Here is a 113,262-nt window from a genome sequence, read left to right on the forward strand (position 1 = left end):
GAACCAGCGTGCCGGGATCGGCGGTCGTCGGAATGCGCGACGTGAGCGGCTTCTCGGGCTTGCCGGAAAACGCGGGCACGGGCATCGCGAGTGGCGCTTGCTGAATCGACGCCGGGTTGTAGACGACGGCGGGACTCGGCGCGGGCACGGCGCCGACGCCGGTCGCCTGCTGCGCGCCGCCGGTTGCCGCAGCGCTTTCGGCCGCCGCCGCGATGGACGCGAAGGGCGCGGCGACCACCGTCTGCAAGGCCACGAAGACGGCCAGCGCGCGTGCAAAGGGTCGTTCGCAAAAACGCGGCGCGCGCTCGCCCGTTTCTTTTTCAACGCGCAACTTCGACATACCGATGCCCATTTTTATTGGTCTTTGGTTTTCAGCTTCTTCACATCGACCGGGCGCTTGTTCATCCAGGTTCGAAGGTCGCTGTACAAGTGCTCGAACAGTCCCGCGATGCCGCGCGTGCCGACGAGCAGCACATGCGACAGGCCGCGCAACGGCGTGTCCGGACGGCGTCCCTCCGACCATCCGGTCCAGGCGTCCGCGCGCGCGAAAGTGGTCTTCACGAAGTCGTATTCCTGCTCGCGCGTGAGTTGCGAGAAGCGCAGGCCGACGCGTCCGGGTTCCGTATAGCCGACCGTCGCCGGAAACGCGTATTCCTCGTCGCCGCGAAAGAGCGAGACGGTGACGCGCTCGTGCATCGGCACTTCGATCTTGCTCGGCAACGCGACGCCGACGCCGCCTTCCGAATAATCGATGGTCTCGCAGGCGAGCGTGCGGCCGGTCGAGAACTTGAGCATGACGGGCATTCTCATCGTGACGCGATGCGTCGCGCGGACCTGCTTGCGCTCGCTCGCCGCCGCCACCGATGCGCCGAGAATCAGCATGTTGTAGACCGTCCAGCAGAGGTTGAGGATGGTCGTGTTCACTTCGCTGCGCACATGCCAGTTGATGGCGATATGCACGATGCCCGCGACGAAGCCGAGCAGATTGAGGAGCAGCAGGAACAGATACGGCCGCGAGATGGACCAGTCGAAGTAATCCTTCGCGATCTGCCCGCCCTTGGCCGTCACGTTGAACTTGCCGAGCTTCGGGTTGATGACGGCGAGCAGCGTCGGCGCGGTGATGTACGACGCGAGCACCGATTCGTACACTTCGGCCCAGAACGAATGGCGGAAGCTGCGCTGCATGCGCGAATTGGTGATGCTCGCGTGCATCATGTGCGGCAGCGCAAAGATCGCGATGGTGCTCGCCGCCGCTTCGATCACATGCGCGCCGAAGAACAGATACGACAGCGGCGCGGTAAGAAACACGAGACGCGGCACGCCGTAGAAGAAGTGCAGCATGCCGTTGAGATAACACAGCCGCTGGCCGATCTTGAGGCCCTTGCCGGTAAGCGGATTGTCGATGCGGAAGATCTGCGTCATGCCGCGCGCCCAGCGGATGCGCTGCCCGATATGCCCTGAAAGACTTTCCGTGGCAAGACCCGCGGCCTGCGGAATCGCGAGGTACGCGGTCGTATAGCCGAGCCGATGCAGCTTGAGCGCCGTATGCGCGTCTTCGGTCACGGTCTCGACCGCGATGCCGCCGATCTCCTCGACCATCGAACGGCGCAGCACGGCGCAGGAGCCGCAAAAGAAGGTCGCGTTCCAGAGATCGTTGCCGTCCTGCACGAGACCGTAGAACAGTTCGCCTTCGTTCGGCACCTTGCGGAACGTGCCGAGATTGCGTTCGAACGGATCGGGCGAGAAGAAATGGTGCGGCGTCTGCAGCATCGACAGCAGCTTGTCGCGCAGGAACCAGCCGAGGCAGATTTGCAGGAAGGAGCGCGTCGGGATGTGATCGCAATCGAAGATCGCGAGGAATTCGCCCTTCGTGATCTTGAGCGCCTCGTTGATGTTGCCCGCCTTCGCGTGACGGTTATGCGTGCGGATCGTCCAGTTGACGCCCACTTCCTCGCAGAACGTCTTGAATTCGGGGCGACGGCCGTCGTCGAGTACGTGGATCGCGAGCTTGTCCGACGGATAGTCGAGCGCGAGCGCCGCGTAGATCGTCGGCTTCACGACGGAAAGCGGCTCGTTGTACGTCGGGATGAATACGTCGACGGTCGGCCACTGGCTGCGGTCGGCCGGCAGCGGCAAGGGCTTTCTCTTCAGCGGCCACGCGGTCTGGAAGTAGCCGAGCATGAGCACGAGGGTCGCGTAGACTTCGGCGGCGACGAGCAACATGCCCCAGGCGGCGTCGAGCGGACGTTCCCAGTAAGTCGTTTCCGTGAGCCGCCAGAACATGTAGCGGCCCGACGCGACGATCGACAGCATGATCATCACGAGCGTCGCGTACTGGCCTTGCAGGCGGCGAAAGCCGAGCGCGCAGACGAAGCAGATCGTCGCGAACGCGAGTTGCTGGCCGAACGCGAGCGGCACCGTGACGACGAAGTAAAGCGCGAACGCGGCGAAGAGCGTGAGCAGGATCACGACGATCCGGCTGCTCCAGATGCCTGCATCGACGAAACGTTCGAGGCGCGAGGTCGCGACGCTCACTTCGGTCTCGGGCGACGGGATCTTGGCGGAACTCATGCGAGCTTCCTCGGCGAAGCGGCCATCGCATCGACGGCCGAGAGGAGCCACTCGCCGCACGCGCGCAAATCGGCGGCGGCTTGCGACAGCGGATCGTAGTGGATGAGCGTCGTGTCGCACGCGAGCGATTCGGAGACGCCTTCGTCCTGATGGATGACGCCCGGAAACAGCTTCGTGCCGAGCATGTTGCGCAGCACCTTCAGCACGTCCTTGCTCAATTGACGCGACTGATCGACCTGATTCACGACGTAGCCCTGACCCGCGAAATCGGCGCGCGGCGCAGCGTAGGCGTCGATCATGCGCTCCATGCCGGGGATCGCGGCGTAGGACGCGGCATCGGCCAGCACGACGTTCAGCGCGAAGTTCGCCGCCGTCAGCGCGGTGCGCGTGTAGACGGACGAGCCCGGCGGCGTATCGACGATCACGATGTCGCTGGCGTCGAGCGCGAGCGAACCGAGCGCATGCGCGAGCCACGCCGGATCGCTATCGACGAGCGCCTCGAAGCGGCGGCGGTCGTCTTCGGTCACCGCGCCGTAAGGCAGCACGGTCACGCCGTCGACGCCATCGAACATCACCGTCTGCCAGGGATCGCGGCTGAGCGTCGCGCGCGAGATGCCGTCGATGCTGTCGAGCGGAATGCCGAAGTGCAGGCGCAGCGCGTTCTGCGGATCGAGATCGAGCACGATCACGCGACGATTGCGCGCGGCGAGCACCGACGCCAGATTGGCGGCGAGCGTCGTCTTCCCGACACCGCCTTTCGCGGAAACTACCGTGATGACTTTCATGAGCGTGAGAGGCGGCTCGCGCGAGCGTGCGCGTTCGTGGATTCGTCGCCCTGCGGACGGGCGTGGCGCAGGCGCTCGAACATGGCGTCGAGCGAGTTCGCGAACGCGCTCGGCGCGCTCTGCGTTTGCGGCTTGAAGAGCTTGCCGAGGATCGATTGCGGCGCGGCGGGCGCAGCGGTTGTCACCGGCGCAACTTGCGCAGGCGTGCGGCGCGCCGCGAAGTCCGTTCCGAACGAGGCGGCGGGGCGCGCGAGTTCAGTAGCGTTCGATTCGACCGGCGGGACCATTGTATGAACCGGCGCTGCGTTCGTCTTGGACACGGTCGCCGAATCTGGAATCGTTTCCGTTTGCGCCGGCGCCGATTCGCCGAGCACCGAAAAGCGCAGCGCGCTCAACGACTCCGCCGCCGGCGGATTGACGGCCGGAATCGTGCGGCGATGCGGCCGCGTGAAGAGAGGCTGCCTGCCGCGATGGATCGGCGTCGGCTTGTCGGCATGGTGAGCGGCGGGCGGGGCGGCGGCTTCGTCCGGGCGCGCCCGCGCGGCGTTCGGCTGCACGTCGTGGCGCGGCGCGATCTCCGGAATCGCCGGCTGCGCGAAGTCGAGCGTGGCAAGCAGCGGCCAGCGGGTGCGGGCCGTCGTGGCCTCCTTCTCCCGGCCGATTTCCTGATAGTCGCCTGCATTGCCGCCGAAATGATCGAAGAGCTTCTCGATATCGCGCGAAGTATTCATGATGCCGCTTCCTCGTCGTGCCTGTTCTTGATGCCTGGCCGGTGCTGCCTGTTTTTAGCCGCCCGTTCGGGGCGGTCGATGCCGCCGCGTCGAGGCGGCGGTCGCAATGTGCTGAAGATGCTTCAGGCCGCGACGCGCGCGAGCCTGAATTCGATGGCCGCGTCGTCGCCGAAGTCGCTAGCCTGACGGATCGCGAGTCCTTGTGCGCCGAGCCCGGCGAGCCATCGCTGATACGCGCCTTCGAGGAACGCCGGCGTCCATGCGAGCGCGCTTTCGCCGAAGGCGGGCAGCGGCGCGCAGAAATGCACGATGCTCAGATAGTCGCGCTCGTCGGAGAGCTCGACGAAGCCCCAGTCGGTGTCGTGCCACAGCGCGTTGAGCGCGTCGGCGAGCGCCGACGTGGAATCGCAGGGCGGCAGCGGCCGGGCTTCAGCGAAGCGGCTGCCGACGTTGTGCATCAGTTGACGCAGTTCGTTGCGCCCGATCTGCGCTTCGAACTCCTCCGCGAGCGCTGCCAAAAGGCCGCGCCATTGTCTGGAAATCTGACTGTCCAACAGATAATCGAAAATAGCGGCCATGTTTTGTTCGGCAGGGCGTGAGCCGCCGCGCGTGGTTGATCGGTCCTGCAGACTTGTTTGCGTTCTCGCGGGGGACTGCCGAACCGCGACGATGGATCCGGACGTTTGTCCAGGCGCTATGACACGTCTGAACTTACTTCAATGCAGTTGTTTTCGCCAGTAGAAACACTAGCAGAGGATTTTTTGTCGGATCGGGCGATCAGGACGCAGCAGACGACCCAATTCGGGCGTTCGGCCCTCGCGAGGATGGACGAAATATCGACAGACGCGCGCTATTCCGAAGTCGGATTCGGGCTCGCCCGCAACGGCGGCGGAAGTGTACCATCTCGTTAATGAGCAAAATCAGAGCGTTGGCTCTGAATCACACCGATTGACTTTTCGCGAAACGGCGCAGCCACGGCGTGAACTAAGCCATTGTTTTGTCTGATTAAACGGCCTAAACGCAATCGGACGCGTTGCGGGGCATTTATCTCCCGCAGGCAACGGCCGACAGGCAATCGAAACGCCGCTTCAAAGGGTTTCGCAAGGCCAAAAAAAACGCCCCGAATGGGGCGTTTCGTATGACGTTTAGAACGTTCAGGGATTCGCGCGTACGGCGTCCCTGACTGCGTCCATCACAATGCCGTAATTGAGCGGGATGTCCAGCGAATCGGAGTAGCCGGGTTCGTCGGCGGACTCCTTGGGGACAGCGTGAACCGGAATCGGTTCGTAGGCGGTTTCGCCTGCCGGATTGTCGCGTCCTTCGATGGCACCCTGCAATTGCGGATTCTTCACGGTTAACTCCTTCCGGTAATGGAGCGGCGAGGAACTGCAATATAAACCAATGTCATGACATTTTGGCGACTTCGATTTGGAAACTCGCTCCGAAACTGCTGCGGGCGGCGCGCCGGTAATCGCCGCTGTCGCGCATCTCGAAAGAGTGCGGGGCCTCTAGTTTAATGGTGCGGCGCGCCTCCGAAAGCGCCGTTTCATTATGACGATCGCATGCCGATATTGCGCCCGCCTCGCGAATTCGGCCCGGAAATTGCATGAGTCCATGTTTATCAGGTAAGTTTTTAATCATCGCCGCACGCTATTCGATTCTACGAATCGGTATTCTCCGGAAACAAACTCCATCGAAAGCGTCGGCTGTGGCGCCGGTTATTTCGCTCTATCATCAACCGCGCGGTCGGATCACGCCGGCGCGCCTGCCGCACATGCAAAGGAGAAAGTGGCAATGAGCAGAATCGCGATCATCGGGGCGACGGGCAATGTCGGCAGCCGTCTGGTGGAAGAATCGTTGCGCCGCGGACACACGGTCACGGCGATCGCGCGCGATACGTCCGGGCTCGCGCAGCGCGATGGCCTCACTCCGCTGAACGTCGATGCGCTCGATGCCGACGCGCTCGCCGCCGCGCTCGCCGGACACGACGCCGTGTTCAGCGCGACGCGCTTCGCCACGGTCTCCGAGCCGGCCATCGTGGAGCCGGTGAAGCGGGCGGGCGTGCGGCGCCTGCTGGTCGTGGGCGGCGCGGGCAGCCTGTACGCGGCGCCCGGCCAGCGCGTGCTCGATTTGCCCGATTTCCCCCCGGCGTACAAACCGGAAGCTACGGCGGGCGCGGCATTTCTCGACGCGTTGCGGCGCGAACGCGACGTCGACTGGACGTTCATCTCGCCGTCGGCGGAATTCGTACCGGGTCCGCGGACGCAGAAATTCCGGCTCGGCGTCGACGAATTGCTCGTCGACGGCAGCGGCCGTAGCTGGATTTCGTTCGATGATTACGCGATCGCGTTTCTGAACGAGTTCGAACGCGAATCGCACATCAAACAGCGCATCACCATCGGATATTGAACGCCGTCAGCCGTGCAAATCGACTTCCATTTGCTCGGCGTCTTTGGGCATCGCGGCGGCCAGAATCATCGCGGATGCGTTTTGCGGCTTCGGATCGCGCTGCGACGGCCGATAAACCTGATCCCCGCGATGAATCGGCATTCCCGATAGCGAGCACACGCCTTCGGCCGTCGCCGTGGTTGCGCGCCAGCCCTGATAGCCGTAGTGGCACGTACCGGGATCGGACCAGTACACGAGCGCCGTCGCGCTGCTCGGGCGCTCGATCACGCGCACGATGGCTTGCGGAAACGGCAGCCGATCATCCGAATGATGCGGATGCGTGCGATTCCAGTCGCGCGTCAGGCGTTCGAGAAACGCGCTCTCCGCGCGGGCGGATTTCTGGGAAGGTGCGGTGCGGGCGATATCCGTGGGCATCGCCTCGAGCAGGTGAACCGTCTGTGACCACGGGTCCGCTCTTTTCGTAAAAGCTGTCATGGCATTGTTCCAGGCTTTGACTCGACCTAGAACGTACGTCATTAAGCATATTCCGATAAATACCGCATCAGTGAATACACTATCCCGTTGCTGCGAATAATCGGGCGGCAACACAAGCGACCCTTCGTCGCGCCTTGGTGGGCGGGCGTTTAAGCGATTCGTAAGCTCCCTCGCGGGCCGGTGCAGACCGAAAAATCGATCGGAATCTCCCTCGTTCGCGAGGGTTTTGCGCGATTTGTACGGCAAGCGCACCTGGCGCGGATGCGAGAGCGACAGCGAGGCCCCGATCGGAGCCTCGCGGGATGGGCCCTTCGCATAGTCCGCGATGCGCGTCGCGGACCGGCCAATTTACGCGACGGCGCGCGCCGCCGCGCGGCCTCGCAGCCACTCCAACGCGAGCAGCAGGCTCGTCGAGAACACGATGAGAATCGTTGCGAGCGCCGCTATCGTCGGGCTGATATTTTCGCGGATGCCGGTGAACATCTGCCGTGGCAGCGTCGTCTGGTCGGCGCCGGCGAGAAAGAGCGTGACCACGACTTCGTCGAACGAAGTGGCGAACGCGAACAGCGCGCCCGAAATCACGCCCGGCGCGATGACCGGCAGCGTCACGCGGAAGAACGTCTTGAGCGGGCTCGCGCCGAGCGACTGACTCGCGCGCACGAGATTGTGGTTGAAGTTCTGCAACGTCGCGCCGACGGTCGTCACGACGAAGGGCACGCCGAGCGCCGCGTGCGCCAGAATCAGCCCGAAATACGTGTTCGCGATGCCGAGCGGTGCAAAAAACAGATACATGCCGACGCCGACGACGATCACCGGCACGATCATCGGCGAGATGAGCACGGCCATCAGCACGCTCTTGCCGATGAAATTCGCCTTCGTCAGTCCGACCGCGGCGAGCGTGCCGAGGATCGTCGCGACGAGCGTTGCCGAAGGTGCAACGATGAAGCTGTTCTTCGCCGCCATGCGCCATTCCTGCGACATGACGAGGTTGTGATACCAGCGCATCGACCAGCCGGGAATCGGATAGACGAGGAACGTGCTCGACGAGAACGACAGCGGCACGATTGCAAGCACAGGCAGGATCAGATACAGGAGCGTCAGCACGCACAGGATGCGCAGCGCGAAATACCAGATGCGCTCGATCGCGGACGTGTGCGGCGCGAACATCGGTTTGGCGAGTTTCATCTTCTTTACCCCAGGCTCACGTTCGCGCGCGTGAAGCGGCCGTAGACCACGTAGAGCAGCAGCGTCGCGGCGAGCAGCAGCGCGCCGAGCGCGCACGCCATGCCCCAGTTGATCGTCACGTTGGTGAAGTAGGCGATGTAATAGCTGACCATCTGATCGTTCGGCCCGCCGAGGAGCGCCGGCGTGATGTAATAGCCGATGGCGAGAATGAACACGAGCAGCACGCCCGCGCCGATGCCCGGATACGTCTGCGGCACGTACACGCGCCAGAACGCGGCGAACGGATGACTGCCGAGCGACACGGCCGCGCGCTGATACGTCGGCGGCACGGATTTCATGACGCTGTAGAGCGGCAGGATCATGAACGGCAGCAGGATATGCGTCATCGAGATATACACGCCGACACGATTGAACAGCAGCGCGAGCGGCGAGCCGATCAGTCCCGCGCCGATCAGCGCCGTGTTCACGAGGCCCTCGCTTTGCAGCAGCACGATCCACGCGGCGACACGCACCAGTACCGACGTCCAGAACGGGATCAGCACGAGCACCATCACGAGGTTGGCGCGGCGTTCGGGCAGCGTCGAAATCCAGTACGCGAGTGGATAGCCGAGCAGCAAGGCAAACAGCGTCACCCCGACGCCGATCACGAACGTGCGGCCGAATACGTTCAGATAAATCGATTGATCCGGGTCCGCATGGACGATATTGCCGAAGCCGTCCTGCTTGTGATCCAGCGACGCGAGGACATAGAACGGCGAATAGCGGCCGGCGTTCTTCGCGATCGCCTGCCAATAGGCGGGATCGTTCCAGCGCTCGTCGAGTTCGACGATCTTCGACTTGATCTGCGCGGCGGGCAGCGGCTTGCCGTCGTCGCCGGTGAGCGGCATCGCGCGCGCGGTCTTCGCGACGAGCGAGCGGTAGCCCGGAATCTCGGTGTTCAGCCGGCGGGCGAGGGCGCCCATCGATTCGCCTTCGGAAATCGCGGTCAAATCCTGCGCGAGCGCGGCATACGCTTCATCCGATGGCGGCGTCTTGCGGTCCCATTTCGCGAGCGCGGCGCCGGTGTGCGGCAGCGCATTGGCCACTTCGGGATTTTCGATGGCGCGTGTGAGCAGCGCGCCGATCGGCACGACGAAAATCAGAAACAGGAAGATGGCGAGCGGCGCGATCAGCGCGAGCGCCATCGCGCGCTTTTTCGCATCGGCGATCTTCAGTTCGCGCTTCAGACGCGCGCTCGATTCGCGCGATTCTTCCGCGGGGATCGTCATGGTGTTCACGCTTGTGTCTCCTTCTTGACGGTCGCGCCTCCTGGCGACGCGCGACCGTCGCGCCAGCCAGTGCTTACTTCGACGCCCACGCGGTAAAGCGCTGCTCGAGCTCGTCCCCGTGATCGGTCCAGAACGCCATGTCCTGCAGCACGGCGTTCTTCGCGTTCTCAGGCGAGTTCGGCATGTCGGCCTTGGTCTTCGCGTCGAGCGCGGCGATCGCGGCCTTGTTCACCGGGCCGTACGCGATGTTCTTCGCATAGATTTCCTGCGGCTTCTGCGACACCGAATACGCGATGAACTGCTGCGCGACGTCCTTGTTCGGCGAGCCCTTCGGAATCGCCCAGTAGTCGAGGTCGTAGATGCTGCCGTTCCAGACGACCTTCAGGTTCTTGCCTTCCTTGCGCGCAGCGTCGATACGGCCGTTGTACGCGGTGGACATCACGACATCGCCCGCGACGAGGAATTGCGGCGGCTGCGCGCCCGCTTCCCACCACTGAATCGACGGCTTGAGTTCGTCGAGCTTCTTGAATGCGCGATCCGCGCCCGCCTTGGTGCCGAGCACCTTGTAGACGTCCTTCGGCGCGACGCCGTCGGCCATCAGCGCGAATTCGAGGTTGTAGCGCGCGCCCTTGCGCATGCCACGCTTGCCGGGGAATTTCTTCGTGTCCCAGAAGTCCGCCCAGCCGGCCGGAGCGGTCTTCAGCTTGTCGCCGTTGTAGGCGAGCGCGGTGGACCACACGAAGAAGCCGACGCCGCAGGTTTGCGGCGATTCGGGCACGAGATCGGATTTCTTCGCGATCTTCGACCAGTCGAGCTTTTCATAGAGACCTTCGTCGCAGCCGCGGCCGAGATCGCCGGATTCCACTTCGACGACGTCCCAGTTGACGTGCTTCGCTTCGACCATCGCCTTGACCTTGGCCTGCTCGCCGTTGTATTCGACGGCCGTGACCTTGTTCTTCGACGACTGCTCGAAGGGCTGGTTGAACGCGACTTTCTGCGCGTCGCCGTTCGCGCCGCCGAAGTTGACGACGGTGATTTCCGCCGCGCCCGACACTGCCGACGCGCATGCGAGCGCCGCCGCCATGGAACACAAAGCGAACTTCTTCATGATGGTTTCCTCTCTTCTTCGACTTGGTTTTGTCAGTGGACCTACGGTTGGGAAGTTCAGGCGAACACGCGCAGATGCTCGGGCGCGAATTCGAGCGCGACGGGCGCGCCGGGCGTGAAGCCGTCGAGCGCCGGCGTGCCGAGCGGCACCTTGACGAAGCATTCGTCCTGTTCGCGCACGCCGCAGCGCATGCGAACGTGGTCGCCGAAATAGATGAGGCTTTTCGCTTCGCCGGACAGCGCGTTGATGTTGCCGTTCGCATGGCCGTTGCCTTGCGTGAGATCCGTGAGCTTCATGCGTTCGGGCCGGATGCACGCAATCGCTTCCGCGCCGGGCTTCGCGTTCGCGACATTGAGCCCGGACACGCGCGTGCCGTCGGCTAAACGGATCTCGCAGAACTCGCCCTGAATCTGTTCGATGGTCCCGCGCAGCCGGTTACTGTCGCCGATGAAGTTCGCGACGAACTCGTTGCACGGCGCTTCATACAGATGATCGACGGTGTCGAGCTGCTGCACGATGCCCTTGTCGAATACGGCGACGCGGTCGGACATGGTGAGCGCTTCGCCCTGATCGTGCGTGACGTAGACGAACGTGACGCCGAGCTTCTCGTGCAGCGCCTTGAGTTCGATCTGCATGTGCTCGCGCAACTGCTTGTCGAGCGCGCCGAGGGGTTCGTCCATCAGCACGAGCTTGGGTTCGAACACGAGCGCGCGGGCGAGCGCGATACGCTGCTGCTGCCCGCCGGAAAGCTGCGCCGGATAACGCTTCGCGAAGCTCTCCATGCGAACCATCTTGAGCGCGTTGTTCACGCGATGCGCGCGCTCTTCGGCGGACATCTTCCGAACGGTCAGCGGATATTCGACGTTCTGCTGCACCGAAAGATGCGGAAAGAGCGCGTAGTTCTGAAACACCATGCCGATGTCGCGCTTGTGCGGCGGCACTTTGTTGAGCAACTTGCCGTCGAGCCAGATCTCGCCGCCGGTCGGGAACTCGAAGCCGGCGAGCATCATGAGACAGGTCGTCTTGCCCGAGCCGGATGGCCCGAGCAGCGTGAGAAATTCGCCCTGATAGATGTCGAGATCGAGCGATTTGACGACGAGCGTTTCGCCGTCGTACGTCTTTCGAACGCCGCGAAAACTGACGATCACCTGATCGGATTTCATCTGTCCGTGTCTCCTTCAGAAAAACCCTGTTGCCTACTGCCGGACGGCTGCCGACGTGCGGAAATTATTCCCACTACCTGCGATAACTATAGCCCGCCACGGTTCTACAATGTGGAGCCATTTCAATATTCAAAATAGAACCACTTGAGGGTGACCGGAATAGTGGTTTTCATGCGATGGGAGATACCGTGGATACGATCATCCTGGCCGACTGGCTGAGCGCGCGGCTCGATCGCACGGCCGCCGAGCCGATGTACCGGCAAGTGCTCGAACTGATGCAGCAGGCCATTCTCACGAGCCAGCTCGCGCCGGGCACGAAGTTGCCGAGTTCGCGCACGCTCGCGATCGATCTCGGCATCGCGCGCAATACCGTCCTGCATGTCTACGATCAGCTCACGGCCGAAGGCTATGTGAATTCGACGACCGGCAGCGGCACGTATGTCGCCGACACCGCGCCGCGCGATGGCGTCGCGAAGAAAGCGAAAGCCGAGGAAACGAAGGCGTCGTGCACGATCTCGCGGCGCGGCGAGCGCCTGATCGCGCAGGCGGGCGTGTCGCCGAAACAGTGGGGCGCGTTCATGCCCGGCGTGCCGGACGTCGCCGAGTTTCCGGCACGCACATGGAGCCGCTTGCAGGCGCGTCTATGGAAGCGCGCGAACCCCGATCTGCTGACGTATGCGCCGGGCGGCGGCTATCGTCCGCTGCGGCGCGCGTTGTCGGATTATTTGCGCGTCGCGCGCTCCGTGAAGTGTCAGCCAGACCAGATCATCATCACGACCGGCATTCATCAGTCGATCGATCTCGCCGTGCGCCTGCTCACCGATTTCGGCGATCGCACGTGGGTCGAGGAGCCGTGCTACTGGGGCGCGCGCAGCGTGCTGCAATCGTCGGGGCTGACGCTCGTGCCGATTCCCGTCGACGAGGAAGGGCTCAATCCGGCCGCGCGCGACATGACCGAGCCGCCGCGGATCGCGCTCGTGACGCCGTCGCATCAATATCCGCTCGGCATGGTGATGAGTCTCGCGCGGCGTCGCGCGCTGCTCGAGTTCGCGCGCCAGCACAAGGTGTGGATCATCGAGGACGATTACGACAGCGAGTTCCGCTACGGCAGCCGGCCGCTTTCGTCGTTGCAGGGACTCGACGACGCGGGGCAGGTGATCTATGTCGGCAGTCTCGGCAAGATGCTTTATCCCGGCTTGCGCATGGGTTACATGGTCGTGCCGGAGGAGCTTGTCGAAACGTTTCGCATCGGCGTGGCGGAACTGTATCGCGAAGGGCAACTGATGCAGCAGGCGGTGCTGACCGAGTTCATTCTCGACGGGCATTTGACGTCGCATGTGCGGCGCATGCGCGGACTGTACGGCGAGCGTCGCGAATTGCTGATCAACGCGATCCGCGCGCGTTTCGGCGATACGCTCGCCGTGCGCGGCGACGAAGCCGGACTGCATTTCGTGCTCGAACTGCCGCAGTTCGTCGACGATCGCGCGGTCGCCGCCGATGCGCTGGCGGCCGGCGTCGTCACGCGCCCACTGGTCAATTACTTCATGAACCGCGACGAGGCGTTGCGCGGTTTGATGCTTGGCTACGCGTGCGTGCCGAATCATGACATCGCGCCGAATTTCGCGAAGCTCGCCGATGTGATCGAGCACGCAATGGCGCCCATGCAGGTCGCGCAGGCATGAAGCCGTTCATCGCGCTACTCGGCTGCGCCGCGCCGGACCGCGCGAACGACGCGTGCGAGCGCCTTCAATGCATCGGCGGGCGAATCGGCGAATTGCGCGGCGACGATCGCGCCATCCACGGCGAGCGCGAGCGCTTGTGCATCGGCTTTGGCGGTGCGCGAAGCCGGCATCAGCGCGCGGATCGCCGCGGTCATGTCACGCTTGTGGCGACGTGAAATATCGATGGCCTGCGGCAGCGTCGCGCCGACTTCGACGACCGAATTGATGAACGCGCAGCCACGATAATTCTCGCTGCCGAACCATTCGGCGAGCGCGGGCACGAGCGCGTTGAGCGTTCCGCCGTGGCGAGCGAGCGCGTCGCGGAACCATGCCATCCAGTTATCGTGACGAAACGTGAGGAACGCGACGATCAGATCGTCCTTGCTCGGGAAATAGCGATAGAACGTCTTCTTCGCGACGCCCGATTCGGCGATCACGCGATCGATGCCCGTTGCGCGAATGCCATCGCGGTAGAAGAGATCGTGCGCGGTGTACAGGATGCGCGCGTCCGGCGCGAGCTCGGAGAAATCGCTGGAGATTGCGGAAGTATTCATGCAATCGATTGTAGACAGGTTCGTCTACCTGCGCTAGAGTGCGTCGGGTAGACAGACCTGTCTACTCATCTCATCGCTTAGAGCAAAGAGGACTCGCCATGGAATCCAAGCCGCCGTTTCCGCCGTTCGATGAAGCATCCGCCAAGCTGAAAGTCCGTCTCGCCGAAGACGGCTGGAACACGCGCGATCCGGAGCGCGTATCGCTCGCGTATAGCGTGGACACGCGCTGGCGCAATCGCGCCGAATTCGCGAACGGGCGTGAGGAAGTCGTCGCGTTTCTGCGTCGCAAATGGGCGCGCGAACTCGACTATCGGCTTATCAAGGAATTGTGGGCGTACACGGGCAATCGCATCGCGGTGCGTTTCGCGTACGAATGGCACGACGACGCGAACAACTGGTATCGCAGCTACGGCAATGAAAACTGGGAATTCAACGAAGCGGGATTGATGACGCACCGTCACGCCTCGATCAACGATCTGCCGATCAAGGAAGCGGACCGCAAATATCATTGGCCGCTCGGTCGCCGGCCCGACGATCATCCGGGCCTGAGCGACCTGGGCTTCTGACTTCGGGGGCGGCTACATATCGCGTCGTCGCCGGAACGCCCACCATCCGGCGAGCGCGGTGAAGGTCGCGACGATCGCCACGAGCAGCCAGAAGCCGTGGTGATTTTCCGCGAGCGGAATGCCGCCGACGTTCATGCCGAAGAAACCCGCGACGATATTGATCGGCAGCGCGAGCACGGTCACGAGCGTCAGCGTGAAGAGCGTGCGGTTGCTTTGCTCGTCCATGCGCGTCGCGACTTCTTCCTGCAGGAGCTTGATGCGCTCGACGAGCCCGGCGAGATCGTTGAGCACGAGCGAGAACTCTTCGGTCGCGTCGCGAAGGTCCTGAATGTCCTGCGAATGCAGCCAGCGCGGCGGCCGCGCGAGCAGCCGGAACACGGAGCCGGGTTCGGGCGCGAGCAGGCGCTGCAGCCGGACGAGCACGCGCCGCAGTCCGCCGAGATCGGTGCGGGTCGCGGCGCCGCGCATCGACAGGAAACGGTCTTCGATGCCGTCGACCTCGACGCTCGTGCGCCGCACGATATGCACGAGCAGATCCGCCTGATCGCGCAACAGATGCGCGAGCAACTCGGCGGGCGAACGGAAAATTTCGCCGCGTCTAACCGACTCGCGCAGCGAATCGACCGATCGCAAGGGCTTGAGCCGCGCCGTCACGATCAGCTTCTGATGCGTGTAGACCCACAGCGTCGCGATCTCCGAGGGCGTCAGCTCGAAGTTGAACATCACATCGTTGATGACGGCGAGGAGCGCGCCTTCCTGATGCTCGATGCGCGTCGAATGCGAGCCTTCGTTGAGCGTGTCGAAGAACGCGTCGGGCAGGCCGAGGCGGCCGCGCATCCACCGTTCGCACGAACTGTTCGCGAGATCGAAGTGCAGCCAGACGAATTCCTTGGGCGTGTCGTCGCGGGCGAGCCATTCGCTTGCGGCTTCGGCATCGATCGGCACGCCGGGCAGATCGGCATGAAATCGGAAACCGCAGACGAGGCCGGAAAAGTCGGAGCCGTAAGGCGGTCTTTGCAGGGTAGCGGGATTCATGCGGGCGTTCGGTTACATTCTGAGTATGTCGGCGTGTCGGCGGATGACGCGGCCCCGACGCTTCTGGCATGCGCGTCGCCACGCGCTAGTGTGCCATCGGTCGCGCCCCGGATCGCGATCGTATCGCGTGAACGCGAGCGAAACGATGGCCACGAACGCGGTGCGCCGTGCAAATATGACTGTCATTTTGTCGGCGTATCATCGCGCCACGCAAGACGGGCGCACGCGAGGCGCCGCGCGCGAAACTGGGGAGAAGGCAGTGGAAGACCATGACGACATGGACGGGGCGACGCAAACCACCGCGAACGGGCTGGTTCGCCTGGCGTCGGTGATTGCGGGACTGGCGCGCGAAGGCGCGATCGATACGCGCTTCGGCGCGAAGCTCCTCAAGCGGCTCGACAAGGAAGCGCGGCGCGTATCCGAACCCGGCGGCGCGCCGCTCGACGAGACGGAGCAGTCCGCGCTGTTCGGGGCGCTCGGAGAACTGGATGTCGCGTTGCGCCAGCGCGACGCGGCATCGCTCGTCGAGGCGAATGCGCGGCTGCGCGAGAGCGAAAGCGCGTCGGGAAAGCGTCGCAAAAGCCGGAAGAGCGGCGACGCCTGAGCTTGGCGGCGGGCGGGCGCGAAACATGCTGTTGGGCAGTCGTATGTTTCCGTCGAACGCCCATGCCCCTGTACTTGCATTCTCCTCATTGCGCGCTTTGGACGAATCGCAGCGTCGATGTCGACCGCGATTCGTGGCGCATCCTCATCGTCGACGACAACGCCCATAGCGCCGAAGCGCTTTGCGCCGCGCTCGAAGCGGAGGGCTTCGACACGCGTTTTGCGTTGTCCGGCGTCGATGCGCTCCATACGATCGACAACTGGGTGCCGCACATCGTCATTCTCGATATCACGATGCCGGAACACGACGGTTTCGCAACCGCGCGCGTGCTTCGCCGTATCGCCCGCACGCGCGACGCGGTGATCATCGCGTTCACGGCGCTCGGTGAGGACATCGTGCGGGCGGAGGGCATGCATTCCGGATTCGACGGTTATTGCCAGAAGGGCAACCCGCCCACGGAACTGCTCCGCCTGATCGGACGGCTCGTTCACTGAGATAACGCGGGATGTCGTTCGCGCTAGCGGGAAATTCGCACGCCCGTGCGCTAAATAATTGTTCGTTCCCCGCTAAACGAAGCAGCCGAGCGCGCCGCTTGTCAACACGCGCAATCGCCCGCCAGGCGGACGTTTAGGACGATTTTGAACGATCGTGCGGCCAACTATTGTTGGTCCATACCGAAAACTGAATTGAAATTTATGGAGATAAAAAATCGATAGTAGGGGTATACACTGCATTCCATCGACGTAGCAGACAGTTTCTCGCAAGACCGCTGCGGCGCTTTCTGATTGAACGTCAACCGTCTTTGGAGCTCACACCATGAAACGCAATCTTCTCGCTACTCTTCTGATCGCCGCTACCGCCACGCTCGCCGCTCCCGCTTTTGCAAGCGGCTACGGTCCGGCTCCGTTCTACCGTCCGGCTGTGGGCGCGCCGACGTCGCAACAAGGTCCGAGCGCACAAGCGATCGCCGCCGAAGAAAACGCGAACGGCACGAGCACGACCGCTTTCGGCGGCTCGCGCGACGCGCTGGCTCAGTCGGGCACCCGCACGCAATCGGCCAACAAGGCTCAGTCCGTCTTCTTCGGTCAATAACCGGTTCGGCCAGCCCGGCTCATCCGCCGGGCCGACAGGCTGAAAGACTGATTCGGCGCGCGCCGCGCAGGCTAAAAAGGTCTGCGTTGCGCGCGCCGAACGCGTTTCAGGCCGCGAGCGCGCCGCGCATCACGTTCGCGAGCTCCGACGCCTCGAACTTCGACACATACGCGTTCGCACCGACCTTGCGTACATGCTGCTCGTTCGCCGATCCCGACAGCGACGAGTGAATCACCACCGGAATGTGCATCAGCCCGGTCTCCGCCTTGATGCGGCGCGTGAGGGTGAAACCGTCCATTTCGGGCATTTCCAGATCGGTGAGCACGAGCGCGATGTGATCCGCGACCTCGGTGCCGTCCTTCTCCGCCTTTCTGAGCGCCGCTTCCAGTACGTCCCACGCTTCCTGGCCGGTTTTGGTCATCACGAAGGGCACGCCCATCGCCGTGAGACTTTGCTCGATGAGCGCCCGCGCGACGCCCGAATCGTCTGCCGCAAGCACGCGCGCGCCCGGCTTGAGCTGCAGCCGACCGGTGTTGGCCTCGGTGATATCCGTTTCCTGCGACGGCAGCACATCACGCACGATGCGCTCGACGTCGAGCACCTGCGCGAGCCGCGAGCCGTCGACGTTGCCATCGAGCCGCGCGAAACTCGTCACGGTCTTGCCGCCCGAGTGCGATTCCGCCGACAGCACCTGATTCCACTCGAGCCGCACGATATCGTCGACTTCCTCGACCGCGAAGCCTTGCGTCGTGCGCGCGAATTCGGTGACGAGCAGAATTTTCGGACCGTTTTTCGGCCGGCAGCCGGTGATGCGCGCGAGATCGATCACGGGAATGATCTGGCCGCGGATATCCGCGACGCCGAGAATCTCCTCGCTCGAACCGGCGACGGCGGTGATCGTCGGCATCGCGAGAATCTCGCGCACCTTGAACACGTTGATGCCGTACAGCTCCCGTTGCTCCGAGCCCGGCGACTCGCCGAGCCTGAACAGAAGCAACTCGAACATGTTGCTGCCCGCGAGCCGCACGCGCTGCTCGATATCCTGTTGTGAACTGCTCACCTCGTTCTCCCTCTAAGCGATGCCTTCGTGTGTTTGCCGGTGGCTTCACTTTCCACCAGATGCCTGATTAGCGGCATTAATCGGCGAAACTGAAGGCATGCGTGACGACGCGCGAGATGAAACGCGCGGCGCACGTCTCGCGCGGCGCCGGTGATCTATACTTTTTTTGAATGGTCGGGTTAATGCCGATGAAGGCATCGCGCGCGAGGCTTTACGCTGCATACAGGCGCAAGATTACCCGTCGCCCAGGCGCAACAACGTTCCCCGCTCATAACGGAGGCGCTCGATGGCAACAGTCGCACAGGTTCTGAATTCGAAACCCGACCAGACGGTCTTTACCGTTCCAGCCACGGCGTCGGTCTTCGATGCAATCAAGCTGATGGCCGACAAGCACATCGGTGCGGTGATCGTCACCGAAGGCGACGAGATCGTGGGCATCATGACCGAGCGCGACTATGCGCGCAAAGTCGTCCTGATGGACCGCGTCTCGAAGCACACGCCGGTGCGCGACATCATGACGTCGCACGTGCGCTACGTGCGCCCCGACCAGACCACCGACGACTGCATGGCGCTCATGACCGACAAGCGCATGCGTCACTTGCCGGTGATCGACAACGGCAAGCTCATCGGCATGATCTCCATCGGCGATCTGGTGAAGAACATCATGGCCGAGCAGCAGTACACCATCCAGCAGCTCGAGTACTACATTCGCGGCGAGCACACTTGATTGCCGGCGATCCGGCTGTAAGCATTTCGTTATAATCGGCAGGCTTCGCCTATGAGCGCGGAGCCACGCTCGTCGTGCGCGATCCGCGCGCGCGGAGCATCGAGGGAGCGCCGCCGATGACACCGACTGCCGCATCCGCATCTCCATCCGCCGACACCGCAAAAACGCTCGCCGCCGACGCGCCGTTCTTCATCGTGATGAACGCGGGCTCGGGACGCCGTCAGTCCGACGCGACCCGCAGCCTGCTCGAAAGCGAACTCGGCGCGGCCGGGCGACGTTTCGAATTGCGCGTCGTCGACGATCCGCGCGGTCTCGCGGACGTCGCGCGCGAAACCGCGGCGGCGGCGTGCCAAGCGGGCGGCGTGCTCGTCGGCGCGGGCGGCGACGGCACGCTTTGCACGGTCGCGCACGCGGCGCACGACGCCGGCTGCCCGTTCGCGGTGCTGCCGCGCGGCACGTTCAACTACTTCAGCCGCGACCACGGCATTCCCGCCGATCTCGAGCAATCGACGAAACTTCTGCTCGACGCGCGCGCCTATCCGGTGCAGGTCGGCTTCGTGAACGCGCGCATGTTTCTCGTCAACGCGAGCCTCGGGCTTTATCCGCGCTTGCTCGAAGATCGCGAAATCTATAAGCGGCAATTCGGGCGCAGCCGGCTCGTCGCGCTCTGGTCGGCGCTTTCCACGATGCTCAAGCCGCATCGCCATTTGCGTCTGCATATCGATCACGATGGCAGCACGACCGAAATTCGCTCGTCGACGCTCTTCGTCGGCAACAACCGCCTGCAGATGGAGCAGATCGGCATGCCGGACGAAGCGCGCGCGCTGGAACAGGGCTTGCTCGTCGCGATTGCGCCGCGGCCGGTCGGACGGCTCATGCATCTGTGGCTGTCGCTGCACGGCGCGGCGGGGCGTCTGTCGGATTCCGATCACGTCGTGAGCTTCACGTTCGAGCGCATCACGGTGACGCATCCGTCGAAGAAGCGCAGACTCGTCAAGATCGCGACGGATGGCGAGGTCGCGAAACTGCAGATGCCGCTGGAATTTCGCGTGTCCGACAAACCGCTTTTCCTGCTCAAGCCTGAGCCGACAGTGGCCGAAGCCAATCGCTCATGACCTTGCTGTTGCAGATTTCCGATACGCATTTCGGCACCGAGCGGCCGCCGGTGGTCGCAGCGCTCCTGCGGCTCGCCGATGCGCTCGCTCCCGATCTCGTCGTGCTGTCCGGCGATATCACCCAGCGCGCGCGCAAGCGGCAGTTCGCGTCGGCGCGCGCGTTCGTCGATGCGCTCGGCGCGACGCCGACGCTCGTCATCCCCGGCAATCACGACATTCCGCTTTTCGATCCGCTCGCGCGGCTGTGTTATCCGTACGCGAATCATCAGCGCGCGTTCGGCGCCGATCTCGAACCGGCGTTCGATTCGGCGGGGTTGCTCGTGCTCGGCGTGAACACGACGCGGGCGTATCGTCACAAGGACGGCGAAGTGTCGATGCAGCAGGTGAGGCGCGTCGCCGCGCGGCTGGAGGCGGCGAGCGCGGCGCAGTTGCGCGTCGTGGTCACGCATCAGCCGGTGGCCGTCACGCGCACTCAGGACGAAAAGAATCTGCTGCACGGACGCGAGCGCGCGGTGCCGCGCTGGGCGCGTGCGGGCGCGGACCTGATTCTCGGCGGGCATATTCATCTGCCCTACGTGTTGCCGCTGCACGATACCTTCGCGGGACTCACGCGCCGCATGTGGGCGGTGCAGGCGGGCACGGCGCTGTCGTCGCGCACGCGCGGCACGATCGACAATTCGGTGAACGTGATCCGCCACGACGCAAGCGTTGGCAATGGCGACGGGCGTCGCGCGACGGTCGAACGCTGGGACTATTCGGAGACGACCGAAGCATTCGAGATGATCGCGCGCCACGATCTCGCGCTCGGCGTCGCGCAACCGACGGATGCTGTCACGTCGCCCGGATGACGAGTTCGGCGAAGCCCGTCGCGGCATCGTGCTCACGCGTGTAACCTTCGCCGGGCAGATGCGCGACGATGATCTCCGCCGTCGTCCGCACGATGCAGCCCGGCGTGACGTGGCCGCCGGAGACGCGGCCATCGGCATCGGCGATGCTCATGTGCAGGTGCGGGCCTTGCGCTGACAGCGTGCCGGCGAGCGTGACGATTTCGAGATCGCCGCGCAATTCAACGGCTTCGTCGCGGCCCGCGTAGCGCAGACGCGCGACGTTCAGGCTGCCGATGCCCTGAAGGACGAACGCGGCGGAGAGCGCGTGCGCGCGGAAGGCATGATCGAGCGCGGCGCGCAGATCGTCGCCGGGCGACAGACGAAGGGTCATCGCATGCATGGATGAAGGACTCGTAGGGGATCACGTTCAAGACTACACGCTGGCGGATCGCGGTGGCATCATGGGCGCGGTCCGCCGTGGCTATTTCTTACTGTGGAGACGCCATGAGTTTCGAACTGACGATGCTTGCCTGGACGCTCGTGCTCGCGCTGGTGCAAGTGTTGCTCCCTGCGGTCGTGCGCAACCGCGAAGTCGGCATCAGATACCAGGCCGGCCCGCGCGATGCCGCCACGCCGCCGCCCGGCAAGCTTTCCGGACGGCTGATGCGGGCGCAGTCGAATCTGTTCGAGACGCTGCCGATTTTCGCCATTGCGGTGCTGATCGTGCACGTCACGGGGCGCGAGAACACGCTCACGCACTATGGCGCGCTTGCGTATTTCGTCGCGCGTCTGGTCTACGTGCCGCTCTACGCTGCCGGCGTGCCGTTCGTGCGCTCGCTGGTGTGGCTGGTGTCGGTCGTGGGCATCGTGCAGATTCTCGTTCCCATCATCTGACGAGGAGTGAAGGGCAATGACCGATCAAGCTTCGACCATCGAGATCGAAACCGCGCCGAATCCCAAATTCGCCGTGATCCTGATGCACGGCCTCGGCGCCGATGCCAACGACTTCGTGCCGCTCGTGCCCGAATTGCGTCTCGCCGATGCGCCCGCGATCCGCTTCGTGTTTCCGAACGCGCCGGAGATCGCCGTGACGGCGAATAACGGCTATGTGATGCGCGCGTGGTACGACATTCTGTCGTTCGAGGGCATCAACCGGCGCGTGGACGAGGCGGGCATCGTCGCTTCGGTCGGGCGCGTGCGGGCGCTTATCGAGGCGCAGAACGCGCGGGGAATCCCCAGTGAGCGCATTTTTGTCGCGGGATTTTCGCAGGGCGGTGCGATGACCTATCAGGCGGGGCTCACTCATCCCGAGAAGCTCGCTGGGTTGATCGTGCTGTCGGGCTACATTCCTTCCGAAGGGCTAATCGATGAATCGCTTTCCGAAGCGAACCGATCGGTTCCCATCTTTGCCGCGCATGGGAGCTTCGATGATGTGCTCAATGTGGCTCTCGGTGAGCAGGCGTGCGAATTCGCTCGCGGGCAAGGGTGTGAGGTCGAATGGCATGCCTATCCTATGGCGCATTCGGTTTGTATGGAGGAGGTTGAGGCGTTGCGGGCTTGGTTGGGGGGGCGGTTGCGAGGGTGAGGTTTTTTTTCGCCGGATCCCGTATTGGCGTCGGTCTATTAGCGTTGCCCCTGTGCGGGGCGGCACTCACTTTCTTTGCTGCTGCAAAGAAAGTAAGCAAAGAAAGCAGCTTTTCAGGCCCGCGGTCACACGCAATTTGGGTAGTCCTCTCGTCCCAGGCGGCACTCGCCTAAAGAGTGCCCTCATCACAATAACGGGACTTGGATCGCGCACGGTCCGCCGCCCGAATACGTTGAGCGCGCTGGTTCAGCACGAAAGAGCTTCGGCACAGCGCTACGCGCTGCCGCCGGGTATGCAAGGGAAACCAACGTGCGGCACTTGCAGTGAGATGGAGACGTTAGTAGCGGAGCACATGCATCCCCGATTGACCCATCGGCCGCGAAGCGGGCCGGAGCTATTTGGTGCTGAACCAGTTTGTTGTGTGGTGCGATGTGACAGACCGTGCGCGAGCCAAGCCCGATGGGGTGTTTGGGGGCACTCTTTAGGCAGCCCACGATGGACGAGAGGACTACCCAAATTGCGTGTGACCGCGGGCGTATCAGTAGCTGCTTTCTTTGCCTACTTTCTTTGCAGCAGCAAAGAAAGTAGGTGCCGCCCCGCACAGGGGCAGTGCTAATAGACCGACGCGAAACCGGGATCCGGCGAAAAAAAGACTCACGCACCCGAGTCACAAAAACCAGCAATCAAAGCAAGCATCCCACGCCGCAATTCCCCAGGACTAACGGGCTTGGAAAGCACGTCCTGCTCACACGCGAGCGGCACGATACACGCGGCCGGTTCACCGGTAACGACGAGACAAGGACAAGGCCGCCCAAGCCGCGTCGCACCGAGCATCGCCACTTCCCGCGCGGTCTTGGCATCACGCAGTCGAAAGTCGGTAATGATGAGATCCGGAAACCGCTCGATATCGCCGAGAATCGTCTCGAACTCCTCGAAGCTCGCCGCCGAGTCATAAAGCACGCCCCATTGCGACAGCAGCGCTTCGGTCGACGCCCGCACGAGCCCATCGTCCTCGACGAGCAACACATAACGCCCCTTGAGCTGCGCCATTTCCGCCGCCTCGGAACGCGCCGGCGCACGCGCCGACGGCGTGTCGGGCGACGGTCCGCACAGCGGCATTTCGAGCGAAAAGCGCGAGCCGCGCCCTTCGGTGGACTTCAGTTCGATGCGATGCTGATCGAGCATCGACATCACCGCATTGACGATCGACAGCCCGAGCCCCAGCCCCTTGTCGCGATCTTGCTCGGGATTGTCGACCTGAAAGAACGGCTGAAAAATCGCATCGAAATAATCGGCCGGAATGCCGATGCCGTTATCCAGTACGTCGATACGCGCGCGCGTCGGCGAACGCACCACGCCGACGATCACGGTCGGCTTCGAAGTCTTGCTCTGATCTGCATACTTGATCCCGTTGGACACCAGATTGGCCACGGCGCGCCCGAGCCAGTGCGCGTCGCTGCGCACGCAGACGACATCGTCCTTCGGCAGCCGCAGGCGCAATTCGACGCCGCGGCTCATCGCGAACGGACGCAACTGCTCGGCGGCTTCCTCGACGATCTGTCGCACGTCGAATACGTGATAGCGCGGCACGACGCGCCCTGATTCCAGCCGCGAGAGATCGAGCACCGCGTTCAGCAGCCGCGCGAGGATAACGGACGAACGCCCGCACTCGTTGATGAGCCGTTCGGCCTGATCGAATTCGCCGTTGCGGATGGCCTCGGCCGCCGCCTGCAGGAACAGATTGAGCGCGTGCATCGGCTGACGCAGATCGTGCGTCGCCGCGGCGAGAAAGTTGGATTTCTCGCGGCTCGCGGTCTGCGCGGCGATCATCTGCTGTTCGCGCAGCGCGAGCAGCGCGTTGGTCTTGTTCTCCTGATCCTTCTTGGAGACTTCGAGCTCGCGATTCTTGCGGCCGAGCGAAACATTCGCGGTGCGCAATTCGTCGTTGAGGGAAGCCAGCGCGCGCTCCGAACTATAGCGCTCGCGCGAGACGCGCTCGGCGTGCGTGCAGACGCCGTGCCCCACGACCACGACGTTGAACATATAGAAGAGCCCCGCGAAGAAATCCTCGGGGTTGAGCAGATGAATCGTCACCTGCAACACCACGATCGACGCCAGCGTGATGATGCCCGCTGTCAGCGCGACGCGAGAGCGCAGATAAAAGAAACTGAACTGGAAGAACAGCGCAAGGCACAGCCCGATGAAATGCTGCGTGTAGTTATAGGGCGCGGGCGTGATCGCGACCATTGCGAGGATCAGGCACAAGAGCCCGTAAATGCCCGTCAGAATGATGCGTTGCGCGGTGGCGTGCGAGCGGAACGACGGCCGCAGCACCAGCACGCCGACAAAAAACAGCAGCGCGATGCCGGCGAAGCGCAGCGCGAGGATGTCGGGCAGGCGCGAATCGAGCGCGCGGTTGCCCCGCGCGAAGCTGAAGTCCCACCAGAGGAAGCACGTCCAGATGGCAAGCGCGAGCAGCGTCGACGCGCGCCGGAATGCGCAGAAGCGCTGGCTGTGGTCTTCGAGAAACTGCGCTTCGAGGACGGGATCGGAAAACGGCGCCGGAATCGAGAGATTGCGCACCAGGCTCGCGCCGGCCTCGCGGGCCGCCGAGAGAAGAATGCCTGGATTGCGCACGCCGGCGGCGCGTTGCGGTACGGCCATCTTCATGCTCGCTCAGGGAATCGGGATATCTACTTTAGGCCAACGCGGTCAGACAAATACGCCTTTTTTTAGCAATCGGCCATTATCTCCGGCAATTATTGCGCTTTTTTGGCGAGTTGCGAGGGCACGCGGCGAGACGGAAGGAAGGAGGAAGGGAGCCGATCGGCGGGCGTTTGATCGTTTGCCCGCCGATTCGAAGGACAGCCACAACGAATGCCCCCCGCACGATGACGAGGGCGGTCTCGAGGAGAACCGTTCAGCTTTTCGGTTTGGCCTTGGTGGTGCGCTTCGTGACCTGCGTTTCCTTCGCGCCTGCGGCCTTCGCGGGCGATGCCTTGCTGCCGGCCGTTTTCTTGCGGCTCGACATTTCCGTTTCTGCGGGTTGGCTCGCTTGAGCCTTGCGTGGGGATGGCATGTTGACCTCCTTCAGTATGTGTCCATATCGACACATTGATAACCATAGGATGCGGTCAGCCGGTATTCAAGACTCGGCGGGCTTCTCGCGCGGCGCATCGGCCAAAAACTTCTGAGAGCGAAGCATTTCGCCCGATGCCCGCAACGAGCGCGGCGAGCGCGATCAGTGGATGAGCTTCAGCCCCGCCGGCAGCGTTTCGCCGAACACGCGTCCGACGTCGGCGCGATCGAGCTCGACGGTCTCGCGGACCATCGCGATCCACGCCTGCGCCGCGCCCATCGTTTCGAGACGCTGCACGACAGCCGCGCGCGCATCGTCGGGCAGATCGCGCGAGCGGTCGCCGGTCATGCGCGCGATCTGCACGGCGGCGAACGCGGCGGGATCGACCTTCTTCCAGTCGAGCGCGAGGATCGCATCGAGCCAGACGACGGCGACCTCGGGCGGCACGACACCGTGCGCGCTGCCGTAAAAGGGCGCGCGGGCGCCGATGCGGCCCAGCGCCCACCAGCTTTGCACGCTCTCCGAAGGCTTTTTCAGGCGCGTGAGCAGCCATTCGCCGACCTCGTTCTTGCGCTCGACCGGCACGCGTTCCAGCGACGCCGCGAGCCGCACCATGTCCTCGTAGCCCGCGCGCGCCGCGCCCGCCGCCTTGCGATAGCGGCTCGTGCCGGGCGGTTGCAGCACGAAGGCCATGTCGTCGAGCAGCTTGAGTTGCGCCGCTTCGGGCAGGCCACCGGCCGCGCGGCGCCAGAGCGTCCACCATTCGGACCAGATCTGGCTTTCGTTGCTGTACTGAATGCCCTGATCGAAAAGCGTCCAGAGTTGCTCGACACGCCATTCGTCGAGCGGATGCCCGAAGCCCGGACGCATGCAGTAGCCCGCGAGATTGAGCCACAGACGCTCGTGATCGGCGGTGCGGCGGCGCCTTTTCGCGCGCTCGAACAGCGCGCCGAAGACCTCGCGCAAGAGTGCGATGTCCCAGGTGTCGCGCGGGCCGAGCGTCTGTTCGAGCTGCGCGCGCAGGCGTTTGACTTCCTTCGGCCCGACATCGTGCGACTTCGCGCCGAACGTGCGGTCTATCAGTTCGATGGCTTTCGGCAGCGCCGGATGCGATTCGCTCACGGTCTCGTCGGTCTGCGACGCCTCGCGGCGCAACTGGAATTCGAGCAGCCAGCGTTGCGCGGGATCGTCGACGGCGATGCAGTGCATCTCCAGCGTGCCGACTTCGGTGAGCGAGGTCGTCAGCTGAACCGCCGTTTCGCGCGCTCGGCCCTTGCCGGCGGCATGCGGATCGACGACGGTCGCGATCGGCGGCAGACGGATGAAATCGCCCGATGCGGCCGCGAGGTCTGCGAGCGCGCCCGCTTCGTAAGCCGTCTCCGACACCGACGACGCCAGGTGAAAGCGCACCGGCGCGCCGAGCGTGAGCGAGAAGGTGCGATCGGCGAGATGGATCGCCTGGCCTTCTTCGGTGCCTCGCGGCAGGACGCAGACGCCACGCATCGCGTTGGCATCGTCTTCGAGCAGCAGGAAGAAGCTGCGCGCCGAGCCACCGCCGATCTTCGGCGCATTGCCCGCGCGCGCGAGCGCGTAGGCGACCGCGCCGCGCGCGACCGCGACATCGGGATTGCCGTTCGCGAGCACGTTGACGGCTTCGCCGCGCCAGCCGGAAAGCGTATCGGCGATGCGGCGCGCGAGCGGAGCGGCGCGAAACACGCCGCCGTTCAACAGCAAGGTGTCCGGAATGGCGAGCGTTTCGGCGGGCGCATCGACGAGGCCGAGCGCCTTCTTCGCCTCTCCGGCATGCTGGCCGAGAAACGCCGCGATATGCCGCGTGATGGCCGCGTCGCTCGCATACGGCAGCCCGAATTCGACGATGCCGCCGCGCGAACGGCCGGGGCGATCGCTCGGGGCGACCATCGGAAAGAATCCTTCGACGATGATCCGCTCGATCTCGTCGCGCGTGACATCGGCCGAACGCGCGCCGCCGATCAGCTTCGAGCCCGCGCCGAGCAGCGTGATCGACGTGGATGCGGGCGCGTTGTCGCCTAGCAATTGCTCTTTCGCCGCGCGGCAGCGCTCGACGAGTTGCGACAGGCGTCCGGCGGAGAGACGCGCATCGCTGCCCGCGAGACGCTTCTCGACGAGATGCGCGAGCGCGAGATCCATATTGTCGCCGCCGAGCATCAGATGGTTGCCCACGCCGATGCGCGTCAACACCGGCTCGCCGTTCTCCATCGCGACCTGGATGAGCGTGAGGTCGGTTGTGCCGCCGCCGACGTCGACGATCATCACGAGCCGCGTCGCCTTCAGATCATCCGCGAGCGTCGCGCGATGATGAAACAGCCAGTCGTAAAACGCGGCCTGCGGCTCTTCCAGCAGCCGCAGTTTTTCGAGTCCCGCCATGCGCGCGGCTTCGAGCGTCAGCGCGCGGGCGCCTTCATCGAACGAGGCGGGCACGGTCAGCACGACGTCCTGCGTGTCGAGCGGTGCATCCGGAAAGCGCTCGTTCCACGCCGCGTGGACGTGCGCGAGATAGCTCGCGCTCGCCATCACCGGCGAGATTTTTTCGACGTCGTCGCCCGCGCCCCACGGCAAGATGGCCGCGAGGCGATCGACCGCCGCGTGCGACAGCCAGCTTTTCGCGCTCGACACGAGCCGTCCCGGCACCTGCGCGCCGAGCATCCGAGCGAATCTGCCGATGACGGCGGGCGCTTCCATCTCGCCCCACGGCAATTGCAGATCCTCGGACTTGAGTTCGCCTGGCGCGAAGTGATAGCGCAGCGACGGCAGAAGCGGCAGCGCCGCGACTTCCCCCGCGCCGACGAGCTGGTCGATGTCGAACACGCGGATATCGTTCGAGCCGATTTCCGCGTACGCGACGACCGTATTGCTCGTCCCGAGATCGATGCCGACGCTGTACCGCGCGCCGGACACCTTTTTCTTGCGCCCGGACACTTACAGGCCCATGCCCTGATCCGCGCCCGCGTTCGCGCCGCCGCGCACGTCGAACTCGACCTTCCAGCGCTCGGACGAGCCGCGCGGAATCGCTTCGAGTTCGAGCGTGCCCGCTTCGGTCACGCGTGCGTGCAGCTTGACGGGCACGACCTCGCCCGGCGTGCGGCCTTCGGGCGGCAGCGACGCTTCGATCTCTTCGAGTTCCTGCAATTCGTCCGGTTGCCAGTAATCGAGCAGCGTGCCGACCTGATCCTGACGACGCACCGAGGAGCCGAAGAAGCGGAAATGCACCGGCTCGCCGACGACGAGCCCGAATTCCTGCGCGGGCAATTCGGCGTCCGTGCCTTCCTCCATGCCGAACGGCGCGACGCACAGCGCCTGCACGGGCGGCTCCAGTCCGGGAACGGCCGGCATCGCCGATTCGACCGCGACGTAGTACGCGCGCGCCGTGCCGCCACGGATGCGCACGCCCTTGCCGCGCCGCACATAGCCGTAATAGGCCGCGCCGCGCGCCACCGCGAGATCGAGGTCCGCGCCTTCGAGCAGACGCGCGGCGGGCGCGTTTTCGGAGGCGAGCCATGAATTCAGCGTCGTCATCACGCGCTCGACGAGCAGCGGCGACTTGAACACGCCGCCGTTGAACAGCACGACGGTCGGATGCAGCAGCGTCGCGCCCTGCGGCGCCTGATGCTGCAGGCCTTCGACTTCCGTGAGCGCGTTGACCTGACGGCCGAGGAACGCGGCGAGATGGCGCGTGACGGCGGCGTCCTGCGCGTACGGCAGACCGAGTTGCGTGAGACCGACGCGCGCGCGCGAAACGGGGCGAGCCGCGGCATCGACTTGCGGGAAAAAGCCTTCGAGCAGGATCTGCGTGAGTTCGGCGCGCGTGAGTTCGGTGCGCAGCGACCCGCCGATCAGCTTCGAGCCGCGGCTCGGGACGACGAGCGGCACCGCATCGACGGACGGATCGGAAAGCAGCGTTTCCTTCGCCGAGCGGCACGCGTAGGTGAGGGCGCGCAACTGCCACGGATCGGGCTGCGTGCCCGATTGCGCGAGCTTGCGCGCGACGGTATGCGCGAGCGCGAGGTCCATGTTGTCGCCGCCGAGCAGGATGTGCTCGCCAACGGCCACGCGATGCAGTTCCAGATTGCCTTCGCGCTCGACGACCGCGATCAGCGACAAGTCGGTCGTGCCGCCGCCGACATCGACGACGAGAATCACATCGCCCACTTTGACCTGCTTGCGCCAGCCGCCCGACGATTTTTGAATCCAGCTATAGAGCGCGGCCTGCGGCTCTTCGAGCAGCGTCATGCGCGTGTAGCCGGCTGCGGCGGCGGCTTCGGCGGTGAGTTCGCGCGCGGCGGGATCGAAGGACGCGGGAATCGTCACGGTGACGTCCTGCTGATCGAAAGGCGCATCGGGATGCGCGTGGTTCCACGCTTCGCGCAAATGCGTCAGATAGCGCACCGAGCTTTCCAGCGGCGACACGCGCTCGACTTCCTCGGGCGCATCGGACGGCAGGATTGACGCGCGGCGATCGACGCCCGGATGGCACAGCCAGCTTTTCGCGCTGGAAACGAGGCGGATCGGCGTGCCCGCGCCCCGGCTGCGCGCGAGTTCGCCGACGATGAACCTGCGCTCCTGCGTCCACGGCAGCGTGAGATCGCCGGGCGCGAGCTCGTTCTCGTGCGGCAGATAGAGAAACGAGGGCAAAAGATCGCGTTCTTCGGCGGCGCCGGGCGCGGTCAGTTGCGAGATGGGCAGCACGCCTTGCGCGGTCTTTTCGCCGTCGCTCGCGCTCATGTCGACGTAGGAGAGCGCGCAATGCGTCGTGCCGAGATCGACGCCGATCGAGTAGCGCGCCGGGTTATCGTTCGCTTGAATGTCGCTCACAGTTCCACCTCCGCGGGCGCGACGATGCTCGCATCATGGGACGGCGCGAGCTTCGGCAGGCGCGTGTCCTCGACCTTCCATCCACGATGGCTGATGCTGCCCGAAAAGGGCGGCTTGCCGACGACGTTGCCCGTCAGCCGGATGGCGGCGGCATCGAAACCCTCCTGCAGTGTGATGCGCGTGCCTTCCGCTTCGGTGCGCACGGGCTTGACCGTGAAATGCTCGCGCAGCACGTTACGGCAGCCGTCGTGCACGAGGCGGGCGGCCGCGCCGATATCGGCGTCGCTGTAATTGACGATGTCTTCTTCCACGAAATCGATGAAACGCGCGTCGCGCTGCAAAAGGCCGAGCAGTTGCAACGCGGCGACCGGGCTCGCCTCCTTCAGCGCGGACGGCGCGGGTTGAACCGGCGCGGCGGCAGGCTTCGGCGCTTCGGCTTTGAAATCGGGCGCGGCTGCGGGGGCTTCAGGCGCTTCGGGCGCTTCGCGCAGGCGCTGCACGCGGCCCGCGAACGATGCATTGCCGAGAATGCCGAAGAAGGCGCCGAAGGCAATGCCTATCCTGCCGAAAAAGCCTGGATTCATGTCGGTCATGTGATGCTCCTGTAGGCCGCGCGAGGACGACCCTATCCTCGGGCGGCGCGGGTGGCCGGTGTTCGGTGCCGTATCGGCGGGGTGATGCCGGGAATGTCTGCCCGTGCGGCTTTTCAGAAAAGGCACGAAAAACGCCAACGGCCTTTATACCGTATCCCGATATTTTCCATGATGTCGCGCCCCGGCCGGGAAAATCGCTCCGGATGGGCGCGCGGCGGCGGGCCTCATTCTCGCGATTTGCGCCGTCAAGTCAAGGCGCGGCAGGCTTCGCGGCGCGCTTCAGGCCTTGTAGCCGATCTTGCGCAGCAGGTCGTGGCGCCACTTCACGTCGTCTTCGCTTTCGACGCCAAGCGGCGGGAACCCGTCCACCACGCCGACGATCCCGCGTCCCTGATCCGTCTGCGCGACAAGCACCTGCGTCGGATTGGCGGTCGCGCAGAAGATACGGCACACCTCCGGCACGGCCTTCACGGTATTGAGCACGTTGACGGGAAAGAAGCCGTCGCCGAGCACGATGATGAAGCTGTGTCCCGCGCCGATGTTCTGCGCGTTGCGCGCGGCCAGCTCGACGCCATGCTCGTCCGTGCCCGACGTGCGTACGAGCCGCTTGCCCGACGCCTCGCAGAACGCGAGTCCGAAGCGGATGCCGGGCACCGCGCCGACGAGCGCCTCGTGCAGATCCTCGACCGTCTTGATGAAATGCGACTGACCGAGGATGAAGTTGGTGTCCTCGGGCTTGTCGATGGCGATGGCGAGCAGTTCCATGGCGGATCTCCGGTGCGCGCTGGAAATTCCATGGTAGGCGCTTTTCTACGCGCGTATTTCGAACCCCGCGAGATACGCCGCCGCATCGCCGCCGTCCCAGACGCGGCCATCGCAGAACGTCGCCGCGCGCCGTTCACCGGGAATCGCAATGCCCGCCGCCTGCGCCGCCTCGCGATAAAGCGCGGTCTGATTCACGCTCGCCGCGATGGCCGCATCGTCGATATCGGCGCCGAGCATGCCCCAGCGCCGGTATTGCGTAATGAACCAGACGCCGTCCGATACGCGCGGATAGTTCACCGCGCCTTCATCGAAGAAACGCACGGGCAGCGCGCGCGCATCGCCGCCATCGGATGCGGCGAGGCGCGGCTCGATCAGCGCGCGCGGCACGCCGAGCAGCGCGGACGACGACAGCGCCTCGGCGATCTCCTCGCGATGCGCCCGCGCATCGAGCCAGGCGCACGCATCGAGCATCGTGCGAACGAGCGCGCGCGCCGTCGCGGGATAGAGCGCCGCGAAATCGCGCCGGCACGCGAGCACCTTCTCCGGATGATCCGGCCAGATCTCGCTCGTGTACGCGACCGTCCTGCCCGCGTCGCGCGCCTCGGCGACGGCGTGCCACGGCTCGCCCGCGCAGAAGCCGTCGAGCGCGCCCTCGACGAGCGCATCGGCCATGCGCGGCGGCGGAATCACGATGCTCTGCACATCGCGCAACGGATGCACGCCGTGCGCCGCGAGCCAGTAATACAGCCACATCGCGTGCGTGCCGGTCGGAAAAGTCTGCGCGATGACCGGCGGCCGCCCGAGCGAATGCAACGCTTCCTTCACGCTGGCGCCGTTCCGGATCGCATCGGCCAACGGACGCGACAGCGTGATCGCCTGACCGTTGCGATTGAGGACCATCAGCACGGCCATGTCCGCCTGCGGCCCGCCGATACCGAGTTGCACGCCGTACACGAGGCCATAGAGCGCGTGCGCCGCGTCGATCTCGCCGGACAGCAGCTTGTCGCGCACGGCCGCCCACGACGGCTGACGGCACAGCTCGATCGAGATGCCATGACGCGCGCCGAGATCGCGCAACGCGGCGACGGCGAGCGGCGCGGCATCGGAAAGGGCGACGAAGCCGAGCCGCAGATGCGTGCGTTCGGGTTGGGAGGAAGTGATGTTCATGAGATGTCGATAAAGCTAGAGCAGATCGGCCATCGAAAGCAATTGGCGCGCGATCTCGGCGACCTTCACGCCCTGATCCATCGCGCGCTTGCGAAGCGCCGCATAGGCTTCGTTTTCGGACATGCCGCGCCTGTCCATCAGAAGACGTTTCGCGCGGTCGATGACCTTGCGCTGCTCCAGTTCGTCCTCGACCTTCGCGAGCCGCTGACGCAACTGCGCTTCATGCGCGAAACGCGCGAGCGCGACTTCGATGATCGGCGCGAGACGCTCGGGCGCGAGTCCTTCGACGGAATACGCGGTGACGCCCGCGCCCACTGCCGCGCGAATGAACTGCTGATCCGCGTCGTTGCTGAACATCAGCACGGGACGCGGCGCGGCCTTGTTCATCACCGCGAGCTGTTCGAGCGTGTCGCGCGAGGGCGACTCGGTATCGATGATGACGACATCGGGCTTCTGGCTCTCGACGGCCTTGTGCAGCGCCGAAGGCGCGGCCGCTTCGGCGAGCATGTCATAGCCCATGCGCGCGAGTTGCTCGCGCAAATCGCCTATGGGCTTGTCGGTGTCGGTGACGAGAAGAACGCGAAGCATGCGGGAAGCGGAAGCGGTCATGCGAGGGACGCTTGAGACTTTAACGCGCCGTCCGCGCTTTGAGAACCCGCTTTACGCGGCATGAGCGAAGCCTTTGGCGCTTTGCATATGCGCCGCGAATTCCGCCGCTTCGCCGATCGCACCGCCGATCAGAATCACCGCCGGACTGCCGAGGCCGGCAGCGTTGGCATCATCGGCAAGACGATCGAGCGTCGTCACGAGCCGCTTTTCCTGCGACGATCCCGCGTGCTGCACGACGGCCGCAGGGGTGCTCGCGGGCAACGCATCGAGCAACGATGCCGTCAGACTCGCGATGCGGCTCATGCCCATATAGATCGCGAGCGTGGTGCCCGTTGCGGCGAGCGCGGCCCAATCCGGCTGACTGTGATCCTGCATGTGCGCGGTGACGAACGTCACGCCCTGACAATGATCGCGATGCGTGAGCGAGATGCCGAGTCCAGCCGCCGCCGCGAATCCCGATGACACGCCATTGACGATATCGACCGGAATATCCGCCTCGCGCAATGCGGCGATCTCTTCGCCCGCGCGTCCGAAGAGCAACGCGTCGCCGCCTTTCACGCGCACCACATGCAGTCCTTTCTTCGCGTATCGCTGCATGAGGCGCTGAATGAAGGCTTGCGGCGTGGACTTGCATCCGCCGCGCTTGCCGACGCGAATCACGCGCGCGTTCGGCGCAAGCGTGACGATGTCGGCGTTGGCGAGATCGTCGACGAGAAGGACGTCGGCGGCGGCGAGCGCCTTCGCGGCGCGCAAGGTCAGCAAGTCCAGATCGCCGGGGCCCGCGCTCAACAGAGTGACTTTGCCTTTGATGGTGCTCATCGTTGCTTCCTGAGTCTGCGTGCTTCGTATGTGAGGCATCGGCGCGGCAAACGCAGATAGCGTCCGCTCGTGTCGCTGCACGATGGGGACGCCTTTGTCCTTGCTTTCATGTATCGGGGCGCCGCGAACGCCGTTGCTCGCAGCGCTTTCGACAATGCAATAAGCGGGCCATTGGTCGGATAAGGCTTCGAGCACGTTATCCGCACTGTCGTTGTGCGCGGGTGGCACCGCGAGGGCGCATGGGCGCTTGCTCGATGTGAATGCGTGCGTTAACCGTGCAGTACAAAGTGAGGAGCGTACGAAGCGATCGCTTGCACGTTCGCACGGCATCAGTGCTGCGTCGCACCATCCCTGTGCCCGCCTGCATCGAAACATGACGTGAAGCTCATGCGCGCAGTCCGTGCATATAACGCGCAAAGCCTTGCGCGACAAGCGTCTGAAGTCGATGCGGCCCGCATGGCATAGGCCTTGCCTTATGTCTCGCCATCGGATCAACGGCGATCCGTCCTGAATACAGCGCCCGGCAAGTGAAGAACATGCGGGCATCGGACAACGGCGTCCCCCGCATCGGCTTCCCGGCCCATGCGCGGGACGCCTTTCTTTTTTTGCGGAAAGACGATGGACAAAGCCACCCGGATCGATCTCTTCAGCATGCGCAGCGCGCCGATGCGCGCCTTCCATCTCACGTGGATGGCCTTCTTCGTATGCTTCTTCGCGTGGTTCGCCTGCGCGCCGCTGATGCCGCTCATCAAGCGCGAATACGGACTCACGGCGGATCAAGTTGCGAACATCAATATCGCGGCCGTCGCCGTGACGATTCTGGTGCGCCTCGTCGTCGGACCGATGTGCGATCGCTTCGGCCCGCGCCGCGTGTATGGCGCGCTGCTGCTCGCGGGTTCGGTGCCTGTCATCGGCGCGGCGCTCTCTACGGGCTACGGCAGCTTCCTGTGGTGCCGTCTCGCGATCGGCGCGATCGGCGCGAGCTTCGTCATCACGCAGTACCACACGTCGGTGATGTTCGCGCCGAACGTCGTCGGCACCGCGAACGCAACGACTGCCGGCTGGGGCAACGCGGGCGCGGGCGCGGCGCAGGCGATCATTCCGCTTCTCGTCGCGGCAGCGATCGCGCTCGGCGTGGGCGAAGCATCGGCATGGCGCGTCGCTTTGATCGTGCCGGGCATCGCGATGCCGGTGATGGCCTTCTTCTATTGGCGCTATACGCAGGATTGCCCGCAAGGCGACTTCGTCGCGCTGCGCCGTGCCGGCGTCGCGATCGACGGCGGCAAGAAGGGCGGCTGGCAGAGCTTCCTGACCGCGTGCTCGAACTATCGCGTGTGGATGCTCTTCGTCACGTACGGCGCGTGCTTCGGCGTCGAAGTGTTCATCCACAACATGGCGGCGATCTATTACGTCGATCACTTCGGCCTCTCGCTCGCGCAAGCCGGCATGGCGGCGGGCAGCTTCGGTCTGCTCGCGCTCTTCGCCCGCGCGCTCGGCGGCTGGCTCTCCGATAAAGCCGCCGCGAAGAAAGGCCTCGATATCCGCGCGACCTTGTTGTTCGCGCTGATCGCGGGCGAAGGCATCGGCCTCTATGCGTTCGCGCATGCGCCGAGCGTCGTGCTCGCCATCGTCGCGATGCTTGCGTTCGGCCTCTTCACGCACATGGCATGCGGCGCGACTTACGCGCTCGTGCCGTTCATCGATCGCAAGGCGCTCGGCGGCGTGGCTGGCGTGATCGGCGCCGGCGGCAACGTCGGCGCGGTCGCAGCGGGCTTCCTGATGAAAGGCCTCGGCAACGCGCAAGCCACGCTCTCGATGCTCGGCGTGATCGTCGCGACGACGGCGCTCTGCGCGCTCGCCGTGCGCTTCTCCCCCGAACACAAGGCACGCGAAGCGGCACTGCGCGAAAGCGCGCTCGCAGCCAATAACGTCATTGCAAACTGAGAAGGCCCCGTCATGAAAATCGTCGTCATCGGCCACGGCATGGTCGGCCACAAGTTCCTCGAATGTCTCGCCGAGAGCGGCAACGAAGCGCTCGACGTGACGGTCCTGTGCGAAGAACCGCGCGCCGCGTACGACCGCGTGCATCTGACCGAATTCTTCACGGGCAAGAGCGCGGATGATCTCTCGCTCGTCGAAGAGGGCTTCTTCGAACGTTCGGGTTATGCGCTGAAACTGAATGCGCGCGCGGTGTCGATCGATCGCGCGGCGCGCACGGTGACGGCTTCGACGGGCGAAGTGCTCGCGTACGACAAGCTCGTGCTCGCGACCGGCTCCTATCCGTTCGTGCCGCCCATCGAAGGCCGTGATCGCGACGGCTGCTTCGTGTATCGCACGATCGAAGATCTCGAAGCGATGCAGGCATGCGGCGCGCGCTCGAAGACGGGCACGGTCGTCGGCGGCGGTCTGCTCGGTCTCGAAGCAGCGAAGGCGCTGCGCGACATGGGACTCGAAACGCATGTGATCGAATTCGCGCCGCGCCTGATGGCCGTGCAGGTCGATGACGGCGGCGGACGCGTGCTGCGCGCGAAGATCGAGGAGCTCGGCGTCACGGTTCATACGGGTAAGAACACGCTTGCGATCGTCGATGGCGAAGGCGCGGCCAACCGCATGAATTTCGCCGATGAGACGCATCTCGACACCGACATGATCGTGTTCTCGGCAGGCATTCGTCCGCGCGACGACATCGCGCGTGCAGCGGGTCTCGACATCGGCGCGCGCGGCGGCATCGTGATCGACGACGCCTGCCGCACGAGCGACGAAGCGATCTATGCCATCGGCGAATGTGCGTTGTGGAAGGGCCAGTTGTTCGGCCTCGTCGCGCCGGGTTACGACATGGCGCGCATCGTCGCGAAGCAGATCATCGGCGAGGAGGCGGCGTTCGCGGGCGCGGACATGAGCACCAAACTCAAGCTGATGGGCGTCGATGTGGCGAGCATCGGCGATGCACACGGCAAGACGCCCGGCAGCCGGACGTATCAGTACAGCGACGAGCGCAAGCAGGTCTACAAGAAGATCGTCGTGTCCGACTGCGGCAAGTTTCTTCTCGGCGGCGTGATGGTCGGCGATGCAGCGGAATACGGCACGCTGCTGCAGATGATGTTGAACAAGATCGAGTTGCCCGAAGCGCCCGAGTTCCTGATCCTGCCGTCGAGCGATGGAAAAGCGAAGCCCGCGCTCGGCGTCGAAGCCTTGCCCGATGCGGCGCAGATCTGTTCGTGCAACAACGTAAGCAAGGCTGAAATCTGCGCGGCTGTCTGCGCGGGCGCAACGAGCATTGGCGCGATCAAGTCGTCGTGCAAGGCGGGCGCATCGTGCGGCGGCTGCGTGCCGCTCGTCACGCAAGTGATGAAGTCGGAGATGAAGCGGCAGGGTCTCGCGGTGAACAATCATCTGTGCGAGCACTTCCCGTATTCGCGTCAGGAGCTTTATCACATCGCGCGCGTGGAAGGACATCGCACGTTCGGCACGCTGCTCGCGAAGCACGGCAAGGGACGCGGCTGCGATATCTGCAAGCCTGCCGTCGCGAGCATTCTTGCTTCGTGCTGGAACGAGTTCGTGCTGAAGAAAGAGCACGCGAGCCTGCAGGATTCGAACGATTACTACCTCGCGAACATCCAGCGCGATGGCACGTACAGCGTCGTGCCGCGCATGCCGGGCGGCGAAGTGACGCCCGATGGCTTGATCGCGGTCGGCCAGGTCGCGAAGAAGTACGGCCTCTATACGAAGATTACGGGCGGCCAGCGTGTCGACATGTTCGGCGCGCGCGTAGAGCAATTGCCGTTCATCTGGGAAGAGCTCATCGCGGCGGGCTTCGAATCGGGTCATGCGTATGGCAAGGCCCTGCGCACCGTGAAGTCGTGCGTCGGCTCGACGTGGTGCCGTTATGGCGTCGGCGATTCGGTCGGACTCGCGATCGAACTGGAGAATCGCTACAAGGGTCTGCGCACGCCGCACAAGATCAAGTTCGGCGTGTCGGGCTGCACGCGCGAGTGCGCCGAAGCGCAAGGCAAGGACGTCGGCGTGATCGCGACGGAGAAGGGCTGGAATCTCTACGTATGCGGCAACGGCGGCATGAAGCCGCGTCACGCCGAGCTTATTGCGTCCGATCTCGATCACGACACGCTCGTGCGGTACATCGACCGCTTCCTGATGTTCTACGTGCGTACGGCGGATCGCCTGCAACGCACGAGCGTATGGCGCGACAACCTCGAAGGCGGACTCGAGTATCTGATCGACGTCGTCATCAACGACAAGCTCGACATCGCCGCCGAGCTCGAAGCGGAGATGCAACTCGTCGTCGATACCTACGAGGACGAATGGAAGAAGGCCGTCACCGATCCGCATACGCGCAAGCGCTTCCGTCACTTCGTCAACAGCGAACAGGGCGATGCGAACGTGACCTTCGTGGAAGAGCGCGGCCAGATTCGCCCCGCCACGCTCGAAGAGCGCAAGTCGAAGCTTGCCGAAACCGTTTAACGCGTGAGGAAAAACATCATGAACGACCGTATCGAACAGGACTGGACCGCCGTTTGTGAACTCGACGATATCGTGCCGGATACGGGCGTGTGCGCGCTCGTGAAGGGCACGCAAGTCGCGGTGTTTCATGTCGCGGGCGAAGAGGCAGCCGTGTACGCGATCGACAACTACGACCCCCATTCGCAAGCCGCGGTGCTCTCGCGCGGCATCGTGGGAAGTCTGGGCGAGCGTATCGTCGTTGCATCGCCGATCTACAAGCAGCACTTCGATCTGCGCACGGGCGAATGCCTGGAAGCGCCGGAGCTTTCGGTGAGCGCGTATCGCGTGAAGGTCGCGGGCGGCAAGGTGTGGGTCGCGGCATGAAGACCGAATATGCGGTTGCGGGCATGGCGGCGTTGAAGCACGCCGCATCGCGCCAGCGGCTCGTGGTGATCGGCAACGGCATGGCCGGTATGCGTACGGTCGAAGAACTGCTGAAGATCGCGCCCGAGCTGTACGACATCACCGTATTCGGCGCCGAGCCGTACGGCAACTACAACCGCATTCTGTTGTCGCCGGTGCTCGCGGGCGAGAAGAGCGTCGACGACATCATTCTCAACACGCGCGAATGGTACGACGCGAACGACATCACGCTGCATGCGGGCGATGCCGTGATCGAAATCGATCGTGCGCGGCGCGTCGTGCGTTCGGAGAAGGGCGTGGAAGCGCACTACGACCGTCTGCTGATCGCGACCGGCTCGAAGCCATTCATCATTCCGGTGCCGGGTTGCGAGCTTTCCGGTGTGATCGCATTTCGCGACATTCAGGATGTCGAAACGATGCTCGAAGCGGCACGCGATCATCGACACGCGGTGATCATCGGCGGCGGTCTGCTCGGGCTCGAAGCGGCCAACGGCTTGCAGCGGCAGGGCATGTCGGTAACGGTCGTGCATGCGAGCGGCAGCCTGATGGATCGTCAGCTCGACGCCACCGCGTCCGCGTTGCTCAAGCGTTCGCTCGAAGCGAAAGGCCTCAACTTCGCGATGGCCGCGCAGACGACGGAGATCGTCGGCGACGACCGCGTGCGCGCCGTGCGTTTCGCGGACGGCACGCAGATCGACGCTGATCTCGTCGTGATGACGGCGGGCGTGCGGCCCAACATCGCGCTCGCGAAAGAGGCGGGGCTGCACTGCGAGCGCGCCATCGTCGTCGACGACACGCTGCAGACTTTCGATCCGCGCGTGTATGCGGTGGGCGAATGCGTGCAGCATCGCTCGGCGACCTTCGGTCTCGTCGCGCCGATCTGGGATCAGGCGCGCGTAGCGGGCGCGCATCTCGCGGGCGCGGGGCATCGCCGTTACGTGCAGCGCGCGACGGCGACGAAGCTCAAGGTGACGGGCGTCGATCTGTATTCGGCGGGCGATTTCATCGGCGGCGAGGGCAGCGAGGATCTCGTGCTGCGCGATCCGCGCCGCGGCGTGTACAAGCGTGTCGTGCTGCAGGCGGGACGCGTGATCGGCGCGGTGCTGTACGGCGACGTGAAGGACGGCGGCTGGTATTTCGATCTGATTCAGAGCCGCGCGGACGTATCGCATCTGCGCGGCAAGCTTCTTTTCGGCAAGACGCTTTGTGAAGCCTGAATACGGCCAAGGATAGAGAAACGTGAGCATGTCCATCATCCCCATTCAAACGGCTTCTGTTAAAACGACTTGCCCGTATTGCGGCGTCGGCTGCGGTGTGAACGCATCGCCGAAGAGCGCGACCGAAGTGTCGATCGCCGGCGATGAAACGCATCCATCGAACTTCGGCCGTCTGTGCGTGAAGGGCTCGGCGCTCGGCGAAACGATTGGACTCGAAGGGCGTCTGCTCAATCCGAAACTGCGCGACCGCCGCAGCGGCGCGCTTACCGATGCATCGTGGGCCGATGCCATCGACATGGTTGCGAGCGGCTTTTCGCGCATCATCGCGGAGCATGGTCCCGACGCGGTCGCGTTCTATGTATCGGGTCAGTTGCTCACCGAGGACTACTACGTCGCCAACAAGCTGATGAAGGGCTACATCGGCAGCGCAAACATCGATACGAACTCGCGGCTGTGCATGTCGTCGTCGGTGGCGGGACACAAGCGCGCGTTCGGCGAAGACCTCGTGCCGATGAGTTATGAGGACCTCGAACTCGCGGACCTCGTCGTGCTCGTGGGATCGAACACGGCATGGTGTCATCCGATTCTCTTTCAGCGCATCGTCAAGATGAAGGAGAAGCGGCCGGAGATGAAGATCGTCGTCATCGATCCGCGCTATACCGCGACTTGCGAAATGGCCGATCTGCATCTGCCGCTCAAGCCTGGCAGCGATGTGGCGCTGTTCAACGGCCTGCTCGCGTTCCTCGCGGAGCACGGCGCAATCGATGCGGCTTTCGTCGATGCACATACCAGCGGTTCCGGCGACGCGCTCGCAGCGGCGGGTTCTTCGGATCTCGCGCAAACCGCGAAAGACTGCAAGCTGGATCACCACGATCTGATGGAGTTTTATCGTCTTTTCGCGCGCACGGAGCGCGTGGTGACGGTCTATTCGCAAGGCGTGAATCAGTCGAGCGCCGGCACGGACAAGGTCAACTGCATCATCAATTGCCATCTGCTGACGGGGCGAATCGGCAAGCCTGGCATGGGACCGTTCTCGTTCACCGGCCAGCCCAACGCGATGGGCGGACGCGAAGTCGGCGGCCTCGCGAATACGCTCGCCGCGCATCTCGAGTTCGGCGATCCGCTGCATGGCGAGATGGTGCGGACGTTCTGGAATTCGCCTGCGATTGCAGAGCGCGCCGGATTGAAGGCCGTCGAGTTGTTCGATGCAATCGAAGCGGGCCGCGTGAAAGCCGTATGGGTGATGGGCACCAATCCTGTCGTCAGCCTGCCCGATGGCGATCGCGTGAAGCGCGCGCTCGAGAAGTGCGAGCTCGTGGTTGCATCGGACATCATCGAAAAGACGGATACGAACGCGTTCGCCGATGTGCTGCTGCCCGCGCTCGGCTGGGGCGAGAAGGATGGCACCGTGACGAACTCGGAGCGGCGCATCTCGCGTCAACGCGCGTTCATTCCGGCGCCGGGCAAGGCGCGCGCGGACTGGCGCATCATCTGCGATGTCGCGCGGCGCATGGGCTTCGAAGGCTTCGATTTTGCGGGTCCGCATGAGATTTTCGACGAGCACGCACGGTTGAGCGCGTATCGCAACGATGCGTCGGCGGGCGTGCATCGCGCGTTTCATATCGGTGGGCTGGCCGGGCTCGATCGCGCGCAATACGATGCGCTGCAGCCGACACAATGGCCGTTGCGCGAATCGGCAGAGGGAGGAACGGAGCGGCTCTTCGAAGATCACCGCTTCAGTCATGCAGATGGCCGTGCGCGCTTCGTAGCAACCGTTGCACGCGCGCCCGTGAATGCGCCCGATGACGACTATCCGCTCGTGCTCAACACCGGACGCGTGCGCGACCAATGGCACACAATGACGCGAACGGGCCGCTCCTCGAAACTCGCGGGCCATATCAGCGAATCGTTCATCGACATGCATCCGCAAGACGCGCTCGCAAGCGGCGTGCGCGAAGGCGAACTCGCGCGCGTGTCGAGTCGCTGGGGCTCGATGATCGCGCGCGTGCAGCATGGCGGTGGCATGCCGCGCGGCAGCGTGTTCGTGCCGATCCACTGGAACGATCAGACCGCCTCCGACGCGCGCGTCGGTGCGGTAGTGAATCCCGTCGTCGATCCGGTTTCGGGCGAACCGGAGTTCAAGCACACGCCTGTCGCAATCGAGAAGTTTCACGTGACATGGCACGGCTTTTCGCTCTCTCGCGCCGCGCCGGACCTCGACATGGTCACGCACTGGACGCGCGTGCATGGCACGGGCTTCGTCCGTTACGAAATGGCGGGCCGTAATCGTTTCGATGCATCCCATGGCGATCATCACGATTGGGCGCGTGCGCTCTTTCATATCGACGATGAGCACGCTGACTGGATCGAATACGAAGACAAGAGCGCGGGCGTGTATCGCGCGGCGCATGTGGTCAATGAGCGTATCGAGAGTTGCGTGTTCATCTCCGAGCGGCCCGATCTGCCCGCGCGTGCGTGGCTCGCGACGCTGTTCGAAAAGGGACGCCTCGACGACGAGGACCGCGCGAGCCTCCTGCTCGGTCAGCCGATAGGCAAGGGCGAGGACACCGGGCCGACCGTGTGCTCGTGCTTCGGCGTCGGACGCAATACGATCTGCAACGCGATCCGCGACAAGGGATTGAAGACAGCCGCCGAAATCACCTCGTGCGTGAAGGCGGGCGGCAACTGCGGATCGTGCGTGCCGGAGTTGAAGAAGCTCATCGTTGAGACGGAAATGGCGCGTCTCTCCACGGTCTGATTCGTCCGTGGTCTAACGAACGAACGCGGGCGCATGTCGCCCGCGTTTCGCGTTTTCAAGCCTTCCGATTCCTGCGGAGATCTCCGGACAAACCCTCGGAAACAGGGCGTTTCCGGGCTATTGGTATGCTCGAATGAGCGCTCGCCAACCAAACTCCTTACGATTTATTACCACGTGAAATGGTGTGTTGGATTGCCAACGCATTCGCCGGTTCATCTTCCGTACAGTCACCTCAAAACACAGGCACTAAACAAACGGATGCCTGAAAACAACACCAAAAGGTAATACGGGGATTGCGATGAAGAACGCAAAACTATTCGAACAAGCGGAAGGCCAGCGCGCCACGATCCGCTCATCCCAGGCCAGCATCGACCTGTTGCACGAACGACGACTTCTGATCGACGTGCGAGCCTCATTCCCAGTCTGATTCGTCAAGCCGCCCCAAAGGGGCGTCCTTTCTCAAACGCTCGCTGATCCATCGAAGCCAGATTCGATCAGACGTCGGAGATAGGAATACTAACGAAACGATATTTGCTGTATCCGCTACATACCGGCGTCGATGTAGCTGGAATTGACTGTGCGCCTACACTTGGAGACCTCACCATGCAACGCAAACTGATCGCAGCAGCCGCCGTCCTCTCGCTCGTTTCCGCCGCTGCCTTCGCAACGGGCACGAACTCCAGCTCGAGCTCGACCTCGGGCGGCACGACCAGCGCAGCCGTGTTCGGCTTCGGCTCGTTCACCGCAACCAACGCGGGCGCCGCCAACGGCCACGCTTCGTCGATCGCCGGCCAGGGCTACGGCGTGACGGGCAACGCGACCAACGCGACGACGAGCCACATCAACACGTCGTCGGTGGGCGGCAAGGGTTTTGGCGGCTCGACGGCGACGGGCGTCTCGGGCGCCGACGCTGCCGCGAATGCCTGGAGCAAGCTGGGCGGCGGCTGGCGCTAAGCACACGGCGACGGACGGCGAACTTCGCCGCAACGGGGTTCGCTTTCCCGCAACCGATGTGATCCCGGTTCGAACAACAAAAAACGAAATCCAATCTTACCGATTCGATAAGGAATGCAAATCATGAAACGCACTCTGATCGCTGCTGCACTGCTCTCGTTCGTCTCCGTCGCCGCGATGGCCACGACCACGAACTCCAGCTCGTCCTCGACCTCGGGCGGCACGACGTCCGCTTCGGTCTCGGGCTTCGGCCGCTTCACGGCGACGAACTCGGGCACGGCCAACGGCAATGCGCAATCGATCGCCGGCAACAAGTTCGGCGTGACGGGCAACGCCACCAACGCAACGACGAGCCACACGAATACGTCGACGGTGAGCGGCTTCGGCCACGGCAACGCACAAGCGGGCGGCACCTCGGGCGCGGACGCAGCGGCCAATGCATGGAGCAAGCTGGGCGGCGGCTGGCGCTAAGCTGGTCGGCGACTCAAGGCAGGGGCGGCGTCATGACGAGCGTGCGCTTGCGGGATACCGCCTTTGCCGAACTCATAAAAAAACTCTAAGTCGTCCGGGACCGTCATGCGCTGTGGCGTTCCCCTTTTCTTCCGGAGAACCAAAATGAACAAGACCACTCTGCAATTGGCATGCGCGGTGCTGTTTTGCGCCGCGCAACTCGCCCACGCCGACACCACCGCCAATTCCTCGTCGGGCTCGGTTTCGGGTTCGACGTCGACGGGCATCGGCCAGGGCGGCGGATCGAGCCTCAACAACATCGGCACGTCGGCGAATTCGACGGCCAACACCAGTTCCAATTCGTCGTCGGTCGGCGGCCTCGGCGTCGCGACGGCGAGCGGCGGCCGTTCGACCGCGCAGGGCGGCTCATCGAATGTGAACATCTCGCTGACGATGCCGCAACTGACGACATCCGGCACGGATGCAAGCGGCGCCGATGCGACCGGCAAGGCGGCCACGAGCGGCCCCGGCACGAGCGCCTTCGACACGCGCACGACGGTCGACTACAACCAGAGCTCGTACTCGGTCCGCACGACGCCGTCGATCGCCGCACCCTCGCTCACCACGACGCTCTCCGACACCTGCATGGGCTCGGCCAGCTTCGGCCTGTCGATCACCGGCTTCGGCGCGACCGGCGGCACGACGCTCGTCGATCAGGCTTGCGTACGCCGCCTCGATGCACGCGAATTCCGCGCAATGGGCCTGACCGATGTCGCGCTCGCGCTCCTCTGCCAGAGCGAAGCGAACCGCCGCGCCGTCGAGGCGACGGGTCATCTGTGCCCGGGCACGACCACGCCGCTCGCGAAATCGGGCGAGGACGCGGTGCTGTCGGATGACGAGAAGTATCGCGATCCGCTGGTGCGCGCGCGCCTCGGCCTGCCGGTGACCGCGGCCAACAATCCGGAAGTCAGCATGAAGACGCAGAACGAGGCCAAGCAGGCTCAGCCGGCGCCCGCGAAGCAGGTCGCGCAGCCGACGCCGGTCGCCGCTCGCGTGTACGATCAGGCTGATACGAATGGCGTCGAAGTGGCGAGCACGCCCATCGGCGAAAAGATCGAAGTCTCGCTGGTGAAGTGAGGAAGCAACAGGTCCAATGGCAGGGTGACGCCATGGAGCGAGAGAGACGCGCCTGAGCAATCGGGCCGTCTCTACCTTTGAAGGGTTGGCTTTTGAAAGACTGGTCCCGGAGAGTCAACCCTCGTTTTCCCGCTGAGGCATGCGATGAAGAGTCACAAGAAAATGGCGGCCATCGCGCTCGCGGCGAGTGCGACGGTCTCGATGATGCCGATGAGCGCGCGCGCCGATGCAAGCGCCGGCGTGATCTGGGCCGCGAACCCGGTCGGCGTGCAGTCGATGCCCGATGCGCAGGCGCTCGCGCTCTTGCCTTCGAGCGGCTACGTGCCCTTGCAGACGTCGGGCGGCAAGTGCCTGCTCGTCGCGCGGCGCGGAACGCAGATCGTCGCAGTGGAGTTGTCGCCGCTCGCGATCGGCGCGAAGGTGATCGGCTGGAAGCCGCAGCAGATCGACATGAGCACGGTCACGTCGAAGTGGGGCTACGTGCCGCCGAAATCGTCGATCGATACGAAGAGCTTCGGCAATCCCGTCACGAGCACGATCTCGGAAGCGAACAAGACGGATACGTCGAAAGGCGGATCGTATGCGCGCGCGAGCAGTTGGGGCAATGGCAACGTCGAAGCGCATAGCAGCGCGATCGCGTCGGCAACGGGCGAGACCGAAGCCGCCGAATCGGTGACGGTGAACGGCAAGACGTATCGCAAGTACAGCCACTTCAGGCCGGCGACAGCCGAAGCGCCGATGGCCGCATCGGATGAATACTTCTGTCAGTGATGCACGTGCTTCATGTCGTGGCGGACTTCCGTTCCACGACCGGCGGCACGGGCAAGGCGACGTCTTCGACGGGTCGCGATTCAGTGCCGAAACGCGCGACCGAGAACGAGAACGTGTTGACGCCGTTCTCGCTCGTCGCCGACACGGTGCCGCGATGCATCTCGGCCACCGCCTTCACGATGGCAAGCCCGAGGCCGTGATTCTCGCGGCTATTCGTGCGCGAACTTTCCGCGCGATAGAAGCGGTCGAAGAGATGCGCCATCACATGCGGCTGGATCGATTCGCCGGGATTGGCCACGGCGATGCGAATGCGCCCATGTTCCCGCGTGATGGCCACGGAAATCGTCGCGCCGGGCGCGCAATGCTGAATTGCGTTCATCACGAGATTGGACAGCGCACGGCCGAATAGCGACGTATTGACGAACGCGCGCGCATCGCCGTTCGCGACGGCGCGCACTCGCGCTTCTTCCAGCGGAATCTCGAGAAACTCCAGTGTGCGATTGACCTCCGCCGCGAGCGACACTTCGACGAGTCCCGTCGCGCGTTCGCCTTGATCGGCGCGCGCGAGAAACAGCATGTCGTTGATGATCGCGCGCACGCGTTCGAACTCCTCGAGATTCGATTGCAGCGTGTGACGCAGCTCGTCGATCGAACGATCGCGCGTCAAGGCGACTTCCGTCTGACCGATGAGAATCGTGACCGGCGTGCGCAATTCGTGCGCGACATCGGCGTTGAAGGATTCGAGCCGGCCATATGCGTGATCGAGCCGTTCGAGCGCGCCATTGAAGGACTTCGCGAGATCTTCGAGTTCCATCGGCAGCGCGCGCGTGTTCAGGCGTTGCGATCGATTGGTCGGACTCAGCTTCGATGCATCGCGCGTGAGGCGCGTGAGCGGTGCGAGGCCGAGCCGCGCGACCGAATAACTCAGCAGCAGGACCGCGACCGTGGCGAGCGCCATCAGCGCGGCGAGCGCGAGACCGAACGCGCGCATCGTATGAACGTTCGGCGAGCAATCGATCGCGACGAAGAGCTGCAGCGGCGGACGATCCCCGTTGGGCGGAATCGTGAGCGTGGTCATCAGCATGTCGTAGGCGCGATCTTCCGGACGGAAGTGAACGTAACCGCCCATCACGCGCTTGACGACGCGGCCCGCGGGCGGCGAGCCGTATTCATAGCGCGGATCGTTGCTGGACACGGCAAAGAGCGTGGAGCCGTCGCGCGGGGTGATGTCGGCGAGCTTCTCCTTCGCAATCTTCCATTTCTCCGGCGTCGATACATGCGTGACGATGAGCCGCGCAATCTCCGCGCGATTGTCGAGCGAGTCGCGCAAATGCTGCTCCAGTTGCACGCGCAGCACGAGAAAGAGTCCCGAGCCGACGAGCGCAAACACGAACAGCGCGACGAGCGCGAACATGACGGCGAGCCGCCGCGAAATGGAGCGTTGCGTGCGCGGCTTGCGCGCGTCGCGTGCCTCGCGTGGCGTCGACGATATCCACTGCGTGTTCATGATGGTCTCGCGTCTTCCCTTGCTTCGCGCGTGTCGCGAACTTCGCGCACTTCGAGCACATAGCCCATGCCACGCACGGTATGAAGCAGTTTGGTGCGGAACGGTCCGTCCAGTTTCGCGCGCAGCCGCTTGATCGCCGTTTCGACGACGTTCGTGTGACTTTCGAAATCGACTTCCCAGACGAGCTCGGTGATCGCGGTCTTCGAGAGAATGTCGCCGTGACGGCGCGCGAGCACCGAGAGCAACTGAAATTCCTTCGCGGTGAGGTCGAGCCGCACGCCGTCGCGTGTTGCGCGGCGGCCGATCAGATCGACATACAGATCGCCGACCGATATCAATGTCGATTCCTGCGCGCGCGTGCGGCGGGCGAGCGCATGCAGACGCTCGACGAGTTCGAGAAACGAGAACGGCTTCGTGAGGTAATCGTCCGCGCCTTCGCGCAGGCCGCGCACACGATCGTTGATGTGATCGCGCGCGGTCAGCATGATGACCGGCGTCGACTTCTGGAGGCGCAGCGCCTTCAATACCGCGAAGCCGTCGCGTCTTGGCAGCATCACGTCGAGCACGATCACGTCGTAGTCGTATTCGATGGCGAGATGCGTGCCTTCCTCGCCGTCCATCGCGACATCGACGACCCAGCCTTGCTCGGTCAACCCCGAGCGCAGGTAATCCACCACTTTGTGTTCGTCTTCGACTATCAGGACTTTCATGCCTGGCACCTGTGCGCGTTCAGTGTGTGTTTACCGCATTGTTCAACTGCTAACTATACGAGCCTCGCGGGCATCGTGCTTACGTTTTCTTTCTACTCGCCCGAAGTAGTTGCGTTCGCAAGCTTCTGATCGTCGTTCGATGCAGTGTCCCATCCGCCGCCCAATGCCTTCACGAGCGCCACCGATACGGTGCGCTGCTGTCCGCGAATCTGCACGTCCTGTCGTTCGCTCGTGAGCAATTGCTGCTGTGCGGTGATGACGTCGAGATAGGCGACGAGCCCGCCCGAATAACGATCGTTCGCGAGCGACAGCAAGCGTTGCGCATCGACGACCGCGGCGTGCGACTGTTTCGCCGCGCCGTCCAGCACCGACAATCCGACGATGCCGTCCTGCACTTGCTGAAACGCGCCGAGCACCGTCTGCCGATAATTCGCGACGGCCGCGACATAGCCTTCGTTCGCGAAATCGACGGCTGCGGAGCGCCGTCCGCCATCGAAGATGACCTGGCTTGCCATCGTCCCGATGGTCCACAAAAGGCTCGGCGCGGAAATCAGACTTGAGAACGCCGTGCTTTCCCAGCCGACCGTGCCGTTCAACGTGAGGCTCGGAAAGAACGCCGCTTTCGCGACGCCGATCTGCGCATTGGCCGCGGCCATCGCACGCTCGGCGGATGCGACATCGGGCCGGCGTTGCAGTACATCGCTCGGCACGCCGAGTGGAATCGGCGGAAGCGGGCGTTCGTTCAATTCAGGCGCGATCGAGAATTGCGGCGCGGGCGTCCCGACGAGCGCGGCGATCGCATGTTCGAATTGCGCGCGCTGATTGAGCAGCAGTTGCGCCTGCACGCGCGTCTGATCGAGTTGCGCTTGCTGCTGCAATACATCGAGGCCTGACACCGCGCCGAGATCGTGTTGCGCCTGCACGTAATCGAGCGCTTTCTTTTGCAGCACGACAGAACGATTCAGCACGTCGATCTCCGCATCGAGCTCGCGCATCGAGAAGTAGTCGCTGGCGAGATCGGTGGTCAGCACGAGACGCGCATTCGCGAGATCGTCGCGCGACTGATCCGCCGATGCATGCGCGGCCTCCACTTCGCGACGGATGCGGCCGAACAGATCGACGTCGTAGTTGACCGTCGGCGCGAGCTTCAGATCGCTTTGAACGGTAGCGTTGCTCGGCGTCGCGTAGTTGGTGACGGGCCGGTTCTTCGAAATGCGCGAGCGCGACGCGTTTGCACCGAGATCGACTTCAGGCAGCGTCAGCGCGGATGTTTGCGCGAGCGTCGCGCGAGCCTGTGCGTAGTGCGCGCTCGCCGCGGCGAGCGTCTGATTCTGTGCGAGCGCCTGCGTTTCGAGACCGTTCAACGTCACATCGCCGAAGCCTTGCCACCAGTCGAGCGCGAGCGGCGCATGCGACGGCTCGCCCACGCGCCAGTACGAATCCGTCTTCCACGTAGGCGGCGTTGCGGCGACGGGCCGATGATAGTCGGGCCCGACCGTACACGCGGCAAGCAGCGAGACGAGCGTGATGCCAAGCGCGGTCTTCATGATGCGGCCTTGCTGCCCGACGCGGGCTGTCGTTGCGTTTGCTGCGGCGCGATCACGACGTGATCGCCATCGGCGATCGAATCGCTCGGGTTGATGATGACCTTGTCGGTCGCGTCGATTCCGCTCTCGATTTCGAGCGATTGTCCGAGATCCTGCGCGATCACGATCTTGCGCAGGCTCACATGACCGTTGCCATCGACGACCGCGAGACGTGGACCTTCGGAACGGAAGAGCAGCGCGTTGCCTGGCACGAGCAGACGCGCGTGCGCGGTCGCGGGCACGGCGACCTGCACATACGCGCCGGGCCGTAGCCGCCCATCGGGATTCGGCAGCGTCACTTCGACTTGCAACGAGCGCGTGGGCACGTCGATCGCGCCGGAGATGTGGGTGATCTTGCCGTGGAACTGTTCGCCGGGCAGCTCCGCCTGCGTGACCGTCACGTCCTGTCCGACCGATACGTTCTGCGCGTAAGCCTGCGGCAACTGCACGAACACGCGCAACGGGTCCGACTGGGCGAGCGCGAAGAGCGCGCGGCTCGTGCCGCTGCCCGCATCGATCAGATCGCCGACATCCACATTGCGCTGCGTGACGACGCCCGCAAAAGGCGCGACGATGCGCTTGAACGATTCGAGCTGACGCAGACGCTTCACGTTGGCATCGGCGGCCGCGAGATTCGCGACGTCCTGGTTGTACGTGCTCTGACGCTCGTCGAGTTCCTGTTGCGACACGGCATCGCGCTGACGCAATTGCTGCCAGCGTTCGAGCGAGCTCTTCGCGAGTCCGAGGCTCGATGCCGTCTGATCGCGTTGCGCGACCGCTTGCGCAAGCTCCTGATCGATCTCGGGCGTGTCGAGATCGGCGAGCAACTGGCCTTGCTTCACGCGCGATCCGATATCGACGTACCAGTGCAGCAGATAACCCGTCGCACGCGCATAGATCGGCGATTCGACGAAGCCGCGCAAGGTCCCCGGCAACGTCGTTTCGCCGCCGCCGTCGGTCTCTTGAGGCATGACGACGTTCACGTATTGCTGCGCGTTCTGCTGCGTGCGCGCGGCGATGGAATGGCCATGCAGCACATCGGTGACGACCGTGCGCGCCGCGCCTATCGCGAGCAACGCGAGCACGATCACGAGCGCGATCTTCGCGCGTTTCCATTCGACGTTGCGCGGCGGCAGCGCGGGCCCTTCGTTCGGGTCGCGAGCGGGAATCGCAAGCGATGCGTGGTTCTTTTCAGTCATGTTCGTCGGGATGCTTTGATGTCAGTGTTGGCCGCTGCCGTCTTCATGTTGCGTGTTACCTCTTCGCGCGGCGCGCCGTGCAAGACGTGCGTGAATGCCTGCGAAGACGAGCGGCACGAAAAAGAGCGTGGAAACCGTTGCGAACAGCAGGCCACCGATCACCGCGCGGCCGAGCGGCGCGTTTTGCTCGGCGCCTTCGCCGAGGCCGAGCGCCATCGGAATCATGCCGATGATCATCGCGAACGCGGTCATCAACACGGGGCGTATGCGGCTCGCGCCCGCCTCGAGCGCGGCGGTGAGCGGCGGCATGCCCGCGTTCAGACGCTGTCGCGCGAACGAGACCATCAGGATGCTGTTCGCGGTGGCGACGCCCATCGTCATGATCGCGCCGGTCAGCGCGGGCACGCTCAGGTGCGTGCCGGTGAGAAAGAGCATCCAGATGATGCCCGCGAGCGCGGCGGGCAATGCGCTTACGATGATGAGCGGATCGATCCACGACTGGAAGTTCACGACGATCAGCAGATACACGAGCACGATCGCCATCGCGACGCCCAGTCCGAGGCCGACGAACGACGTCCGCATCGTCTCGACCTGACCGCGCACGACGATCTGGCTGCCGCGCGGAAGCGTCTTCTGCGCTTCATCGACGAGTTGATTAACCTGGCGCGCGACGCTGCCGAGATCGCGGCCTTCGACGCTCACGAAGAGATCGATCACGGGCCGGATGTTGTAGTGCGTGACCACCGCGAACTGATTCTTCGGCGAGAGGCGCACGAGATTGCCGAGCAGTTGCGTGGGACCGTTGAGCGATGCGGACACGGGCGTTCGCAGCAGTTCGTCGATCGATGAAATCTGATACTGCGGCGTCTGCACCGCGAGGTTGTATTCGACGCCGTTGCGCGGGTTGAACCAGAATCCCGGCGCGGTTTGCGAGCTTCCCGAAAGCGAAACCAGCACGTTCTGCGCGACGTTGCTTGCGGACAGATTGAGTTGCTGCAGGCGCGTGCGATCCATCTGCAAATCGATGGCCGGTTCGTCTAGCTTCTGCTGGATGTGCGTATCGACATTGCCGGGAATCATGCGGATCTGCTTCATCAGCTTGCTCGCGACTTCGAAATTCGCCTGGCCGTTCTGCCCTTGAATCTGCACGTCGATGGCGGCGGGCAAGCCGAAGTTGAGAATCTGCGTGACGATGTCCGCGGGTTGAAAGAAGAATTCGACGCCGGGAAAGCGGCGCGGCAGGAGCGCACGCAATTCGTCGATGTACTTTTGCGTCGGCGAATGATCCGCGTTGAGCGCGACCTGAATTTCGCCGTCGAGCGTGCCGATCGTTCCGGCATTGCTGTACGACAGGTTGATGCCGCTATAAGGCAGACCGAGGTTATCCAGTATCGTCGCGAGTTCGTCTTGCGGCACGATCTGGCGCACGACCTTTTCGACTTCATCCGCGAGTCGCGCGGTCTCCTCGATGCGCGTGCCGGTCGGCGCGCGCATGTGCAGGCGAATATCGCCCGCATCGACGCTCGGGAAGAAGTCTTCGCCGAGCACGAACACGAGGCCCGCCGACAACAGGCAGAAGCCGAGAAAGAGCGTCGCGAACAGACGCCGCTTCACGAGCAGGCTCGACAGAATCACGATATACGCGCCGCGCATGCGCTCGAAGCCGCGATCGAAGCGCTGATGCAGACGCACGAAGAGATTCGGCTTTGCCTTCGCATCGGGTGCGTGCGCGTGGCCCATCAACAGCATCGCGAGCGTCGGCACGAGCGTGCGCGAAAGGATGTACGACGCGAGCATCGCGAACACGACGGCTTCCGCAAGCGGCACGAACAGGAACTTGGCGACGCCGGTGAGAAAGAACATCGGCACGAACACGATGCAGATGCACAGCGTCGAGACGAGCGCGGGCACCGCGATTTCACCTGCGCCTTCGAGGATCGCGTCGTGCAGATTCGTGCCCATGTGCAGATGACGCTCGATGTTCTCGATCGTGACGGTGGCATCGTCGACGAGAATGCCGACTGCGAGTGCGAGGCCGCCGAGCGTCATGATGTTGATCGTCTGCCCGAGCGCATGCAGCACGATCAGCGACGAGAGAATCGAGAGCGGTATCGAGATCGCGATGATGCAGGTGCTGCGCCAGTTGCCGAGAAAGAGCAGGATCATCGCGGCGGTGAGCGCGGCGGCGATGAGCGCTTCGCGCACGACGCCTTGCACGGCGGCCTTCACGAACACCGACTGATCGAAGAGCGCGCTGATCTTCAGATCGGAAGGCAGCGACGCCCGCGCTTGCGGCAAGAGATCATGCAACGTATTGACGATGGACAGCGTCGACGCGTTGCCGTTCTTCAGCACCGAGATCAGCACGCCGCGATGCCCGTCCTGACGCACGATGTTGGTCTGCGGCGAGAAGCCGTCGCGGACGTGCGCGACTTCGCGCAGATAGGTCGTCGCGCCGTTGATCGTGCGAACCGGAATGTCGTTCAGGCCCGCGACGGTCGCGGGCGAACCGTTCATGTCGACCGTATATTCGCGCGGGCCGATCTTTGCGGTGCCGGTCGGAAGGATCAGGTTTTGCGCGTTGACGGCCTGGACGACATCGGTCGGCGTGAGTCCTTTTGCGAGCAGCGCGCGCGTGTCGAGATCGACGGAGATGAGGCGCGTCTTGCCGCCATACGGATAAGGCACGGCCGCGCCCGGAATCGTCACGAGTTGAGGGCGCAAGAAATTGAGCGCGGTATCGTTCAGGTCCTGCTCGGATTGCTTCGGACTCGAAAGCCCGAGCTGAATCACCGGAATGCTCGACGCCGAATAGCTGATGACGAGAGGCGGCGTCGCGCCCGGCGGCATCTGCTTCACTTGCGCCTGTTCGACGGCCACTGTTTGCGCGATCGCGGTCTGGATGTTCGCGGTGGGCTGCAGAAAGAGCTTGATGATCGCGATGCCTTGCAGCGATTGCGACTCGATGTGCTCGATATTGTTCACCGTGGTCGTGAGGCTGCGCTCGTTGACCGACGTGATGCGATTGGCCATGTCCTGCGCGGAAAGGCCTGTGTAGTTCCAGATGATGCTGACAACCGGAATGTCGATTTCGGGAAGCACGTCCACAGGCGTCGTCATGAGGACGAACGGCGTCGCCAGCAGGATCATGATGGCCATCACGATGAACGTGTATGGCCGCTTAAGCGCAACGTTGACTATCCACATTGAGTCGTTCGGAAGAAGCTGGGAGAGGGCGCTGCGAATGAGGCGAATGCAACGCGCGGGACGCAATGACGGAGCGGGGCGTGCGGTTCGCCATCAGTGTCGTTATGGTAGTGGCCGGGTGCCAACGACAATATGACGTGAATATGGCGCCGATGTCAGATAAGGCGGTTTGAAAGCAAGCTTGCGAAAGCCCATGGTAGGGCGGAGCATTCGCATCGGACAGCGGGGAATAGCGAAGCGCGAGCGCGGGTTACGCGCTTCGAAGGGACGCGAGCGAGACGGCGCGGAAGGCCGCGCGTGTCTCGTTCGATGAGCGTGCGTTACTGCGGGGTTTGACCGAGCGGCGTCGTCGACATCGTGCGTCCCGAAGACGACGAACCGTCGCTGGACGAGCCATATGCGCTTTGCGCGCTGACCTTGGCTTCGGCTGCCTGGATGTCGTTGGGATAGAACGCATCGCGCTCGGACGGGTTATAGCCGGCTTGTTCGACGCGTTGCAGATCCGCTTTCACCTGCGCGCGCGTGAGACCTTCGGATTGTGCGAGCGCGGCGAGCGGCGCGGCAGCAAGGGCAATTACAGCGATGCGTGTGACTAGTTTCATGGCGCACTCCTCATGCGGTAAAGATGAACGGGACGTGCGGTTGCGCGATATGCAGCGTCGGCACGCTCGCTACAGCCACCACTGAATTCTATTTGTCGTACCGTGACGAGATGCTGGCGATGAGATGACGCTTTGGTCAGATTGGGGCTGTCTGTGAATGCGCGCAGCCGGTGATAGACTCGCCCGCGAGACGCGCCTTGTAAGCTACCTGAACAACATCGTTCGCGGATGTTGTCCCCGATATCCCATCAGGACTCGATAAATTGCCGTTCAATCTGCCGACCACGGCCACCGCGCCGTTTTGCCCATCGGAAGTCAAAGGCTCCGTCGCCGTTTCGCCGGGCGCGCCGCTATGGAAGAAGCTTCTGCAATTCGCGGGGCCGGGCCTGCTCATTTCCATCGGCTATATGGACCCGGGCAACTGGGCGACGGATATCGAAGCCGGCTCACGCTACGGCTATAGCCTGCTCTTTGTCGTCGTGTTGTCGAGTCTTGCGGCGATGGTGCTGCAATGTCTTTCGATGCGCCTTGGCATCGTCACGGGAAAGGATCTCGCGCAGCTATCGCGTGAGCGTTACGCGAAACCGGTCGCGAGCGTGCAATGGATGCTCGCGGAGTTATCGATCATCGCGTGCGATCTCGCGGAAGTGCTCGGCGGCGCACTCGCGTTTCATTTGCTGTTCGGCGTTTCGCTGATGTGGGGCGTGGTGCTCACCGCATTCGATACGCTCATCGTGCTGGGCCTGAAAGGCAAGAACTTTCGCGATCTCGAAGCCATCATGCTCGGGCTCATCGCGACGATCGGCGTCGGTTATATCGTCGAACTCGTGCTCGTCAAACCGCATTGGCCTTCGGTTGCTGCCGGGCTCGTGCCATCGATTCACGCGTTGAGCGATCGCGAGCCGCTTTATCTCGCGATAGGCATTCTCGGCGCGACCGTGATGCCGCATAACCTGTATCTGCATTCCTCGATCGTGCAGACGCGCGTGGTGAATCGCGATGCGAAGAGCCTTGCATCGGCGATCAATCTTTCGCGGCTCGATACGATCGTGTCGCTCGTTCTCGCGCTGCTGATCAATGCGGCGATCCTGATTCTCGCGGCATCGGCATTTCACGCGACGGGACACACGCAAGTGACCGAGATCGAAGATGCGTACAAGCTGCTTGCGCCTATCGTGGGAACCGGGCTTGCGGCGATTCTCTTCGCGGTGACGCTCTTTGCATCGGGCCAGAGTTCGACGTTCACCGGGACCATTGCAGGGCAGGTCATCATGGAAGGGTTCCTGCAACTGAAAATCCCGTGCTATCAGCGCCGATTCATCACGCGGGCGCTTGCGCTCGTGCCAGCCTTGATCGGCGTGTACGTGATGGGCAACGGCGCGGTCGGCAAGCTGCTCGTCGCGAGTCAGGTCGTGCTGAGCCTGCAACTGCCGTTCGCGCTTTATCCGCTGATCCGGATGACGAGCGATCGCGGCCTCATGGGAGCGTTCGCGAACAAACCGTTCATGAAGCTCCTCGCGTGGGCGCTGTTCGTGGTCATCAGCGCGGCGAACGTCTGGCTCGTGGTGCAGACGGTCGCGGAGTGGCTCGGCTGAAATGAAAAAGCGCCATGCACGATTCGATGTGCATGGCGCTTCGTCAAGCCGCGAGCGTTGTCTACTTCACTACCGCCGCCGGCGCATCCGACTTGACCGAGACCGGCGCGGGAAGCGCCGCTTCGACAGGCCGCGTTTCATCGACCGTGGTTCTGCCGCCATCGCGGAAGAACGCCTGTTCCGCGGCCTTGTTCAGCACGAGAATACTGATCCGCCGATTCGTCGGCTCGTCGACGACATCCTTGTTGAGCGGCAGCACGTCGGACAGTCCGCGCACTTGCAGCACCTTGCTTTCCTTCATGCCGCCCGCGACGAGCGCGCGCCGCGCGGCATTCGCCCGTTCGCTCGAAAGCTCCCAGTTCGAATAGCCCGCCTGACCGCCGGAATAGGGCACCGCATCCGTATGCCCCGCGATCGACACGCGGTTATCGACATCGTTCAGCGATGCGCCGATGTTCGTCAGAATCGTCGTCACATAGCTTTCGAGTCTCGAACTGCCCGATGCGAACATCGGCCGCTTGAGCGAATCGACGATCTCGATACGCAAGCCTTCACTCGTGATCGCGATGCGAATCTGATCCTTGTACGCGCGCAGCGCAGGCGTCTGCTCGATGAGCGCCATCAGCTTCTGCTTGAGTTGCTGCAGCTTGCGCAAGTCGTCCATCGCAACGGCAGCGCGCGCGATCGATTGCGGCACCGGTTGCGTCTGGGTCTTGTTGCCTTCACCCGGACGCGTGCTCGACAGATCCCTGCCGCCGCCCGCGATGACGCTCGTATGCGCCGACGCGCCGCCATCGTTGCCGAACAATGCGGAAAGCGGCGTATTGAAGTATTGCTCGATGCCTTCCTTGTCGTACTTCGATGTCGATCCGAGCAGCCACATCAACAGAAAGAACGCCATCATCGCGGTGACGAAGTCGGCGTAGGCGATCTTCCATGCGCCGCCATGATGGCCGTGTCCGTGCGCCTTCTTCTTGCGCTTGACGACGACAGTCGGCGCAAGCACGGACTGCAGCGGATCGCGTGACGGTTTCTCAGCCATGTGCGTTGGTCCTTTGCGTACCCGATGTCATCACGAAGCCGCCTTCGGCATCTTGGTGGCACGAACCGCGTCGTCGAGTTCCTTGAAGCTCGGACGATCGGCGGTGAAGAGCACCTTGCGGCCGAACTCGACCGCGATCGTCGGCGCATAACCGTTCATCGATGCGAGCAGCACGGACTTCACGCACTGGAACGGCTTCGCTTCGGCCGCGCCCTTCGCGTTGAGCAGGTCCGCGAGCGGGCCGATGAAGCCGTACGCCAGCAGAATGCCGAGGAACGTGCCGACGAGCGCACCCGCGATCATCTCGCCGAGCACGGCGGGCGCGGCGCCGACCGAGCCCATCGTGTGCACGACGCCCATCACCGCGGCGACGATACCGAATGCAGGCAGGCCATCGGCCATTTTCTGAATGGCGTTCGCGGCGATCGAGCTTTCGGTGTGGTGCGTGTCGAGCTCTTCGTCCATCAGATCCTGCATTTCGAGCGCGTTGACATTGCCCGCCGACATCATGCGCAGATAGTCGACGATGAAGTCGAGCAGATGATGATCGGCCATGACGTGCTCGTACTTCTGAAAGACCGGGCTGGACTCGGGCGCATCGACATCGGCTTCGAGCGCCATCATGCCTTCCTTGCGCGCCTTCTGAAGCAGTTCGTAGAGCAATGCGATCAGCGCGAGATATTTCTCTTTCGTGTAGCCGCCGCCCTTGAACGCCTTCGGAATCGATTGCAACGTTTTCTTGAGCGTCGCGGTCGGATTCGACACGACGAACGCGCCGATCGCCGCGCCGAAAATGCACAGCAGCTCGAACGGTTGCACGAGGGCCGCGAGGTGGCCGCCGACGCCGACGAAGCTTCCGATCACCGAGCCGATGACCAACAACCATCCGATGATGACAAACATGATTTCTCCGCAAAAGTCCGGGCGCCGCGGGCCGTGCGTGCTCGGGATTGAGACGCGCACGGCTCGCGACGCATTGTTCGCTTGTTGTTGGACTTATCGGCGCGAAAGTGCCGGAGATTTAGGGTGTCGCGCGCAAGTTTTTCTTCGCAAATGTTTGCGGCGTAAATGTTACGTTCGTGGCGCCGCTTACTTCGCAGGTAATGGATCGCGTGATCATGTTTCGTCTAACATCGGTCGCATGAACTCGACCCTCGTACATCCGGCCGTTCGATCGGACGTCGGCGCGCTATTGCGCGAATGGCGTCAGCGCAGGCGCATGAGCCAGCTCGATCTCGCAGGCGTTGCGGACGTGTCCACGCGTCACCTGAGCTTCGTCGAATCGGGCCGCTCGCTGCCGAGCCGGGACATGCTGATGCGCCTCGCCGAGCAACTGGACGTGCCGCTGCGCGAGCGCAACACGCTGCTCGTCGCGGCCGGTTATGCGCCGCTTTATCGCGAGCGCGCGCTGGCCGATCCGCAGCTTTCCGCTGCCAGGCGTGCTGTCGATCTCGTGCTCAAAGGGCATGAGCCGTATCCCGCGCTCGCGGTCGATCGTCATTGGACGATGATCGCGGCCAACGCGGCTTTCGCGCCGCTCGTCGCATCGGCGGATGCGCAATTGCTCGTGCCGCCGGTCAACGTGCTGCGGCTGTCGATGCATCCGCAAGGTCTCGCCGATGCCATCGACAACTGGCACGAGTGGCGCGCGCATTTGCTCGCGCGCCTGCGCCGGCAAATCGACGTGTCCGGCGATGCGACGCTCGTCGCGCTCTTGGCCGAACTGGAGGCGTATCCCGCGCCGCGTCACGCGACCCACGAGCCGCGCGGCGAGACCGATCCCGTCGTCGTGCCCTTGCGTTTGCGCACGCAGCACGGCGTGCTGTCGTTCTTGAGCACGACGACGGTTTTCGGCACGCCCGTCGACATCACGTTGTCGGAGCTTGCGATCGAAGCCTTCTTTCCCGCCGACGATTCGACCGCCGCCATCCTTCGCGAACTCGCCGACGCAAGACGTTGAGCTTGCGTCGCGCCGCGCATGCTTACAGAATTGAACCTAGTCGACATGCGCGGATCAATGAGAAAGCAGGCTGCGCGCCGCATGGCGCGCAGCCTGTGTCAGCTTTTGTCCAACCAACGCGGAAGGCAGCGATGATTCAAACATTCGAACAAGTGATCGGCGGGCAAACGATGCAGTTTTGCGCCAGCATCGCGGAGGGCGGCGGGCCGCTGCGCGTCATCATCAGCCGTGCGGATTCGGCGGAATCGCTCGTGATCGTCGAAGCGGACGGCATCATCGGCGCGATCAAGGCCGAAGTGGAAGCGCCCGATACGCTCGTCGCCGATGCCGTTCGCAAGGCGCAGCAGGAAGCGCTCATCGAGCGTGCGCTGGAAACCGGCGCGGTGCAGACCACTAGCCTGTAACGCTCTTCGTCCACGAGCATCAGTAAGAATGCCCGCGCCGCTTTCAAGGCCGCGCGGGCATTGCTTTATGCGCGCGATGGCCGCCCGGCGTTCTACATGCGCGGTTCGCCGTTTTTCGGATCGGCGGGCACCATCGGCGTCGCGGAATCCGGGCCGTCAGGCATGTCCGGATCTTCGGGGTTCGGCGCGGCGTCGGGATCGAGCAGCTTGTCCGGGTCCGGTTCGAGCGGCTCCTCGGGGGAGCGGGGCATTGTCGACATGGTGTTGTCCTCAAAAGATTCGCGGCTTTACCTGGGCGTTGCAACGGCCGTTCCCGACGTCCGTCTCTAGGTAACACGTTCTTCGGCGTTCGCGCTCGCCGGATTGTTCACATGACGCGCGATCAACGCGGCGCACAACAGAAGCGCGACGGAGATCGCCGCCGACCAGCGCACCGCATCGACGATCTGGTGCGCGCTCGCCGCGCCGTCGCCATAAGCCGCGAGCGCGCCGAACGCCGCGACGCCGATCGCGCCCGCCGCCTGCCGCGCCGTGTTGAGCACCGCCGACGCCGTGCCCGCACGCGGCTGGCCGACGGTGCCGAGCAGCGCGGTCGTCATCGCCGGGACCGCGAGTCCCATCCCCGATGGAATCAGCAGGAACGGCACGAGCAGCGCGGCCGTGGGCGTCGTCGCATCGACGAAGGCGAGCGCGGCGAAACCGGCGGCGTCGAGCAGCGCGCCGAAGATCATTGGGCCGCGCGAGCCGAAGCGCGCGACGACAGGGCCGCTCGCCAGGTTCGAGATCAGGAATCCGCCCGTCAGCGGCAGGAACGCGAGGCCGGTCTGCAAGGGCGTGTGACCGAGCACGCGCTGCAAATACAGGCTCAGCACGAAGACCATTCCATAGTAGGTGAGATTCACGCCGATACCGAAGGCCACGGCCGCGCTGAACGTGCGCTCGGCGAAGAGCGACAGCGGCAGCATCGGCGTGCGGCTTTCGCGCTCGATCGCGATGAACGCGCCGCCCGCCGCCAGCGCGAGCAGCAAAGCGCCGATGACGAGCGGATGCATCGGTCCGAGCGGGCGCAGTTCGATCACCGCGCCGACGAACGAGGCGAGCGCGACGATCGCCAGCGCCTGGCCGGGCAGGTCGATGCCGCGCGCATGACCGGCATCTTTGGGTCGCGCGTTTTCTATCCACGTGAGCGTCGCGACGATGCCCGCCGCGCAGATCGGCAGATTGACCCAGAAAATGCTGCGCCAGCCGAACGCCGCGATCAGCACGCCGCCGACGATCGGCCCCGCCGCGATCGACACCGCGCCCGCCGCCGTCCACAAGCCGACGGCTCGCGCGCGCAGACGCCGGTCGTGGCCGCACGCCGCGTTCAGCAGCGCGAGCGAGTTCGGCAGCATCGCCGCCGCGCCGACGCCCTGCAAGGCGCGCGCGGCGATGAGTTGCGTCGCGTCGCCGGAAAAGGCGCACGCGAGCGACGCCAGCGCGAACAGCGCGAGTCCGCCGACGAACATGCGCCGCGCGCCGAAGCGGTCGCCGAGCGAACCGGCCGAGAGCATGAGCGCGGCGAAGGCGAGCGCGTAGCTGTCGATGGTCCATTGCAGGCTCGCGACGCTCGCACCCAGATCGTGGCCGATGCTCGCGAGCGCGACATTCACGATCGAGACATCGAGTTGCGAGACGACGAAGCCGACGCTGGTCGCCGTCACGGTGAGCGTCTGCCGTGCGGACAGACGCGTTTCGGATGAAGAAAGATTCGAGTTCATGCCGGCCATCGTAGGCGCGCGGCGCGGCCGATGTTTCGGCGTGGGCCGAAACGTGAAAGCGCAATGAAAAATGGCGCACCGCGTGAACGGTGCGCCACTTCGCGTGTGGAACGCTAACGCCGGATCAGCGCGCCTGCTTGATGAACAACGTCGTCAGCCCGCCGACCGCGCACAGTGCGCCGACGTAGATCGCGGGCGCCATCGGGCTCGATTTCATCATCAGCGAGACGACGATCGGCGTGAGTCCGCCGAACACCGCATACGCGACGTTGTACGAAAACGAGATGCCGGAGAAACGCACGGCCGCGGGGAACGACTTGACCATCACGAACGGAATCGCGCCGATCACGCCGACGAAAAAGCCCGCGAGCGCGTACCACGGCAAAAGCGCGGAGGCATCGGCCGCGACCTGCTGGAACATCATCCAGTACGTGACGGCGAGCGCCACGCCGCCGACGAAGATCGTCTTGCCCGCGCCGATGCGGCCCGCGATCGCGCCCGCCAGCACGCAGCCGATCGTGAGACACAGCGTCGCCGCGCAGTTCGCGACGAGCACCGTCGCCGGCGCGATGTGGAACTGCTTCTGCAGCAGCGTCGGCGTCATCAGGATCACGACGACGATCGCGGCGGAAAGCATCCACGTCAGCAGCATCGACACGATGACGGCGCGGCCGTGATCGCGCAGCACGGCCTTGAGCGGAAGTTCCGCGGCGAGCGACTTGCGCTTCTGCAACTCGGCGAACACCGGCGTTTCATGCAGCCAGCGACGCAGATACACCGAGCACAGACCGAAGATGCCGCCGAGCAGGAACGGCAGGCGCCACGCGAAATCGGCGACTTCGGCCGGCGCGAACGCCTTGTTGATGCCCGTGGCGATCAGCGAGCCGAGCAGAATGCCCGCCGTCAGGCCGGCCGTGAGCGTGCCGCACGCATAGCCGATATGACGCCCCGGCACATGCTCCGACACGAACACCCACGCGCCCGGCACTTCGCCGCCGACCGCCGCGCCCTGCATCACGCGGAACACGAGCAGCAGGACGGGCGCCATCAGGCCGATCGACGCGTACGTGGGCAGGAGGCCCATCAGGAGCGTCGGCACGGACATCAGCAGCACGGAAAGCGTGAACATGCGCTTGCGTCCGAGCAGATCGCCGAAGTGCGCCATGATGATCCCGCCGAGCGGGCGCGCGAGATAACCCGCCGCGAAGATGCCGAAAGTCTGCAATTGACGCAGCCAGTCAGGAATCGACGGCGGAAAGAACAATTGGCCGATGACCGGCGCGAAGAACACGAAGATGATGAAGTCGTAGAACTCGAGCGCGCCGCCGAGCGCGGCGAGCGTGAGCGTCTTGTAATCGCCGCGCGTGAGCGCACGGCCGGCCGCGCGCGGGGCGTCGGACAGAGGTGTTGCCTGCATCGGAAAAGAACCCGTAAGTGGAAAAGCCACGCATGACGCGCGGTAGAACGAGGCTTTGCCCTGCGGGAGTGACTAAACGCGCCGGGTGGACGCGAAGCGAAGGCCCGGGCGCGGAACGCGAACGATCCGGGCCGGAAGCCAGCGGGCGCGGATTCGAAAGCCGCTGCCCGTCATCCGCGCTGCGCGATGCGACGGACAGTCGCGGCGCAGCTTGCTACGCGACGTCTCGGTAAAACGGCGGAAGCGGGAACTTTTGAGCCAAACACGGCATGTTACAGGATGAAAACGCGCGCAAAAGCGAAAAGCCGTTCTAATTTCGAGATGGTTGCGCGCATCAGACGCCGCCCGTTCCGGGCGCTAGGCAGTCACATGCGTTGACAATTCGGATGAGTCCGATGGGAAAGGGTCGCATCGCTGCCCAGAATTCGCAGCTTGTAAATCCCCGTCTCATCCCGCGACGAGACGCCCGGCGGGCGCCGCAAAACGGCCTCCGCTTCATGTCCCTTGGACTCATCAGGTAAGACACTATGCGCGTCGCCGTTTTGCAAACCGACCCCAGTTATCGAAATCTCATCAGCGATGTCGTCAAACGACTCGGCCACACTTGCGTGACTTTCGGCGATGGCCTCGTGCTGTCGAAGGCGCTGTCCCGCTCCACGGTCGATCTGCTGATTCTCGACTGGAATTCCACGGGCCTCTGCGGCCTCGATCTGCTGAAATCCGTGCGCTCGAGCTTCGGCGAACGCGTGCCGGTCATGTTCGCGACGCCGGACGGCGCCGAACACAACGTTGTCTGCGCGCTCACCGCCGGCGCGGACGATTTCGTCGTGTATCCGATCCGCCCGGGCGAGTTCGGCGCGCGCGTCGAAGCGCTCTTGCGCCGCGCGTATCCCGCGACGTCGAGCGCATGCCTCGAAGTCGGGCCGTATCGTTTCGACGCACGCCAGCAAACCGTCACCGTGCGCGGCAAGCCGGTGCAGTTGAGCGGCACGCAATTCCGTCTCGCGCAGCTTTTCTTCTCGAACATCGGCCGCGTGCTGTCGCGCGATCATATTTTCGCTATGGTCTGGGGACGCGAGTTCCGCGAAACGACCCGCACGATCGACAGCCACGTTTCGCGCCTGCGTCTCGCGCTGGAAATCGAGCCGGTCAACAACTTCCGCCTGCAGCCGGTGTACAAGAGCGGTTACCGTCTGCTGCATCTCTACGATGAAGGCGCGGATTCGGATGGCGGTCTCACCGATCCCGCGCCTGCGCAGATCGCGGCCTGAAGCCGATCAAAAAGCAAATGCCGCCGGTTGACAAACCGGCGGCATTTTTCATTTCGCGCGCGTCTTAAAGCGCCGGCAATGCGGGGCGCGTCTCGATGCTCCGGCGAATCAGCGTTTCGACTTCCTTGCGCTCATCGCCGGCGAGCGGCAGGCGCGGCGGACGCACCGGCTCCGTGCCCAGACCGACGATCGCCTCGGCGAGCTTGATGTTCTGCACGAGCTTGTGCGACACGTCGAGCGCGAGCAGCGGCGCGAACCAGCGATAGATCGCGCGCGCTTCCTCGACACGCCCCGCGCGAATCAGCTTGCTGATCGCGACCGTTTCGCGCGGGAACGCGCACACGAGACCCGCGACCCAGCCGTGCGCGCCCATCAGCATCGCTTCCATCGCGAGATTGTCGACGCCGCAAAAGATCGCATAGCGGTCGCCCGTTTCGTTGATGAGATCGGTGATGCGGCGCACGTCGCCGCTCGATTCCTTAATCGCCGCGAACTTCTTGTCTTCGGCAAGTTCGGCGAACATCTTCGGCGTGACATCGACGCCATAAGCGAGCGGATTGTTGTAGACCATCAGCGGCAGCGGACTGGCATCGGCGACCATGCGGAAATGATTGAGCGTCTCGCGCCGGTCCGACAGATAACGCAAACCCGGCAGCACCATATAGCCCGCCGCACCGTGGCGCGCGGCGCGCTCGGCCTGGCGGCAGCCGTCGAGCGTGCTGTTCTCGGCGATCGTCAGGAGCACCGGCACGCGGCCGCGTGCGGCGTCCACGGCGATGTCGAGCACGTCGAGCTTTTCGTCCAGCGATAACGTCGATGCTTCGCCGAGCGAGCCGCACACGATGATGCCGTCCACGCCCGCTTCGATCTGCGCGTCGATGTTCTTCGCGGTCCACGCACGGTCTATGCTGAAATCGGCGTTGAACTTGGTGGTCACGGCGGGCATCACGCCTTCCCAGATATGCGTCACGGCGGCTCTCCGAAATTGATTGGACGGTACGCAGTGTAAGCACCGAAAAATCAGGCGTCTTGCGTGATTCGCGCGCGCCGCGTGCCGATTTCGGCATAGCCGTTTCGCACCGCGAAAAGCCCCTCCGGACGACCTTCGATTATGCCGATTTCGTCATCCAAACCGTCCAGCCGCGTCAAGACGCCCGGCGTACGCGTTTCTACGATAGCGGCATGAAAACCATCGACATCATCGACTCGCATACGGGCGGCGAACCGACGCGCCTCGTGATCGCGGGCGGCCCCGATCTGGGCAACGGCACACTCGTGCAACGGCTCGACGCGTTTCGCACGCGCTTCGATGACTGGCGCCGCGCCATCGTCACGGAGCCACGCGGCTCGGACGTGATGGTCGGCGCGTTGCTCTGCGAACCGGACGATCCCGCAGCCGCGGCGGGCGTCATCTTCTTCAACAACGTCGGCTATCTCGGCATGTGCGGGCACGGCACGATCGGGCTCGTCGCGTCGCTCGCCCATGCGGGCAGGATCGCGCCGGGGCGGCATCGGATCGATACGCCCGTCGGGCCCGTCGATGCGACGCTGCACGAGAACGGCAGCGTCAGCGTGCGCAACGTGCCGGCGTATCGGCATCGGCGGGCGGTATCGGTCGATGTGCCCGGCCACGGCACGCTCACCGGCGACGTCGCGTGGGGCGGCAACTGGTTCTTTCTCGTCGCGGATCACGGTCGCGAACTGGTGCCCGCGCGCATCGCCGAGCTGACCGCGTTCACCGAGGCGATCCGCGATGCCTTGCATGCGCAGGGCATCACCGGCGCGGACGGCGCGTTCATCGACCATATCGAACTGTTCGCGGATTCGCCCGTCGCCGGCGTCGACAGCCGCAATTTCGTGCTGTGTCCGGGCAGCGCCTACGACCGTTCGCCGTGCGGCACCGGAACGAGCGCCAAGCTCGCGTGCCTCGCGGCGGACGACGCGCTCGCGCCGGGCGAAATCTGGCGCCAGGAGAGCATCATCGGCAGCGTGTTCGAGGGCAGTTACGCGCTCGACGGCGACGCGCTGATCCCGACGATCACCGGTTACGCGCACGTCATGTGCGAAGGACGGCTCGTGTTCGACGCGCGCGATCCGTTCAGCAAAGGCATATGACGGCGGACGTGATCGTCGTCGGCGGCGGGATTGTCGGGGCGGCGTGCGCAGCCGAGCTTGCCGCGCGCGGCATGACGGTCGATGTGCTCGACGCGGGCGGCATCGGCGGCGGCGCGACGGCGGCGGGCATGGGCCATATCGTCGTGATGAACGATTCGCCCGCCGAATTCGCGCTGGCGCGGGCTTCGCGCGAACTGTGGCTCGCGCTCGGCCCGCAACTGCGCGAGCGCGATGCGTTCTCGCGCTGCGGCACGCTCTGGATCGCGGAAGACGACGAGGAACTCGACGCCGCGCGCGCGATGCGCGACGCATTCGCCGCGGCGGGCGTGCGCGCGCATATGGTCGACCGCGCCGCGCTGCGCGAATCCGAGCCGTCGGTGAGCCACGCGATGCAAGGCGGCCTGCTCATCGACGACGACGCGATCGTCTACGCGCCCGCCGCCGCGCAATGGCTGCTGGCGAGTTCGACGCGCATTCGCGTATCGACCGGCTGCGCGGTGCATTCCGTCGATGCCGCCGGCGCGCACGCGCGCGTCACGCTCGCGAATGGTGAACGACGAACGGCTGCGCACGTGGTCATCGCCAACGGGCTCGCCGCGCCGGATCTGATCGCGGGCCTGCCGCTCGACGCGAAGAAGGGGCATCTGCTCATCACCGATCGTTATCCGGGCACGGTTCGTCATCAGGTGCTGGAGCTCGGCTATATCAAGAGCGCGCATCACGCGCGCGGCACGTCGGTCGCGTTCAATGCGCAGCCGCGTCCGACCGGGCAAGTGCTGATCGGGTCGTCGCGTCAATTCGGCACGCTCGATCCCGCCGTCGAAATGAACGTGCTCGCGATGATGCTCGCGCGCGCGACGCGCTATCTGCCGGGAATCGGCGGGCTCGATGCGATTCGCGCGTGGACCGGTTTTCGCGCCGCCACGCCCGACGGCTTGCCGCTGATCGGACCGGCGCGTTTCCCCGGCGACCGGCTGTGGCTCGCGGCGGGTCACGAAGGGCTCGGCGTGACGACGTCGCTCGGCACCGCGAAACTCCTCGTCGCGCAGATGCTCGGCGAGCCGCTTGCATTCGATATGCCCGACATGAACGCTTTCTGCCCGCAACGATTCGCGCCGGAGCACGCCGATGGCTGAGCGCGTGCGCGTCATCATCGACGGCGAATCGCTCGACGTGCCCGCGTTCGCGACCGTCGCGGCCGCGATCGCGATGCGGGGCATTCGTGGCACGCGGCGCTCTGTCACCGGCGAGCCGCGCGCCGCGCTGTGCGGCATGGGCGTGTGTCACGAATGCCGCGTGACGGTCGATGGCCGCGCGCATGTGCTCGGCTGTCAGACGCTTTGCCGCGACGGCCTGTCGATCGAGACGACGCGATGAACATCGAACGAGTGGACATCGCGATCGTCGGCGCGGGACCGGCGGGCTTGAGCGCGGCGCGAATGGCGGCGCGAGCGGGCGGGCGCGTCGCGCTCATCGACGACAATCCGCGCGCTGGCGGCCAGATCTGGCGGCAAGGTCCGACGCAAGCGCCCGCCGCGCCATTGCGCCAATGGCTCGACGAAACGCGCTCGCACGCGAAGCTGATCGTGATGAACTCGACGAAGGTCGCGGCAGCGCCCGGCGACAAACGGCTGCTGCTCGAACGCGACGGCGCGCCGCTCGTGCTCGCGTATTCGAAGCTCATCCTCGCGACCGGCGCGCGCGAGCGGCTGCTTCCTTTCGACGGCTGGACCTTGCCCGGCGTGACCGGTGCAGGCGGCTTGCAGGCGCTCGTCAAAGGCGGCATGCCGGTGCCTGGCGAGCGCATCGTCGTGGCGGGCAGCGGGCCGCTGTTGCTCGCCGCCGCCGATACCGCGCGTCGTCACGGTGCGCGCGTCGTCGCGGTCGTCGAACAGGCGCCGTTCGCGCGGGTCGCACGATTCGTCGCGTCGCTGGCGCTGACGCCGGGAAAGCTGGCGCAGGCCGTCGCGCTCGGCGTCGCGTGTTACCGGACGGGCAGCGTCGTCGTGAAGGCGCATGGAAGCGCGCGCGTGGAGGCGGTCACGATCCGCACGCGCGGGCGCGATGAAACGCTCGAAGCGGATCGCATCGCGTGCGGTTTCGGACTCGTGCCGAACACGACGCTCGCGCTTGCACTCGGCTGCTCGACGAATGAATGCGACGGCGCGATCCACGTCGACGGCGCCCAGCGAACCTCTCAGCGAGACGTATTCGCGGCGGGCGAATGCGCGGGCATCGGCGGGATGGAGCTCGCGCGCGTCGAAGGCGCGATCGCGGCGCAGGCGGCGCTCGGCGTCGCCATCGATGCGCGTTTGGTGCGCGAACGCGATCGCTGGCGTGCCTTCGCGCGACGCGTCGCACGTACGTTCGAACTCGGCGCCGACGCCCGCGCGATGCCATCGCCGGACACGTTGCTGTGCCGCTGCGAGGATGTTTCAATCGGCGAAGTCGCCTCATACGCAAACTGGCGCGATGCCAAATTGCAGACGCGTTGCGGCATGGGGCCGTGTCAGGGGCGCATCTGCGGCGAGGCGGCGTCGGTCCTGTTCGGATGGCCGCGTGCGGTGGCGCGTCCGCCGTTCGCGCCGGTTTGCATCGACACGCTGATCGCTGCGGGCGAACTGACCGAAACGCGTCATTTCTAGTGGGGCCAGCGCCAATTTTGTCCGCGTATTGGCGCTCCTATAATCGGTCGCCAGAATCCACCGAGCGCAACCGACACCCGCACGCATGACGATCGCACCACCTCCGGCATCGACGCTCGCCGACATGCTCGCGCATTTCGCGCTGCTCGCGCCGGTCTTCGACGCGATGCCCGACATCGTGTTCTTCGTGAAGGATCGCGAGGCGCGCTACGCGATGGTCAATCGCACGCTCGCGCGCCGCTGCGGTCACAAGGACGACAAATCCGCGCTGCTCGGCAAGACCGCCGAGGACGTATTCCCGCGTCGCTTCGGGCGCATCTACACGGCGCAGGATCAGGCGATCATCGCGCAGGGACATCAGCTGATCGATCAGCTCGAACTGCATCTGTATCCGGGGCGCGAGCCCGGCTGGTGCATGACGTGCAAGCAGCCGCTGCACGATACGCAGGGACATATCGTCGGGCTCGCGGGCATTTCGCGGGATCTGCAAGCGGCCGAAGGCACGCATCCCGCGTACAGCCGGCTCGCGGCGGTCGTGCAGCACATTCAGGAAAATTACGTGCAGCCGCTCAACATGCGGCAGCTCGCGCAGATGGCGAACATGTCCATCGCGCAACTGGAGCGTTACTTTCACAAGGTCTTTCATCTGACGCCGCGCCAGGTGCTGTTGAAAACGCGGCTCGACGCGGCCACTGCGCTCCTCGTCTCGCAGGAGAAAGTCACCGATGTCGCCGCGCTGTGCGGGTACACCGATCACAGCGCCTTCACGCGCCAGTTCAAGGCGACGGTCGGCCTCACGCCGAGCGAATATCGCGCGCTGCTGCAGGCGGGCACGTCGAGCGCCTCGCGCCCCGATTCCATCCGCGAGACAAACGTCTGATGGGAAAACAGGGCACGGCCGATGCCGGAATTACACGATCGTGCGCGTGTGACGAGCGTTTGGGCGAGGCGGATCGGCCGGGAGGCCCGCGCGACGCGGCGCTTGCGGCGAAAGATGCAAACCGGTCCGGTTTTTGCTCCTTTAGGCACGCTGCAACCGGGCGATTTTTCGCGTCGGCGCAGTCACAAACCGCGAGGCGTTCCGCACCGGCGTACGCGCGGCATAAAAAACGGTGCGTTCGGAATTCCCGCCGCGTTCTCGTGTCAATCAGTGCGCGCTACCGCGCGCGCGGCGGAAAGAGCTGGAGACCGACGCGAGAATTCCGTTTTTGGCAGTAGAAAAGAACATCATGAACGAAGTGGCAAGACTGGGGCATATGCGGATCGTCCTCATCGAAGACGATCCCGAGAGCAGAGCGTCGCTGCAGACGTTGCTGGAAGAAGAGGGTGCCGAAGTCATCGCCGTAGCCGACGCCGAAGACGGCGCGCAAGCGGCGATCGAGCATCTTCCGGATGCGGTGATCTGCGATCTCGACCTTCCCGAGATGGACGGTTTCTACCTCGTCCAACGTTTGCGGGATCACGAAATACGCGGAAATCTGCCGCCGTCCGTGGCGATCGCGCTGACGGGGCACGGCGGCGAGGAATACCGATTACGCAGCATCGGCGAAGGCTTTCAGCATTTCATGACGAAGCCGGTGCATCCCGACGAACTCGTCACGCTGATCCAGGACGCGGCTCGGGCCCGTGTGGTGATGTGATGTGATGTGAGTCGCGCGGGCCGCCATCGACGGCGGCCCGGAACGCCTAGGACCGGTCGCGGTTGCGCGCCCGCGTCGCGCCCGTGATGACGGCGATGCCCAGCATGATGACGGCCACGATCATGATCGTGTGCTGCGAGACGTGCATCGCCACGAGCGCCCACGACACGCCGCCAATGAAAATCAGCCAGCCTACGAGATAAATGATCAGCGTCATCGACTTCTCCTTTTTCGTTGTGTGTTAGAAATCGTTGCGCGGCCTTCATCGAAGGGCCGTAAGCTTTCGACGCCCGGCCGCGCATCAGTTCGCTGGATGCAAGTGGCGTACCGCGAGCGGCATCGTCGAATATGAAGAAGAGTCCAGGCATGCTGACCGTTCATCATCTCAACAATTCCCGCTCGCAGCGCGTGCTGTGGATGCTCGAAGAACTCGGCGTCGAATACGAGCTGAAGCGCTATCAGCGCGACCCGCGCACGATGCTCGCGCCTGCCGAGTTGCGCGCGGTGCATCCGCTCGGCAAATCGCCCGTCGTGACCGTCGATGGCCTCACGCTCGCCGAGTCGGGCGCGGTCATCGAATATCTCGTCGAACGGTACGGCGAAGGCCGTTTCGCGCCGCCGCCCGGCACGACGCCCGAACGCGTGCGCTACAACTACTGGATGCATTACGCCGAAGGCTCCGCGATGCCGCCGCTCCTGCTCAAGCTCGTCGCGCGGCGGCTGGAGAGCGCGAAAATGCCGTTCTTCGCTAAGCCGATCGCAAGGCGCATCGCGCAGACGATGCAGAGCAGTTTCATCGATCCGCAACTGCGTTTGCATTTCGGCTATATCGATGCCGAACTGGCAAAGTCGCCGTGGTTCGCCGGCGATTCGTTCACCGCCGCCGATGTGCAAATGAGCTTTCCCCTCGAAGCCGGCAGCGCCCGCGCGGGCGCGAAGTCGATGCCGCATATCCGCGCCTTTCTCGAACGCATTCACGCGCGTCCGGCATATCAGCGCGCGCTCGAAAAAGGCGGCCGATACGATTACGCAAGCTAGCCATCCGGCCTATTGCGGGAACGGTAAGCGCGTTGCGTACAATGACTCGGACGCAATCACTCAGCCCAAAGGCGACGCATGGCCCGAATCGTTCCCGACGACTGGAAGAACCTCGAAGCGACCGGCGCGGCGGCGCGCGAACTCGAAACGCTCGCGCGCCTCGAAAAGCTGCCCGACGACTACACGGTCTATCACGGCGTGCACTGGACTCGCGTCAACGAAGGATTTTCGGTCTTCGGCGAGGCGGATTTCGTAGTCGTCGCGCCGTCCGGCCGCGTGCTGATGATCGAGCAGAAGGCCGGTTTTCTGCGCGAGACGGGGCAAGGTCTCGTCAAGGTCTATTTGCAGAAAGAGCGCAACGTCGCCATTCAGCTCGCGCGCACGCTGGAGAACCTGCATCGGCGGTTCACGGCGGCGTTCGGCGCGGGCACGTACCGGATCGAGGAACTGCTTTACTGCCCCGATTACACCGTCAAGAACACGGCGATCGCGGGCGTGTCGCCGGCGCGCATCGTCGATGCGAGCCGCAAGTCGCAGCTTGCGTGCGTCGTGCTCGAAATCCTGCCGCCGGACGAGCCGCGCTTCGAATCGGCGGCGCGCATCCATCATTTTCTCGCCGACGAACTTTCGCTCACGCCCGATACCAACGCGCTCGTCGGTGCGGCGAACACGCTCGTCACGCGTCTGTCGGGCGGGCTCGCGACGTGGGCGCGGCGGCTCGAATTCGAACCGTTCCGTCTGCGCGTGATCGCGACCGCGGGCGCGGGCAAGACGCAACTCGCCGTGCGCGTGATGCGCGACGCGCTCGCGCAGGGCAAGAGCGTGCTCTACGTGTGCTTCAACCGGCCGCTCGCCGACCATATTCGTGCGATCGCACCGAAAGAGGCGAAGATCGCGAATTACCATCAGTTGAGCGCGGCCGTCGCGCGCGATGCGGGCAGTCCGCCGGACTTCAGTCAGCCGAATGTCTTCGCGACGCTCGAAGATCGCTTCGCCGCCGTGCCCGTGCCCGAGCAATGGAAGACCGATGTGCTCATCGTCGATGAAGGCCAGGATTTTCAGGCGGCGTGGGTCGAGGCGCTCGAACGTCTGCTGAATCCTGAAGGCGCGTGGTGGTGGCTCGAAGATCCGATGCAGAACCTGTATTTGCGCGAGCCGGTGCCGCTGCCGGGCTGGACGATCCTGCGCGAAACGACGAACTATCGCAGCCCGCGCGATCTGCTCGGTTTCATCCGCAAGGTCGTCGGGCCAGATGTGCGGCTCGATGCGGGCAGTCCCTTCGACGGCTCCGACGTGAGCGTTTCGACCTACGCCGACGGGCATCCCGAGGAAATCATCGAGGCGACCAAGCGCGCGATCACGCACGCGTTGTCGCTCGGCTTTCGCAAGCAGGACATCGCGGTGCTGTCGTTCCGGGGCCGCGAGGGTTCGGCGCTCACTGCCGTCGATCACCTCGGCCCGCATCGGCTGCGCGCCTTCACCGGAACGTACGATCTGTTCGGCAACCCGGAGTATCGCGAGGGAGACGTGCTGCTCGAATCGATCTATCGCTTCAAGGGGCAATCGGCGCCCTGCGTGATTCTCACCGAAGTCGATTTCGACGCGCTCGACGAGCAGGCCGCGCGCAAGATCTTCGTCGGCGCGACGCGGGCGACGATGAAGCTGATCGTCGTCGCGTCCGAGCGCGCGGCCCGGGCGATCGAAGCCTTGCAATAGCGGATGGCCGTCATCCGCACCGAATCCCCGTTGCGCGCACACGCCGCGCGACCCTGGTTTCGCCGGCTCTGGTATGCGGCGCTGATCGCGCTCGCGGTCGCGCCGCCGATCGGCGCGGTCGGCTATATGCTGTATTCGGGTCTGGTTGCGCGCGAGACGCATCGGCTCGTTCTGCCTTACGACGTGTACTGGGACGCGGCGCAGTTTCAGATCGCGTACGCGCGCTTCGAAAATCACGTTCTGCTGTATCGCAATGGCATCGACGAGGACGCGGGGGGCGTGCGCGCGAGCTATCGGCTGCTGCGGGCGCGGCTCAGGCAGGTGTCGGAATCGGCGGGTGTGTCGGACGATCATCAGGCGCTGCTGAACCGGCAGCGCGAGATTCTGCGTCAGTTGCAAACGGCGCTCGATTCCATTCAAGGCGATATCGACGGATTGCAGAGCGAGCACCAGCGCACCCTGCGCGTGATCGGCGTATTGCGGCAGAACGCGCCCGTCGTCGCGGAACTGGCGGGCGGGCGTCGGCTGATGGATGTCGCGGAGCGCGAGGCGATCGTGCGCGATTTCGAGGCGAAGCGCCGCTATCTGATTTACGGCGGCGTGCTGCTCGGCCTGCTCTCGGCGGCGGCGACGATCCTGCTGCTCTTGAACGGCTATCGGCGCACGCGCCTTATCGAACAGCAGCGCGCGGCGCTGGCGGCGGAGCATCAGGCGACGCGCGCGGCGCGCGAGGCGGGCGTCGCGAAAGACACGTTCCTCGGCATGATCAGCCACGAGCTGCGCACGCCGCTGCATGCGATCGTCTCGTCGGTCGAATTGCTCGGGCTGAACGCGCGCGGCGACGCCGACCGCAAGATCATGCAGCGTCTGGAAGCGGGCGCGCGTCATCTCGAAGCGCAGATGCGTGATCTGACCGATTACGCGCGTCTCGGCGCGGGCAAGCTCGAACTGCGCATGGCCGTGTTCGATCCGGTCGAATTGCTCGAATCCATCGTCGATGCGAACACACCCGCCGCGAGCGCGAAGGGCCTGGCGTTGCGCGGCGATTATGCGGGCGAGCGCGGCCCGATCGAATCCGATCCGCATCGGGTGCGGCAGATCGTGACGAATCTCGTGACCAACGCGATCAAGTACACCGAAGCGGGTTCCATCGACGTGCATTTCGCGCGCACGGAGAAGCGCCTCGACATCTCCGTGATCGATACGGGGCCGGGCATTTCCCGCGAGCAGTTGCCGCTCATCTTCCAGGAATTCACGCAGCTCGATTCATCGAGCACGCGGCGCTTCGACGGCGCGGGAATGGGCCTCGCGGTCGTGCGCGGGCTGGTCGAGCTGCTCGGCGGGAAGATCGAGGTTTCGAGCGAAGTCGGGCAGGGCGCGGCGTTTCGCGTGAGCCTGCCGGCGGTCGCGGCGCGTCATGTGCCCCGGCGTGAGCCGGAAGCCGATGCGCCCGAGTTGCGCAAGTCGCGCGTGCTCGTGATCGACGACCACGAGTCGATCCGCGATTCTCTGATGGAAATGCTCACGCATCTCGGCTATTACGCGGTCGCGCTGCCGGATGTCGACAGCGCGCTCGCGTGGCTGCGCGCGAACGACGCCGACGTGATCCTCGCGGACCTGCATATGCCGGGCAAGGACGGCTATTCGTTCGCGAACGAGTATCGTGCGCGCAGTGCGCCCGGCGCGAGCGTGCCGATCATCGCGGTGAGCGCGTACGCGCCCGAACTGGTGGATCCGAGCGCGGCCGTGCTGTTCTTCGACTATCTGCTGAAGCCGGTGCGCTACGAGGTGCTGAAGGGCGCGGTGCATCGCGCGGTGACGGTGCGCCGGCGCGTCAGCTAATTGCGCATCAGCCGCTTGGAGAGATCGGCGACGAGAATGCCGAGCCTCGCGGGCTTCTCGAAACACGTCGCGTTGTAGTCGCGGATGACCTGGCTGATTTCCGATTCGCTCGCCTTGCCCGTGGTGAGCTCGCCCGTCAGCACGAAAACCGGCGCGTCCGGATTGTCCGACTCGCGCACCGCGCGGATCGCATCCGCCGACGTATGCACGCCGAACAGCCAGTCGATCACGACGGCATCGAACACTTGCGTCTGCAGCGCTTCGAGGAACGCGTCGAGGCCGTAGAAGGCCATCGCCGCGAATCCGGTGGCTTCGAGATAGTCGTGCAGATTGTCGGCCGAGGCGTGATCGTCGTCGACCACGGCGATGATGGGTTTGTCGGTATCCGGCCGGCGCGGCTGGATTTCGATCTTGTGGACGTCGCTGGCTTCGTGCAGCAGCACGCCTTCGTGCTTGGTGACGATCCAGCGATTGTTGAGTTTCTGCGCGATGAAATCCGGACGGCTGCCCGCATCGAGCGCGTTGCCGACCCACGCCATGCAGGGAATTTCCACCGAACCGAGCTTGAGGACGGCGTCGTGCGCGGTGCCTTCGGTTTCGTCGGGGCGCGTGTTGATCGAATCGAAGAGCTTGAGCGCGGGTTCGTCGAAGGCATCGGCGACGCGGCGAATCTGCGCGAGCGTCCACGGACTGTTCCCGCGCAGTTTCCGGTGGCCCTGCGAGAAGCTCAGGTCGAGAATGCGGCACAGCTCCGCTGTCTGCTGACGCTTTCCGATGCCGTGACGGCCCATGAGTTCGCGCACGCGTTCAGCGACGGCGAGGGATTCCGATGAAGACGTTTCAGTGACCATACAGCCAGTCGGATGCGTGAGAGTGGGACCGCGAGGGGCGTGAATCGGCGCGGGCCGGGCAGCCCATGCGCAGCCGATCCGACATTGTAAATGGCGCGGGTCCGCGCGCTCAAAATTGTCTCGATGGAACTCATTGATTCTAGTGATGAAACATTCCGCTACGCGAGCGCCGATACCAGCTCGCGCGTCGGCTTGGACATGGCGGGAATCTCGTCGAGCAAGGTCGAAAGCTGGCTTTCGGCATCGCGTCCGCTGAATTCGCGCAAGGTCGCGAGCAACGTCCGCCACGGCGCGGGCCAGCGGGTTTCGCGCACGCAGCGGCCATTCGCGTCGGTGATCCGCAGCAGCGTGGTGTCGGGGAAGTAGGTCAGCGTGACGGGCTTTCCGTCCAGTACGCAGGTAGCGGTGCAGGCTTTCGGTGTGAACATGCTTTTCCAGGTTGATTCGGTGTCGGGATCGACGGCTGGTGCATGTAGCAACGGCCGTGCCTGGCACCACGATCCGGTGCGAATACGCACGCTCATCGAATCAAACAGGGTGAAAGTTCGCGAACATTGAACGGAGTATTGTCGATTTTCACGACAATTGGCGGCTTTACGCGGGATACACTGCGAGCATCATCGAATGGAGGTTGCCGTGCTCGTTGCTGCTTTCGTCATTTGCCCGCTCGGCGTGGCCGCGCTTTTCGGATTCGCGCTTTTTGCCGATAAGCATTTCAAGGATTCGGTCGCCATGCCGCGCGGCCACGTTTCCGGGATGGAAAGGCCCGAGCGCCGGCAAACGCACTGAGGGGCGAGGGAATCGAGATTTCTTCACGCCCAACGAGATATTTTGATTTTCGATGGATTTTTGGCGTTTGACTCGAGAAATCTTAACTTTCCGAGTCTGCCGCCCTGCTTGCGAACGCACCGTGCACCACTTCCTCGATTCGGTCGAGTACGGGGCGAGGAAGGTGCTGATACTGCTTCCTGCGATGCGCCGACAGGACCCCCTTGTTCGAGTGAACCATCCGAATGAGCGCTGAAAGATCTTTTCGCGGCAAGTCGAACTCGTCGTTCAGTTGCGCAAAAGCGGCGTCGTAGCCCTGAAGCCACGCGATCTCGCGCGGAATTTCCTCGCGCACGGCCTCCTTGATCATCGCGTGCAGAAACGCGACTTCACGATCCGCGTTGAAGAACCGATACGCGCGGCTCGAAGGCGCACTCAGTACGAGCGGCTCCGTCTCTACGCGACGGTAATTCCACAGTCGCGTGACCGGGCGCGAGAACGCCGTCAGCACGGCGTGGTAAGCCGGAATGTTTCGCTCCATCACAGCCGACACCGGAATCACGGTATCCTCGCCTAGCACGCCCGAGCGCGCAAGCACGTGCTGGATGAGAAATCGATGCAGCCGGCCGTTGCCATCGAAGAACGGATGCAGATAAACGAAGCCGAAGGCCGCGCAGGCGGCCTTCACGAGCACATCGGGGCACCGTTTCCGATCGTTGACGAAGGCTTCCCAATCGGTCATCACGCGTCGAAGATCGTCAACCGGCGCGGGAAAGAAGTCGATCCGGCCCGCAGCGTCCTCCAGCCAGTTTTGTCTCGTCCGATACGACGCTTCCTGGCTATACACGTCCCGCACGATCACGTTTTGCAACTGCACCAGCCATTCTTCGTCGATCTTCGCAGGCTCGCCCGCGCGCTTCAGAAGCTGCACAAAACGCTCTTGCTTGTCGGAGCTGGGGGTTTCGGATTCGATCGCGTAGCTGCCGCGCGTCTCCGATAAATACAGAAAAGCGAGCGCGCGCTTGTACAGATCGGGGTCCTGCATCGCGTCGAGCGCGCTTTGCGCTTCCAGAAGCAGGTCTCTCAAGGGCGGATCGTCCGGAATCGCGGCGCGGTGCACGACCGGACAAAACCACGGTGTGCCCGGCGCGTTATTGCGCACGCGGTAGCGAGGCGAATTCACGGGCTGCGGCGCCGTGTAATAGACATCGGGCGCAAAGAGATCGACGTAACCGCCGCGGACGCTCACGCCCGCATCCAGTGCCTTGCCGGTCAGCCATTCCCACAGGAAACAGGCGCGGCGAATCTGCTCGCCGGAAGGCGTCGCGCGCAGACGGGCGATGAGTTCTTCCGGCTCGATATGCTCGAACGCGGCATCGATAATCTCGAGATTCACGCCTTCGTGGCGTAGCGCGAATTCCAAGTGACCGACGGGCGTATCGTCGAACGCCACGCTGTTTGGAAACAGAATATGGCTCTCGCTGTCGACGCGCCGGTTTACCGACGAACTGGCGTACGCCAGCCTCCGCGGCGGCGTTACGCGCAGTTCGCCGATGGCGATGAGTCGGGAATAACCGATCGGTGTCATCGAGATTTCTTAACGTTTATCGAGAAATTATAACTTTAGGCGCGTTTCCGCGATTCGTATCGAGAAATCTTAACCCCCGCCCGCTTCGACTCGGCCACCGATCCGATTTTGCTATCGAACGATCGCCCTTTCGAATTGTTGCGCTATTGCCGCCGGACTATAGTGCCTCTCACGGCATGACCATCCAAAGCAACGAACAACGAAAGGAGACACATCCATGAACCGTATCGACCTGGCGAACCGCGTCGTGATCGTCACGGGCGGCGCGCGCGGCATCGGCCTCGCTGTGGCGGAACGCGCGCTGCAGTCCGGCGCCGAGGTATCGCTCTGGGATGTCGACGGCGAGCGCCTCGCCCGCACGAGCGCCGAGCTCGCGGCAAAGTACAGGGAGCGCAAAGTCAGCGACGCGGTCGTCGAACTGACCGAAGAATCCTCCGTCGATGCAGCCGTGAACAAGGCGCTGGCGGCGCACGGCAAGATCGACGTGCTCGTCAACAACGCGGGCATCACCGGTGGCAACGGCACGACCTGGGAACTCGCGCCCGACGTATGGCGGCGCGTGATCGATGTCAATCTGATCGGGCCGTACCTGACGTGCCGCGCCGTCGTGCCTCACATGCTGAAGTCGGGCTACGGGCGCATCGTCAATATCGCGTCGATCGCGGGCAAGGAAGGCAATCCGAACGCGTCGCACTACAGCGCGTCGAAGGCCGGGTTGATCGGGCTCACGAAATCGCTCGGCAAGGAACTCGCGGGCAAGAACATCCTCGTGAACGCCGTCACGCCCGCCGCTGCCAAGACCGAAATCTTCGATTCGATGTCGCAGCAGCACATCGACTACATGCTCTCCAAAATTCCGATGAACCGCTTCCTGATGCCGGAAGAAGCTGCGTCGCTGATTCTGTGGCTCGCGTCCGAGGACTGCGCGTTCAGCACCGGCGCGGTGTTCGATCTGTCGGGCGGACGCGCGACGTACTGAAACGCATCATCGGGAGACTCACATGAACCATTCCGCACAGGCGGAAGGCGCGGTCACGTCGCGTGTCATGCGCCGGCTGCTGCCGTTTCTGCTGCTCATGTACGTGCTCGCGTTTCTGGACCGCGCGAATATCGGCTTTGCTCAAAAGGCGCTGCAGCAGGACACCGGCCTCACGAACGCCGCGTTCGCCTTCGGCGCGGGCGTGTTTTTCGTCGGCTATGCGATTTTCGAAGTGCCGAGCAATCTGCTGTTGCATCGCGTCGGCGCAAAGCTGTGGATGTGCCGGATCATGGTGACGTGGGGCCTCGTCTCCGCGGCGATGGCCTTCGCGCATAACGCCACGACGTTCTATACCCTGCGCTTCCTGCTCGGCGTGGCGGAGGCGGGCTTCTTTCCCGGCATCGTCTATTACCTCACGCGCTGGTTTCCGCAATCGTCGCGCGCGCGTGCGCTCGGCGTGTTCTATTTCGGCGCGCCGCTCGCGTTCATCTTCGGCGCGCCGCTGTCCGGTCTGCTGCTCGATCTGCACGGCGCGTTCGGCCTGAAAGGGTGGCAATGGCTCTTTCTGGTCGAAGGACTGCTCGCGTCGATCGTCGGCGTGTGGGCGTTCTGGTATCTCGACGACGATCCCGCGAAAGCCCGCTGGCTTACGCCCGATCAGCGCGCGCTGCTCGCCAGCCGCCTCGACGACGATGCGCGCGCGGCGTCGTCGCACGGACCGCGCAGTGTGCTCGCGTCGCTCGTCGATCCGCGCGTGCTCGTGCTCTGTTGCGTGTACTTCCTGATTCAGGCGGCGGTGTACGGCGTCGTGTTCTATCTGCCGCAACAGGTGTCGGCGCTGCTCGGCGCGAAAGTCGGATTTCGCGTGGGACTGGTGACGGCGCTGCCGTGGATGGCCGCCGTGATCGTGACGTGGATCGTGCCGCGCTACGCCGATCGCACCGGCCGGCATCGCGTGTGCGCGGTCGCGCTGCTCGCGATGTCGGGCGTCGCGATCGCCGTGTCGGGCATCGCGGGATCGCCGGTCGTGTCGCTGATCGCGCTGTGCTGCGCGGCGAGCGGCTTCATCGCCGCGCAACCGCTCTTCTGGACCTTTCCGACGCGTTATCTCACGGGCGCGGCCGCCGCGGCGGGCATCGCGCTCATCAATTCGCTGGGCGGACTCGGCGGCTTCTTCGCGCCGATGGCCCGCACCGCCGCCGAAGCCGCGTTCCATTCGGCGAGCGCGGGGCTGATGGTGCTGGCGGGCGCGAGCGTGCTCGCGGCGCTTGTCATCGTCGTGCTGGTGCGCGTGCCCGAACGTCATTCGATTACGCGCGGCGAAACCGCCAGCGCATCCTGAACAGAAAGAACAGAGAAGGAGACGAACACATGTCCATGCCGACGATCAAGCAAGTACGCGCTTTCACCGTTCGCGGCGGCGGCGCCGATTACCACGATCAGGGCGCCGATCACTGGATCGACGATCACATCGCCACGCCGATGGCCCGCTATCCCGAATATCGCGCGAGCCGCCAGTCGTTCGGGCTGAACGTGCTCGGCTCGCTCGTCGTCGAGATCGAAGCGAGTGACGGCACCGTCGGCTTCGCGGTGACGACGGGCGGCGAGATCGGCGCGTTCATCGTCGAGAAGCATCTGGCGCGCTTTCTCGAAGGCCAGCGCGTGACCGACATCGAAAAGATGTGGGATCAGATGTACAACGCGACGCTTTATTACGGGCGCAAGGGCATCGTGCTCAACGCGATTTCGGGCGTCGATCTTGCGCTGTGGGATTTGCTCGCGAAGGTGCGCCGTGAGCCGGTGTTCCATCTGCTCGGCGGACCGGTGCGCGACGAGCTGCAGTTCTATGCGACCGGCGCGCGTCCGGATCTCGCGAAGGAGATGGGTTTCATCGGCGGCAAGATGCCCTTGCAGCACGGCCCGGCGGAAGGCGAGGAAGGGCTGCACAAGAACATCGCGAAGCTCGCGGACATGCGCGCGAAAGTCGGCGACGATTTCTGGCTGATGTTCGATTGCTGGATGAGCCTCGATCTCAACTACGCGAAGCGCCTCGCGAACGCGGCGCGCGAGCACGGCCTGAAGTGGATCGAAGAAGCGCTGCCGCCCGACGACTACTGGGGCTATGCCGAACTGCGCCGTTCCGTGCCGGGCGGCATGATGGTGACGACCGGCGAGCACGAAGCGACGCGCTGGGGCTTTCGCATGCTGTTCGAAATGGGTTGCGCGGATCTCGTGCAGCCGGATGTCGGCTGGTGCGGCGGCATCACGGAGCTCATCAAGATTTCGGCGCTCGCGGACGCGCACAACGTGCTCGTCGTGCCGCACGGTTCGTCGGTGTACAGCTATCACTTCGTCGTGACGCGTCATAACTCGCCGTTCGCCGAGTTTCTGATGATGGCGCCCAAGGCCGATCAGGTCGTGCCGATGTTCACGCCCTTGCTGCTCGACGAACCCGTGCCGGTCAACGGCCGCATGAAGGTGCCGGAGACGCCGGGCTTCGGCGTGCGGCTGAATCCGGAATGCGCGTTGACGCGGCCTTACACACACTGAGGGGCATCGCATGTTGCTGGAGAACAAGGTCGTCGTAGTGACGGGCGGCTCGCGCGGCATCGGCCGTGCGATCGCGCTCGCGAGCGCGCGCGAAGGCGCGGACGTCGCGATCAACTACTGGCGCGACAACGACACGTCTTACGGGAAGGCGTCGGCGGTGGAATCGATCGTCGGCGAGATCGAGGCGCTCGGGCGGCGCGCGATCGCGGTCGAAGGCAACGTCGCCGAGCGCGAAACCGGCATCGAACTGATCCGGCGCACGGTGGAAGCGTTCGGGCGCGTCGATGTGCTGTCGAGCAACGCGGGCATCTGTCCGTTTCACGCGTTCCTCGACATGCCGGCTTCTGTCTATGAAACCACGGTCGCCGTGAATCTGAACGGCGCGTTCTACGTCACGCAGGCCGCCGCGAACCAGATGAAAGCGCAGGGCACGGGCGGTGCGATCGTCGCGACGAGTTCGATCAGCGCGCTCGTCGGCGGCGGCATGCAGACGCATTACACGCCGACCAAGGCGGGCGTGCATTCGCTGATGCAATCCTGCGCGATCGCGTTGGGACCGTACGGCATCCGCTGCAATTCGGTGATGCCCGGCACGATCGCGACGGACCTCAACGCCGACGATCTCTCGAACGAGGACAAGCGCGCCTACATGGAAAAACGCATCCCGCTCGGACGTCTCGGCGCACCGGACGATGTCGCGCAGTGCGTCGTGTTTCTGGCTTCGGATCGGGCGCGCTATGTGACGGGCGCGTCCTTGCTCGTCGATGGCGGGCTGTTCGTGAACCTTCAGTGACGCGACGACGCCGAGTACTTGCGCAACAACGCGATGAAGTACTCGGCCGGTTCGCTCAAGGTTTCGAACTTGCGCCGCAACAAGCCGAATCCGGACAGGCTCTTGCCGATTTCGATCGGCAGTTCGATCAGCAATTGCGCGCGCAGATAGTCGCGCACGACTGATTCCGGCAGCATCGCGACGGCTTCGCTGTTTTGCAGCAGTTGCAGCGTCGCGAAGATCGACGCGCATTCGACGATATCGGCGGGCGTCGTCAGCCCGGCGCGCGCGAGTTCGTCTTCGAAGAGGCCGCGCGCGGGACTCGTGATCGGTTGCAGAATCCAAGGCCAGCCGACGAGCGTTTGCAGCTCGAGCGAAGCCTTGTCCGCCAACGGATGCCCCGCGCGCACGACAAGCCGCATCGCTTCGCGCGCGAGCGGCTCGAAGTCGAAATCGTTGTGCTGCAACGGCGTGGTGAGGCGTCCGAGCGCGAGGTCGACTTCGCGGCGATGCAGCAATTGCACGACCTGATCGCTCGTCTCGCCGAGAATGCGCACGTTCAGTAGCGGACGTTCGGATTTCAATTCGGTGACGGCCATCGCGAGCACGTCGGGCGCTGCGCCCATGATCGCGCCGACCGTCAGTTGACCGTGACCGCCGCGGCGCTTGGCGTCGAGATCGTCGGCGAAGCGCGTCAGGTCCGCGAGCGAGCGGCGCGCGTAAGCGAGCGCGGCGGTGCCGAGCGGCGTCGGCTGCATGCCGCGTGCATTGCGCTCGAAGAGCAGAAAGCCGAATGCTTCCTCGATGTCGGCGAGCATACGGCTCGCGCTCGGCTGCGCGACGTTGATCGCGTCGGCGGCCTGATGCAGATTGCGCGCGTCGTCGAGCGCGACGAGAAGGGCGAGATGCTTGAACTTCAGCCGATTGACGAGCGCGATCGGTGAAAGGCTGGACGACACACTTTGGGACACGTTCTGGTTCATTCGACAGTCCGCTCGGAACCGCGCGATGATACGGCGCAGCGATACGTTTTTGCGATCGGCCGATCCTGCAATCGGATTGTCGTGTTATCGGTCGGCGAATTATAGTCGCAGCACAACGAGTCCCGAACACAGGGATTCACCAAACATAAAAAGGCGGTCCGCCATGGAGACAGTGGCATTTCGCATGACCCTCAAGCCGGGCATGCGCGAGGAATACGAGAAGCGTCATCGCGAGATATGGCCGGAACTGGCCGATGCGTTGCGCGCCGCCGGAATCCGCGATTACCGGATCTTTCTGGACGACTCGAACGGGCATCTCTTCGCCATTTATCAGCGCACCGACACGCACACGACCGATGCGTTGCCGACGCTGCCCATCATGCGCAAGTGGTGGAACCTCATGGCCGAGTTGATGGACACGCACGCGGACAATTCGCCCGTGACGACGCCGCTCGTGCCGGTCTTTCATCTTCCCTGAAACGTTCGCCTCTTTCGCGAGGAACGCCATCATGCAGGTCGTCGATCCGCACATTCATTTGTGGGACTTGAAGACGCATCATTACCCGTGGCTTGCGAATCCGCAGACGTCGTTCGTCGGCGATGCGCGCGACTTGCAGCACGACTATCTGCTCACCGATCTGCTGCGCGATGCCGAAGACATCGAAGTGCTGAAGCTCGTGCACGTCGATGCAAATCACGATCCCGCCGATCCCGTCGAGGAAACGCGCTGGCTTCAATCGATCGCGGATATCGAAGGCATGCCGAACGGCATCGTCGCGGGCGCGGATCTGTCGGCGGATAACGCGCAGCAAGTGCTCGAAGCGCATGCGGCGTTCGCCAATACGCGCGGCATCCGCCAGATTCTCAACATACATGACAGCAAGCTCTACGACTACGTCGGGCGTCATTACATGCGCGAGCCGCAATGGCGCAGGCACTTCGGCTCGCTCAAGCGCTTCGGCATGTCGTTCGATCTGCAACTTTATCCATCGCAGATGGAAGAGGCGGCGCAACTCGCGCGCGAGCATGCGGATACGCAATTCATTGTCAATCATGCGGGCATGTTCGTGGATCGCGCATCGACGCAAGGTTATCGCGCGTGGCGCGACGGCATGCGCTTGCTGGCCGCTTGCCCGAACGTCGCGGTGAAGCTGAGCGGCTTTGCGATGTTCGATCACGGCTGGACTATCGAAAGCCTGCGTCCTTACGTGCACGAGACGATCGATACGTTCGGCGTCGAGCGCGCGATGTTCGCATCGAACTTTCCGGTGGATCGGCTTTTCGGCACGTACACGGCGTTGTGGAACGCGTATGCGCGCATCGTCGCCGACGCGAGCGACAGCGAGAAAGCAGCGCTCTTCGTGCGCAACGCGGAACGCATCTACCGCATCTGAGGAAAACGACATGACGACGCCACGTCTTGAACTGAGACACGCCAGCAAATCGTTCGGCCGCGTGCGCGCGCTCGGCGACGGCAGCCTGCAACTCTTTCCCGGCGAAGTGCACGCGCTGCTCGGCGAAAACGGCGCGGGCAAATCGACGCTCGTGAAGTTGCTCGCGGGCGTCTATCAGCCGGATGCGGGTGAGTTGCTCGTCGAAGGCGAGGCGCGCCGCTTCGCGAATCCGGCGCAAGCGCGCGATGCGGGCATCGCCGTGATCTATCAGGAGCCGACGCTTTTCGCCGATCTTTCCATCGCCGAGAACATTTACATGGGCCGCCAGCCGCGCGATCGCTTCGGGCGCATTCGCTACGACGAGATGCATCGCGAAGTCGATGCGTTGCTCGCGTCGCTCGGCGTGAATCTGCGCGCGCAACGGCTCGTGCGCGGATTGTCGATCGCGGATCAGCAAGTCGTGGAAATCGCGAAGGCGCTGTCGCTCGACGCGAACGTGCTCATCATGGACGAGCCGACGGCCGCGCTTTCGCTGCCCGAAGTCGAGCGGCTCTTCGCGATCGTGCGTGCGTTGCGCGAGCGCGATGCCGCGATTCTCTTCATCACGCATCGTCTCGATGAAGTGTTCGCGCTGACGCAGCGCATGACGATCATGCGCGACGGCATGAAGGTCCACGACGCGCTCACCGAGAACATGAACATCGATGCGATCGTGAGCAAAATGGTCGGCCGCGATCTCGACACGTTCTATCCGAAAGCCGATGTCGCGCCCGGCGACGTGCGTCTTTCGGTGCGCAATCTCACGCGCGAAGGCGTGTTCAAGAACGTGTCCTTCGATGTGCGCGCGGGCGAGATCGTCGCGCTCGCGGGACTCGTCGGCGCGGGACGAAGCGAAGTGGCGCGCGCGATCTTCGGCATCGATCCGGTCGATGGCGGCGAGGTGAAGATCGCCGGCAAGAAGCTCGCGCTTGGGCATCCGGCGGCGGCGGTGCGCGCCGGGCTCGCGCTGGTGCCGGAAGATCGTCGCGCGCAAGGGCTCGCGCTGGAGTTGAGCATCGCGCGCAACGCATCGCTGACGGTGCTCGGCCGATTGATGCGCCACGGGCTCATCACGGCGAGAAGCGAATCGACGCTCGCCGCCGACTGGGGCAAGCGCCTGCGTCTGAAGGCCAGCGATCTCGATGCGCCCGTCGGCACGCTGTCGGGCGGCAATCAGCAGAAGGTCGTGCTCGGCAAATGGCTCGCGACGAATCCGAAGGTGCTCGTCATCGACGAACCGACGCGTGGCATCGACGTGGGCGCGAAAGCGGAGGTGTATCGCACGCTCGCCGAACTCGTCAGAGAAGGCATGGCCGTGCTGATGATTTCCAGCGAGCTGCCCGAAGTGCTCGGCATGGCCGATCGCGTGCTCGTGATGCACGAAGGCCGCATCAGCGCCGATATTGCGCGCGCCGAGGCGAACGAAGAACGCGTAATGAGCGCTGCGCTGGGCGCATCGCCTGCCGTTTTGGGGCACGCAGCATGATGACTCGACATACATCTTCACTCCCCGCGATGCACGCCCCCGATACGAAGCGCGAAAGCCTCGCGGTCACGATCGCGAAGAGCCGCGAGCTGACGCTCTTCATCGTGCTGCTCGTGCTGATCGGCGCGACCGCCGCGGTGAAGCCCGATTTCCTGAACCTGCAGAACCTGCGCGACGTGCTGCTCAACGTGTCGATCATCGGCCTGCTGACGGCGGGCATGACGATCGTGATGCTGATGCGGCATATCGATCTGTCGGTGGCGTCGGTCGTCGGCGTGAGCGCGTATGGCGTCGGCAGCCTCTTCGTCATGTTCCCGCACATGCCGGTGATCGTGGCGATGTTCGCGGGCATCGGCATCGGCTTCGTGATCGGCGCGGTGAACGGCGCGCTCGTCACGTTCGGGCGCGTGCCGTCGCTCGTCGCGACGCTCTCGACGCTCTATATCGTGCGCGGCGCGGATTACGCGTGGGTCCACGGCGGCCAGATCAACGCGACGAGCCTGCCGGACGCATTCGCGTCCATCGCGACGGGCTCGCTTATCGGCGTGCCGAATCTCGTGCTGATCGCGCTCGTCGTGCTGATCGCGCTGTCGGTGTATCTGAAGCAGTATCGCGGCGGGCGCGAGCATTATGCGATCGGCTCGAATCCCGAGGCCGCGCGTCTTGCGGGCATACGCGTGGATCGCCGCGTGATGATCGGCTTCCTGCTTTCCGGCGCGATCGCGGGGCTCGCGGGCGTGCTGTGGCTCGCGCGTTTCGGCACCGTCGATGCCAGCACGGCGAAGGGCATCGAACTGCAAGTCGTCGCCGCGGCGGTCGTGGGCAGCGTCGCGATCACGGGTGGCGTCGGGACCATCGCCGGCGCGACGCTCGGTGCGCTCGTGCTCGGTGTCATCAACATCGCACTGGTGGTGCTGCGCGTGTCGCCGTTCTGGCAGCAGGCGATTCAAGGCGCGCTGATCGTCGCGGCGATCGCGCTCGATACCTTGCTCGCGCGTTCCGTCGCGCGCCGCATGATGAGGAAACGCGATCATGGCTAAACCGGATTCCGCTCTGTCCACGACGAAACGCCGCCCTCTGCAATGGGAAGCGATGCTCGCGATCGTGCTCGTCGTATCGCTCGTCGCCGGGCGCGTGCTGTCGCCGTTGTTCCTGTCGACGGCGAACATCTCGAACATGCTCGCCGACTTCACCGAGATCGCATTGATCGCGCTGCCGATGACGCTCATCATCGTCGCGGCGGAGATCGATTTGTCGGTGGCGTCGGTGCTCGGCGCGTCGAGCGCGCTGATGGGCGTGCTGTGGCACATGGGCTTGCCGATGCCGCTCGTGATCGTCCTCGTGCTCGCGTTCGGCACGCTTGCTGGCCTGCTCAACGGCCTCGTGATCGTGCGCTTCAGTCTGCCATCGCTCGCGGTGACGATCGGCACGCTCGCGCTTTTTCGCGGCCTTGCGTACGTGCTGCTCGGCGATCAGGCGATCGCGGATTTTCCCGCGTCGTACACGGCGTTCGGCATCGATACGGTCGGCGACACCTTCCTGCCGATGCCGTTCGTCCTCGTCATTGCAGGCGCGATCATCTTCACGGTCTTGCTGCAAGCGACGCCTTTCGGCCGCAGCCTCTTCGCGATCGGCGCGAATCCGACGGCCGCGCAATTTTCCGGCATCGATGTGGCGAAGACGAAGCTGAAGCTCTTCATGATGTCGGGCGCGATGGCGGCGCTCGCGGGCATCGTCTACACGCTGCGCTTCACGAGCGCGCGCGGCGACAACGGCGAAGGCTTCGAGCTCTCGGTGATCGCGGCGGTGCTGTTCGGCGGCGTGAGCATCTTCGGCGGACGCGGCTCGATGATCGGCGTGCTGCTGTCGCTCGTCATCATCGGCGTGCTGCGCAATGCGCTGACACTCGCGGACGTATCGAGCGAAACGCTCACCATCGTGACGGGCGCGCTGCTGCTTTCGTCGGTGCTGATCCCGAATCTCGTCGCGCGCTGGCGGGCCGCGCGCGAGAAGCGTCTGATGGCGCAGGCGCTTTGAACGTCGTAATCAACCAGCGCAGCCAATGCGCAATGACAGGAGACATGCCAACATGAATAAACCTCATCGATTCCTGCGCGGGCCGGCGCTGGCGGCGGCCTTTCTCGCGGCGACCGTGGCGCTTTCGGCAAGCGCCGCCGATATCAAGAGCGGCCTGAAGATCGCTTTCCTGCCGAAGCAGATCAACAACCCGTACGAAGTGATCGCCGACGACGGCGGCATGGCCGCGATCAAGGAGCTCAAGGGCGATGGCAAGGTCGTGGGTCCGTCGGATGCGGGCGCGTCGTCGCAGGTGAGCTACATCAACACGCTCATCACGCAGCGGCAGAACGCGATCGTGATCGCGGCGAACGATGCCAACGCGGTCGTGCCGTATCTCAAGAAGGCGATGTCGCAAGGGATCAAGGTCGTGACCTTCGACTCGGACACGGCGCCCGATGGCCGGCAGATCTTCGTCAATCAGGCCGATTCGGAAGCGATCGGACGCGGACAGATCCAGTTGCTGTCGAAGCTGATCGGCGGCGAGGGCGAATTCGCGATTCTCTCGGCGACGCCCAATGCGACGAATCAGAACACCTGGATCAAGTGGATGCAGGAGGAACTGAAGAAGCCCGAATATTCGAAGATGAAGCTCGTGAAGATCGCGTACGGCAACGACGACGATCAGAAGTCCTTCGTCGAGACGCAGGGCTTGTTGCAGGCTTATCCGAACCTGAAGGGTATCGTCGCGCCGACATCGGTCGGGATCGCGGCGGCGGCGCGTTATATCTCCAGTTCGCCGGCGAAGGGCAAGGTCGTCGTGACGGGCCTCGGCACGCCGAATCAGATGCGCGCGTTCGTGAAGAACGGCACGGTCAAGGCGTTCCAGTTGTGGGATCCGGGTCAACTGGGTTATCTCGCGGCGTTCGCGGCGGCCAATCTCGCATCGGGGACGATCACCGGCAAGGAAGGCGATTCGTTCGAGGCGGGCAAGCTGGGCAAGCGCACGGTGGGCAAGAGCGGGGAAGTGATTCTCGGCCCGCCGACGACCTTCGATGCCGCGAATATCGACAACTTCAATTTCTGACGAGAAGGGCGCGCTTCGAGCCTGAGAGGATGACGAAACGCCCTGCGGGGCGTTTCGTTTTTCAGCGGCTGCCGCGTTGTCGATGCACGAAGGAAAAGCCTTTGCGATCAAAGCGTTGAGGCGATGCTCCCACGGCTATCCACAAGGCTCTCCACAAAAACTGTGGACAACCGCACACATTCATTTGATTCCCTGGCCGCCGCGCATCACCTGCACGGCGGTCGCCGATTCGAACCGCGCGTGCACCATATCCCCGGATTTCAACCCGGCGAGCGGCACATCCGGCGCGGCTTGCAGCGTCACCGTCTTGTTCGGGCCGCGCAGCGTGATGCGCCGGTTCTTCGCATCGACGCGCTCGATCGTCCCGATCACCTCGACGACGCGCGCCTCCGCCGCCACGCCCCCGGACGCGGGAATCAACGCGTCCGTGTCGATGCGCTCGCGGATGCCGTTCGACTTCAACTTCGTCGCGCTCACGAGCACCGCGCTGCGATATTCGATGTTCACGATATCGCCGAGCTGAAGTTTCTTCACATCGCCGACTTCGGGATTCACCGCCACTTCGACGACGCGCCCGCCCGGACCCTGCAGCGACACGCTGTTCGTCGTCGGATCGATGCCGACCACGCGCGCCTGCACCTGCGCGATGGCCGCCGCGCCGCGCGTCGTCGGGGCGGACGCGGCATCGTCGGCGGATGCGCTTCCGATCGCGCCGAGAGCGAGCGCCACGCAGGCGGCGAGAATCCTGACCGAACGATGCGAAGCTTGAGATGACGAGCGGACCATGCCGTGCCTCCTTATGTTCGTGTTGCTTCAGTCAACTTGCGGAACGCGCTCAGCGGCGCGACTTCGACAGCAAATGTCCGAGCCCGAGGTTCGTCGCGATCTGCCAGATATAGACGCGCGAGTAACGCACGCCGTAGCGCCGCTCGATCAGTTCGCGCAGACGCGCATTGGTCCACGTATCGCTCTCGAAACCGTGTGCGCGCGCGGGCCCACGCAGCGCGGCGGCGATCCAGTCGAGCGCCTCGCGATCCAGCACCGACGCGCGCCCGCCGACGCCCATCTTGCCGAGCGCGTCGAGGCCGCCTTCGTCGACGATCGCCTTGTAACGCCGCACCGTTTGCAAGGAAAGATGCAGCGCCTCGGCCACCGCCTCGACCGACGCGCCACCGAGCAGCATGCGTCCGGCCGTCATGCGCCGCACGACGCTCGGCAGTGTGTCGGGACGGGAGAGCATGGCGCGCGCCGCTCGATCGTTAGGATTACTTCGGTTGACCGGGACGTCAGGCGCCACTGTGCGAACCCGAGCCGGTGCCTCGCGCGCGTTCCTGTGCCGGTCGATGCCGGCGAGCGGCGGGTGCAACGTTGCGGCGTCCGTATGCGTTCATGCGTGCCCCCTGGTCGAATGGAGACGGCGGGACTTGATCGGGCGTGCTTGACGTCAGGCCGATGCGTGGCTCGAATAGGAGCCGACTTACAGAGAAGTATCAATAAACGTTTTCAGGCTCGATGGGCAACCATCGGCGAAAATTTTTTGGGCTTGATAAATCCCTGTGAATTGCCTATGAACGCTGCCTATGAGCAGCGAAAACGCGACCGGCGAGCGCGCTGGGCGCAATGTACCGGGTCTGCGTTTCAAAGGACGCGCGCGAACCGCCGCGAGCGAGGCGCGGCCTGCCTCGGCAATGTGCCGACGACGCTCAAACGCGATAAAACTCGATGTCCTGCCCGGCGTGCACCGCACGCTTGAGCCACTCGGGCATATCGCCGATGCCGTCCCACGTATCGCCGCTCGCGTTTCGGAATATCGGCGCCCCGGCATCCGACGAATGCGGTATCAGGGGCAATTGCGGCATCGGCCGCTTTGCCTTGGGTGCGCCATGAGTCCCGTTGGTCTTGGTGAAGGAGGGCGGCGGCGGATTCTCCGCCGGCGCTTCGGCCAATGCTTCGGCCAACGCTCTTTCCGAAATGCCGAACTCAGCCATTCGGCTGCGCAAATACGCAATGATGCTGTCTCGCTTTCTTTCGTCCACGGCTTTCCTGATTCAGCTTTTTGATTTTCAGAGGACGAACCGAAACCCCGCGCGGACCGGGGCGGTTCGATGACTTGAATATATGTGTTTTATGAAGCGTGACGCAGTGCATGGCACGCGTCAATTAGTGTATTACCGCACGCCTATTAATTCGCGCGATGACTTTGCCTTTAATGTGTGCATTGCCACCAATGCGAACGTTCGCCCGCCCGAGCATCGCCGTGACGGACGCGCGAACGGGAAGCGCGCGGAACGTCACGTGGGGAGCCACGAACCGATGGCGAAGCCGCTCCGCCAATTCCGCATGGCGGCCGAAACCTCGCTAACTCTATTGTATGCTGCCGATGGCAACTATTAAAACGATTTAACGACTGTGTTGTTCCCCAGGTAATTCGGCACCGTGCGCGCGAATGGCGGCAATCAGCTCCGCGGGCGTAATTTCATAACGCACTTCGCGGTGAATGCCGGGTTTGCGCTCATCGATCTCAATCAGCAGTACGGCTTTGCCGTCCGCTGCCGGTTCGAGGCGCAGCGAACGCACTTCCTGTCCGCTGGCATCGTCGTATTCCGTCAGGAGCGTCATGGCGCCAGTGGCGGCGCTTCTCGGCATCGACATTCTTCCTCCCGTCTTGCGACGTCGTTGTTGTTGTGTCGCCGCGCCGAACACCGGCATGCACGAATATCGGGCGCGCCATGCGGAGTTTCAACTTGGCAAGTGAAGCGGACGCGAAGGATGGCGCGGCCCGCGCCGTCCTCCGGTATCTCATTATTGCCTGTCAAAAGCGCGCGCGTAAAGCGGGAGACCCGTCGAAGCCTTGCGACCCCTAATTTTCTCTGCTCAGGCCGATGTTTCAGGCGCTCGCGCCGATCGCGTCGCGCGCCTGGCTCGTGAGCTCGAACGACCGCAGACGCGCCTTGTGATCGAAGATCTGCGCCGTGACGATCAGCTCGTCGGCCTGCGTCTGATCGATGACCGAGCGCAGCCCGGCTTCGACATCGGCGGGCGCGCCGACGACCGAACACGCGAGCGAATGCTCGACGCCCGCGCGCTCGGCGTCGCTCCACGCGATCGACTCGACCGGCGGCGGCAATTGTCCGGGCGTGCCGCGCCGCAGATTGATGAACTGCTGCTGCAGCGACGTGAAGTGAAAGCGTGCTTCATCGGCGGTATCGGCGGCGAACACGTTCACGCCGACCATCGCGTAGGGCTTTTGCAGCGTCGCGGAAGGGCGGAATTGCTTGCGATAGACCTCGAGCGCGGTCAGCAGATAATCCGGCGCGAAATGCGACGCGAACGCGAACGGCAGCCCGAGCGCGGCCGCGAGTTGCGCCGAGAACAGCGACGAGCCGAGCAGCCAGATCGGCACGTTCAGGCCGGCGCCGGGCACCGCGCGCACGCGCTGGCCTTCGACCGGATCGGCGAAGTAGCGCTGCAATTCGACGACGTCATCGGGAAACGATTCGGCGCTGCCGTGCAGGTCGCGGCGCAGCGCTCGCGCCGTGGTCTGGTCGGTGCCGGGTGCGCGTCCGAGTCCGAGATCGATGCGTCCCGGAAACAGCGAAGCCAGCGTGCCGAACTGCTCGGCGATCACGAGCGGCGCGTGATTCGGCAGCATGATGCCGCCCGAGCCGACGCGAATCGTCTTCGTGCCCGCCGCGATATGGCCGATCACGACGGCGGTCGCCGCGCTGGCGATGCCCGTCATGTTGTGGTGCTCGGCGAGCCAGTAGCGCAGATAACCCCAGCGCTCGGCGTGCTGGGCGAGATCGAGCGAATGGGCGAAGGCGTCGGCCGGCGTCGAGCCGAGCGGAACCGGGGAAAGGTCGAGTAGGGAGAAGGGGATCATTGCGGCTTTCCGAAAGCGTGACGGATCGCGATGCATCCGGCATCGCGCTGGTTTCACGCGCTGAAAAGACCGATTGTGCCGAAAGTCCGCGGAATCTGCCGGAATGCACCGTGGGGCGAAGTGTCAGGCGAGGCGAGGATAGCCGCGCTCGATGGCCTCGCGCTCGTAGTCGAGAATGGCCGCGTAGTCCGTCTGTGTGCGTCTGACGATGCCTTTGAGCCTCAGCCGTGCGGCGAGCGCGGGGTCGTCCGCGAGTGCATCGGCGAGGGCGTCGAGGATTGCGTCGATGGAATCCGGCGGCACGCGCAGCGACGCGATGAACGGCAGCGCGCTCGCGCCGGCGGTCACGTCGAGCACGCGCACGCCCGCCGTCAATTCGGGCAGATGCGCCTGCGCGAACGCGAACGTGACGCAGTCGATCGCGGCGATGTCAGCGCGCGCTTCGGCGATTGCGGCGAGCGACGCGAGATGCGCGCCGGTTTTCGTCACCGACGCGAAAAAGCGCCCGTCGTGCGCGTAAGGAGCGACGGCGTGTCGGAAAAGGTTCATGCCGCTGTTGGAATCGTCGTCGTTGTAGGCTGCGCGCAGGTTCCGGCAGTCTTCGACCGATTGCGCGCCGACACGCGCCCCGACGACGATCACGCTGCGATAAGCGCCGGTTTCGCAGCCGGGCGCGTTGAAATCGGGCGCGCCTACGACTTGCACGCGATTCGCGAGCGCATGCACGAGCGGATAGCCGCAGGTTTGCGACAACAACACGTCGTCGCGCAGCCAGAACGCGGTGAGATCCGCACCGGGATCGACGATCTCGAGCGTATCGCCGCGTGCGCGTAGCCAGTCCGCGAGCTGCTCGCGGACACGTTCGAGCAGCGTGCGCCAATCCGCGGCGAGCGCGGGCGCGACGTTGTACATCGGCAGGGCGGCGATCCAGTGCATGACGCGAATCGTACCGTGGGAGGCGTCAGCTCGCGAGACGCGCGGGTTCGCGGCGCGCGTCGCGGCGTCGATCGGCAGATGCGTCCGGCGCGGCGAACGGATGCACCGGTTCAGCAGCCTGCGCGAACGCGTGACGGCTCGCCCATTCGCCGTATCCGCGCACGACGAAACCGCCGTTGCTCGCGCGATAGGCATCGCGCCGCCGTGCATAGATCCGCCCGAGCGCGAACCACGGCACGCCCGGCAGATCGTGATGCACGGCGTGAAAGTTATTGTTGAGAAAGAGCAGTCGCCACGGCCACGCAGCCTCGTTGACGACCGTGCGTTCGCTATGGCTCTCCGCCGCGCGATGCTCCTGAAACGAGCGAATCGACGCCAGCGCGAGCGACGCATAGCCGACACCGAACACGAAGGCGCGCCACGGAATGCCGCATCGCGTGTCGAGCCAGCTCGCGAGCAGCACGAGCGACGCGAGATGCACGATCCAGCTCGCGACGATTTTCCAGCGCCGCTCGACGACGGCCTGCGCCGCCTCGCGCCACGATGCCGCGATCGAGAACCACGGCCCGACGAGCATCCGGCCCGCGAAGGTATTGCGCGCGGCGAGCGCGGCGCGCAGGACGGGACCCGCGCTCGCCCACTGTTCGGGCGTCACGTAATAGCTCTCGGGATCGCGTCCCGGCTCGGTCAGATGCGCGTCGTCGTGATGCCGCAGATGCGACTCGCGATACACCTCATACGGAAACCACACCGCGAGCGGGGCGATGCCGATGAGCATGTTGACGAGCGGCCAGCGCGTCGGATGACCGTGCATCAGCTCGTGCTGCAGGGACATATACCAGCACGACAGCACCGCGAGCAGCGCGACGGCCGGAACCAGCCCGATCGCGCGCGCGTTGAGCGCGACGCCGAACCATCCGCCGTAGATCGCGACGGCGACCGCCCACGTCGGCCATTCGCTGCGCCAGCGCCAGGTTTCGCGCTGGCGTTGGAGTTCCTGGCGTTGGGCGTCGTCGAGATAGCGGGGCATGGCGGACGTCGAAAATGGCGAAGGGCCATGGTAGCGGCGCGTCGCACGCCTCCCAACCAAGGAATCCGGCTAAGGATTTCGCATTCGACGCAATATGCATCCGATTTTTGACCATGCATCGGCGCACGTTATGCTTTGTCCCTTCATCCTCGCAAGCGCGCGCATATGTCCGAACCGATCGAGCCCGCTTCCGCGCCGCATCAGGCGCATCGCAACCTGCCGCGCAAATCCGCGCGGCTCATCGGCGGGCTGATCGCGTTCAACGTGCTCGCATGGCTCTGGGCGTTGGTCGCGTTCCGTCACTATCCGCTGCTGCTCGGCACGTCGTTGCTCGCGTATTCGCTCGGGCTGCGCCATGCGGTCGATGCCGACCATATCGCCGCCATCGACAACGTCACGCGCAAGCTGATGCACGAAGGCAAGCGGCCGCACTTCGCCGGCTTCTTCTTTTCGCTCGGACATTCGACGATCGTCATCGCCGCCACCGCGCTCATCGCCGCGACGGCGATGGCCGTGCACGGCCGGTTCGCCGAGTACCGCGAGATCGGCGGAATCATCGGCACGTCGGTGTCGTCGCTCTTTTTGTTCGCGATCGCGGCGATGAACCTGTTCGTGCTGCGCGGCGTATGGCGCGCGTTCCGTCGCGTGCGGCGCGGCGAAACCTGCCGCGACGACGACATAGACATGCTCACGGTCGGCGGCGGTCCGCTTGCGCGCATCGCCCGTCCGCTTTTCAGGCTGATCGGCAAGAGCTGGCACATGTATCCGCTCGGCTTTCTGTTCGGCCTCGGCTTCGACACGGCGACCGAAATCGGGTTGATGGGCATCGCGGCGGCCGAAGCGGCGCGCGGCATGCCGGTGTGGTCGATTCTCGTGTTCCCGATGCTGTTCACGGCGGGCATGTCGCTCATCGACACTGCCGACAGCCTGCTGATGACCGGCGCCTACGGCTGGGCCTTCATGAAGCCGATCCGCAAGCTCTACTACAACCTCACCGTGACGCTCGTCTCGGTGCTGATTGCCGTGCTGATCGGCGGCATCGAGGCGCTCGGGCTGATCGCGGACCGGCTGCGGCTGAAGGGCGGACTGTGGGACGTGGCAGCGTCGCTCTCCGAGCACTTCGGGATGCTCGGCTACGGCATCGTCGCGCTGTTCGCGGCGTGCTGGATCGTCTCCGCGCTCATCTACAAGTGGCGCGGTTACGAATCGCTCGACGGCGGCGTCGCCAGATAACCAACGGGCATTCTTCCTGCTTCGTGGATGCGCCAGCCGCTCATCCACATTTCGCATCGAGCGGCGTTCAGGGAGAAAGAACATGAACGACCCGCAAGCGGGGGCCGACTCGCCGCATCTCGACAGCGCCGAGCAGGAGCAAGCCGCCGAGCATTCCGCACCGCATCCGCTCGTCATCCACGAGATCGTGCGCGAGGAAGGCGAAGTCGCGATGGAGCGCACCTTCGCCGCGCTGATGTGGTCGGCGCTCGCCGCCGGCCTGTCGATGGGATTCTCCTTTCTCGTCCAGTCGATTCTCGAAAGCGCGCTGCCGGAGGCCCGCTGGACGGGACTCGTATCGAGCTTCGGCTACACGATCGGCTTCGTCTTCGTGATCCTCGGACGTCAGCAGCTCTTCACCGAAAGCACGCTGACGGCGGTGCTGCCGGTCCTTACGCGGCGCGATTTGTCGACGTTGTTCAAGGCGCTGCGCCTTTGGGCGATCGTGCTTTTCTTCAACCTGGTCGGGACGACGATCTTCGCCGCAATCCTGCAGATTCGCGGCGTCTTTTCGCCGGAAGTGAGCGAGGCGCTCGCCAAGGTCGCGATGACGCCGCTTTCCGCGGATTTCGGCGTGACCGTCGTTCGCGGCGTGTTTTCCGGCTGGTTGATCGCGCTGATGGTATGGCTGCTGCCGAGCGCGCGCTCGGGGCGGCTCCTCACGATCCTGCTCGTGACCTACACCGTCGCTGTGAGCAAGCTCACGCACGTCATCGCCGGATCGGTCGAAGCGGCCTACGCGGTGATGATCGGCGCGGCGGACATCTCCGACTACTTCTTCGTGTTCCTCGTGCCGACGTTCATCGGCAATGTGATTGGCGGCGTGTCGCTCGTCGCGATCGTCAATCACGCGGCGATCGCGCCAGAGATCACGAGCGCGCCGCAGCGGCATCGCGACTAAGCGCGCATTATTTGTTGTTGCCCGCGCCCGTGCCGTAAAGGCCGTTGTTGAAGCCGGTGCTGCCCTCGGCCTTGTGCTTCTTGTCGGCGGTCGCGGCGCGGCCCTGCGCGGCATCCTTCGATTGCGGTTTCTGCGATTCGACCAGCGGCGAGCCCGATGGATTCGCGCGCGAGCTCGAATCCGACTGACGGCTTTCCTGTCGCTCCGAGCCGCCGCCGTTCGTGATCTGCGCGACGCCGACCGTGCTGAACGTCGCGATGAGACTGGCGACGATCGCGTTCGCGAGCATCGGCGAGGGCCGGCGCGATGCGCCCGCGCGGTCGTGAAAGAAAGTGGACATGGCGATTCCCGGCATGATCGAAAGACTAGCTTTCGAGCATGAACGGTGCCTGACGCGGCAAAGCGGCGCGTTGAAACGCGCGTGCCGTGAATCGTCGGAAGTTCAAAGGACCGTTGCACGCCCGCTTCGTCGCGAGACGCGGGCGCGAACGAGGGATTCGCGCCGCAGCGCGAGCGGCGAAAGCGGTTCTTAGGCCGCTTTCGCCCAAAGCCTGTTGGTCGATCTTTTACGGCTGCCGGAGCCGTCGCGCGGACCGCTGTCGACTGTGTCGAGCGCGACGCGCAACGCTTCGATGCGTTGCTTCTGCGCCGGCACGAGCGCGTAACCCTTGACCACGGCTGCCAGCCGCTCGCGCCAGTATTCGACGTTGAGCGTGCCGGAAGACTGCTTGTGCATCGTGCGAAGTTGCGCGAGTGCGCGCTCGATGTGCTGAAGCTCGACGTCAGCCAACGCCGAGGGCAAGAGACTGCCCTTGGTCTCGTTTTTCTTCTTCATTATTTGGTCTTCCTCTCGGCCATACGACGGCTTGTCCCGACATCGGACACGCGCGCCGTTGAGGCACCCCGTTCACCCGCGCATATTTTTGTGGCTAAGCGGGTGGCCCTTGCTCTTTTCTTCGGATGACCGATCGTTGCCTGTCTCGGCGATTTCGATCGTTAACAAAAATGTACGCAACGCGGACCTGATGGCTCCGTCTGTCATCGCACATTGGTGTGAGAGCAACGCGGGGATTTCGATGTTGCGTCGCGCAAGGGCGACGCAGGCCGATCATTCGTCGTTCGCGGACGGCGTTTTTGCCGTGCGTTTGCCGCTGCGGCCGATCTGTTCTTCCATCGCGAGATCGAGCTTGCTGGCCTTGCGCGGCTTGGCCGGATCGCGGGCGTTGACGAACGCGACGAAGTCGTCCATCGGCATCGGCTCGGAGATTTTCTTCGTGCCTTCGGGCGCGCGCTCGGCGAGATAGAAGTAGCCGCCCGGCATCGAGATGGCCGCGTAATTCGCGTTGCCGCTGCGCGTCTTGAGCCGTTCGACGGCGCTGATGGCTTTGGTCGAGCGCATGGTCCTGTCTGCTTATTTCTGAGGTTCGTCGTGAGCGGTGGCGTCCGCCGGCGCGCATTTCTTGCCCGCGCCTTCGATCCACATGTTCGACGGATGACGCTGCCCCGGATAGTACCGGTACGTGGTCTCGCCGTTGTCGTAGCGGACCTTGATGACGTTGGAATCGCCGAATTCGAGCATCACGCCTTGCGGGATGGACGTCTGCTTGTATTGGGCGTCGTGCTTTTTCGCTTCGGCGGCGATGCATTGCACGATGCCGTTCACCTTGTTTTCCGTCGACGATTTCTCGACTTCGGGTTGTCCTGCATCTTCGTTATGAAACTGGGCGCAGGCGGCGAAAAGCACAGGCAACGCGAGCGCCGCGGCGAGTTTTTTCATGGTCTTTCCCGTTTGATCTTCTGGTGCCGAACACGACATTAGAGCACAAGCCCTTGACAGTCAGGTCACGCTGCAGCAAGGCCCGCGCCCGCGTGCGCCGCGCTTCATGCGTCGGGCGGCACGCCGAGCAGCGGCAGCGTCGCGCCGACGATGCCCGAGAACACCGGCCCCGCGACCGTTCCGCCGTAATAGGTGCCCCCCGTGGGCTCGTCGATCATCACGGCGACGATCACGCGCGGATCGCTCATCGGCGCGATGCCGACGAACGACGCGCGGTACTTGTTCGCCGCATACGAGCGTCCGACCTGCTTGCGCGCCGTGCCCGTCTTGCCGCCGACGCGATAGCCTTCCACCGCCGCCGCGCGGCCCGTGCCGTGGTCGCCGGTCGCGTTTTCGAGCATGTTGCGCACGGCCTTCGCGGTCGCGGGCTTCGTCACCTGCACGGCGTCGCGGCGCGTTTCGCCGTGAATCAGCGTGGCGGGATAAAAGCGTCCGTCGCCGGCGTACGCCGTGTAGATCTGCGCGATCTGCACGAGCGACAGCGATAAACCGTAGCCATACGCCATCGTCGCCTGTTCGATCGGCTTCCAGCGCTCGGGCGCGCGCAGGCGGCCGGTCGCGGCGCCCGGGAACGTCAGCTCGGGCGCGCGGCCGATGCCGTATTCGCGGTACTTGTCCCAGATCGTCTGCGCGGGAATCTGCAGCGCGAGCTTCGTGAGCGCGACGTTGCTCGACATCTGCACCGCCTCGGACACGGTGATGACGCCGTGATTCGACGTGTCGTGAATCACGTTCGGGCCGAGCTTGAACGTGCCCGGCGATGTGTCGATGCGCGTTTCGGGCCGCACGCGGCCGAGATCGATCGATAGCGCGGCGACGAGCGGCTTGATCGTCGAGCCGGGCTCGAAGGTGTCCGTGAGCGCGCGGTTGCGCAACTGCTCGCCGGTGAGGCGCGAGCGATCGTTCGGATCGAAGCTCGGATAGTTGGCGAGCGCGAGCACTTCGCCGTTCTTCGCATCCAGCACGACGACGCTGCCCGCGCGCGCCTTGTGCTTCGCGATCGCCGCCTTGAGTTGCGAATGCGCGAGTTGCTGGATGCGCCGGTCGATCGTCAACTGAATGGTTTCGCCGTTCTGCGGCATGGCCGGCTCGCCGATCTGCGAGACCACGCGCCCGAGCCGGTCGCGGATCACTTCGCGCTGGCCGGCCGCGCCCGTCAGACGCGCGTCGGCGGCCAGCTCGACGCCTTCCTGCCCGTGATCCTCGTTATTCGTGAAGCCGACGACGTGCGCCGCCGATTCGCCTTCGGGATAGAAGCGCTTGGTGTCCGGCACGAGCGTGATGCCCGCGCGCCCGATCGTCGCGATGCGCTCGGCGGTTTCCGCTTCCACCTGACGTTTGAGCAGGACGAACGCGCGAGTCCCGTCGATGCGGCGCTGCAGATCCTTCGGCGGCATGTCGAGCAGGCGCGCGATCTCGCCACCGTGATCGCCGTCGAAGAGCTTGGGCGTCGCCCAGACTTCGTAGGTCGCGAGGCTGACGGCGAGCATCGCGCCATTGCGATCGACGATGCGTCCGCGCGTCGCCGAGAGCGCCAGCGTGCGCTGATAGCGCTTCTGGCCTTCGCCGATATAGAACTTGTGGTCGATGACCTGGACCCACAGCGCGCGTCCGGCTAGCGTCAAAAACGCCGCCGTCACCCCGATGACGACGAGCCGCGAGCGCCAAGCCGGCAGCCGGTTTGCGAGCACCGCGCTGCGGTGATGCGTCTGGAAATCGCTGCCGCCGCGCGTCTTCTTCTTGAACATCGTGGTCTTCTGATTAAGCTTGGTTGGGCAGACGGGCGAGGGCGGCGTCGAGTTCGGCGCCATCCGGCAGACGAATGCCGAGTTCGCCTTCGAGCACGCGGCGCAGACTGGCCGTGCCGTCGAGTTCGCGATGATCGCTGCCTTCGCGTTCGTCGTGGATCGAGAAACGCCGGTTGAACAGGGCGAGGCGCTTGCCCGGCGCGAGACGCGCGGCGAGCAGGTTGTGCAGGAAGATCGACTGCGGATACATCGACACGAAATGATTGGCCATCTCGTAGTCGGCGTCATACTGCGGATCGAGGTCGAAGCGATAGACGTTCGTCCACGCGCCGTTCACGAGCGCCTGCAGGATGTAGCCGGGCGCTTCGCCGGCCCCTTCGAGGCGGAAAGCGCCGTGCGGTGTGATCTGTTCGAGGCCCGTCTGGAGCGCGAGCGGCGCGGAAAGCGTCATGCCGCCGAAGCCGACGTCGGCGAGGAACGCGCCTTCGTCGAGATCGACGAGCAGCAGCATATGCGTGCGCGCAGGCATGTCAGACAGCTCGCGGCCCCACAGGACGCGTCCTGCGAAGCTGCGCACGCGAAAACCGAGCGTCTGAAGTACGCTGCGAAACAGCAGGTTGTGCTCGTAGCAGTAGCCGCCGCGCCGTCCGGCGACGAGCTTGCGCTGGATCGATTCGAGATCGAGCCGGATCGGGCGGCCGATCAGCACGTCGAGATTTTCGAAGGGAATGGCCTGAGGATGCAGCAGATGCAGCGCGCGCAGTGTGTCGAGCGTCGGTGCGGGCCGCACGGATTCCGCGTACCCGATGCGCTCGAAGTAGGCGGCGAGGTCGATGGAAGTGTCGTGTGCGTTCATATGGAGTTCAGGCTTCGTCAAGCTTCGATGTCGCAATGTCCGCGAGTGCTGTCGTCAGGCGCGCATATTTTACGACACGAAAGGTTAAAAATTACAAAATGCATACGTTATTCGTCGCGCGAGCTTGCAACGCGTCGTTCGAATGAACTGCGCCGCATCGATGCAGGTCTTTCCAGGTTCAAGCGCAACTGACAAGGGGCGATACGCCATGCCGAAAGAATTGAACGAAGCGAATCAATCGAAGGAAAACAACCCGGCCAGCGCGACGTGCGCCGGCAAGCATCCCGCGCCGCCATGCACGCTCGTGATTTTCGGAGCGGGCGGCGATCTCACCAAGCGCTTGCTGATGCCGTCGCTCTACAACCTGTCCGCCGACAAGCTGCTCGACGACGGCATGGAGATCATCGGCGTGAATCACGGCGAGCGCGAGACGTCCGAATGGCGCGACGAGCTCACGCAATCGCTGCGCACGTTCGCCGCCGACAAGGCCGCGACGTTTCACACGTCGCAGTTGAACGAGGACGCGTGGAACTGGGTCGTCGGGCGGCTCGAATATTTCCCCGGTGAATTCGAAGAGGACGAAACCTTTGCCCGGCTCAAGGCGCGGCTCGCGCAGGCGAAGTCGGACAACGTCGTGTTCTATCTCGCGGTGGGCGCGCGGTTCTTTCAGCCGATCATCGAGCATCTCGGCGCGGCGGGCATGCTCGAAGAGAAGGACGGCAATTTCAGACGGCTTGTCATCGAGAAGCCGTTCGGCAGCGATCTGGCGTCGGCGCAGGAACTGAACCGCTGCATCCTCAAGTATGCGGACGAGTCGCAGGTGTACCGCATCGACCATTTTCTCGGCAAGGACACGGTGCAGAGCATTCTCGCCGTGCGCTTCGCCAACGCGATGTTCGAACCGATCTGGCGGCGCGAGTACATCGACAACGTGCAGATCACGGCGGCGGAGACGATCGGCGTGGAAGGGCGCGGCAAGTTCTACGAGCAGACGGGCGCGTTTCGCGACATGCTGCCGAACCATCTGTTCCAGTTGCTCGGCATGGTCGCGATGGAGCCGCCGAATTCCTTCGATGCCGAATCCGTGCGCGACAGAAAAGCCGAAGTCTTCGATGCGATCCGTCCGCTCACCGCCGACGACGTCGTGCTCGGCCAGTACGAAGCCGGACCCGCCGGGCCGGGCTACAAGGAAGAACCGGGCGTGGCCAAAGATAGCCGGACCGAAACCTACGCGGCGGCGCGCGTGTACGTGGAGAACTGGCGCTGGGCCGGCGTGCCGTTTTATCTGCGCACGGGCAAGCGGCTCACCGAGCGTCGCACGGAGATCGCGGTGCAACTGAAGGCGGTGCCGTTTTTGCTGTTTCGCGATACGCCCGTCGATGCGCTGACGCCGAATGTGTTCACGCTGCGCATCGATCCGGCGCACGGCACGAGCTTCGATTTCAACGTGAAAGTGCCGGGACCGGTAATGCAGATCGGCAAGGTGCGTTCGAGGTTCGACTATGCCGACTTCTTCGCGGAGCGCGCGAACGTCGGCTATGAGACGCTGCTCTACGACTGCATGCTCGGCGACGCGACGCTCTTTCAGCGCGCGGACAGCATCGAGACGGCTTGGGCGGCGGTGGATCGCGTGCTGCATCCGGACAGTCCGCTGCCCGTGCGCGGTTACGCGGCGGGCAGCGCGGGGCCGGCCGAAGCGGACGAGCTGCTTGCCGACGACGGCCGCGCGTGGCGACCGCTGACCGACGCGCACAAGAAGAACTGAACTCATCTCATCGCAACGCAAACTCAAAAGGACAACGAGCGTGAGCACAGAATCAAGAGCCAAGCAGAAGACCCACGTCACGGCGGACAAACTCGCGATCAAGGCGGAACGCATTCTCGCGATCGATATCGGCGGGACCGGGTTGAAGGCGGCCATCATCTCGGAGGACGGTGAGATGAAGAGCGACCGCGTGCGCGTGGCGACGCCGCATCCGGCGAAGCCCGACGTGGTCGTGGAGACGCTCATCGAACTGATCGCCCCGATCGTCGCCGAGCCGCCGACGCACATTTCCATCGGCTTTCCGGGCGTCGTGCGCGATAACGTCGTGCTGACCGCGCCGAATCTCGGCACGCCCGCCTGGCGCGGCGTGCCGCTCGCGCAACTGATCGCCGAGCGCCTCGGCAACGTGCCCGCGCGCATGATCAACGACGCCGAGATGCAAGGGCTCGCGGCGATCGAAGGGCGCGGCATCGAAATGGTGCTGACGCTCGGTACGGGCGCGGGCACCGCGCTCTTTCGCGACGGCGAACTGATGCCGCATCTGGAGCTCGCGCATCATCCGGTCGCGAAGGACAAGACTTACGACGAGTACATCGGCAACGCGGCGCGCGAGAAGGCGGGCAAGAAGCGCTGGAGCCGGCGCGTGGAGAAGATCATCGGCATCCTGGCGACGCTGACGAACTACGACAAGCTGTGGATCGGCGGCGGCAACGCGGCGCATATCAAGTTCAAGCTGCCGGATAACGTCGCGGTCGTGTCGAATGCGGCGGGCATCGAAGGCGGCGCGCGGCTGTGGCATCCGCGCTCGGTGCGCGAGACGCGCCAGTTGCCGCATTTCAATCAGCGTGAAGGGGCGCACTGATGAACGCCAACAGCAAATACGGACTTCACAGCGTGAACGGCGACGCCGATGCGGCATTCGCCGCGCTCGCCAAAGCGGAACTCGTCGTCACCGATTGCGACGGCACGCTGCTCTATACCGACAAGGCATTGGGCCAACCGGCGATTGACGCCGTGCGTCGCCTGAAGGAAGCGGGCGTGCGCTTTACCGTGGCGAGCAGCCGGCCGGGCAAGGGCATGAGGCATATCGTTGAGGCGCTCGACGTCGACATGCCTTACGCGTCGTACAACGGCGGCAGTCTCGTCAGGCCGGGCACGTGGGATTTGCTGTCGTCGCACAAGCTGCCGCGCGATGTCGTGCAGACATCGCTCGAAGCGCTCGCGTCGGCGAACGTCGACGCGTGGGTGTTCATCGACGACGCCTGGTATCTGACGAATCCCGAAGGCACCTACGTGCCGCTCGAGACGCGCACGGTCGGCTACGAAGGCGTGCTCGTCACGCGTTTCGACGATGTCGATCTCGGCGAGGTCGACAAGATCGTCGGCTCGACCGCCGATACGGCGCTGCTCGCGCGCGTCGAAAGCAGCGTGCAAAAGCAACTGGAAGGCCGCGGACACGCCGCGCGCTCGCAGACCTATTACCTCGATATCACGAGCCTGGAAGCGAACAAGGGCACCGCGGTACGCGAACTGGCGCAACTCGCGAACGTGCCGCTCGAACGCGTGGCCGTGCTCGGCGACATGGGCAACGATGTGGCGATGTTCGAGATCGCGGGCGTATCGATCGCGATGGGGCAGGCATCCGACAGCGTGCAGCGTCGCGCGAGCCTGGTCTCGAAGAGCAACGACGAGGACGGCTTCGCGGTCGGCATCGACGCGCTCTTGGCGGCGCGCGGCTGAAGGAAGAAGGGACATCGACGCGCTGCGCAGCCTTGACGGATGAGCGGCCGCGTCGAAGTTCAGAATGATCCGCGTGTTTGGTTCAAAAGCGCGCGCTGCGGATCAGGCTCACGCTCGTTACGGATGATGCAGGGAAATCAACGACGGCGCATCGGTGCGCGCGGGGCGCCTCCACCGGCACGCTCGTCTTTGTGACGGAAGTTGATGCGGCCCTTCGTCAGGTCGTACACCGACAGTTCCAGCGTCACGCGGTCGCCGGCCAGAATACGGATGTGATTCTTGCGCATGCGGCCCGAGGCGTAAGCGCCCACGACGACGCCGTTGTCCAGCGTCACGCGATAGCGGCTGTCGGGAAGCACTTCGTCAACGATACCGTCGAGTTCGATGAGTTCTTCTTTCGCCATATGGGGCTCCTGTAATGAGTTGTAGTGGGTGCTGCCGCGCATCGCGCGAAAAACGCGCATTCGACGCCAACGAACCGTTCTGCGCCGCTGCCCGAAAGCGTCGTCGCTACGAATCGTGAGTGGCGATGCAAAGCGTGGCCTGGCGCGTCCATGCACGATAAACGTGCATGCGGGCGCGCCGCGTCTCTATCTCAGGCTCGTCGTGAGCTTGACGGCATAGGCCGGACGACAGGGCGAACCGCGGATGCGGCGCGCCGTGGCCGGCATGACCGGGACGGCGACATCGGCAACAGCAGAGCCGATGTGCGGTTGAAACGGAAAAGCAACGTGTGCTGCGGAAGTGAGCGCTTCTGCCGTGCGCTTACGTCATGTGCGGTCGATAGGCCGATTTTGCAAGGCCAGATGACATTCTCTCGCAAATCGCTTGATTAGACAACGAATTTCGCCCGAAGGTTCCGAAAAGGAACATTCTTGCTACAGCCAGCCGGCCTTCTTGAAGCGCCAGTAGAGCACGACATCGACCACCAGCATGACCGCGAGACACGTCGGGTAGCCGTAGACCCAGTCCAGTTCGGGAATCGACTTGAAGTTCATGCCGTAGATGCCGGCGATCATCGTCGGCACGGCGAAGAGCGCGGCGAACGAGCCGAGGCGCTTGGTCACTTCGCTTTCCGCGAGCGCGATCAGACCGAGATTCACCTGGATCGCCGTGACGATCATTTCGCGCCGTCCTTCGATGGTCTTCACGATGCGCAGCAGGTGATCGTACACGTCGCGGAAATATTCCTGCATGCCGGAGCACACGCCGGGCGAGCGCCCGCCATACAGCTTGCTGACGGCTTCGAGCAGCGGCGCGGTGTGATGCTGCAGGATCGTCATGCGCCGCTTGAGCGAGTACAGATCCTCGATGATCTCGCGCGATTCCACCGAGCCTTTTTGCTCGAAGATGCGCTCTTCCACTTCGTCGACTTCCGCGCCGAGCGTCTCGAGCACGGGAAAGTATCGATCGACGACCGCATCGAGCAGCGCGTACATCACGAACGCGGGGCCGTGCTTGAGCAGATGCGGCTCGCGCTCGCAGCGCTTGCGCACTTCCTGAAAACCTTGCGTCGTGCGGTTGCGGACCGAAAGCACGTAGTTCGTGCCGACGAACACGTTCATTTCGCCGACGAGCACTTCGCCTTCTTCGTCGAATTCGACCGTATGAAAGACCGCGAACAGCGAGTCGCCGTATTCCTCGATCTTCGGCCGCTGATGACCGTGCTGCGCGTCTTCGACCGCCAGCTCGTGCAAGCCGAACTGCTGCGTCATGTGCGCGAGCTCGCCGGGACCGGGCTCTTTCAATGCAACCCAAATGAAAGAGTCGGGCAGATCGCGATAGGCGTTGATGTCGTCGATCTCGACGTCCGCGAGCTTTCGGCCATTCTGATAAGCCGCGCAATTGACCAGCATGGGGCGCCCTTTATCGTTATCTGGATATAACCGGCCACGTGTCGATGGACGCTCGAAGTCGCGTGATTTCGCCAGAGGCGCGAGCGCGTGGCCTTGATCCATCGAATCTTAGCCGGACACGCGCCCGGCTGCCAGCACGCGCGGATTCTCCGGCGCTCGTTGTCTGCCGTCAGTTCGAGACGAGGTCGATGTTGTATTCGGGCGGCGCCGGCAGACTCGGGACGTGCGCCGCCTGCGAATCGAACTTGGTGAGCTTGCCTTCGACCGTCGCGCCGATATCCATGCGCAACTGCTGATAGTAGATGTTGCCCAGCACGCGCGCGTTCGACTGAAGTTCGACGAAATGCGCGACGGTGACATCGCCCGTCACGCAGCCGTTGATGATGACGTTATAAGCGCTCACGTTGCCGCGAATCGCGCCCTGATCGCTCACGACGAGCAGCGTTTCTTCGCCCGGACGGCCGGCCACGTTGCCCGTGACCTGGCCGTCCATGCGCAGGCCTTCGCTGAACTCGAGATCGCCCGAGATATGCACGTTATGCGCGACGAGCGTCGCGAGCTTGGCCATCTTGATGCCGTTGGAATCCTTCTTCGATGAAAACATGTCGAGTCCTTGCGATGCGGTAAAGGGTTGCTGCACGAAGCCCGCGCTGACGCGTGCCGCTCAATTGGGTTTTTGTTGCTTCCTGAGGAAAGCGAGATCGGTCTGCAGACGCTGGATTTCGGCCGCGCTGTCCTTTGCGCGTTCTTCCAGCGAGGTACGGCTCGCCATCTCCTGTTCGAGCGCGAGCTGCGCATGCGCGAGCTGCTCGCGCAGCTTCTGCTCGGAGACGGGCGGCGCGCAGAGCGTGTCGAGCTTGCGCACGTCTTCATGCGAGCGTTTGAGTGCGAAGCCTGCGGCGGCGAGCGCCGCGATCGCACACACGGCCGCGATCAGTCCGAGCCAGATGCCCGCGCCGCGCCTCGGCGTCAGCGAATAGGACTGGCGGGAGAGTTGCAGCGACAGCCGCTTCGAATCAACTTTGCGCATGCGACAAACGCCTGAAGAGCGCGAGATAGGGAGAAGGATTGATCTGAGCGCCGTCGACGATCACTTCGAAATGCAGATGCGGCCCCGTCGAGCGGCCGGTCGAGCCGACTTCCGCGATCACCTGTCCCGGCATCACGAATTCGCCGGTTTTCACGAAGATGCGCGACGCGTGTCCATAGCGCGTCACCATGCCGTCGCTGTGGCGGATGTCGACCGAAATGCCGTAGCCGTTGCGCTCGCCCGCCGCGATGACGCGTCCGCCCGCGCTGGCGAGAATCGGCGTGCCCGCCGGTCCGGCGAAGTCGATGCCGGGATGAAAGCTCAGACGCGCCGTGAACGGGTCCAGACGGTTGCCGTAAGGCGAGCCGCTGCGCAGGCCGGGTGCCGGATTGCGGCCGGGAAAGGCCATGTACGCGGCGTAGTGGGCGAGCGTTTGCGTCTGCAATTGCGAGACTTCGTCGTTCAGGCAATCGATGATCCGATGCGCGCTCTTCAAACGCTGCCGCGGCGCGCCCGCCGCCGCGCGGCCGATATCGCACAGGCGCGGCGGCAAGGCGGGGCCGCCCGCGCCGTCGAGCGACGTGGCTGGCTCTTCGCTGTCGGGCAGCGGCGGCACGTCATGCACGCCGGACGTGCCGCCCGCGCCGTGCGCGGCCTTCAGATGCGTGTCGAATTCGTGCAGCTCGCTGACTTGCGCGGACAGGCCTTCGACGCGCGGCGTCAGCTCGATCAGCGCGGCATTGATGCGGCCGAGCTCTTCGATCTCGTACGAGCGGCGCGACATCAGCGTCTGCTCCTCGCCGAGATGGCTGCGCGCGAACATGGTGCCGATCGCGATGCCGAGCGCGAGCGCGGCCACGAGAAGCGTAATGGCGCCGATGACCGCGATGGCGCGCGCCGTGCGGGCCTCGACGAAACGGATGCGCTGGCGGGACATGGACCGCCGTGACCAGATGACGAAAGCCATTAGCGCACGGCGCGGCCCGTCGGGGCAGCGGAAAAGAAACTAGAGGAAATCACGGGAATGGAGTGCGCCGCGCTCTCCACGGCAATGCAATGAAACTGGCCGGCGATTATGCCCGAGCTCGCGTGGGCGAGTGACGTTTCGGCAGGACATCGAAGCAAAATTCCACGAATTTATCGAGTCAAATTTTGTGATGTTCGCGGTGGCGTCACGCATACCACGTTCGGTCTCGAATCGCTGTCAAAAAGCGTGTCGCCGGTCAGGATCACTTGACATCGACCCAGGCCATCTGCGCGCCGTCTCCCATCAGGAAGCCGCGGTTCGCTTCGGCCGCCGCGCGCAGGTAGTCCCATACAGCCGTGATGCGCTTCAGCTTGCGCAAATCCTCGCGGCAGGACAGATAGAAGGCGCGCGTCACGACGATATCGTCGGGCAAGACCGGCACGAAGCGCGGATCGGGCGCGGTCATGAAGCACGGCAGGATCGCGAGCGCGCGGCCCTGCAGCGCGGCGAAGTACTGCGCAATCGCGCTCGTACTGCGCCAGCGCGACACCGCGCCCGGCACCGCGCGTTCGAGATACAGCAATTCGTAGCTGAACGCGAGATCGTCGATATAGCTTGCGAAACGATGATGACGCAGATCGTCGCTCGTGCGGATCGGTTCGTGCGCGTCGAGATAGTCGGCGGTCGCGTAGAGCTTGAGCCGGTAATCGCACAGCTTCGTATAAACGTATTGGCCCTGCTCGGGTCGTTCGAGCGTGACGGCGATATCCGCCTCGCGCTTCGACAGACTCACGAAATGCGGTACCGGCAGCAGATCGATGGAGATGTTCGGATGCGCGTCCTGAAAGCGCGCGAGTTGCGGCGCGAGAAAGAAGCAGCCGAAGCCTTCCGTCGAACCGACGCGAACGTGTCCGGACAGCGCGTGCCCCGTATTGGCGATCTGCTCGGTCGCGGACTGCACCGTCGTCTCGATCGAATCGACGTAACCGAGCAGGCGCTGGCCTTCGGCCGTCAGAATGAATCCGCCGCTGCGCGATTTGTCGAACAGAAGCGTGCCGAGCGCGTCCTCCAGCGCGCGAACGCGCCGCGCGACCGTCGTGTAATCGACGCCCAGACGCTTCGCCGCGCCGCTCGCGCGCTGCGTGCGCGCGACTTCCAGGAAGAAGCGCAGGTCGTCCCAGTTGAGGCGCCCGATATCGAGCTTGGCGCTTGGAATAACGTTTGGCATGGCGTTTTTTTGCATATCGATCGGGTGTTTTTCTAGTGCCATGATGGACTTTTGCATAACTATACTCAAGGAAACGAGCGTGCTGCACTGCGCGCCGATTTCTTATAAACGGAGACGACATGCCTTTTCCCTTCGGCGCCGCACCGGCGCTCCGTCCGCGCGTCTTCGTTCCCCTTCGTGACAACTCATCCAAAAGGAGTGACTCGTGAATATCGCTGCTGAACATCCGGCGCAGAGTGCGTCCGTCCGTACGGCCAAACTGCTGATCGACGGCCAGTTCGTCGATTCGAAGACGACGGAGTGGCGCGACATCGTCAATCCTGCGACGCAGGAAGTCGTCGGTCGCGTGCCGTTTGCGACGGTCGATGAAGTCAACGCCGCCGTTGCCGCCGCGCACAAGGCGTTTCAGACGTGGCGCACGACGCCGCTCGGCACGCGCATGCGTCTGATGCTCAAGTTTCAGGACCTCGTGCGCCAGAACCAGAAGCGCATCGCGCGGACGCTGACGGCGGAGCAGGGCAAGACGCTCGCCGATGCCGAAGGCGACATCTTTCGCGGTCTCGAAGTGGTCGAGCACGCGTGTTCGATTTCGACGCTGCAGCAGGGCGAATTCTCCGAAAACGTCGCGGGCGGCGTCGACACGTACACGCTACGGCAGCCGCTCGGCGTGTGCGCCGGCATCACGCCGTTCAATTTCCCCGCCATGATCCCGCTGTGGATGTTCCCGATGGCGATCGTCTGCGGTAACACGTTCGTACTGAAGCCGTCCGAACAGGATCCGCTCTCGACGATGGAACTCGTCGAACTCGCGCTCGAAGCGGGCGTGCCGGCGGGCGTGCTGAACGTCGTGCATGGCGGCAAGGAAGTCGTCGATGCGATCTGCACGCATCCCGATATCAAGGCGATTTCGTTCGTCGGGTCGACGGCCGTCGGCACGCACGTCTACAACCTCGCGAGCCAGCACGGCAAGCGCGTGCAGTCGATGATGGGCGCGAAGAATCACGCCGTCGTCCTGCCCGACGCCAACAAGGAGCAGACGCTCAACGCGCTCGCGGGCGCGGGCTTCGGCGCGGCGGGTCAGCGTTGCATGGCGACGTCGGTGGCCGTGTTCGTCGGGGCGTCGAAGGACTGGGTGCCGGAACTCGTCGAGAAGGCCAGGACGCTCAAAGTCAACGGCGGCACGGAGCCGAATACGGACGTCGGCCCGGTCGTGTCGAAAGCGGCAAAGGAGCGCATTCTGGGGCTCATCAGCAAGGGCGTGGAAGAGGGCGCGACGCTCGCGCTCGATGGCCGCGATATCGACGTGAAGGGCTACGAGAAGGGCAACTTCATCGGACCGACGATCTTCACGAACGTCGATACCGACATGTCGATCTACAAGACGGAAATCTTCGGCCCGGTGCTGTGCTTGCTTGAAGCCGATACGCTCGATGACGCCATCGCGCTCGTCAATCGCAATCCGATGGGCAACGGCGTCGGCCTCTTCACGCAAAGCGGCGCGGCGGCGCGCAAGTTCCAGAGCGAGATCGATATTGGTCAGGTCGGCATCAACATTCCGATTCCGGTGCCGGTGCCCGCGTTCAGCTTCACTGGCTCGCGCGGCTCGAAGCTCGGCGACCTCGGCCCGTACGGCAAGCAGGTCGTGCAGTTCTACACGCAGACGAAAACCGTCACCGCGCGCTGGTTCGACGACGCCACCGTGAACGACGGCGTCAACACGACCATCGCGCTTCGCTAAAGGGAGATGTCCATGCGAATCGGCTTCATTGGTTTGGGTCACATGGGCGGTCCGATGGCCGCCAATCTCCTGAAG

At 64.2% G+C, this 113,262-nt stretch carries 112 protein-coding genes (2 of these 112 running past the window's edge); 51 read left to right on the forward strand and 61 right to left on the reverse strand.

The features are described from left to right. The 7 genes from bcsB to QCE58_RS25300 form a co-directional block, all read right to left on the reverse strand. Positions 1-352, reverse strand: partial view of a cellulose biosynthesis cyclic di-GMP-binding regulatory protein BcsB gene (gene bcsB / locus QCE58_RS25270; protein ID WP_250521599.1) — the 5' portion only. Its footprint begins 2,138 nt before the window's first position; 352 of the gene's 2,490 nt are visible here — the first part of the coding sequence; it begins with the start codon at positions 350-352; the stop codon falls past the left edge of the window. 2 nt (positions 353-354) lie between these two features. Next, positions 355-2,571: a UDP-forming cellulose synthase catalytic subunit gene (bcsA, locus tag QCE58_RS25275; RefSeq protein ID WP_250521600.1), complete on the reverse strand. Its 2,217-nt coding sequence runs from the start codon at positions 2,569-2,571 to the stop codon at positions 355-357. Continuing rightward, positions 2,568-3,356 carry a cellulose biosynthesis protein BcsQ gene (gene bcsQ, locus QCE58_RS25280; RefSeq protein ID WP_250521601.1) on the reverse strand — a complete coding sequence of 263 codons (789 nt, stop codon included), beginning with the start codon at positions 3,354-3,356 and terminating at the stop codon, positions 2,568-2,570. Before bcsQ ends, bcsA begins: the two co-directional genes overlap by 4 nt. Continuing rightward, positions 3,353-4,087: a cellulose biosynthesis protein BcsP gene (gene bcsP / locus QCE58_RS25285; protein ID WP_250521602.1), complete on the reverse strand. Its 735-nt coding sequence runs from the start codon at positions 4,085-4,087 to the stop codon at positions 3,353-3,355. Before bcsP ends, bcsQ begins: the two co-directional genes overlap by 4 nt. Before the next feature lie 122 nt (positions 4,088-4,209). Continuing rightward, positions 4,210-4,665: a cellulose biosynthesis protein BcsD gene (gene bcsD / locus QCE58_RS25290; RefSeq protein WP_008353636.1), complete on the reverse strand. Its 456-nt coding sequence runs from the start codon at positions 4,663-4,665 to the stop codon at positions 4,210-4,212. A 576-nt stretch (positions 4,666-5,241) separates the two neighbouring features. After that, positions 5,242-5,439: a hypothetical protein gene (locus QCE58_RS25295; protein WP_008353634.1), complete on the reverse strand. Its 198-nt coding sequence runs from the start codon at positions 5,437-5,439 to the stop codon at positions 5,242-5,244. Positions 5,440-5,491: 52 nt separating this feature from the next. Further along, positions 5,492-5,728: a hypothetical protein gene (locus QCE58_RS25300; RefSeq protein WP_033537140.1), complete on the reverse strand. Its 237-nt coding sequence runs from the start codon at positions 5,726-5,728 to the stop codon at positions 5,492-5,494. Between the two features lie 153 nt (positions 5,729-5,881). On the opposite strand from QCE58_RS25300, the gene QCE58_RS25305 reads away from it, so the two are divergent. Further along, positions 5,882-6,496: an NAD(P)-dependent oxidoreductase gene (locus tag QCE58_RS25305; RefSeq protein WP_008353633.1), complete on the forward strand. Its 615-nt coding sequence runs from the start codon at positions 5,882-5,884 to the stop codon at positions 6,494-6,496. Positions 6,497-6,502: 6 nt separating this feature from the next. On the opposite strand, the gene QCE58_RS25310 is transcribed toward QCE58_RS25305, so the two are convergent. The 5 genes from QCE58_RS25310 to QCE58_RS25330 form a co-directional block, all read right to left on the reverse strand. Continuing rightward, positions 6,503-6,970: a DUF3331 domain-containing protein gene (locus QCE58_RS25310; RefSeq protein ID WP_144403834.1), complete on the reverse strand. Its 468-nt coding sequence runs from the start codon at positions 6,968-6,970 to the stop codon at positions 6,503-6,505. Positions 6,971-7,318: 348 nt separating this feature from the next. Beyond that, positions 7,319-8,155 (reverse strand): ABC transporter permease, encoded by an 837-nt coding sequence (locus tag QCE58_RS25315; protein ID WP_008353631.1) that lies wholly within the window; start codon positions 8,153-8,155, stop codon positions 7,319-7,321. 5 nt (positions 8,156-8,160) lie between these two features. After that, positions 8,161-9,432 (reverse strand): ABC transporter permease, encoded by a 1,272-nt coding sequence (locus QCE58_RS25320; protein ID WP_051079071.1) that lies wholly within the window; start codon positions 9,430-9,432, stop codon positions 8,161-8,163. Between the two features lie 64 nt (positions 9,433-9,496). Beyond that, a complete protein-coding gene (locus tag QCE58_RS25325; protein WP_250521603.1) occupies positions 9,497-10,531 on the reverse strand; it encodes an ABC transporter substrate-binding protein in 1,035 nt (344 codons plus the stop codon). Between the two features lie 56 nt (positions 10,532-10,587). Further along, entirely contained in the window at positions 10,588-11,694 is a 1,107-nt protein-coding gene (locus QCE58_RS25330; protein ID WP_008353628.1) for an ABC transporter ATP-binding protein, read from the reverse strand. 188 nt (positions 11,695-11,882) lie between these two features. On the opposite strand from QCE58_RS25330, the gene QCE58_RS25335 reads away from it, so the two are divergent. Further along, positions 11,883-13,376: a PLP-dependent aminotransferase family protein gene (locus QCE58_RS25335; RefSeq protein ID WP_250521604.1), complete on the forward strand. Its 1,494-nt coding sequence runs from the start codon at positions 11,883-11,885 to the stop codon at positions 13,374-13,376. A 14-nt stretch (positions 13,377-13,390) separates the two neighbouring features. Here the strand turns inward: QCE58_RS25335 and QCE58_RS25340 are convergent, their stop codons facing one another. Continuing rightward, the gene (locus QCE58_RS25340) at positions 13,391-13,969 is read right to left on the reverse strand and encodes a TetR/AcrR family transcriptional regulator (RefSeq protein ID WP_008353626.1); all 579 of its coding nucleotides are present in this window, start codon (positions 13,967-13,969) and stop codon (positions 13,391-13,393) included. Positions 13,970-14,067: 98 nt separating this feature from the next. On the opposite strand from QCE58_RS25340, the gene QCE58_RS25345 reads away from it, so the two are divergent. Next, on the forward strand, positions 14,068-14,535 hold the full coding sequence (locus QCE58_RS25345) for a nuclear transport factor 2 family protein (protein WP_008353625.1): 468 nt from the start codon (positions 14,068-14,070) through the stop codon (positions 14,533-14,535). Positions 14,536-14,547: 12 nt separating this feature from the next. Here the strand turns inward: QCE58_RS25345 and QCE58_RS25350 are convergent, their stop codons facing one another. Further along, positions 14,548-15,570, reverse strand: coding sequence for a transporter (locus QCE58_RS25350; RefSeq protein WP_008353624.1), 1,023 nt, complete (start codon positions 15,568-15,570; stop codon positions 14,548-14,550). A 259-nt stretch (positions 15,571-15,829) separates the two neighbouring features. Here QCE58_RS25350 and QCE58_RS25355 point away from each other — a divergent pair, with 259 nt between their 5' ends. From QCE58_RS25355 to QCE58_RS25365, 3 genes are all read left to right on the forward strand, one after another. Then, a complete protein-coding gene (locus tag QCE58_RS25355; RefSeq protein WP_033537148.1) occupies positions 15,830-16,174 on the forward strand; it encodes a hypothetical protein in 345 nt (114 codons plus the stop codon). 62 nt (positions 16,175-16,236) lie between these two features. Beyond that, entirely contained in the window at positions 16,237-16,668 is a 432-nt protein-coding gene (locus QCE58_RS25360; protein WP_008353620.1) for a response regulator, read from the forward strand. Between the two features lie 322 nt (positions 16,669-16,990). After that, positions 16,991-17,266, forward strand: a complete 276-nt coding sequence (locus QCE58_RS25365) for a hypothetical protein (protein ID WP_008353619.1) — start codon at positions 16,991-16,993, stop codon at positions 17,264-17,266. Between the two features lie 106 nt (positions 17,267-17,372). Here QCE58_RS25365 and QCE58_RS25370 read toward each other — a convergent pair whose 3' ends face one another. Further along, positions 17,373-18,326 (reverse strand): chemotaxis protein, encoded by a 954-nt coding sequence (locus QCE58_RS25370; protein WP_008353618.1) that lies wholly within the window; start codon positions 18,324-18,326, stop codon positions 17,373-17,375. 286 nt (positions 18,327-18,612) lie between these two features. Between QCE58_RS25370 and QCE58_RS25375 the strand changes: the two genes are divergently transcribed. From QCE58_RS25375 to QCE58_RS25385, 3 genes are all read left to right on the forward strand, one after another. Next, a complete protein-coding gene (locus tag QCE58_RS25375) occupies positions 18,613-19,053 on the forward strand; it encodes a CBS domain-containing protein (RefSeq protein ID WP_175979204.1) in 441 nt (146 codons plus the stop codon). A gap of 116 nt (positions 19,054-19,169) precedes the next feature. Then, a complete protein-coding gene (locus QCE58_RS25380; protein ID WP_033537147.1) occupies positions 19,170-20,168 on the forward strand; it encodes a diacylglycerol kinase family protein in 999 nt (332 codons plus the stop codon). Then, positions 20,165-21,016 carry a metallophosphoesterase gene (locus QCE58_RS25385; protein ID WP_008353615.1) on the forward strand — a complete coding sequence of 284 codons (852 nt, stop codon included), beginning with the start codon at positions 20,165-20,167 and terminating at the stop codon, positions 21,014-21,016. Before QCE58_RS25380 ends, QCE58_RS25385 begins: the two co-directional genes overlap by 4 nt. Here the strand turns inward: QCE58_RS25385 and QCE58_RS25390 are convergent. Continuing rightward, positions 21,000-21,395 (reverse strand): PPC domain-containing DNA-binding protein, encoded by a 396-nt coding sequence (locus QCE58_RS25390; protein ID WP_250460388.1) that lies wholly within the window; start codon positions 21,393-21,395, stop codon positions 21,000-21,002. The two genes, QCE58_RS25385 and QCE58_RS25390, sit on opposite strands and share 17 nt — an antisense overlap. Before the next feature lie 104 nt (positions 21,396-21,499). Between QCE58_RS25390 and QCE58_RS25395 the strand changes: the two genes are divergently transcribed. Continuing rightward, on the forward strand, positions 21,500-21,889 hold the full coding sequence (locus QCE58_RS25395; RefSeq protein WP_175979206.1) for an MAPEG family protein: 390 nt from the start codon (positions 21,500-21,502) through the stop codon (positions 21,887-21,889). 16 nt (positions 21,890-21,905) lie between these two features. Then, positions 21,906-22,580: an alpha/beta hydrolase gene (locus QCE58_RS25400; protein ID WP_250521605.1), complete on the forward strand. Its 675-nt coding sequence runs from the start codon at positions 21,906-21,908 to the stop codon at positions 22,578-22,580. Between the two features lie 654 nt (positions 22,581-23,234). Here the strand turns inward: QCE58_RS25400 and QCE58_RS25405 are convergent. The 9 genes from QCE58_RS25405 to cobA all read right to left on the reverse strand — a co-directional run bounded on the left by QCE58_RS25405 (position 23,235) and on the right by cobA (position 34,463). Then, positions 23,235-25,250: a hybrid sensor histidine kinase/response regulator gene (locus QCE58_RS25405; protein WP_241484858.1), complete on the reverse strand. Its 2,016-nt coding sequence runs from the start codon at positions 25,248-25,250 to the stop codon at positions 23,235-23,237. 250 nt (positions 25,251-25,500) lie between these two features. Beyond that, positions 25,501-25,659, reverse strand: a complete 159-nt coding sequence (locus QCE58_RS25410; protein WP_160172890.1) for a hypothetical protein — start codon at positions 25,657-25,659, stop codon at positions 25,501-25,503. Positions 25,660-25,821: 162 nt separating this feature from the next. Beyond that, positions 25,822-28,617, reverse strand: coding sequence for an Hsp70 family protein (locus QCE58_RS25415; protein ID WP_250521606.1), 2,796 nt, complete (start codon positions 28,615-28,617; stop codon positions 25,822-25,824). Next, a complete protein-coding gene (locus tag QCE58_RS25420; RefSeq protein WP_250521607.1) occupies positions 28,618-30,510 on the reverse strand; it encodes an Hsp70 family protein in 1,893 nt (630 codons plus the stop codon). Further along, a complete protein-coding gene (locus tag QCE58_RS25425) occupies positions 30,507-31,103 on the reverse strand; it encodes a DUF2760 domain-containing protein (RefSeq protein ID WP_250435658.1) in 597 nt (198 codons plus the stop codon). Before QCE58_RS25425 ends, QCE58_RS25420 begins: the two co-directional genes overlap by 4 nt. 279 nt (positions 31,104-31,382) lie before the next feature. Then, positions 31,383-31,868, reverse strand: coding sequence for an adenosine-specific kinase (locus tag QCE58_RS25430; RefSeq protein WP_008353603.1), 486 nt, complete (start codon positions 31,866-31,868; stop codon positions 31,383-31,385). Between the two features lie 45 nt (positions 31,869-31,913). Beyond that, entirely contained in the window at positions 31,914-33,035 is a 1,122-nt protein-coding gene (locus QCE58_RS25435; protein ID WP_250521608.1) for a CmpA/NrtA family ABC transporter substrate-binding protein, read from the reverse strand. Between the two features lie 15 nt (positions 33,036-33,050). Continuing rightward, on the reverse strand, positions 33,051-33,623 hold the full coding sequence (locus QCE58_RS25440) for an ANTAR domain-containing response regulator (RefSeq protein ID WP_034471835.1): 573 nt from the start codon (positions 33,621-33,623) through the stop codon (positions 33,051-33,053). Between the two features lie 72 nt (positions 33,624-33,695). Next, complete coding sequence (cobA, locus tag QCE58_RS25445) at positions 33,696-34,463, reverse strand: uroporphyrinogen-III C-methyltransferase (protein ID WP_250521609.1); 768 nt, start codon at positions 34,461-34,463, stop codon at positions 33,696-33,698. Positions 34,464-35,081: 618 nt separating this feature from the next. On the opposite strand from cobA, the gene QCE58_RS25450 reads away from it, so the two are divergent. The 9 genes from QCE58_RS25450 to QCE58_RS25490 all read left to right on the forward strand — a co-directional run bounded on the left by QCE58_RS25450 (position 35,082) and on the right by QCE58_RS25490 (position 46,631). Continuing rightward, positions 35,082-36,407, forward strand: coding sequence for an MFS transporter (locus QCE58_RS25450; protein ID WP_250521610.1), 1,326 nt, complete (start codon positions 35,082-35,084; stop codon positions 36,405-36,407). A gap of 12 nt (positions 36,408-36,419) precedes the next feature. Then, positions 36,420-38,942, forward strand: coding sequence for a nitrite reductase large subunit NirB (gene nirB, locus QCE58_RS25455; protein WP_175979214.1), 2,523 nt, complete (start codon positions 36,420-36,422; stop codon positions 38,940-38,942). Between the two features lie 18 nt (positions 38,943-38,960). Further along, positions 38,961-39,305, forward strand: coding sequence for a nitrite reductase small subunit NirD (gene nirD, locus QCE58_RS25460; protein WP_008353596.1), 345 nt, complete (start codon positions 38,961-38,963; stop codon positions 39,303-39,305). Then, positions 39,302-40,561, forward strand: coding sequence for an NAD(P)/FAD-dependent oxidoreductase (locus QCE58_RS25465; RefSeq protein ID WP_250521611.1), 1,260 nt, complete (start codon positions 39,302-39,304; stop codon positions 40,559-40,561). The genes nirD and QCE58_RS25465 overlap by 4 nt, the downstream gene beginning before the upstream one ends. A gap of 28 nt (positions 40,562-40,589) precedes the next feature. Then, positions 40,590-43,319 carry a nitrate reductase gene (locus tag QCE58_RS25470; RefSeq protein ID WP_250521612.1) on the forward strand — a complete coding sequence of 910 codons (2,730 nt, stop codon included), beginning with the start codon at positions 40,590-40,592 and terminating at the stop codon, positions 43,317-43,319. 603 nt (positions 43,320-43,922) lie between these two features. Beyond that, positions 43,923-44,273: a hypothetical protein gene (locus QCE58_RS25475; protein WP_175979217.1), complete on the forward strand. Its 351-nt coding sequence runs from the start codon at positions 43,923-43,925 to the stop codon at positions 44,271-44,273. A 123-nt stretch (positions 44,274-44,396) separates the two neighbouring features. Then, positions 44,397-44,744, forward strand: a complete 348-nt coding sequence (locus QCE58_RS25480) for a hypothetical protein (RefSeq protein WP_175979218.1) — start codon at positions 44,397-44,399, stop codon at positions 44,742-44,744. A gap of 144 nt (positions 44,745-44,888) precedes the next feature. After that, entirely contained in the window at positions 44,889-45,860 is a 972-nt protein-coding gene (locus QCE58_RS25485) for a hypothetical protein (RefSeq protein ID WP_008353590.1), read from the forward strand. Positions 45,861-46,004: 144 nt separating this feature from the next. Further along, positions 46,005-46,631 carry a hypothetical protein gene (locus tag QCE58_RS25490; protein WP_250521613.1) on the forward strand — a complete coding sequence of 209 codons (627 nt, stop codon included), beginning with the start codon at positions 46,005-46,007 and terminating at the stop codon, positions 46,629-46,631. Positions 46,632-46,641: 10 nt separating this feature from the next. On the opposite strand, the gene QCE58_RS25495 is transcribed toward QCE58_RS25490, so the two are convergent. From QCE58_RS25495 to QCE58_RS25520, 6 genes are all read right to left on the reverse strand, one after another. Then, positions 46,642-48,138, reverse strand: coding sequence for a heavy metal sensor histidine kinase (locus tag QCE58_RS25495; RefSeq protein ID WP_250521614.1), 1,497 nt, complete (start codon positions 48,136-48,138; stop codon positions 46,642-46,644). Continuing rightward, a complete protein-coding gene (locus QCE58_RS25500; RefSeq protein ID WP_008353587.1) occupies positions 48,135-48,848 on the reverse strand; it encodes a heavy metal response regulator transcription factor in 714 nt (237 codons plus the stop codon). Before QCE58_RS25500 ends, QCE58_RS25495 begins: the two co-directional genes overlap by 4 nt. Positions 48,849-48,940: 92 nt before the next feature. Continuing rightward, on the reverse strand, positions 48,941-50,395 hold the full coding sequence (locus QCE58_RS25505) for an efflux transporter outer membrane subunit (RefSeq protein WP_250521615.1): 1,455 nt from the start codon (positions 50,393-50,395) through the stop codon (positions 48,941-48,943). Then, positions 50,392-51,633: an efflux RND transporter periplasmic adaptor subunit gene (locus tag QCE58_RS25510; protein WP_250521616.1), complete on the reverse strand. Its 1,242-nt coding sequence runs from the start codon at positions 51,631-51,633 to the stop codon at positions 50,392-50,394. The genes QCE58_RS25505 and QCE58_RS25510 overlap by 4 nt, the downstream gene beginning before the upstream one ends. A 21-nt stretch (positions 51,634-51,654) precedes the next feature. After that, positions 51,655-54,840 carry an efflux RND transporter permease subunit gene (locus QCE58_RS25515; protein WP_175979222.1) on the reverse strand — a complete coding sequence of 1,062 codons (3,186 nt, stop codon included), beginning with the start codon at positions 54,838-54,840 and terminating at the stop codon, positions 51,655-51,657. 320 nt (positions 54,841-55,160) lie between these two features. Beyond that, entirely contained in the window at positions 55,161-55,442 is a 282-nt protein-coding gene (locus QCE58_RS25520) for a DUF4148 domain-containing protein (protein ID WP_008353580.1), read from the reverse strand. Between the two features lie 263 nt (positions 55,443-55,705). On the opposite strand from QCE58_RS25520, the gene QCE58_RS25525 reads away from it, so the two are divergent. After that, positions 55,706-57,037, forward strand: coding sequence for an Nramp family divalent metal transporter (locus tag QCE58_RS25525; protein ID WP_250521617.1), 1,332 nt, complete (start codon positions 55,706-55,708; stop codon positions 57,035-57,037). A 61-nt stretch (positions 57,038-57,098) separates the two neighbouring features. Here the strand turns inward: QCE58_RS25525 and motB are convergent, their stop codons facing one another. Next, positions 57,099-58,079: a flagellar motor protein MotB gene (gene motB / locus QCE58_RS25530; protein ID WP_008353578.1), complete on the reverse strand. Its 981-nt coding sequence runs from the start codon at positions 58,077-58,079 to the stop codon at positions 57,099-57,101. 30 nt (positions 58,080-58,109) lie between these two features. Further along, entirely contained in the window at positions 58,110-58,982 is an 873-nt protein-coding gene (motA, locus tag QCE58_RS25535; protein ID WP_008353577.1) for a flagellar motor stator protein MotA, read from the reverse strand. A 238-nt stretch (positions 58,983-59,220) separates the two neighbouring features. Between motA and QCE58_RS25540 the strand changes: the two genes are divergently transcribed. Together QCE58_RS25540 and QCE58_RS25545 are read left to right on the forward strand one after the other, a co-directional pair. Then, entirely contained in the window at positions 59,221-60,039 is an 819-nt protein-coding gene (locus QCE58_RS25540) for a helix-turn-helix domain-containing protein (protein ID WP_175979224.1), read from the forward strand. A 131-nt stretch (positions 60,040-60,170) separates the two neighbouring features. Beyond that, entirely contained in the window at positions 60,171-60,443 is a 273-nt protein-coding gene (locus QCE58_RS25545; RefSeq protein WP_008353575.1) for a hypothetical protein, read from the forward strand. 92 nt (positions 60,444-60,535) lie between these two features. Here the strand turns inward: QCE58_RS25545 and QCE58_RS25550 are convergent, their stop codons facing one another. The 3 genes from QCE58_RS25550 to QCE58_RS25560 form a co-directional block, all read right to left on the reverse strand. Beyond that, positions 60,536-60,703, reverse strand: coding sequence for a hypothetical protein (locus tag QCE58_RS25550; RefSeq protein ID WP_008353574.1), 168 nt, complete (start codon positions 60,701-60,703; stop codon positions 60,536-60,538). Positions 60,704-60,769: 66 nt separating this feature from the next. Then, positions 60,770-62,212, reverse strand: a complete 1,443-nt coding sequence (locus tag QCE58_RS25555; RefSeq protein ID WP_250521618.1) for an MFS transporter — start codon at positions 62,210-62,212, stop codon at positions 60,770-60,772. A 115-nt stretch (positions 62,213-62,327) separates the two neighbouring features. Beyond that, complete coding sequence (locus QCE58_RS25560) at positions 62,328-63,620, reverse strand: MFS transporter (RefSeq protein ID WP_250521619.1); 1,293 nt, start codon at positions 63,618-63,620, stop codon at positions 62,328-62,330. A gap of 527 nt (positions 63,621-64,147) precedes the next feature. On the opposite strand from QCE58_RS25560, the gene QCE58_RS25565 reads away from it, so the two are divergent. After that, entirely contained in the window at positions 64,148-64,891 is a 744-nt protein-coding gene (locus QCE58_RS25565; protein ID WP_008353569.1) for a response regulator transcription factor, read from the forward strand. Between the two features lie 64 nt (positions 64,892-64,955). Here the strand turns inward: QCE58_RS25565 and QCE58_RS25570 are convergent, their stop codons facing one another. Further along, on the reverse strand, positions 64,956-65,861 hold the full coding sequence (locus QCE58_RS25570; protein WP_008353567.1) for a dihydrodipicolinate synthase family protein: 906 nt from the start codon (positions 65,859-65,861) through the stop codon (positions 64,956-64,958). Positions 65,862-66,073: 212 nt separating this feature from the next. On the opposite strand from QCE58_RS25570, the gene QCE58_RS25575 reads away from it, so the two are divergent. The 6 genes from QCE58_RS25575 (at position 66,074) to QCE58_RS25600 (ending at position 71,291) form a co-directional block, all read left to right on the forward strand. Next, on the forward strand, positions 66,074-67,006 hold the full coding sequence (locus tag QCE58_RS25575) for a 4-hydroxyproline epimerase (protein WP_250521620.1): 933 nt from the start codon (positions 66,074-66,076) through the stop codon (positions 67,004-67,006). Then, positions 67,003-68,142: an FAD-binding oxidoreductase gene (locus QCE58_RS25580; protein WP_250521621.1), complete on the forward strand. Its 1,140-nt coding sequence runs from the start codon at positions 67,003-67,005 to the stop codon at positions 68,140-68,142. Before QCE58_RS25575 ends, QCE58_RS25580 begins: the two co-directional genes overlap by 4 nt. Then, positions 68,135-68,383 carry a 2Fe-2S iron-sulfur cluster-binding protein gene (locus tag QCE58_RS25585; RefSeq protein ID WP_008353563.1) on the forward strand — a complete coding sequence of 83 codons (249 nt, stop codon included), beginning with the start codon at positions 68,135-68,137 and terminating at the stop codon, positions 68,381-68,383. The genes QCE58_RS25580 and QCE58_RS25585 overlap by 8 nt, the downstream gene beginning before the upstream one ends. Then, positions 68,380-69,651: an FAD/NAD(P)-binding oxidoreductase gene (locus QCE58_RS25590; RefSeq protein WP_250521622.1), complete on the forward strand. Its 1,272-nt coding sequence runs from the start codon at positions 68,380-68,382 to the stop codon at positions 69,649-69,651. Before QCE58_RS25585 ends, QCE58_RS25590 begins: the two co-directional genes overlap by 4 nt. An 85-nt stretch (positions 69,652-69,736) precedes the next feature. After that, complete coding sequence (locus tag QCE58_RS25595) at positions 69,737-70,531, forward strand: AraC family transcriptional regulator (RefSeq protein ID WP_008353561.1); 795 nt, start codon at positions 69,737-69,739, stop codon at positions 70,529-70,531. Between the two features lie 349 nt (positions 70,532-70,880). Then, positions 70,881-71,291, forward strand: coding sequence for a response regulator (locus QCE58_RS25600; RefSeq protein WP_051079069.1), 411 nt, complete (start codon positions 70,881-70,883; stop codon positions 71,289-71,291). 46 nt (positions 71,292-71,337) lie between these two features. Here the strand turns inward: QCE58_RS25600 and QCE58_RS25605 are convergent, their stop codons facing one another. Further along, positions 71,338-71,508, reverse strand: a complete 171-nt coding sequence (locus QCE58_RS25605; protein ID WP_008353559.1) for a hypothetical protein — start codon at positions 71,506-71,508, stop codon at positions 71,338-71,340. 149 nt (positions 71,509-71,657) lie between these two features. Here QCE58_RS25605 and QCE58_RS25610 point away from each other — a divergent pair, with 149 nt between their 5' ends. The 3 genes from QCE58_RS25610 to QCE58_RS25620 all read left to right on the forward strand — a co-directional run bounded on the left by QCE58_RS25610 (position 71,658) and on the right by QCE58_RS25620 (position 75,887). Next, on the forward strand, positions 71,658-72,329 hold the full coding sequence (locus QCE58_RS25610; protein ID WP_250440545.1) for a glutathione S-transferase: 672 nt from the start codon (positions 71,658-71,660) through the stop codon (positions 72,327-72,329). Between the two features lie 78 nt (positions 72,330-72,407). Further along, positions 72,408-74,045, forward strand: coding sequence for an ATP-binding domain-containing protein (locus QCE58_RS25615; protein WP_250521623.1), 1,638 nt, complete (start codon positions 72,408-72,410; stop codon positions 74,043-74,045). 3 nt (positions 74,046-74,048) lie between these two features. Further along, complete coding sequence (locus QCE58_RS25620; protein ID WP_250521624.1) at positions 74,049-75,887, forward strand: ATP-binding protein; 1,839 nt, start codon at positions 74,049-74,051, stop codon at positions 75,885-75,887. Here the strand turns inward: QCE58_RS25620 and QCE58_RS25625 are convergent. Together QCE58_RS25625 and QCE58_RS25630 are read right to left on the reverse strand one after the other, a co-directional pair. After that, entirely contained in the window at positions 75,884-76,738 is an 855-nt protein-coding gene (locus QCE58_RS25625) for a helix-turn-helix domain-containing protein (RefSeq protein ID WP_008353552.1), read from the reverse strand. The two genes, QCE58_RS25620 and QCE58_RS25625, sit on opposite strands and share 4 nt — an antisense overlap. Before the next feature lie 158 nt (positions 76,739-76,896). Next, complete coding sequence (locus QCE58_RS25630; protein WP_250521625.1) at positions 76,897-77,166, reverse strand: hypothetical protein; 270 nt, start codon at positions 77,164-77,166, stop codon at positions 76,897-76,899. A 196-nt stretch (positions 77,167-77,362) separates the two neighbouring features. Between QCE58_RS25630 and QCE58_RS25635 the strand changes: the two genes are divergently transcribed. Further along, positions 77,363-77,527 carry a hypothetical protein gene (locus QCE58_RS25635; protein ID WP_160172889.1) on the forward strand — a complete coding sequence of 55 codons (165 nt, stop codon included), beginning with the start codon at positions 77,363-77,365 and terminating at the stop codon, positions 77,525-77,527. 82 nt (positions 77,528-77,609) lie between these two features. Here QCE58_RS25635 and QCE58_RS25640 read toward each other — a convergent pair whose 3' ends face one another. Further along, entirely contained in the window at positions 77,610-79,094 is a 1,485-nt protein-coding gene (locus QCE58_RS25640; RefSeq protein WP_250521626.1) for a Fic family protein, read from the reverse strand. A 217-nt stretch (positions 79,095-79,311) separates the two neighbouring features. Here QCE58_RS25640 and QCE58_RS25645 point away from each other — a divergent pair, with 217 nt between their 5' ends. From QCE58_RS25645 to QCE58_RS25660, 4 genes are read left to right on the forward strand one after another with little or no spacing between them, the layout of a single operon-like run. Then, entirely contained in the window at positions 79,312-80,073 is a 762-nt protein-coding gene (locus QCE58_RS25645) for an SDR family NAD(P)-dependent oxidoreductase (RefSeq protein WP_250521627.1), read from the forward strand. A gap of 22 nt (positions 80,074-80,095) precedes the next feature. Next, positions 80,096-81,415: an MFS transporter gene (locus QCE58_RS25650; protein ID WP_250521628.1), complete on the forward strand. Its 1,320-nt coding sequence runs from the start codon at positions 80,096-80,098 to the stop codon at positions 81,413-81,415. A 29-nt stretch (positions 81,416-81,444) separates the two neighbouring features. Next, positions 81,445-82,623 carry an L-rhamnonate dehydratase gene (rhmD, locus tag QCE58_RS25655; protein WP_008353545.1) on the forward strand — a complete coding sequence of 393 codons (1,179 nt, stop codon included), beginning with the start codon at positions 81,445-81,447 and terminating at the stop codon, positions 82,621-82,623. 10 nt (positions 82,624-82,633) lie between these two features. Further along, a complete protein-coding gene (locus QCE58_RS25660; RefSeq protein ID WP_008353544.1) occupies positions 82,634-83,416 on the forward strand; it encodes an SDR family NAD(P)-dependent oxidoreductase in 783 nt (260 codons plus the stop codon). Here the strand turns inward: QCE58_RS25660 and QCE58_RS25665 are convergent. Further along, positions 83,410-84,378: a LysR family transcriptional regulator gene (locus QCE58_RS25665; RefSeq protein ID WP_008353543.1), complete on the reverse strand. Its 969-nt coding sequence runs from the start codon at positions 84,376-84,378 to the stop codon at positions 83,410-83,412. The genes QCE58_RS25660 and QCE58_RS25665 overlap by 7 nt on opposite strands. A gap of 163 nt (positions 84,379-84,541) precedes the next feature. On the opposite strand from QCE58_RS25665, the gene rhaM reads away from it, so the two are divergent. From rhaM to rhaS, 6 genes are read left to right on the forward strand one after another with little or no spacing between them, the layout of a single operon-like run. Next, positions 84,542-84,856, forward strand: coding sequence for an L-rhamnose mutarotase (gene rhaM / locus QCE58_RS25670; RefSeq protein ID WP_175979237.1), 315 nt, complete (start codon positions 84,542-84,544; stop codon positions 84,854-84,856). A 31-nt stretch (positions 84,857-84,887) separates the two neighbouring features. After that, positions 84,888-85,772 carry an amidohydrolase gene (locus QCE58_RS25675; RefSeq protein WP_250521629.1) on the forward strand — a complete coding sequence of 295 codons (885 nt, stop codon included), beginning with the start codon at positions 84,888-84,890 and terminating at the stop codon, positions 85,770-85,772. A gap of 10 nt (positions 85,773-85,782) precedes the next feature. Next, on the forward strand, positions 85,783-87,297 hold the full coding sequence (locus QCE58_RS25680; RefSeq protein WP_250440551.1) for a sugar ABC transporter ATP-binding protein: 1,515 nt from the start codon (positions 85,783-85,785) through the stop codon (positions 87,295-87,297). Next, a complete protein-coding gene (locus QCE58_RS25685; RefSeq protein ID WP_409014180.1) occupies positions 87,297-88,337 on the forward strand; it encodes an ABC transporter permease in 1,041 nt (346 codons plus the stop codon). The genes QCE58_RS25680 and QCE58_RS25685 overlap by 1 nt, the downstream gene beginning before the upstream one ends. Beyond that, on the forward strand, positions 88,330-89,334 hold the full coding sequence (locus QCE58_RS25690) for an ABC transporter permease (RefSeq protein ID WP_175979240.1): 1,005 nt from the start codon (positions 88,330-88,332) through the stop codon (positions 89,332-89,334). The genes QCE58_RS25685 and QCE58_RS25690 overlap by 8 nt, the downstream gene beginning before the upstream one ends. A gap of 52 nt (positions 89,335-89,386) precedes the next feature. Continuing rightward, a complete protein-coding gene (gene rhaS / locus QCE58_RS25695; protein ID WP_008353534.1) occupies positions 89,387-90,400 on the forward strand; it encodes a rhamnose ABC transporter substrate-binding protein in 1,014 nt (337 codons plus the stop codon). Positions 90,401-90,580: 180 nt separating this feature from the next. On the opposite strand, the gene QCE58_RS25700 is transcribed toward rhaS, so the two are convergent. The 7 genes from QCE58_RS25700 to QCE58_RS25730 form a co-directional block, all read right to left on the reverse strand. Further along, positions 90,581-91,186 carry a copper-binding protein gene (locus QCE58_RS25700; RefSeq protein WP_250521631.1) on the reverse strand — a complete coding sequence of 202 codons (606 nt, stop codon included), beginning with the start codon at positions 91,184-91,186 and terminating at the stop codon, positions 90,581-90,583. Between the two features lie 49 nt (positions 91,187-91,235). Beyond that, positions 91,236-91,640, reverse strand: coding sequence for a helix-turn-helix domain-containing protein (locus QCE58_RS25705; protein ID WP_008353526.1), 405 nt, complete (start codon positions 91,638-91,640; stop codon positions 91,236-91,238). Positions 91,641-92,103: 463 nt separating this feature from the next. Then, positions 92,104-92,436 (reverse strand): H-NS family nucleoid-associated regulatory protein, encoded by a 333-nt coding sequence (locus QCE58_RS25710; protein WP_008353524.1) that lies wholly within the window; start codon positions 92,434-92,436, stop codon positions 92,104-92,106. A 364-nt stretch (positions 92,437-92,800) separates the two neighbouring features. After that, a complete protein-coding gene (locus tag QCE58_RS25715; protein ID WP_008353523.1) occupies positions 92,801-93,046 on the reverse strand; it encodes a hypothetical protein in 246 nt (81 codons plus the stop codon). Positions 93,047-93,287: 241 nt separating this feature from the next. Then, a complete protein-coding gene (locus QCE58_RS25720) occupies positions 93,288-94,283 on the reverse strand; it encodes an LLM class flavin-dependent oxidoreductase (protein WP_008353522.1) in 996 nt (331 codons plus the stop codon). Between the two features lie 123 nt (positions 94,284-94,406). Next, positions 94,407-95,219, reverse strand: a complete 813-nt coding sequence (locus QCE58_RS25725; protein ID WP_250440553.1) for a phosphate/phosphite/phosphonate ABC transporter substrate-binding protein — start codon at positions 95,217-95,219, stop codon at positions 94,407-94,409. A gap of 25 nt (positions 95,220-95,244) precedes the next feature. Then, positions 95,245-96,249: a fatty acid desaturase gene (locus QCE58_RS25730; protein ID WP_250435693.1), complete on the reverse strand. Its 1,005-nt coding sequence runs from the start codon at positions 96,247-96,249 to the stop codon at positions 95,245-95,247. 165 nt (positions 96,250-96,414) lie between these two features. Between QCE58_RS25730 and QCE58_RS25735 the strand changes: the two genes are divergently transcribed. Both QCE58_RS25735 and QCE58_RS25740 read left to right on the forward strand, forming a co-directional pair. Then, positions 96,415-97,482, forward strand: coding sequence for a HoxN/HupN/NixA family nickel/cobalt transporter (locus tag QCE58_RS25735; RefSeq protein ID WP_008353519.1), 1,068 nt, complete (start codon positions 96,415-96,417; stop codon positions 97,480-97,482). Positions 97,483-97,564: 82 nt separating this feature from the next. Further along, on the forward strand, positions 97,565-98,422 hold the full coding sequence (locus QCE58_RS25740; protein WP_008353518.1) for a formate/nitrite transporter family protein: 858 nt from the start codon (positions 97,565-97,567) through the stop codon (positions 98,420-98,422). 7 nt (positions 98,423-98,429) lie between these two features. Here the strand turns inward: QCE58_RS25740 and QCE58_RS25745 are convergent, their stop codons facing one another. The 6 genes from QCE58_RS25745 to QCE58_RS25770 form a co-directional block, all read right to left on the reverse strand. Continuing rightward, positions 98,430-98,762 carry a hypothetical protein gene (locus QCE58_RS25745; RefSeq protein ID WP_008353516.1) on the reverse strand — a complete coding sequence of 111 codons (333 nt, stop codon included), beginning with the start codon at positions 98,760-98,762 and terminating at the stop codon, positions 98,430-98,432. 189 nt (positions 98,763-98,951) lie between these two features. Beyond that, positions 98,952-99,257 carry a hypothetical protein gene (locus QCE58_RS25750; protein ID WP_008353512.1) on the reverse strand — a complete coding sequence of 102 codons (306 nt, stop codon included), beginning with the start codon at positions 99,255-99,257 and terminating at the stop codon, positions 98,952-98,954. A gap of 273 nt (positions 99,258-99,530) precedes the next feature. Then, positions 99,531-99,821 (reverse strand): hypothetical protein, encoded by a 291-nt coding sequence (locus QCE58_RS25755; protein ID WP_034471787.1) that lies wholly within the window; start codon positions 99,819-99,821, stop codon positions 99,531-99,533. Between the two features lie 12 nt (positions 99,822-99,833). Continuing rightward, complete coding sequence (locus QCE58_RS25760; protein ID WP_008353509.1) at positions 99,834-100,199, reverse strand: hypothetical protein; 366 nt, start codon at positions 100,197-100,199, stop codon at positions 99,834-99,836. Positions 100,200-100,303: 104 nt separating this feature from the next. After that, a complete protein-coding gene (locus QCE58_RS25765) occupies positions 100,304-102,007 on the reverse strand; it encodes a penicillin-binding protein 2 (RefSeq protein ID WP_008353508.1) in 1,704 nt (567 codons plus the stop codon). 13 nt (positions 102,008-102,020) lie between these two features. Next, complete coding sequence (locus QCE58_RS25770; RefSeq protein WP_250521632.1) at positions 102,021-102,863, reverse strand: arylamine N-acetyltransferase; 843 nt, start codon at positions 102,861-102,863, stop codon at positions 102,021-102,023. A gap of 208 nt (positions 102,864-103,071) precedes the next feature. Between QCE58_RS25770 and zwf the strand changes: the two genes are divergently transcribed. Genes zwf through QCE58_RS25785 form a run of 3 tightly spaced genes read left to right on the forward strand, consistent with a single transcriptional unit; the run spans position 103,072 to position 106,368 of the window. Then, on the forward strand, positions 103,072-104,628 hold the full coding sequence (gene zwf, locus QCE58_RS25775) for a glucose-6-phosphate dehydrogenase (protein ID WP_250521633.1): 1,557 nt from the start codon (positions 103,072-103,074) through the stop codon (positions 104,626-104,628). Between the two features lie 40 nt (positions 104,629-104,668). Next, positions 104,669-105,490 (forward strand): ROK family protein, encoded by an 822-nt coding sequence (locus QCE58_RS25780; RefSeq protein WP_372492552.1) that lies wholly within the window; start codon positions 104,669-104,671, stop codon positions 105,488-105,490. Continuing rightward, positions 105,490-106,368, forward strand: a complete 879-nt coding sequence (locus QCE58_RS25785) for an HAD family hydrolase (RefSeq protein WP_250435698.1) — start codon at positions 105,490-105,492, stop codon at positions 106,366-106,368. The genes QCE58_RS25780 and QCE58_RS25785 overlap by 1 nt, the downstream gene beginning before the upstream one ends. 137 nt (positions 106,369-106,505) lie before the next feature. Here QCE58_RS25785 and infA read toward each other — a convergent pair whose 3' ends face one another. The 6 genes from infA to QCE58_RS25815 form a co-directional block, all read right to left on the reverse strand. Next, positions 106,506-106,772 (reverse strand): translation initiation factor IF-1, encoded by a 267-nt coding sequence (infA, locus tag QCE58_RS25790; protein WP_006999277.1) that lies wholly within the window; start codon positions 106,770-106,772, stop codon positions 106,506-106,508. A 474-nt stretch (positions 106,773-107,246) separates the two neighbouring features. Beyond that, on the reverse strand, positions 107,247-108,224 hold the full coding sequence (corA, locus tag QCE58_RS25795; RefSeq protein WP_008353501.1) for a magnesium/cobalt transporter CorA: 978 nt from the start codon (positions 108,222-108,224) through the stop codon (positions 107,247-107,249). A gap of 169 nt (positions 108,225-108,393) precedes the next feature. Further along, positions 108,394-108,828: a polymer-forming cytoskeletal protein gene (locus QCE58_RS25800; RefSeq protein WP_175979247.1), complete on the reverse strand. Its 435-nt coding sequence runs from the start codon at positions 108,826-108,828 to the stop codon at positions 108,394-108,396. A 60-nt stretch (positions 108,829-108,888) separates the two neighbouring features. Further along, positions 108,889-109,254, reverse strand: a complete 366-nt coding sequence (locus QCE58_RS25805; protein WP_175979248.1) for a hypothetical protein — start codon at positions 109,252-109,254, stop codon at positions 108,889-108,891. Then, positions 109,241-110,191, reverse strand: coding sequence for a M23 family metallopeptidase (locus QCE58_RS25810; RefSeq protein ID WP_250521634.1), 951 nt, complete (start codon positions 110,189-110,191; stop codon positions 109,241-109,243). Before QCE58_RS25810 ends, QCE58_RS25805 begins: the two co-directional genes overlap by 14 nt. A gap of 292 nt (positions 110,192-110,483) precedes the next feature. After that, positions 110,484-111,464 carry a LysR family transcriptional regulator gene (locus QCE58_RS25815; RefSeq protein ID WP_409014167.1) on the reverse strand — a complete coding sequence of 327 codons (981 nt, stop codon included), beginning with the start codon at positions 111,462-111,464 and terminating at the stop codon, positions 110,484-110,486. A 190-nt stretch (positions 111,465-111,654) separates the two neighbouring features. Here QCE58_RS25815 and QCE58_RS25820 point away from each other — a divergent pair, with 190 nt between their 5' ends. Beyond that, positions 111,655-113,187, forward strand: a complete 1,533-nt coding sequence (locus QCE58_RS25820) for a CoA-acylating methylmalonate-semialdehyde dehydrogenase (protein WP_250521636.1) — start codon at positions 111,655-111,657, stop codon at positions 113,185-113,187. 12 nt (positions 113,188-113,199) lie between these two features. Continuing rightward, on the forward strand, positions 113,200-113,262 hold the 5' portion of the coding sequence (mmsB, locus tag QCE58_RS25825) for a 3-hydroxyisobutyrate dehydrogenase (protein WP_250521637.1). It continues 831 nt past the right edge of the window; only the first 63 of its 894 coding nucleotides appear in the window; it begins with the start codon at positions 113,200-113,202; the stop codon falls past the right edge of the window.

Source organism: Caballeronia sp. LZ028, from assembly GCF_031451415.1.
GTDB lineage: Bacteria > Pseudomonadota > Gammaproteobacteria > Burkholderiales > Burkholderiaceae > Caballeronia > Caballeronia zhejiangensis.

Coding starts and splice junctions, on each gene's coding strand:
- bcsA (WP_250521600.1), bottom strand. CDS start 2,571: ATGAGTTCCGCCAAGATCCCGTCGCCCGAGACCGAAGTGAGCGTCGCG.
- bcsQ (WP_250521601.1), bottom strand. CDS start 3,356: ATGAAAGTCATCACGGTAGTTTCCGCGAAAGGCGGTGTCGGGAAGACG.
- bcsP (WP_250521602.1), bottom strand. CDS start 4,087: ATGAATACTTCGCGCGATATCGAGAAGCTCTTCGATCATTTCGGCGGC.
- bcsD (WP_008353636.1), bottom strand. CDS start 4,665: ATGGCCGCTATTTTCGATTATCTGTTGGACAGTCAGATTTCCAGACAA.
- QCE58_RS25300 (WP_033537140.1), bottom strand. CDS start 5,728: ATGATTAAAAACTTACCTGATAAACATGGACTCATGCAATTTCCGGGC.
- QCE58_RS25305 (WP_008353633.1), top strand. CDS start 5,882: ATGAGCAGAATCGCGATCATCGGGGCGACGGGCAATGTCGGCAGCCGT.
- QCE58_RS25310 (WP_144403834.1), bottom strand. CDS start 6,970: ATGACAGCTTTTACGAAAAGAGCGGACCCGTGGTCACAGACGGTTCAC.
- QCE58_RS25315 (WP_008353631.1), bottom strand. CDS start 8,155: ATGAAACTCGCCAAACCGATGTTCGCGCCGCACACGTCCGCGATCGAG.
- QCE58_RS25325 (WP_250521603.1), bottom strand. CDS start 10,531: ATGAAGAAGTTCGCTTTGTGTTCCATGGCGGCGGCGCTCGCATGCGCG.
- QCE58_RS25330 (WP_008353628.1), bottom strand. CDS start 11,694: ATGAAATCCGATCAGGTGATCGTCAGTTTTCGCGGCGTTCGAAAGACG.
- QCE58_RS25340 (WP_008353626.1), bottom strand. CDS start 13,969: ATGAATACTTCCGCAATCTCCAGCGATTTCTCCGAGCTCGCGCCGGAC.
- QCE58_RS25345 (WP_008353625.1), top strand. CDS start 14,068: ATGGAATCCAAGCCGCCGTTTCCGCCGTTCGATGAAGCATCCGCCAAG.
- QCE58_RS25350 (WP_008353624.1), bottom strand. CDS start 15,570: ATGAATCCCGCTACCCTGCAAAGACCGCCTTACGGCTCCGACTTTTCC.
- QCE58_RS25360 (WP_008353620.1), top strand. CDS start 16,237: ATGCCCCTGTACTTGCATTCTCCTCATTGCGCGCTTTGGACGAATCGC.
- QCE58_RS25365 (WP_008353619.1), top strand. CDS start 16,991: ATGAAACGCAATCTTCTCGCTACTCTTCTGATCGCCGCTACCGCCACG.
- QCE58_RS25375 (WP_175979204.1), top strand. CDS start 18,613: ATGGCAACAGTCGCACAGGTTCTGAATTCGAAACCCGACCAGACGGTC.
- QCE58_RS25380 (WP_033537147.1), top strand. CDS start 19,170: ATGACACCGACTGCCGCATCCGCATCTCCATCCGCCGACACCGCAAAA.
- QCE58_RS25385 (WP_008353615.1), top strand. CDS start 20,165: ATGACCTTGCTGTTGCAGATTTCCGATACGCATTTCGGCACCGAGCGG.
- QCE58_RS25390 (WP_250460388.1), bottom strand. CDS start 21,395: ATGCATGCGATGACCCTTCGTCTGTCGCCCGGCGACGATCTGCGCGCC.
- QCE58_RS25395 (WP_175979206.1), top strand. CDS start 21,500: ATGAGTTTCGAACTGACGATGCTTGCCTGGACGCTCGTGCTCGCGCTG.
- QCE58_RS25400 (WP_250521605.1), top strand. CDS start 21,906: ATGACCGATCAAGCTTCGACCATCGAGATCGAAACCGCGCCGAATCCC.
- QCE58_RS25405 (WP_241484858.1), bottom strand. CDS start 25,250: ATGAAGATGGCCGTACCGCAACGCGCCGCCGGCGTGCGCAATCCAGGC.
- QCE58_RS25410 (WP_160172890.1), bottom strand. CDS start 25,659: ATGCCATCCCCACGCAAGGCTCAAGCGAGCCAACCCGCAGAAACGGAA.
- QCE58_RS25425 (WP_250435658.1), bottom strand. CDS start 31,103: ATGACCGACATGAATCCAGGCTTTTTCGGCAGGATAGGCATTGCCTTC.
- QCE58_RS25430 (WP_008353603.1), bottom strand. CDS start 31,868: ATGGAACTGCTCGCCATCGCCATCGACAAGCCCGAGGACACCAACTTC.
- QCE58_RS25435 (WP_250521608.1), bottom strand. CDS start 33,035: ATGAACATCACTTCCTCCCAACCCGAACGCACGCATCTGCGGCTCGGC.
- QCE58_RS25440 (WP_034471835.1), bottom strand. CDS start 33,623: ATGCTTCGCGTTCTTCTCGTCACCGACACCGACAAGCCCATAGGCGAT.
- cobA (WP_250521609.1), bottom strand. CDS start 34,463: ATGAGCACCATCAAAGGCAAAGTCACTCTGTTGAGCGCGGGCCCCGGC.
- QCE58_RS25450 (WP_250521610.1), top strand. CDS start 35,082: ATGGACAAAGCCACCCGGATCGATCTCTTCAGCATGCGCAGCGCGCCG.
- nirB (WP_175979214.1), top strand. CDS start 36,420: ATGAAAATCGTCGTCATCGGCCACGGCATGGTCGGCCACAAGTTCCTC.
- nirD (WP_008353596.1), top strand. CDS start 38,961: ATGAACGACCGTATCGAACAGGACTGGACCGCCGTTTGTGAACTCGAC.
- QCE58_RS25465 (WP_250521611.1), top strand. CDS start 39,302: ATGAAGACCGAATATGCGGTTGCGGGCATGGCGGCGTTGAAGCACGCC.
- QCE58_RS25470 (WP_250521612.1), top strand. CDS start 40,590: ATGTCCATCATCCCCATTCAAACGGCTTCTGTTAAAACGACTTGCCCG.
- QCE58_RS25475 (WP_175979217.1), top strand. CDS start 43,923: ATGCAACGCAAACTGATCGCAGCAGCCGCCGTCCTCTCGCTCGTTTCC.
- QCE58_RS25480 (WP_175979218.1), top strand. CDS start 44,397: ATGAAACGCACTCTGATCGCTGCTGCACTGCTCTCGTTCGTCTCCGTC.
- QCE58_RS25485 (WP_008353590.1), top strand. CDS start 44,889: ATGAACAAGACCACTCTGCAATTGGCATGCGCGGTGCTGTTTTGCGCC.
- QCE58_RS25490 (WP_250521613.1), top strand. CDS start 46,005: ATGAAGAGTCACAAGAAAATGGCGGCCATCGCGCTCGCGGCGAGTGCG.
- QCE58_RS25495 (WP_250521614.1), bottom strand. CDS start 48,138: ATGAACACGCAGTGGATATCGTCGACGCCACGCGAGGCACGCGACGCG.
- QCE58_RS25500 (WP_008353587.1), bottom strand. CDS start 48,848: ATGAAAGTCCTGATAGTCGAAGACGAACACAAAGTGGTGGATTACCTG.
- QCE58_RS25505 (WP_250521615.1), bottom strand. CDS start 50,395: ATGAAGACCGCGCTTGGCATCACGCTCGTCTCGCTGCTTGCCGCGTGT.
- QCE58_RS25510 (WP_250521616.1), bottom strand. CDS start 51,633: ATGACTGAAAAGAACCACGCATCGCTTGCGATTCCCGCTCGCGACCCG.
- QCE58_RS25515 (WP_175979222.1), bottom strand. CDS start 54,840: ATGTGGATAGTCAACGTTGCGCTTAAGCGGCCATACACGTTCATCGTG.
- QCE58_RS25520 (WP_008353580.1), bottom strand. CDS start 55,442: ATGAAACTAGTCACACGCATCGCTGTAATTGCCCTTGCTGCCGCGCCG.
- motB (WP_008353578.1), bottom strand. CDS start 58,079: ATGGCTGAGAAACCGTCACGCGATCCGCTGCAGTCCGTGCTTGCGCCG.
- motA (WP_008353577.1), bottom strand. CDS start 58,982: ATGTTTGTCATCATCGGATGGTTGTTGGTCATCGGCTCGGTGATCGGA.
- QCE58_RS25540 (WP_175979224.1), top strand. CDS start 59,221: ATGAACTCGACCCTCGTACATCCGGCCGTTCGATCGGACGTCGGCGCG.
- QCE58_RS25545 (WP_008353575.1), top strand. CDS start 60,171: ATGATTCAAACATTCGAACAAGTGATCGGCGGGCAAACGATGCAGTTT.
- QCE58_RS25550 (WP_008353574.1), bottom strand. CDS start 60,703: ATGTCGACAATGCCCCGCTCCCCCGAGGAGCCGCTCGAACCGGACCCG.
- QCE58_RS25555 (WP_250521618.1), bottom strand. CDS start 62,212: ATGGCCGGCATGAACTCGAATCTTTCTTCATCCGAAACGCGTCTGTCC.
- QCE58_RS25560 (WP_250521619.1), bottom strand. CDS start 63,620: ATGCAGGCAACACCTCTGTCCGACGCCCCGCGCGCGGCCGGCCGTGCG.
- QCE58_RS25565 (WP_008353569.1), top strand. CDS start 64,148: ATGCGCGTCGCCGTTTTGCAAACCGACCCCAGTTATCGAAATCTCATC.
- QCE58_RS25575 (WP_250521620.1), top strand. CDS start 66,074: ATGAAAACCATCGACATCATCGACTCGCATACGGGCGGCGAACCGACG.
- QCE58_RS25580 (WP_250521621.1), top strand. CDS start 67,003: ATGACGGCGGACGTGATCGTCGTCGGCGGCGGGATTGTCGGGGCGGCG.
- QCE58_RS25585 (WP_008353563.1), top strand. CDS start 68,135: ATGGCTGAGCGCGTGCGCGTCATCATCGACGGCGAATCGCTCGACGTG.
- QCE58_RS25590 (WP_250521622.1), top strand. CDS start 68,380: ATGAACATCGAACGAGTGGACATCGCGATCGTCGGCGCGGGACCGGCG.
- QCE58_RS25595 (WP_008353561.1), top strand. CDS start 69,737: ATGACGATCGCACCACCTCCGGCATCGACGCTCGCCGACATGCTCGCG.
- QCE58_RS25600 (WP_051079069.1), top strand. CDS start 70,881: ATGAACGAAGTGGCAAGACTGGGGCATATGCGGATCGTCCTCATCGAA.
- QCE58_RS25605 (WP_008353559.1), bottom strand. CDS start 71,508: ATGACGCTGATCATTTATCTCGTAGGCTGGCTGATTTTCATTGGCGGC.
- QCE58_RS25610 (WP_250440545.1), top strand. CDS start 71,658: ATGCTGACCGTTCATCATCTCAACAATTCCCGCTCGCAGCGCGTGCTG.
- QCE58_RS25615 (WP_250521623.1), top strand. CDS start 72,408: ATGGCCCGAATCGTTCCCGACGACTGGAAGAACCTCGAAGCGACCGGC.
- QCE58_RS25620 (WP_250521624.1), top strand. CDS start 74,049: ATGGCCGTCATCCGCACCGAATCCCCGTTGCGCGCACACGCCGCGCGA.
- QCE58_RS25625 (WP_008353552.1), bottom strand. CDS start 76,738: ATGGTCACTGAAACGTCTTCATCGGAATCCCTCGCCGTCGCTGAACGC.
- QCE58_RS25630 (WP_250521625.1), bottom strand. CDS start 77,166: ATGTTCACACCGAAAGCCTGCACCGCTACCTGCGTACTGGACGGAAAG.
- QCE58_RS25635 (WP_160172889.1), top strand. CDS start 77,363: ATGGAGGTTGCCGTGCTCGTTGCTGCTTTCGTCATTTGCCCGCTCGGC.
- QCE58_RS25640 (WP_250521626.1), bottom strand. CDS start 79,094: ATGACACCGATCGGTTATTCCCGACTCATCGCCATCGGCGAACTGCGC.
- QCE58_RS25645 (WP_250521627.1), top strand. CDS start 79,312: ATGAACCGTATCGACCTGGCGAACCGCGTCGTGATCGTCACGGGCGGC.
- QCE58_RS25650 (WP_250521628.1), top strand. CDS start 80,096: ATGAACCATTCCGCACAGGCGGAAGGCGCGGTCACGTCGCGTGTCATG.
- rhmD (WP_008353545.1), top strand. CDS start 81,445: ATGTCCATGCCGACGATCAAGCAAGTACGCGCTTTCACCGTTCGCGGC.
- QCE58_RS25660 (WP_008353544.1), top strand. CDS start 82,634: ATGTTGCTGGAGAACAAGGTCGTCGTAGTGACGGGCGGCTCGCGCGGC.
- QCE58_RS25665 (WP_008353543.1), bottom strand. CDS start 84,378: ATGAACCAGAACGTGTCCCAAAGTGTGTCGTCCAGCCTTTCACCGATC.
- rhaM (WP_175979237.1), top strand. CDS start 84,542: ATGGAGACAGTGGCATTTCGCATGACCCTCAAGCCGGGCATGCGCGAG.
- QCE58_RS25675 (WP_250521629.1), top strand. CDS start 84,888: ATGCAGGTCGTCGATCCGCACATTCATTTGTGGGACTTGAAGACGCAT.
- QCE58_RS25680 (WP_250440551.1), top strand. CDS start 85,783: ATGACGACGCCACGTCTTGAACTGAGACACGCCAGCAAATCGTTCGGC.
- QCE58_RS25685 (WP_409014180.1), top strand. CDS start 87,297: ATGACTCGACATACATCTTCACTCCCCGCGATGCACGCCCCCGATACG.
- QCE58_RS25690 (WP_175979240.1), top strand. CDS start 88,330: ATGGCTAAACCGGATTCCGCTCTGTCCACGACGAAACGCCGCCCTCTG.
- rhaS (WP_008353534.1), top strand. CDS start 89,387: ATGAATAAACCTCATCGATTCCTGCGCGGGCCGGCGCTGGCGGCGGCC.
- QCE58_RS25700 (WP_250521631.1), bottom strand. CDS start 91,186: ATGGTCCGCTCGTCATCTCAAGCTTCGCATCGTTCGGTCAGGATTCTC.
- QCE58_RS25705 (WP_008353526.1), bottom strand. CDS start 91,640: ATGCTCTCCCGTCCCGACACACTGCCGAGCGTCGTGCGGCGCATGACG.
- QCE58_RS25715 (WP_008353523.1), bottom strand. CDS start 93,046: ATGCCGAGAAGCGCCGCCACTGGCGCCATGACGCTCCTGACGGAATAC.
- QCE58_RS25720 (WP_008353522.1), bottom strand. CDS start 94,283: ATGATCCCCTTCTCCCTACTCGACCTTTCCCCGGTTCCGCTCGGCTCG.
- QCE58_RS25725 (WP_250440553.1), bottom strand. CDS start 95,219: ATGCACTGGATCGCCGCCCTGCCGATGTACAACGTCGCGCCCGCGCTC.
- QCE58_RS25730 (WP_250435693.1), bottom strand. CDS start 96,249: ATGCCCCGCTATCTCGACGACGCCCAACGCCAGGAACTCCAACGCCAG.
- QCE58_RS25735 (WP_008353519.1), top strand. CDS start 96,415: ATGTCCGAACCGATCGAGCCCGCTTCCGCGCCGCATCAGGCGCATCGC.
- QCE58_RS25740 (WP_008353518.1), top strand. CDS start 97,565: ATGAACGACCCGCAAGCGGGGGCCGACTCGCCGCATCTCGACAGCGCC.
- QCE58_RS25745 (WP_008353516.1), bottom strand. CDS start 98,762: ATGTCCACTTTCTTTCACGACCGCGCGGGCGCATCGCGCCGGCCCTCG.
- QCE58_RS25750 (WP_008353512.1), bottom strand. CDS start 99,257: ATGAAGAAGAAAAACGAGACCAAGGGCAGTCTCTTGCCCTCGGCGTTG.
- QCE58_RS25755 (WP_034471787.1), bottom strand. CDS start 99,821: ATGCGCTCGACCAAAGCCATCAGCGCCGTCGAACGGCTCAAGACGCGC.
- QCE58_RS25760 (WP_008353509.1), bottom strand. CDS start 100,199: ATGAAAAAACTCGCCGCGGCGCTCGCGTTGCCTGTGCTTTTCGCCGCC.
- QCE58_RS25765 (WP_008353508.1), bottom strand. CDS start 102,007: ATGTTCAAGAAGAAGACGCGCGGCGGCAGCGATTTCCAGACGCATCAC.
- QCE58_RS25770 (WP_250521632.1), bottom strand. CDS start 102,863: ATGAACGCACACGACACTTCCATCGACCTCGCCGCCTACTTCGAGCGC.
- zwf (WP_250521633.1), top strand. CDS start 103,072: ATGCCGAAAGAATTGAACGAAGCGAATCAATCGAAGGAAAACAACCCG.
- QCE58_RS25785 (WP_250435698.1), top strand. CDS start 105,490: ATGAACGCCAACAGCAAATACGGACTTCACAGCGTGAACGGCGACGCC.
- infA (WP_006999277.1), bottom strand. CDS start 106,772: ATGGCGAAAGAAGAACTCATCGAACTCGACGGTATCGTTGACGAAGTG.
- corA (WP_008353501.1), bottom strand. CDS start 108,224: ATGCTGGTCAATTGCGCGGCTTATCAGAATGGCCGAAAGCTCGCGGAC.
- QCE58_RS25800 (WP_175979247.1), bottom strand. CDS start 108,828: ATGTTTTCATCGAAGAAGGATTCCAACGGCATCAAGATGGCCAAGCTC.
- QCE58_RS25805 (WP_175979248.1), bottom strand. CDS start 109,254: ATGCGCAAAGTTGATTCGAAGCGGCTGTCGCTGCAACTCTCCCGCCAG.
- QCE58_RS25810 (WP_250521634.1), bottom strand. CDS start 110,191: ATGTCCCGCCAGCGCATCCGTTTCGTCGAGGCCCGCACGGCGCGCGCC.
- QCE58_RS25815 (WP_409014167.1), bottom strand. CDS start 111,464: ATGCAAAAAAACGCCATGCCAAACGTTATTCCAAGCGCCAAGCTCGAT.